Genomic DNA, 112,826 nt, shown 5'->3' with positions numbered 1-112,826 from the left:
CCGCCGACGAGATCGACTCGCACATGCTCCTGCTCGGCAGCGTCCCGGACGAGGTGCGCCGCGCGTACCGCAACCGGGTGCTCGGCCCCGTGCTCGCCTACGACAGCACGCACGACGCGGAGCTGGTCGCGACGCTGACCGCGTTCCTCGACCACGCCGGCTCCTGGAGCCGGTGCGCCGAGGTGCTGCACCTGCACGTGAACACGGTCCGCTACCGGATCGCCAAGGTCGAGCAGCTGACCGGCCGGAACCTGGGCAGGCTGGACGACCGCGTCGACCTGTTTCTCGCGCTCCGGCTGGGCTAGCGGCCCGTCGAGCCGTCGATCAACTCCCGGGTGATGTCGGCGTGACCGGCGTGGCGGCTGGTCTCCTCGATCATGTGCACGAGCACCCACCGCAGCGAGAGCCGGTGGCTCCGGTACTCCTCGGCGCACGGGGCGTCGAGGTCCGGCGCCGCCTCAATCAGCCGGTCGGACTCCTTCCATGCCTCGCGGTAGTCGTCGATGAGCTGGTCGACCGTCACGTCGTCAGCGACGTCCCAGCTGTGCCGGTCCCACTCGACGCCGGGGTCACCGGCCCAGACGTGGCGGAACCAGTACCGCTCGGCGACGGTCAGGTGTTTGACGAGCCCGGCCAGGCTGGTTCCCGACGGCACCACCGAACGCCGGGCTTCGGACTCGGAGAGGTCTTCGATCTTCCGGATGATGGCTTGTCGGAGGTAGGCGAGGAAAGCCAGCAGGGTTGCGGATTCATCACCGACGATGAAAGGAGTCCTGCGATCCGTCATCGCTCCATTGTGCGGTGCGACTCGTGGGTGAATGGTGTGTTTCGAAAGGGTGTCGCGACCCGTCACACGCCCGGTCACACGGGCGCGCCCGACGCTGGTCGTCGTCGGGGCCACGGGGGTCCCGCGACACCAGGAGAAACACATGCCGAAGTTCGTCATCGAGCGGGAGATCCCAGGCTTGGGCGCGTCGAGCCCGGAGGAACTGCGTGCGATCTCGCAGAAGTCGCGCGCCGTGCTGAACGAGCTGAGCCCGCACGTCCAGTGGATACAGAGCTACGTCACCGACGACAAGATGTACTGCGTCTACGTCGCCGATGACGCGGAGTTGGTGCGGGAGCACGCGCGCCGGGGCGGGTTCCCGGCCGACCGGGTGAGCGAGGTCCGGACGACCGTCGACGTGACGTCCGCCGAGTAAACGGGCACCGCGGGGAGGCCGGATGACGTTGCACATTCACCTTCTCGGCTCTCCCCGCGTCGTCCTGGACGGCGCCGAGCAACCGGCCCCACGCGGCCACAAGGTGTGGGGCCTGCTCGCGTATCTGGTGCTCCGGGAGACGCCTCCCGGCCGGGCCGACGTCGCCGGCCTGCTGTTCCCGACGGCTGACGATCCGCTGGCGGCGCTGCGGTGGAACCTGTCCGCGCTGCGGCGGCTGGTCGGGGATCCGGGCGCCTTCCGCGGTGACCCGCTGATCCCGAACTGGTCCGAGGTACCGACCGTCGACGTCTGGGGGCTGCGTGAGCGCGGGGCTACGCCCCCGCCCGGATCGGACCTGCTCGGCACGCTGAGGTTCGCCGGCTGCCCCTCGTTCGAGATCTGGTTGGACGCGCAGCGGCGGCACGCTCGTGGTGCGGTCGAGTCGCTGCTGCACGAGAGCGCGCTGGCGCTGTTGGCGGCCGGGGACGCGGAGCAGAGCGCCGAACTCGCCGGGCGGTTGGTCACGCTCGCGCCGTACGACGAGAACTACCACGTCCTGCTGGTCCGGGCGCTGGCCGTCGGCGGTCACGGCGTGGACGCCGCCCGGCGAGCCGCGGCCTGCCGGACGCTGTTCCGGAACGAGCTGGGCGTCGAGCCCGGCCCGGCGCTCGACGCGGCGATGGCCACCCGGACGGCGTCCACGACCACCGGGCCGGCCACCGGCCGCCCGGCGGTGCGGGCGCTGCTAGACGCCGGCGAGGCAGCGATCAGCGCAGGCGCGCTGGACCCCGGATTGGAGTGCCTACGGCGCGCGGTCGCGGACGCCGAACGGCTCGGTGACGGCGCGGTCGCCGCGGCGGCCTACACCGCGCTCGGCACGGCGCTCGTGCACGCCGCCCGGGGCAGCGACGAGGAGGGGGCGGCTGTCCTGCACCGGGCGCTGGCCTGCCACCGCGCCGAGCCGGCGTCGCTCGCCACCGCGTACGTCGAGCTGGCGTACGTCGAGTTTCTGCGAGCCCGCTACCAGCGGGTGGAGCCATGGTTGAGCTGCGCGGAGAGCGTGACCAGCGATCCGGCGCAGCGGGCGTTCGCGCTGTCCGTGCGCGGCAGCACGCGGTCCGACCTGGGTCGGTACGCCGATGCGCTGGACGCGCTGGACGAGGCCGCCGAGTGCGCCGCGGACGAGCGCAGACGGTCCTACGTGATGTCGATGGTCGGGCGCGTGCATTTGCTGCGCAGCGACCTCGACGCGGCGGCCGACGCGCTGGACGAGGCGCTGGAGCGCGCGTCCGGGAGCGGGTGGGTCACGTTCGTCCCGTGGCCGGAGGCGCTCCGGGCCGAGGTGGATCTGAGACGGGGAGAACTGAACACCGCACGGGGTCGGCTGGAGCACGCGTTCGCGCTCGGCTGCCAGATCGGCGATCCGTGCTGGGAGGGCCTCTCGGCACGTGGGCTCGGCCTGGTCCGGGCCGCCGAGGGAGACCTGTCCGGCGCGGTCGAGACGCTGCTGGACGCCAGGCGGCGCGCGGGCAGGCTTTCGGACGGGTACGTCTGGGTCGAGGCGTACGCGCTGGACGCGTTGGCCACGGTCGGTGCCGCCGCGGGCCGCCCGGAGACCGCCGGGTGGGTCGCGGAACTCGCCACGCTCGCCGAGCACAGCGGGATGGCGGAGCTCAGCGTGCGGGCCGCGCTGCACCGCCGGAACGCCGGTGCGCCGGGAGCCGCCGAGGCCGCCCGCGCCCTAGCCGCGTCCGTAGACAACCCCGCCCTGACCGCCCTCCTCAGCTAGGACAGCTCGTCCACAGGCCAGCGACCTAGTGCTCTAGCGCCTTGGTCAGTGCTGGGGGGACGGGGCGGTCGGGTTTGTCGGCGAGTGTCTCGGGCAGACCGGCGCCCACCAATACGCACCGCGCCGCCTCGGTCGGCAGCGCCGCCCACCAGCGGGACACCAGCGCGCTCCACCCGTCGCTCGCCAGCCGCCCGTAGGCACGCACCCGGGCCAGGCCGCCGTCCGGGAACACGTCCACCCGGAGGTGCGTCGCCCGCACCGCCGCATCAGTAGCGAACCAATGTGGGGTGTCGGGCAGCAGCGGACGCCGCTCCAGCAGCTCCGTCCACCCCTCGTCGCCGTTCGGGTCGTGGAGCCCGGCGTCCAGCGCCCGCACCCGCACCGCGCCCGGCGCGTTCCCGACGAAGTGCGTCGTGTCGACGACCAGCTGCCGGACGTGCCCCGGACCGGCGAGCCGGATCAGCAGCCAGTCGTTGCCGTCGCCCCGGCGGCGCCGCGTCTCCCACCCCTGGCCCATCGTCTGGGCCTGTCCGGGCAGTAGGACGTGGTCGGCGGGGGAGTAGAAGCGGTTGCTGCAGTCGTCGACCCGGCCACCGTTGTGCAGCGCGGCCAGGTCGAGCGGTACGCCCGCCAGACGCCGGGGATCGGGAACGGCGTCGCCCAGGATCCGCAGCCGGGCGACGCCGCCGTCCGGGGCGATGTTCAGCCGGACATGCGTCACCAGTGGCCCATCGGCGACGTCGATCCCATTGGCGCTGTCACCGGCGAGACGAACCCGACCGGTGAGCGGCACCCAGCCTTCGTCGTCGACGAGCGATGCGACGGAAGGGTAGCCGTCCACGTACCGGCCTTCCAGCCAGCACTCCTCGGGGTAGTTGCCGGTGAAGTGTGCGGTGTCGACGATCGCCTGCCGGACGAACCCGGGAGCACCGAGCCGGACGATCGCCCAGTCGTGGCCGGGCGTGCGCCGACGGCGAGTCTCCCAGCCGTCGTAAACCTGTCCCTTGTGGCCGAACGTGTGCGACTGGAACAGCGGCGCATCCGGCCGGATCAGGTTCTCCTTCTCCGCGAACGTCTCGTCGTTCGCGGCCACGACCGCACCCCCGAACGGACGCGCAGCGAGGTCGATCATGCGTTCCCCCTGGTGAGCAGCTGTCCGGTCGGCTCGTCGCCGGTCACCCGGCGCCCCCGCAGCCAGGTCTCGCGCACGATGCCGGCGAGCGGACGGAACGCGTACGGCGTCACCGGATGCCGGTGGTGGAGCTGCGCCGGGTCGACCACGCGCCCGGCGTCCGGATCGAAGACGGCAAAGTCGGCGTCGAACCCCAGCGCTATCCGGCCTTTGCGCCGGAGACCGGCGATCTCGGCCGGTCGCTGCGACATCCAGCGGGCGACGTCGGCCAACGTGAACCCGCGGGTCCGCGCTTCCGACCAGATCGCCGACAGACCGACCTCGACCGACGCGATCCCGCCCCACGCGACGCCGAAGTCGCCGATGTCGAACCGCTTCAGTTCCGGCGTGCAGGGGGAGTGGTCGGACACGATGCAGTCGATCACGCCGTTCCGAAGCCCTTCCCAGAGGAGCTCGCGGTTGCTCGCTTCCCGGATCGGCGGGCAGCACTTGTACTGCGTCGCTCCGTCGGGCACCGCTTCCGCGGTGAAGCTGAGGTAGTGCGGGCAGGTTTCCGCCGTGATGCGGACGCCGTCCCTGCGCGCCGAGACGATCATCGGGAGAGCGTCCGAGCTCGACAGATGCAGGATGTGAACACGAGCGCCAGTCCACCGGGCCAGCTCGATGACCTGCGCGATCGCGACGTTCTCGGCGCCACGCGGCCGGGAGGCGAGGAAGTCCGCGTACCGGTCGCCGCGAGCGGTCGGGGCGCGGTCGATCGCCTGCGAGTCCTCGGCGTGGACGATCAGCAGCGCGTCGTAGGAGTGCAGGGCTTTGAGCGCGTCCTCGAGCTGCGACGGGTCGACCGGCGGGAACTCGTCGACGCCGGAGTGCAGCAGGAAGCACTTGAACCCGAAGACGCCGGAGTCGTGCAGTCCGCGCAGGTCCGGCAGGTTGCCCGGCACCACGCCGCCCCAGAACCCGACGTCGCAGTGCACCTGACCGGCCGCGGTCTTGCGTTTGAGGGTGAGGGCGGACACGTCCGTGGTCGGCGGGATGCTGTTCAACGGCATGTCGACGATCGTCGTGACGCCACCGGCGATCGCAGCCCTGGTCGCGGTCGCGAAGCCTTCCCACTCGGTGCGGCCCGGCTCGTTGACGTGCACGTGCGTGTCGACGACGCCGGGCATCAGCACGTGATCGTCCGGCAGCGTCACCTCGTCGGGGGCGGAGAGGTCGGCGTCGAACGGCTCGATCGCCACGATCGTGCCGTTCGCGACACCGATCGCCCGGTCGACCTCACCGGTCGCGGTCACCACCCGCCGCGCGCGGATCACCACATCCAACAACGAGACCCCTAGTGCCGTGGGCGGGACAGCCGCCGGAGCTGTGGGACGTCGAGCGGCACCTCGTCCTCGGTGAGCGCGCCGCAGTCCAGGCCGCGCAGGATCACCGCGGCGAGCGCGCGGGCGGTTGCGGGCTCGTCGACCACTCCGCCACCGTGGGAGGAACGGGCGAGGTAGGTGGTCAAGCGGGTAACAGCCGTGGGAAGCGCGTCCCGGAAGAACACGTAGGTGGCCAGGTACCGGGTGACCAGGTGACCGGGGTGCATGTCCCAGCCTTGGTAGTAGGCCCGCTCCAGCGAGCGGCGCACCAGCCGCGCGTGGTTTCTCCAGGCGGCGTGCACGTCCGCGGTGGAGCCGGTCGGCATGACGTTCGTCGATCCGTCCACCGCGGGCACCCCGGCCTGCACCGCGGCCAGCAGCATCACGGCCTTCGCGTGGTCGGCGACCGGGTGATCCAACGACTGGAACGCGGCTGCGACGCCGAGCGCGGCGCTGTAGTCGTAGGTGCCGTAGTGGATTCCGGCGCAGCGCGGGCCGGCAGCGGTGACCAGTGTGGCCACGGTTGCCGCGCCGGTCGCCCCCTGGATCGCCGAGGGCAGCTCGATCTGTAGTTCGACGCCGATCGTCCCTGCCGTGAGCCGGTGGGCGTCCTCGATGGCCTCGACCACCGAGAGCACGGCCTCTACCTGCGCGACCGAGGAAACCTTCGGCAGCGTCACGACGAAGCGGCCCGGGAGCATCGGCGGCAGCTCCCGTCCGTCCGGCAGAGCCGCGCACAACGACCCGACCAGCAGGTCCAGCGTGCGGACGCCACGCCGCCGGTCACGCGCCTCCATCGACTTCACCCGGAGCCCGAGCGAGAACGGCCCCCCGTCGCGTCCGATCAGCGCCGCGATGGCCTGACCGGCCTTCTGTGCGTCGGCGTCCTCGTCGGTGTCCGGGCGGTAGCCGTACCCGTCCTCGAAGTCGATCCGCAGGTCCTCGATCGGCTCGGTGGCGAGCTTGACCCGGAGCCGGGGAAGGGCATCCGCGACCGCGCGTTCCGGCAGCCCGGTGGCGGCGGCGAGGTGGTGCGGGTTCGGGGCGTGCTGGTCCAGCAGCGCGAGCGCCTCGGTTCCCCAGCGGGCGGGCAGACCGGCCGCGAACTGGTCGGCAGGCACGTACACGGTGTGCACGGGTTGACGCCCGGGAGCGTCGCGTTCGTGCTGGACCTTCAGCGCGGCGTCGGTGTCGGCCAGCCGGACGTCGAGCGCGTTCAGCAAGTCGTCCAGCATCAACGGACCAAGGCGTACGCGGGCAGCGTGAGGAAGTCGACGAACTCGTCCGCGAGTGCCACCTGCTCGAACAGCGTCCGCGCCTGGTCGTACCCCTCGCCGAGCTTCGCGACCTCCTCGTCCAGGAGCCGGCGGACCAGGGCCTCGGTGACCGGCTCGCCGGTGTCGAGGATCGTGCCCTGGGCGATCCACTGCCAGACCTGGGACCGGGAGATCTCCGCGGTGGCGGCGTCCTCCATCAGGTTGTTGATCGCGACCGCGCCGAGCCCGCCGATCCACGCCTTGAGGTACTGCAGCGCGACCGAGACGTTCGCCCGGACACCGGCCTCGGTGACGTCGCCGGGGGTGTTCGCGACGTCGAGCAGGTCGGACGCGGCGACGTGGACGTCCGGCCGGAGACGGTCGAGCTGGTTGGGCTTGTCGCCCAGCACGGCGTCGAACACCTCTTGACAGACCGGGACGAGATCCGGGTGGGCGACCCAGGAGCCGTCGAACCCGTCGCCCGCCTCGCGCTCCTTGTCGGCGCGCACCTGGGCGAGCGCCTTCGCGTTCACCTCGGGGTCGCGTCGGCTCGGGATGAACGCGGCCATCCCGCCCATCGCGAACGCGCCGCGCTTGTGGCAGGTGGCGACCAGCAGCTCGGTGTAGGCGCGCATGAACGGCGCGGTCATCGTCACCTTGCCCCGGTCCGGGAGGACGAACTCCGGCCCGGCGTCGCGGAAGTTCTTGATGACGCTGAACAGGTAGTCCCACCGTCCGGCGTTCAGCCCGGACGCGTGTTCGCGCAGCTCGTAGAGGATCTCTTCCATCTCGAACGCGGCGGTGATCGTCTCGATCAGGACGGTGGCGCGGATGGTGCCGTGCGGGATGCCCAGCGCGGCCTCGGAATGCGTGAAGACGTCGTTCCAGAGCCGCGCCTCGAGGTGGCTCTCGGTCTTCGGCAGGTAGAAGTACGGGCCGCTGCCCCGGGCCAGGAGTTCTGCGGCGTTGTGGAAGAAGTACAGCCCGAAGTCGACCAGGCCACCGGCGATCGGCTCGCCGTCGACCGTGACGTGCTCCTCGTCCAGGTGCCAGCCGCGCGGGCGGGTGACGACGACCGCGAGGTTCTCACCCAGCTGGTACTGCTTGCCGCCGCTCTCGAAGCTCAACTCCCGTCGGGTGGCCCGATAGAGCGAGATCTGGCCGCCGACGACGTTGTCCCAGTGCGGGGTGTTCGCGTCCTCGAGGTCGGCGAGCCACACCTTCGCACCGGAGTTGAGCGCGTTGATCGTCATCTTCGGGTCGGTGGGACCGGTGATCTCGACCCGCCGGTCGAGCAGGTCCGCCGGGGCTTCCGCGACCTTCCACGACGGGTCGTCCCGGATCGACGCGGTCTCGGCGAGGAAGTCGAGCTTGCCGGTGCGGGCGATCTCGGCGCGCCGGGTCTTCCGTCGTTCGAGCAGCTCCGTGCGGCGGGCACCGAACGTGCGGTGCAGATCGGCGAGGAACGCCAGCGCTTCGGGCGACAGGATCGTTTCGGCGCCGTCGACCGTGGTGGGGCTGGTGTTCACACCGCTCGTGCCAGTCACGTTGCGCCTCCTCCGGTGGGGTGGACCGTTACACCGTAGGCGCCGTGCACCCCTGGCTGACAAGGTGCGAGGCGGATATATCCGCCGCGTCGGCGGTAGGCGCTTTTGGAGGAATCTCTAGTGGCGGAGGTCGGCGTTGAGCGTCCGGGCCCAGGGCGCGTCAACCTCGTGGGCGCCCATCGAGACGACGACCGTGCAGAGCGCGCCGGTGGCGAAGAAAGCTTGGACGTCCTTCTCCGGGGCGCCGGAGACACCGCTCGCGTACTCGACGAGGCGTTCGTAGCCTTCGCGGACCGCGCGTTTGACCTCCGGGACGGAGATCGCGGCGCACTGAGCGTGCATCTGGAGCAGCAGGAGGTCCTGATCGGCGATCAGGTTCGCGTAGGCGCCGCCCATCGCGTGGAGGACCTCGGCGGGGCTGGGCGCGCTCGTCCCGTCCGTTCCTGCGGCAACGTCGGCGCCCTGGGCGAAGCTCTCCTGGATGCGAGCGAAGCAGCGCTCGACGACGGCCGCGAAGAGCGTCTCTTTGTCCGGAAAGAGCCGGTACAGGTAGGCCTGCGAGATCCCGGCGGCCCGGGCGACCTCCACGGTCGTCGTGCCGAAGTACCCCCGGGCGGCAAAGGCGCTGATCGCGGTCGACAGCACCGTCTCCCGTCGATCCTCAGCGGTGGAGAGCGTGCGCACCATGTGAGTAGTCAACCACACTATCCGCGACAACTAAGTGTGGTGTGGGCGATCGCCCACACCACACTTAGTTGTCGCCCCCGGTCGCGCCTAGGGCGCTCAGCGGATTCGGGCTCCGGAGATGGCTCGGGCGATGACGAGGCGCTGGATCTCCGACGTACCCTCGAAGATCGTGTAGATCTTCGAGTCGCGGTACATCCGCTCCACCGGGTGCTCCCGGCTGTATCCGGCGCCGCCGAGTAGCTGCACTGCCCGCTCGGTCGCCCACACCGCGACCTCGCCGGCCTTGAGCTTGGACATCGAGCCCTCGCCCGCGGTGAACTCCTTGCCGGTGCGCCCCATCCAGGCCGCCCGCCACACGAGCAGCCGCGCGGCGTCGATCTCCATCTTCATGTCCGCGAGCGCGAACGCGACGGCCTGGTTCTCGATGATCGGACGGCCCCAGGTCTCGCGTCCCTTGGCGTACTCGAGCGCGTACTCGTACGCGGCCCGCGCGATGCCGATCGCCTGCGCGCCGACGGCCGGGCGGCTGACCTCGAACGTCCGCAGCGCGGCCTGGCCCTTGCTGCCGACGCCCTCCCGGGCGCGGGCCAGCTTCTCGTCCAGCTTCTCCTTCTCGCCGAGCAGGCAGTTCCCGGGGATCCGGACGTCGTCGAGGAACAGGTCGGCGGTGTGCGACGCCTTGAGGCCGAGCTTCTTGACCTTGCGCGCGGTCGAGAGCCCCTTCGTGCCGGGCGGGATCACGAACCCGGCCTGGCCCCGCGAGCCCAGCGACGGGTCGACCGACGCGATCACGACGTGGACGTTCGCGATGCCGCCGTTGGTGATCCACGCCTTCGCGCCGTTGATCACCCACTCGTCGGTTGCCTCGTCGTAGCGGGCGCGGGTCTTCATGCCCGACACGTCCGAACCGGCCTCGGCCTCGGACACCGCGAACGCGCCGAGCTTCGGGTCGGACTCGTCGCCGAAGCACTGGGGCACCCACTCCGCCAGCTGGTCGGGCGTGCCGGAGGCGAAGATGCCGGCCACGGCCAGCGTCGTGCCGAAGATCGACATCGCGATCCCGGCGTCACCCCAGAACAGCTCTTCGTTGACGATCGGCAGCGTGAGCCCGGTCTCGTCGCCCCACCAGGTGGCGAGCGACTCGAAGCCGTAGAGGCCGATCTTCGCGGCCTCCTGGATCACCGGCCAGGGGGTTTCCTCCCGCTCGTCCCACTCGTGCCCGGCGGGGCGCACGACGTCCTTCGCGAATCCGTGCACCCACTCACGGAGTTCGTCTTGTTCTTCGGTCAGGTCAAGGCTGAACATCGCGTCCCTCGTTCTGAGCGGGCTCGAGTTTTATGAGAGGCGCCTACTGACTAGTAAGCTTACTCGCGAGTAGATTACTGACCAGATGGGTAGGCTGCAACCGTGACCGGCCCCTCCAGACGTCTTCCGCGGCGTGTGCGCGAGCAGCAGATGCTGGACGCCGCCACCGCCGTCTTCTCCGAGCGGGGCTTTCACGCCGCCTCGATGGACGAGATCGCCGAGCGTGCCGGGATCTCCAAGCCCATGGTCTACCTCTATCTGGGGTCCAAAGGGGAGCTGTTCAGCGCCTGCATCCGTCGCGCCGGTGCCCAGCTCACCGAGGCGATCAGCGCGGCAGCCGACCCCGAGCTGCCCGCAGAGCAGCAGCTCTGGGCCGCGGTCCAGGCGTTCTTCCACTTCGTCGGCGCGCATCGTGACGCCTGGGCGGTGATGTTCCGGCAGGCCCGCGGTGAGGGTGAGTTCGCCGGTGAGGTCGCGTCGATCCGCAGCCTGGTCATCGGCAACGTCGCGGACCTGTTCGCGCGGGCGATCCGCTCGGCGGGCGCGCTCGACCCCGGCCCCGACGAGTTGCTGGCGCTCGCCCACGCGCTCGTCGGAACCGGCGAGTCGATGGCCGAGTGGCTGCTGGACCACCCGGCCGAGGAGCCGGGAACCGCCGCCACCCGGCTGATGAACGTGCTCTGGATGGGGCTCGGCAGCCTCATCCAGGGTGAGGTGTGGCGGACTCCGGCGCCGGTGCCACCCGTCCCGTGAGGTGCGGGCGTCCCTTCGACGCCACCGACAGGTCCCAGCCACCGCCGGACGCCTTCGCGCCGAAGTCCACGGTGGCCGGCAGCAGCACCGGCTTCCCGAACCTCACGTCCACCGTGTACGCGTCCGGCAGGCGTCCGCCGAGCGCGGCCAGGCAGCGCGCCTTCACCCACATGCCATGCGCGATCGCGCGCGGGAAGCCGAACAGCTTCGCGGTGAGCGGATAGAGGTGGATCGGGTTCCGGTCGCCGGAGGCCGCGCCGTAGGCGCGCCCGCATCCGCCGGATACGCGCCACACCGCGGTCGGTGGAACGACGACCGCATCCGACGCCGGGCCGGCGGCGGTCTCGTCCCCGGAGCCCCGCCGCAGGTAGGTGGCCGTGCCGTGCCAGACACGCTCGTCGCCGACGCGGGCCTCGGTGACGATGTCGAACTGACGTCCGCGCCGGTGCGGCCGCAGGTTCTGTGCGCCGACCGTGAACGTCAGCGGCTCACCGGTGCCGATCGGGCGGAGCTGGGTGATCGTGTTGGCGATGTGGACGATGCCGGGCAGCGGGAACGGAAAGCCCGGCTCCGACATCAGCGCGATCGCGAGCGGGAACGCCAGCACGTGCGGGTAGGTGCCGGGCAGCGTGCTGCCCAGCCCGAACCCGCAGACCCGGGCGTACTCGGCGAGCCGCTCTGGGTCGACGCGCACATCGCGCTGGACCAGCCGGGTGTCCGAGAGCTCCTTGCCACCGCCGCGTTTCAGCAGCGCCTTCGGGTAGAGGATCGCGAGGTTGGGAGCACGATCGAGCACGCGTGTCGGCGGCGCCTCGGCCGCGGCGTCGCGCGGCGTCGCGTCCGCATCGTTCGTTGTCATCAGGCGCCCAGCAGGCTCTGGCCGCAGACGCGGACCACGTTGCCGTTGACCCCGGCGGAGCCGGGGGAGGCGAACCAGGCGACGGTCTCCGCGACGTCGACCGGGCGTCCGCCCTGGGTCATGCTGTTCATCCGGCGGCCGGCCTCGCGGATCACCAGCGGCACCGCGGCCGTCATCCGGGTCTCGATGAAGCCGGGCGCCACCGCGTTGATCGTGCCGCCGCGGGAGGCCAGCGTCGGCGCCAGCGACTGCACCATGCCGATCACGCCGGCCTTGCTGGTCGCGTAGTTGGTCTGTCCCATGTTGCCCGCGATGCCGGCGATCGAGGACGTGGCGATGATCCGGCCGCCGGTGCGCAGCACGTTCTGGTCGAGCAGGACGTCGTTGATGCGCTCCTCGCTGCTGAGGTTGACGTCGAGCACGAGGTCCCAGCGGGGGGCGTCCATGCGGCCGAGCGTGCGGTCGCGGGTGACACCGGCGTTGTGTACGACGATGTCCACGCCGTCGACGAGATGCTCGGCCAGCGTTCGGGGGGCGTCGTCGGCGGTGACGTCGAGCGTGAGCGTCGAGCCGCCGATCCGGGCGGCGACCTCGGTCAGCGCGGACTCGGCGGACGGGACGTCGACGCAGACCACGTGCGCGCCGTCGCGGGACAGCACCTCGACGATCGCCTCGCCGATGCCGCGGGCGGCGCCGGTGACGACGGCGACCTTGCCCGCGAGTGGCCGCTGCCAGTCGTCCGGAGCCTGAACGTCCGCACCCCCGATCCGGATCACCTGACCGGAGACGTAGGCCGACCGGCCGGAGAGCAGGAATCGCAGCGTCGACTCGACGCCGTCCTCGGCCCCCGGCGCAACGTAGACCAGCTGCGAGGTGACGCCGCGCTTCACCTCCTTGCCGGTCGAGCGCGTAAAGCCCTCCAGGGCGCGCTGGGCGGTGGCTTCGCGGAAGTCGGCGCAGTGCTCGGGCGGCGTGCCGAGCACGATGATCCGGCCGTTCGGCGCGACCGCGCGGACCTGCGGGGAGAAGAAGTCGTAGAGCGCGCGGAGCTGTTCGCTGCGGGTGATGCCGGTGGCGTCGAACACCAGCGCGTGCGGCTTGACGCCGTCCGGGCGGGCCTCGGCGCGCGGGCCCGGCTCGCGGACGGAGATCTCCGCGGCGGCCAGGATCGGGCGGATCGACTTGGCGAGCCGGCCCCCGGGAGCCGCGCCGAGCACGACCGGGCCGGCGGCGACCGGGTCACCCGGCCGGTGGCGGCGGAGAACGGGCGGCTCGGGCAAGCCGACTCGGCGGGCCAGGAAGCGGCCCGGGGACGACGTGACGAGCTGCTGGTAGCGGTCGCGCATGAGTGAAGGGCTTCCTCGCTGTGGTTGATCTTACTGATTGGTAAGCCTACTCACGAGTAAGGTAGAGGCAAGCGGTTGGTACACGGAAGGAGCACCGTTATGGCAGAGCCACGGCGTGTTGGGGTCATCGGCGGAAATCGGATCCCGTTCGCGCGCCAGTTCGGCCCGTACGCCAGGGCGTCCAACCAGGACATGCTCACCGCCGCACTGGACGGGCTGGTGGCCCGGTACGACCTGGCTGGCCAGGTGCTCGGCGAAGTGGTCGCCGGCGCGGTGATCAAACACAGCCGCGACTTCAACCTGACCAGGGAGACCGTGCTGGGGACGGCGCTGGACCCCCGGACGCCTGCCTACGACATCCAGCAGGCCTGCGGCACCGGCCTGGAGGCGGCGATCCTGGTCGCGAACAAGATCGCGCTGGGCCAGATCGAGTGGGGCATCGCCGGTGGGGTCGACACCGCGAGTGACGCGCCGCTGGTGCTCAACGAGAAGTTCCGGCAGTTGCTGCTGACGTTCAACCGGGCGAAGTCCACGTCCCAGCGGTTGGCCTTGTTACCACGGTTGCGGCCGGGCTTCCTGGTCCCGGAGATCCCGCGCAACGCCGAGCCGCGCACCGGCATGTCGATGGGCGAGCACGCGGCGCTGACCGCCGCGGCCTGGGAGATCTCCCGGTCCGACCAGGATGAGTTGGCTGCGGCCAGCCACCAGAGGCTGGCCGCCGCCTACGACCGGGGCTTCCTCGACGACCTGGTCACGCCGTATCTGGGCCTTTCGCGGGACCAAAATCTGCGGCCGGGTTCCACCGTCGAGAAGCTCGCGACGCTGAAGCCGGTGTTCGGCGACACGATGACCGCGGGCAACTCGACGCCGCTGACCGACGGGGCGTCGGCGGTGCTGCTGGCTTCGGAGGAGAAGGCGGCGGCGCTCGGGCTTCCGGTGCTGGCGTACTTCAGCCACTGCGAGACCGCGGCCGTCGACTTCGTGCACGGGGACGAGGGCCTGCTGATGGCGCCGGCGTACGCGGTGCCGCGGATGCTCGCTCGCGCCGGGCTGACGCTGCAGGACTTCGACTTCTACGAGGTGCACGAGGCGTTCGCGTCGCAGGTGCTGGCGACGCTGAAGGCCTGGGAGGACCCGGCGTTCTGCAAGGAGAAGCTCGGTCTGGACACGCCGCTGGGCGCGATCGACCGGTCGAAGCTGAACGTGAACGGCTCGTCGCTCGCCGCCGGGCACCCGTTCGCAGCCACCGGCGGCCGAATCGTGGCCACCGCGGCAAAGCTCCTGGCGGAACGCGGGTCGGGCCGGGCCCTCATCTCCATCTGCGCCGCCGGCGGCCTAGGCGTCACCGCAATCCTGGAGAGCGCGGCCCGCTGACGTGCGAGCCTGACAGGCGAGCGCGAGGACTTGAGACGCCAAGGCCAAGGTCGCGGAGTCCTCGCGCTCGACTGCCAGCCTCGTCCTCAGCGGGCTCCAGGTCAGAGCTACCGCGCGCTTCGCGCGCGGTTCGGTTGAGGCGGGCACTCGCGGGGCACTAGCGGGGCATGCCTGAGCACTGGTACCGCGAGGCGGTTGTCTACTGCTGTGACGTCGATACGTTCCAGGACTCGAACGGCGACGGGATCGGTGACTTTCCCGGGCTGACCAGCCGGCTCGACTACCTGGCTCGGCTCGGCGTCACCTGCCTGTGGCTCAACCCGATCCACCCGACGCCCAATCGCGACGACGGGTACGACGTCGCGGACTTCTACGCGGTGGACCCGCGCCTCGGCACCCTCGGCGACTTCGCCGAGCTGCTGCACGAGGCCGGTAACCGAGGCATCCGGGTGATCATCGACCTGGTCGTGAACCACACCTCGAACCAGCACCCGTGGTTCCAGAGCGCCCGGAGCTCGGAGGATTCCCCCTACCGCGACTGGTACGTCTGGTCGAAGGACGAGCCGAAGGACCGCCGCGAAGGCATGGTCTTCCCCGGCGAACAGCAGGAGACCTGGAGCTACGACCGCACCGCGAAGGCCTGGTTCTACCACCGCTTCTACGACTTCATGCCCGACCTCAACACCGCGAACCCCGAGGTCAGGGCCGAGATCAAGCGGATAGCGGCGTTCTGGATCCAGCTCGGCGTCGCCGGTTTCCGGATGGACGCGGCGCCGTTCGTCATCGAAGCGACCGCGAACTCGCCGAAGGACTTCGAGTTCCTCACCGACCTCCGTGCCCACCTGCAGTGGCGGCGCGGCGACTCGGTGATCCTGGCCGAGGCGAACGTCGGCGCGGAGGAGCTGCCGGAGTACTTCGGCGACTCCGGCGGAAGCGCCAACCGGCTGAACATGCTGTTCGACTTCACGCTCAACGCCCGGTTGATGCTCGCGCTGGCCCGCGGCGACGCCGAGCCGGTGATCGACGCGTTGCGCGACACCCCGCGGCTCCCCGAATCCGCGCAGTGGGCGACGTTCCTGCGCAACCACGACGAGGTCGACCTCTCCAAACTCACCTCCGAGCAGCGCGCGGACGTCTTCGCGGAGTTCGGCCCGGACAAGGAGATGCAGCTCTACGACCGGGGCATCCGGCGCCGGCTGGCCCCGATGCTCGGCAACGACCGGCGTCGGCTGGAGCTGGCGTACGCCCTGCAGTTCTCGTTACGCGGCACCCCGGTGATCCGCTACGGCGAGGAGATCGGCATGGGCGAGGACCTGTCGCTGAACGGCCGCGACGCGATCCGCACGCCGATGCAGTGGACGCCCGGCCGGAACGGCGGCTTCTCCCACGGCGACGAGCTCGTGCGTCCCGCGGTCTCCGGCGGCGAGTTCGGCTACGAGCGTCTCAACGTGGTGACCCAGCAGCAGGATCCGGGCTCGCTGCTCAGCTGGTTCGAACGCATGATCCGGACGCTGCGCCAGTGCCCCGAGGTGGGGCTCGGCGGGTGCAGCGTCGTCGACGTGCCGATGCCGCGTCACGTCCTCGTGCACCAGGCGGACCAGCCGGAACGCGGCGCGATGGTCTTCCTCCACAACCTCGCCGACGAAGACGTCACGGTTGATTTGTCGGAGTTGGGGAAAAGCAGTGACGATCCGTACGAACTACTCGCAGACAGGAACTACCCGCCGGTGGACAACACGTTGAGCAAGATTCCTCTCGCGGGCTACGGGTATCGCTGGATCCGGCTCCGCGACAGCACCGGACGCCGCACCGGCGGACAGGCGACCCGTGGCGGTCTCGCATGATCGGTGACACCGCACGAGTCGCACGGCCCGCCACCTCGGACGAGTTCGGAGATACCGCGCCCAACCGGGTCGGCGCCACGATCGGCGTCGAGGAGGAGTTCCACGTCCTCGACCCGGCCACCGGGGATCTCGTCCCCGAGGCGCTCACGCTGCTGGCGCACCCGCAGGGCGACCACGACCCGGAGGCCGAGCTGCTGCGCTCGGCGATCGAGACCGCGACGCCGGTCTGCCGGTCGCTGGCCGAGGTCCGGACCGAGGTCATCGCCAGCAGGCGCGCGCTGATCAAGGCGGCGTCCGAGCACGACGTCGCGGTCGCCACCGCGGGCACGGTGCCGGCGTCCGGCCTCCGCTCGATGGGCGTGTTCCCGAAGGAGCGGTACCGGCAGATGGCGGCCGAGTACCAGCAGCTCGTCCGGGAGCAGGCGGTCTGCGCGTTCCAGGTCCAGGTCGGCGTCCCCGACCGCGATCTGGCGGTGGCGATCGTCGGCCAGGTGCAGCCGTGGCTGCCGGTGTTGCTCGCGATGTCGGCCAGCTCGCCGTTCTTCGCGGACACCGACACCGGGTACTCGTCCTATCGGACGATCATCTGGTCCCGCTGGCCGACCGCGGGCCCGGTGCACGGCTTCCGCTCCGCCGACGAGTACGACGAGACGGTCCGGACGCTCGTCGAGAGCGGGATCATCTCCGATCCGGGGATGGTCTACTTCGACGCCCGGCCCTCCGCGCGGTACCCCACCGTCGAGCTCCGCATCACCGACGGGTGCCCGCGGGTGGACGACGTCGTGCTGCTCACCGCCCTGGGGCGTGCGCTGGTGGTGACCGCGGCGGACGAGTTGCAGCGCGGGGTCACGCCGGTGACCGCACGTCCGGAGCTGTTGCGTGCGGCGAACTGGCGGGCTTCTCGGTCTGGGCTCAGCGGTGACCTGCTCAGCCCGCTCGGCGGGGAAGCGGTACCCGCGATCGAGGCGGTCCGCCTGCTGGTCGACCACGTCGGGCCCGCACTGGAGACGAACGGTGACGCCGACGAGGTGCGGGTGCTGCTCGCCGACCTGCTGGCGCGGGGCACCTCCGCCGACCGGCAGCGGGAGGCTCTGCGGCGTCGTGGCACGCTCAGTGACGTCGCTACGCTTCTCATCGCGGAGACCCGGGCGGGGGTCGACGATTCGTAGAGATATCAGCGGGGTGTAGCCAGCGCACTGAGGCTTGTGCGACGCGTGCCAATTCCTCGGTCAACTGACCGATGTGGTCGGTAAGGTGGGCCGCGTGGAACAGCACGAGGATGTTGAGCCCGAACGTCCCAGCGCAGCCAGGGTCTACGACTACTACCTCGGTGGATCTCACAATTTCGCGGTGGATCGCGCGATGGCTGAGCAGGCCATTCGCATTCTCCCGGAATTACCGGCGAACATGCGCGCTAATCGGGCCTTTTTGCGTCGCGCAGTGCGGTACATGATCTCGCAAGGCGTCCGGCAATTCCTCGACCTCGGATCTGGAATTCCCACTGTGGGGAATGTGCATGAGGTTGCGTTGCGTGAAGCGCCGGACGCCCGCGTGGTCTATGTCGACAACGACCCGGTCGCCGTCGCGCACAGTCAGTCCATTCTGGAGCAGGTAGACGCCGCGACGGTCGTCCAGGCCGACATCACCGACGCGGACGCCGTCCTCGGCCATGCCCGGAGCCACCTCGACTTCACCCGGCCGGTCGGCGTCCTGATGGTGGCGCTGCTGCACTTCGTGCCCGAATCCGCGGACCCGGCCGGTGTGGTGGCCCGGTACCGGGACGCGGTGGTGCCCGGCAGCTTCCTCGCGATCTCCCACGGCACCGCCGACGAGCAGGGCGAGCGCGGACGCGCGATGGAGGCGCTCTACTCCCGCAGCGCGAACCCGCTGGTGTCCCGCGACCGGGCAGCGGTCGAGCGGCTCTTCGACGGGTTCGAGATCGTCGAGCCCGGCGTGGTGTTCGTGCCGCTCTGGCGTCCCGAGCCGGGCACGCTGCCGTCCGGGACACCACCGGAGCGCACGGCGACGTACGCCGGCGTCGGGCGCGTGCGGTGACCACCTTCCGGGACACCGGCACGCCGGATCCCACGAGTACCGTCGCTTTGCGCTGGGCCGCGGCGATCGGCGACACCAGCTACGTGACGGTTGGCGACGCCCAGCTGGCCCAGCTGCTGCAGGACCTCGTCGACGGCCTCCGCACCGCCGTCCGCGCCGATCCACCCGACACCGCGACCGCCGAGCGGGCCGGTGCCGCGCTCGTCGGCGCCCACTTCACCGGCGTCGACGCCCTGCAGCGCTCGATCGCGATGCTCGCCGCCGAACTCGACCGTGAGACGCGGACCCGCACCGCGGTCTGGACGATCATCGGCGCGTTCGCGGCCGGGTACACCCGCGCGCTGCGCGGCGTCACGCTCGAGGAGCAGGAGTCGATCCGCCGCGCCGACCTGCTCGCGCGGACCCGCACCGAGCAGGCGCTGCGGGCCAGCGACGCCCGCTTCCGGGCGGTCTTCAGCGGCGCCGCGGTCGCGATCGGTATCGGCGACGTCCAGGGCGCGCTGCTCGACGTCAACCCCGCGCTCTCGGCGATGCTCGGGTACTCGGCGGACGAGCTGCGCGGCCGCTCGGTACTCAGCCTGGTGCACCCGGACGACGTCGCGGACGTGGCGGCCGAGGTGTACCGCGCGCTCGCCGAGGGCGGCCGCGAACACGTCCGGGTCGAGAAGCGGTTCGTCCGGCGGGACGGCGAGGCGATCTGGGGCCTGCTCACGGTGTCGATGGTCCCGGGGGAGGACGGCGAGCCCGGGTACGTCGTCGCGGTCGGGGAGGACGTGACCGACCTGCACCGGCTCCAGACGACGCTGCGCTACCAGGCGATGCACGACCCGCTGACCGGCCTGCCGAACCGGGCCATGCTCTCCGAGTGGATGGACCAGGCGTTCGCGGACGCCGACGACGAGGCCCGGCTCGGCATCCTGTTCATCGACCTCGACGGGTTCAAGGTCATCAACGACACGCTGGGCCACGACGTCGGCGATCGGCTGCTGGTCACGATCGCCGGCCGGCTCGACCGCGGCGTGAGCGGCAGCGGGCATCTGGTCGCGCGGATGGGCGGTGACGAGTTCGTCGTCCTGGTCGAGCGGTCGGGCGGCCAGGGCGAGGTGACGGCGCTGGCCGAGAAGCTGCTGGCCGAGCTGTCGGCGCCGTGCCGGATCGGCGAACACCTGCTCACGGTGTCGGCCAGCATCGGCATCGTCGAGCGGCCGATCGCCGAGACCGACCGCGCTGAGCTGATGAGCCAGGCGGACGCCACGCTGTACTGGGCCAAGGCCGACGGCCGGAACCGGTGGGCGCTGTTCGACCCGAGCCGTAGCGAAGCCGAGGTCGCCCGGTACGCGATCTCCGCAGCGATGCCGGGCGGCCTGGAGCGCGGCGAGTTCTACCTCGAGTACCAGCCGATCACCGGGCTGGCGGACGGCACGATGCACGGGCTGGAGGCGCTGGTGCGGTGGCGTCACCCGCAGCTCGGCCCGATGCGCCCGGACGACTTCATCACGATCGCCGAGGACACCGGGCTGATCGTCCCGCTGGGCCGGTGGGTGCTGGAGCAGGCGTGCCGGGAGGCGCAGTCGTGGGCCGCTCTCACCGAGCACCCGCCGTTCATCAGCGTGAACGTGGCGGCCCGTCAAGCCGCGGATCCGGCGCTGGTCGACGAGGTCCGCGCGGTGCTGGAGCAGACCGGCCTCCCGCCGGAGCGGCTCCAGCTGGAGCTCACCGAGAGCGCGCTGATGGGGCCCGCCCCGATCGAAACGCTGCACGCGCTGGCCGAACTCGGCTGCCGGATCGCGATCGACGACTTCGGCACCGGCTACTCCAACCTGGCGTACCTGCGCTCGCTGCCGGTGCAGAGCCTCAAGCTGGCGTCGCTGTTCGTCGCGGGGCTCCAACCGTTGCCGGGGCTCGAGCCGGATACCGACGTCGACGCGCAGATCGTCGCGACGCTGGTGTCGTTGGCGCGGACGCTGCGGCTGACCGTCACCGCGGAGGGCATCGAGACCGGCACCCAGGTCGAGCGGCTCCGCGAGATCGGGTGCCACCTGGGCCAGGGCTGGCTGTTCGGTATCCCGATGCCCGCCGACGAGGTGCGGAAGCTACTGGACTGAGATGTGCACGTGGTTGGTGTGGTCGCCGGACGGCGTCCCGTCACCGCTGTAGGACTTCCAGCCGCTACCGGGTAACCAGATCTGCCGGAACCAGATCACGTAGAGCACGCCGAGCCGGTCGGCGTTGTCGACACCCCACGCCGCGAGCCGGTCACCGTACGACTTCGAGTCGCCCGTAGCCGTACCACCGAAGCCGCCGCTGTCAGCCGCGAAGTCGCACGCACGCCCCTTCGGGTGCTCACCGAACGACGCCTGCCGGAAGCAGTGCGTGTAGCGGGTGAAGCCGTCGTTCCGGGCCTGGTTGTACGTGTGCAGCATGCGGGGCGTCAGGCAGCCGCCGGACGTCGGGTCGTCGATGCTGCAGCTCTCGGTCGGCCAGCTGCCGTCGGAGTTGCGGGCCGCGGGCTGCGCGGCGGCGGACGTGCCGCTCAGGAAGCCGGCCGAGTTGTTACCGCCGCCGGCCTCGACCAGCGCCTCCTCGGCCTGCGCGCGGCGCTTGGCCATCGTCTTCTCTTGCGCCTGCTGGGTCTTCAGCTCCCGGTCGACCTGCGCGCGCTGGCTCGCGAGCTTCTGCTGGGTGTCGCGCAGCTCGCGCAGCGTCGAGTTCGTCTGCCGCGAGATCGTGTCGACGTACGATGCGCGATCCATCAGCTCGTCAGCCGAGGCGGAGTTCGCCAGCACAGTGAGCGGGTCGGGCATGCCGCCCTTGTACGCCTCGGCGCCGAGGCGCTGGGCGTCGGCGGTGAGCGTCGCGAGCCTCTTCTCGGTGGTGGCGATCTGGCCGACCAGCGCCTTCTGCCGCTTCTTCGAGGCGGCGACCTTCGCCTTGGCGTTGTTGTAGCCGCTGGCGGCCTCGTCGAGCTTCTTGCGGAGCGCCGCGGTGCCGCCCTCGTCGTCGCCGACACCGCCGCCGCCCGGTGCCTCCGACGCCCCGGGCGTCGGTTCGGCGAGCGCTGACTGCGGTAAAGCCGCTAGCCCCGCCCAAAGCACAGCGAAGATCGTCACGGCGATCACGAGGAATCGCCGCCGAGCCGCGAGCGTCACTGTGCGTGTCCTCCCGAGAGTGGCCGTCGCATCGAACGGGGATCGGCGTTGATGGCTGAAGATCCGCCGGAACTGTACCGAAGGCAGTTGGGTGTTCCGAGGGTGCTGCCCAGGCTGTGGATGAGGCCGGTGAGGCGCGGCGACCTAGAGAACTCTGACAAAACCGCTGGTAGCGGTGCGGAGAACCGAGGCGAGGGTGGTAGCGCTGCGCCTGGTACGTCCAGTGTCACGGAGAGTGAATTGAATGAGTCTTAAGCATCCGCGGCGCCGCGGTTAACGCGACGGCTCACCCCTGGCGTGCCGTGCCTGCGCCGCGCGCGTAGCTGGTCGGCCACCGCGGCCGCGCACGCGAGCACGCTCCCGAGCATCAGCCCGACCGGCTGACCGGCCACCAGAGAGAACATCGCGAGCCCGGTAGCGAGCGCTACCACCATCTGCAGCGGCCACCGGCGGTCCCGCCGCGGCGGACGCGGGCGGCCGGCCGCCAGACCGGCTGCGAACGCCGGGTCGTCAGCCGCGATCCACGCCTCGATCGCCGACAACTGTCGACGTTCCTCGCTGCTCAGCACCGTGGTGCTCCTTCCAGGCCGCGTGCCGGCCGATGTGCTGACCAGAAAATGGCCCGGATCCCCGTGGTCGAAACGAGATGAGGCTCGACTGTCCTCTGCCGCAGCCCCGCCCGGGCGTCCGCAGGGCCGTTTTTAGGCTCGTCCTCACCCGCTCTTAGGGACCGGGCCGGGCCGGTACGGTGGCGCCATGACAGCGCACCCCGGCCCGGAGACCGACTGCGACGTCGCGGTGATCGGCGCCGGGCCGGCCGGCGCCACCGCAGCCCGGGTCGCGGCCGAGGCGGGCTGCCGGGTGCTGCTGCTGGAGCGCGGCGTGCTGCCCCGGTACAAGACGTGCGGCGGCGGCCTGGTCGGCCTGTCCCGCGCGGCGCTCCCGGCGGGCTTCGCCGCGCCGGTCCGCGACCGCATCGACCGGTTCACGTTCACGTTGAACGGCCGGCTCGGCCGCACCTGGCGCGCCCGCTCGCCGTTCGTGCACCTCGTCTACCGCGACGAACTCGACGCGGCACTGACTGCCGCCGCGGTGGACGCCGGGGCGAAGCTGCAGGATGGCGTCACCGTCAACGGGCTCTCGCGCACCGCCGACGGTGCGGTGATGAGCATTCGCACCTCCGCCGGGGAGATCACGACGAAAGCCGTGGTCGGCGCCGACGGCACGTCGGGCCGGACCGGCACCTACGTGGGGGTGCAGCTCGACCAGGTCGATCTCGGGCTGGAGACCGAGTTCGCCTGGCCGGACGCGACCGCCGGGGACTGGGCGGGGCGGATCCTGATCGACTGGGGGCCGCTGCCCGGTTCGTACGGCTGGGTGTTCCCGAAGGGGGACGCGCTGACCGTCGGCGTGATCGCGGCGCGAGGCGACGGCGCGGCCACGCGTGAGTACCTGGCGTCGTTCGTCGACCACCTCGGCTTGTCCGGCGTCCCTGAGCTGCGGTCGTCCGGGCACCTGACCCGGTGCCGGGCCGAGGACTCACCGGTGTTCCGCGATCGGGTCCTGGTCGCCGGTGACGCGGCCGGACTGCTCGAGCCCTGGACGCGAGAGGGAATCTCGTACGCGCTCCGGTCCGGCGCGTTAGCCGGCGCGTCGGCGGTGGAGGTCGCCCGCGCCGACGCAGCGAACCTGCCCGCGGCGACCGCGGCGTACGCGGCCGCGATCGAGGGGGAGTTCGGCGCCGAGATGCGGGCCGGCCGAAAGTTCTACGACGCGTTCAGCCGACGCCCCGGCGCGTTCCACGCGGCGATCGCGGGCGCACCGCCCGCCTGGCGTATCTTCCGCCGGCTGGTCACCGGTGAGACGAACCTCGACCGCCTCACCAGACACCGCTCCGTGCGCTTGATCCTGCGCACGCTCACCGGCCGCCCGAACCGATTGCATTAGGACGGGCCAGAGGCCGCGCGAATGCAATCTGCCTCAGCGGGTCGCCGGCTCGGGGGTGGCGAGGCGGAGCACGTGTTGGACCAGGCGGACCAGCGCGTCTCGGCTGGAGAGGCGGTCGCGGGCGTCGCACAGCACGACCGGCACGCCGGGGTCCAGGTCCAGCGCCGCCGCGATGTCAGCGATCGTGTGCGCCTGCACGTTGTGGAAGCAGTTCACCGCGACGATGAACGGCGTCCCGTTGCGTTCGAAGTAGTCGATCGACGGGAAGCAGTCGGTCAGCCGCCGGGTGTCGGCCAGCACGACGGCCCCGAGCGCGCCGCTCGCCAACTCGTCCCAGAGGAACCAGAACCGGTCCTGGCCTGGCGTCCCGAACAAGTAGACGACCAGGTCGTCCTTGAGCGTGATCCGCCCGAAGTCCATCGCGACGGTCGTCGTCTCCTTGCGGTCCGACGCCGCGACGTCGTCCACGCCGATCCCGATGTCGCTGAGTACCTCTTCGGTGGAGAGCGGCGGAATCTCGCTCAGCGCCCCCACCATCGTGGTCTTCCCGGCGCCGAAGCCACCGGCCACCAGGATCTTGATCGCGAGCGGGACCTCGATCCCGCCCGGCTGCTCAGATCGCCCGAAGTCCATCGATCACCGCCTCCAACAGTCGGCGATTCTGCAGCTCGGCCGTGGTCGGGGCCGGCCGGACGACGACGCAGCCCGCACCGACCAGATCGTCGATGAGGACCCGCACGACGCCGAGCGGGAGGTCGAGGTGGGCGGCCAGCTCGGCGATCGAGATCGGCCGCCGCGCTGCCTGGAGGATGTCGGTGTGCTCCGGCTCGAAACCGGCCCCCACCGGGACGGCGTCCTGAACACTCAGGATCAGGGCGACGACGTCCAGGTCTTGCACCGGACGGGTGCGCCCCCGGGTCATCGCGTAGGGCCGGACGACCGGCCCCGCCTCGTGGTCGTACCACGTACCGCCCGGACCGAGTCTCACATCTGGTCACCCTTACCCTGGCTCTGCGTCGCCGACCGCGGCGAGGTGGACAGGTACGTGCCGACGCGGGTCACGAGCATCGCCATCTCGTACGCGATCAGGCCCACGTCCGACTCGGCGTCGCCCAGGACCGCCAGGCACGCGCCACGACCGGCCGCGGTGACGAACAGGAACGCCTGTTCCATCTCGATGATGGTTTGACGGACGGCGCCGCCGCCGAAGTACCGGCCGGCTCCGCGCGCGAGGCTCTGGAAGCCCGAAGCGACGGCGGCGAGGTGCTCGCCGTCCTCCCGGCTCAGGCCGCGCGATCCGCCGATCAGCAGGCCGTCGGAGGACAACAGCACGGCTTGCTTGGCGTGTGGCACCCGGTCGACCAGGTCGTCCAGCAGCCAGTTGAGTTCCCCGGTGGCTCTCGCCGTCTGTGTCATCGTTCGCCCTCCCGCGTGCCGGTGTTCGACCCACTACCGGCGGGTACTTCGTCGGTTCGTGACTCTTCGTGAGGCCAGGACTCTCCACCGTGGCCGGATGTGCTGTCGTCTGCGCCCGGCCCGGAACTGTCTACAGGCGAGGGAGCAGGTGCTGCGGTGTCGATCGTACGTGCGGCGTCGGTTCGTCCCAGCACGGAGCCGCGCTGGTAGGAGGCCATCACCGAGCGGATCTCCTCCGGGGACCGCATGGAGGCCGGTTCGATCGGCGCCTCCGGGATTCCCGAGCCGTCGCGGAGCTGCGAGGCCAGGTTCGCCTGCCGGACTCGGCGGGGTAGACCACCGGGAGTGACCGCCGCCGGACCGGCGTCGGCAACCCGCACCGGCCCCCCGAGCAAAGGCGCCGCGAGCGAAGGCGCCGCGAGTGCATCGGCCGGGGGCTCCGCGGGTGGCTCGGCGGACGACTCGGCGGGCGCGCCGCGGCTGGCCAGCGGTGGCCGTGCGACACCGCGCGGCCGGACGTCGTCCCACTCGGCGTTCGACGCGGGTTCGGCCGGCTCCGGCCGGCGACGCTCCCGGCGGGGGAGCGGATCCGGGCCCTGGCTGGATAGGTGCTCCCACCCGGCGCCGGGATCACGCCGCGCGAGCGGCGGCGCGGACACCGGCGGCACCGGCTCCGCCGGCGGTACAGGCGGTAGCGCCGGCGCCGGCGGCAACGGCTCCGTGGCCGGCGCGGACGGCAACGACGACTCCGAGGCCGACGCGCGGAGCTGCTCGGCGGCCCGGAGGATGTAGTCGTCGTCGGCGGCGGTCACCGGCTGCCAGGTGCCCTGCTCGGCGGTACCGCTCGCCGGACCTCCGTTCAGCACCGAGATCGCCTCGACCGCAGCGTCCGACGTGTCTGAAGCGGGCAGGTCGGGCGCGATGCTCAGCACTCGCGGGCTTCCGGCCGGAACGGCCGGAAGCGTGGTCGCCTCGTCCTCCGGCCCCACCGCGGGCGGGCGCCGGACCTCGAGCTTCTCCTGCGAGACCACCATCGCCGCGGGCAGCAGGACGATCGCCGTCGTACCACCGAACGGGGAACCGCGCAGCACGACCTTGATGTCGTGCCGCCGCGCCAGCTGCCCGACGACGAACAGGCCGAGCCGCTCGCTGCGGAGCAGGTCGAACTCCGGCGGGTCCGCCAGCCGGGCGTTCACCTCGGTCAGCTGCTCGGCGGGCATGCCCAGCCCGCGGTCCTCGATCTCGATCGCGAACCCGGCGGGCACCAGCTCACCGGACACGTGCACGGTGGTGTGCGGCGGCGAGAACGACGTCGCGTTCTCGATCAGCTCGGCCAGCAAGTGGATGACGTCGCTGACGCCGCGGCCGGCCAGCGACGCCCGGGTGGCGCCCACCACCCGCACCCGCGCGTAGTCCTCGACCTCGGCGACCGCGCCCCGCATGACGTCGATCAGCGGGACCGGGTTGCGCCAGCCACGGCCGGGCGCCGCACCGGAGAGGACGATGAGGTCCTCGGCGTGCCGCCGCATCCGGGTCGCGAGGTGGTCGAGCTGGAACAGGTCGTTGAGCTCGTCCGGGTCCTTCTCCCGCCGCTCCATCGTGTCGAGCAACGTCAGCTGGCGGTGCACCAGCGCCTGGCTCCGCCTGGCCAGGTTGAGGAACACCTCGCGGACGCCCCGCCGCAGCTGAGCCTCCTCCACCGCCACCTCGACGGCCGTGGACCGCGCGGCGTCCATCGCCTTCGCGACGCCCTCGACCTCGCGGATCGTGAAGCCGGTCATCGGCTGCACCTCGGCGTTGACGTCGACGTTCTCGCCCGCTCGGAGGCGGCGCACGACCGCGGGCAGCTCGTAGGTGGCCAGGCTCAGCGCCGACCGCTGGACGCCGACCAGCTCCCGCACCAGCGAGCGTCCGATCCGGATCGAGACGATGATCGACACGATCACCGCGATCAGGCCGAGCAGACCGGCGATGGCCACCCGGACCAGGACCCAGGTCGCGGTCGGCAGGAAGTCGTCGAAGAGCCGCTCGCTGACGTCGATGCTGTAGTCGGTCAGCTGCGCGGACAGCGCCCGGGAGCCGCTGATCCAGTCGTCCGCGTCGATCGGCGGCGGTGTTCCTTCGCCGCCCGACCGCAGCACCGCGTCCTCCATGCCGGCCATCAGGCGCGCGGTCGCGCCCTCGGTCACGACCTGGTAGGCGTCCTGGTCGGCGGGGTCGAGCTGGGGGACGCCGTCGGTGTAGAAGCGTCGCTGGGCGCCGATCAGCTCGACCGCCCTGGTGTACTCCTCGCCCTCGAACCGTCCGGCGACGGCGGCGCCGGCGAGCACCGCCATCTCCTGGCTCTGGATCTCCATCGCGGTGTTGATCTCGAGGGTGGCGTTCGCCCGGAGCGCGTACGCGGTGACCGGCAGGTGCGGGATCGCGAAGACGATCGGGAGCGTCACGTCCAGGGCGCCGGTGTAGTAGTCCACGACGCCGAGGCGGGAGATCGCGCGCTGGTCGATGGCCGCGCGCCGCTCGTCGAGGTTCTCGAGCCGGTCGAGGAACGCGTCGATTCGCGTGCGGACCTCGTCGGTGCTGGCGTCGTTGACCGCCCGGTCGCGGAACCGGGCCAGCGCGCGGTCGGTGCGCTCGCGCTGTTCGCGTAACGGTTCGGTGCTCCGCTCGGGCGACGCCACGACGATCACCGACTCCAGCCGTTCGGCCCGGAGTTCGCGGCCGAGGTCCTGGAGCGGGGTGACGACGTCGCTCGCCTCGTCGTTGACCCGCAACAAATCGATGCCGGGCCCGATCGACGTGCTCGCGGCGATACCCCAGAGCACCACCAGCGAGATCAGCGGCAGCGCGAGGAGGGAGATCAGCTTCGCCAGGACGGACCGGCTGCGGGACTTCATCGCACCTCGCACGGACGGGTACTGACCGGTCTCCCCGCCGTTCGGGGGGCCACGGGATGGGCTGCCCGGGTCGGCACCGGGAGCGTGCGCCGTGCCGTGCGTCGATAGCAGGACCGACCCGGAACGGTCCTGCGGCCGGACGCTAGCAGCGTGACGGTTGAGGCGACAAGAACTGTTCCAATCAAGACTGTCAAGGCCTGTGGGGCGGGGGTGACGGGAGGTGCGTTTTCGGACACTGGTGTGGTCTCGACCGGGCTCGCTCTTAGACGCACCACTTAACCGCTTTCGACGCAATCTGAGCTACTCGCCAGTAATCCAACGATCGATGGGATTCTGTGTGGACACTCAGCCGCCTCAACAGCTGCTTCGCTGCCCGGAAGGAGTCTCCGATGACCCGACCCGGTTGGATAGCCACACTTCTCGCCGCGTTGCTCTGCGCGACGGTGCTAGCCGGTTGTTCGGACGACGGATCGTCGGACGGCGGTGACGGCACACTGACCGTCTGGAGCCTGGAGAACCAGGCCGACCGGGTGGCCGCGACCCAGAAAGTGATCGCCGAGTTCACGAAGAGCACCGGCATCGAGGTGAAGTACGTCGGTGTCGACGAGAACCAGTTCACGAAGCTGGTCACCGCCGCGGCCGCCAGCGGTGACCTCCCCGACGTGATGGGCGCTCTGCCGCTCACCGCGCTGTGGTCGCTGAACGCGAACGAGCTGCTCGACACCGGGTCGGCAGGCGACGTGCTGAATTCGCTCGGCACCGACACGTTCAACCAGCGGGCGCTCACGCTCACGAAGGACGGCGACAAGGTGCTCGGCGTCCCCAGCGACGCCTGGGCGCAGCTGCTCTTCTACCGCACCGACCTGTTCCAGAAGGCCGGACTCACCGCGCCGGAGACCTACGACGCGATCACGGCCGCGGCGAAGAAGCTCACGACCGGCGGGCAGGTGGGCATCACGGCTGCCACGGTCGCTAACGACGGCTTCACCGCGCAGACCTTCGAGCACCTCGCGCTCGGCAACGACTGCGAGCTGGTCGAGGACGGCGGCAAGGTCGCGATCGACAGCGACAAGTGCGTCGGCGCGTTCGAGTTCTACGACAACCTGATCAAGACCAGCTCGGTGAAGGGCGCGCAGAGCGTCGACTCCACCCGCGCGACCTACTTCTCCGGGCGCGCGGCGATGGTGATCTGGTCGTCGTTCCTGCTCGACGAGCTGGCCGGCCTGCGTGCCGACGCGCTGCCGAACTGCCCGCAGTGCAAGGCCGACCCGACCTACCTCGCGAAGAACACCGGCGTCGTCACCGCGATCAAAGGCCCGGACGGTGCGAAGCCCGCGCAGTTCGGCGAGATCGTCTCGTGGGCGATCGGCGCGGACGCCCAGACCGAGAACGCGAAGAAGTTCGTCGAGTTCATGATGGGCGACGGGTACACCCGCTGGCTCGCCCAGGCCCCGGAGGGCAAGGTGCCGGTCCGCACCGGTGACTCCTCGAACCAGAACGCCTATGTCGACGCCTGGCGCAAGCTGCCCGCAGGCGTCGACAAGAAGGCTCCGCTCGACACCGTTTACCCGGCGGCGCTCGTCGACCAGCTGGTCTCCTCCGTCGACACGTTCGGACGCTGGGGCATCGAACAAGGAGAGGGTCGTCTCGTCGGCGCCACCCTGGGTGAGCTGCCGGTGGCCAAGGCGGTCAACGCGATGACCAGCGGCCAGGTCGATCCGGCCGGTGCGGCCAAGCAATGCCAGGAGCAGGTCCAGGACATCAAGGAGGGGCTCGAGTGAGCCGGGCGACCCTGGACGCCCCGGAATCCGAGGAGACACCGAAACCACCACGTCGGCGTACGCCGCTGCAGCGCACCGAGGCACGAGCCGGGTGGGGGCTGCTCACGCCCACGCTCGTGATCGTGCTGGTCGTGGTCGTCGCGCCGATCCTGTGGACGATCGTCCTGGCGTTCCAGCGCGTCCGGGTGATCGACCTGCAGCGTCGCGGCATGACCGGGCCGTTCACGCTGCGGAACCTGGAGCGGGTCTTCGGCAGCCCCGGGTTCTGGGACACGCTCTGGACGACGATCATCTACACGGTCGGCGGCGTCGCGCTGTCGATCGGCGTCGGGCTGGTCGCCGCGCTGGCGGTCCGCCGTCCGTTCCGCGGCCGGACGTTCGTCCGCGCGTCGTTCCTGCTGCCGTACATCGCGCCGGTGGTGGGGGCGACGTTCGTCTGGCAGACGATGCTCAACCCGGAGTACGGCGTCTTGAACGCCTGGGGCACTCGGTTCCTGGGGTGGGACCGCCCGGTCGACTTCCTCAACGAGATCTCCGGGAGCCTGTGGGGCCTGGACGTACCGACCGCGCTGCTCACGGTCATCGTGTTCGAGGGTTGGCGGTACTTCCCGTTCGCGTTCCTGTTCCTGCTGGCCCGGATGCAGGCGCTCCCCGCTGAGCTGGAGGAGGCGTCGCTGGTCGACGGCGCCACCCCGACGCAGCGGTTCCGCCATGTGATCCTGCCGCAGCTGCTGCCGACGATCGCGGTGCTCACCGTGCTGCGCTTCGTCCTCACGTTCACGAAGTTCGACGACGTCTACCTGCTCACCGGCGGCGGGTCCGGCACCGAGGTCGTGAGCGTGCGCGTGTACGACTTCCTGACCAGCCGCGGTGACATCGGGGCTGCGTCTGCGGAGGCGCTGGTGCTCGCGGCGGCGCTGGCTGTCTTCGTCCTGATCTACCTGCGGATCGCCGGTCCGGGGAGGCAGTCGTGAGCACCGCGGGGCAAACCACCTGGGACCGCGACCGGGTCGAGAACGTCGTGTTCGGCGTCTTGCGCTGGGTGACGATCGTCGTGCTGACGCTCGTGAGCGCTTTCCCGTTCTACTACATGGTGCTGCTCTCCATCCGGTTGATCCAGGACGTCCAGCTCTCGCCCGGATCGATCGTCGTCGGCCCCGGTGAGATCGCGGTCGGTGCGTACACCGAGGTGCTGAAGTCGGTCGACGACGGCGGCCAGGGGTTCGTCCGCCTGATTCTGGTGAGCTCCGCGGTTGCGGTCGCGACCGTCATCGTCACGCTGGCCGTGTCGATCCCGGGCGCCTACGCGGTGACCCGCCTGCGGTTCTTCGGCCGGCGACAGGTCGACGCGCTGTTCTTGGCCGTCTACCTGTTCCCGGCGATCGTGCTGGCGATTCCGCTGTTCGTCGTCCTTAGCCGGCTCGAGCTGCGAGGTTCGCTGTTCGCGCTGGTGTTCGTGTACGTCGCCCAGACCGTCCCGGTGACGCTGTACATGCTGCGCAACTACTTCGACACGATCCCGGTGAGCCTGGAGGAGGCCGCCCAGATCGACGGCAACGGGCGGCTCGGAGTCATCTGGCGGGTGAGTCTGCCGCTCTCCCGGCCGGCGCTGGCGGCGACCGCGCTCTACGTCTTCATGATCGCGTGGAACGAGTACCTGTTCGCGTTGCTGTTCCTGGTCGAGCGGCGCGATCGCTGGACGGTGTCGCTGGGACTGTCCCAGCTGGCCGGAACGATCGAGATCCCGACCACCGTGCTGATGGCGGGTTCGGTGCTGCTGACCGCGCCGATCGTCGCGCTGTTCTTCGCCGGGGAGCGGCTGCTGGTGGAGGGCCTCACGGGGGGCGCCGAGAAGGGGTGAGACAAACATTCTCAGTGTCTTAGGGCACTGAAACGGTTCGGTAAGCGGCCGGGCCGGTACCGTGCCGTACCGTGGATGGAACCCGAGCAGTACGCAGCGAAGACGCGTTCGACGTCGCCAAGGTCCACGGGTGGCTGTCCGAGCGGGTCGACGGGCTGGGCGAGCCTCCGGAGGTCAGGCAGTTCTCCGGAGGCGCCTCCAACCTCACGTACCTGCTGCGCTACCCGGACCGCGAGCTGATCCTCCGCCGCCCGCCGGCCGGCCGGAAAGCGTCGTCGGCGCACGACATGAAGCGCGAATACCGGGTCCAGAAACACCTGAAGCCGGTGTTCCGGTACGTGCCGGACATGGTGGCGTTCTGCGACGACCAGGACGTCGTCGGCGCCGACTTCTACGTCATGGACCGCATCGACGGCACGATCCCGCGCAAGGACTTTCCGCCGGAGGTCACGCTCAACCCGCTCGAGGCCCGGACGCTCGCGTTCACGGTGATCGACACGCTGGTCGAGCTGCACGACGTCGACCCGGAGGCGGCGGGGCTGGCCGACCTGGGGCGGGGCGCCGGCTACGTCGGCCGTCAGGTGAAGGGCTGGTCGGACCGGTACCGCAAGGCGCGCACCTGGAATGCCCCGAAGGCCGAGGGTGTGATGTCCTGGCTCGCCGACAACCAGCCGGACGACGTCCGGTCCTGCATCATCCACAACGACTACCGGCTGGACAACGTGGTCCTGGCGCCGGACGACCCAATGCGGGTGGTCGGCGTCCTGGACTGGGAGATGGCGACGATCGGTGACCCGCTGATGGACCTCGGTGGGGCGCTGGCGTACTGGATCCAGCACGACGACCCGTACCTCTCGCAGCGCGGGCGGCGCCAGCCCACCCACCTGCCCGGGATGCCGACCCGGCAGGAAGTCGTCGAGTACTACTGCGACCGGGCCGGGCTGAAGCCGGAGAACTGGGCGTTCTACGAGGTGTTCGGGCTGTTCCGGCTGGCGGCGATCGCCCAGCAGATCTACTACCGTTATCACCACAAGCAGACCAGGAACCCGGCGTTCCGGCAGTTCTGGATCAACGTCAACTACCTGATCTGGCGCGCGCGCAAGGTCATCCGACAGTCTCACCGGTGAGGGGGCCACGCTGATGGCCGTCGTCCACCTGATCCGGCACGGGCAGGCGTCGTTCGGTGCCGCGGAGTACGACGAGCTGTCCGACCTCGGACGGGAGCAGTCCCGGACCGTGGGGCTCGCGCTCGCCGAGAATCAGATCCGGATCGACCGGGCGGTGTCCGGCGCGCTCCGCCGCCAGCGCGACACGGCGGAGCTCTGCCTGAAGGCCGCCGGGCTACCCGGTGACTTCACGATCGACGACCGGTTCGACGAGTACGACCACCTCGGGCTGGCGCAGCAGGTTCAGGCGGGCCCGGTCCCGACCTCCTCGCGCGAGTTCCAGACGGTTCTGGACGCCGCTCTGGAGCAGTGGATCTCCGGGGCGTTGGCGCCGCCGGGGACGCCGCCGTGGGAGGAGTTCGGCGCGCGGGTGTGGGCGGGGCTGGAAGATGTGCTGGCCGGGCTGGGCAAGGGCGGCTCCGGTGCGGTGTTCACGTCCGGGGGTGTGATCACCGCGATCTGTGCCCGGCTGCTCGGGCTGGCGCCCGCGGGGTGCGTGGCGCTGCACCGCGTCGTCATCAACGGGGGCATCACGAAGGTCGTCTCCGGGCGTGGCGGTATCGCGCTGATCTCGTTCAACGACCACGCGCACCTGCCCGCGGCCCAGGTCACGTATCGGTAGCGCCTCACCCGCGGGGGGTGAGTAGGGTGTGGCGGGTCGCGGCGGCCGTGGGATGCAGGGCCAGCTGCTCGTCCAGCGCGAGCGCGGCGTCGATCAGCGCGAGGTGGGTGAACGCCTGCGGGAAGTTGCCGAGCTGCTCACCGGTCAGCCCCACCTCCTCGGCGAACAGGCCGAGGTGGTTCGCGTACGTGAGCATCTTCTCGAACGTCACCCGCGCCTTGTCGAGCTCGCCGCCCCGTGCCAGCGCGGTGACGTAGGCGAACGTGCACAGCGAGAACGTCCCCTCGGAGCCGCGGAGGCCGTCGGGCGAGGCCGCCGGGTCGTAGCGGTAGACGAGGCTGTCGGTGACCAGCTCCGCGTCCATGGCCCGGATCGTCGACGCCCACATCGGGTCGGACGGGGAGATGAAGCCGACGGTCGGCATCCGCAGCAGCGAGGAGTCCAGGACGTCGGTGTCGTAGTGCTGACGGAACGCCTGGCGCTTCGGACTCCAGCCGCGGTCCATGATCTGCTCGTAGATCGCGTCCCGCTCGCGGTGCCAGCGGTCGAGCGGTGCCGGGCGCCCGTGTGCGGTGGCCAGGCGAATACCCCGGTCCAGCGCGACCCAACACATCAGGCGGCCGTACGTGAAGTCCTGCCGTCCGCCGCGGGTCTCCCAGATGCCTTCCTCCGGTTGGTCCCAGTTGTCCGCCACCCAGTCGAGGACCGCCCGTACCCCGAGCCAGCCGCGGTGGCCGATCCCCACGCCCCGCTGGTCGGCGAAGTAGATGCTGTCCAGGGCCTCGCCGAAGATGTCCAGCTGCAACTGGCCGGACGCGCCATTGCCGATCCGGACCGGCGCCGAGCCGCGGTACCCCTCCCAGTGGTCGAGGACCTCCTCGGACAGGTCGCTCGACCCGTCGACCCGGTACATGATGTTCAGCGGTCCGCTGCCGTTCGATTCGGTCCGCTCCTCGACGCGATCCCGCAGCCACCGCCCGAGGTCCGCCGCCTCCTCGGTGAAGCCCAGCCCGAGCAGTGAGTACACCGAGAACGAGGCGTCCCGGACCCAGGTGTACCGGTAGTCCCAGTTGCGCTCGCCGCCGATCTGCTCGGGTAGGCCCGCGGTGGGTGCCGCGACCAGGCCTCCGGTGGGCGCGTACGTCATCAGCTTCAGCGTGATCGCGGACCGGTCGACCGCCTCGCGCCACCGCCCGGTGTACGTCGAGCCGGCGAGCCAGGACTCCCAGAAGTCCACGGTCTCGTCGAACAGGCGCAGTGCTTCCGCGACGTCGTACCGGCGCGGCGGGCCGGCGACACCCGTCTCCAGCACCAGTCCGCGTACCTCACCCGCGGTGAGGAGCACGTCGCCGTGGACGTCGCCGTCCGCGTCGATCCGGGCGGAGGCCGGTCCGGTCTCGTCGCCGTGGTGGACCAGGTGCACGGTCATCGCGGTCTGCTTGCCGTGGAACACGACGCCATGGTCGGCGAGGTGCGTCTCGTGCGGCTCGCGCCCGTAGTCGAACCGCGGTGCGATGTCGAAGACGAAGTCGAGCCGGCCGCGGACGCATCGCACCAGGCGCACGATGCGGTGCTGGTCGGCCGGGGTACGACCGGGACAGATCGGCATGAAGTCGATGACCTCGCCGACGCCTGCCTCGGTCAGGAAGCGGGTGACCAGCACCGCGGTGTCGGGGAAGTACAGCTGCCTGGTCGTGAACGCGTCGGCGGCGGGCCGGATGCGGCAGTATCCGCCGCGCTGATGGTCGAGGAGCGCCCCGAAGACGCTCGGAGCGTCGAAGCGTGGCGCGCAGAACCAGTCGATCGTCCCGTCGGTAGCCACCAGCGCGGCGGTCTGCAGGTCGCCGATCAGGCCGTGCTCGGCGATGAGCGGGTAGTCGGACACGGTTCGGTCCCCTCGCTGGTCCGGTTGTTCCCGCGAGAATGCGCCCCGCCGGCCGCGGTCGGCGTCATCCCGTCGGGGTGGTATCCGGTCGCCTGAGTTGCAGGAGGCAACCAGTGGGCCCGGGGAAGCTTGAGGTTTGCTGTGTGCTGCTCGACCTCCGATAGTGGCCACCGTTGACCGTGTGGGGCAGGATGTCCGGCGGGGGAGAAGAGGCGCTGGAAGTGACTGCGTTGGATCCGAATGCACAGCAACAACAGCACAAGGGACGGCGGCGCAGGCCGCAGGGCTGGCTGCGCTGGGGCGCCCCCGCGCTCATCGGCGTGGCGGTGCTCGCTTCGGTGATCCTGCTGGTCGGCGCCTTCAAGGGCTTGTCAGAGGCCGCCTGTGCGATGGAGCCCCGCGCGTTACGGGCCGCGTTACCGGCCGCGGTGCCCCAGCCCGGCGACTCCCGCTCCGGCACCTCCACGTTCTTCGACCTCGCCGCGTCCGGCGGATCCGGCTGCTCGTACGACGGCCCGCCCGCCGACGGCATGTACCTCGCGCTCGGCTTCGACGAGTTCTCCGGCGGGGCGGCCTGCGGCACGTACTTCAACATCACCGGCCCGAACGGCAACACGGTGCGCGTCCAGGTCATCGACGCCTGTGCGCCGTGCGCGCCCGGCCAGATCGACCTGAGCGAGAAGGCGTTCTCGCAGCTCGCCGACCCCGACGCCGGCATCATCCCGGTCACCTACCGCGCGGTCGCGAACCCGGCGGTGCCCGGCCCGCTGAAGTTCAAGGTGGAAGAAGCCACCCCGTACTACCTGGCGCTGCTGCCGATCAACCACGGCAACCAGCTGACGAAGGTCGAGGTCGACGGCGGCAACGGCTGGCAGACCACGTCCCGCCGCGGCGACGGGTACTTCACGGCCGATGCCGCCGGCGGTGGCCCGTTCCGGATCCGCGTCACCGACCTCCAGGGCCACGTGACGACGGTCAGCGGCGTCAACCTCTCCAGCGGCTCGACGGCCAGCACCGGCGTCTACATGTACTCCGGCTCCGGCGGCGGCACGCCGACCACCAAGAAGTCGAAGTCCCCGTCACCCTCGGTGACGCCAACGCCGAAGCGGACGCTCACGCTGCCCCCGGCCATCGCCGCCACCGATGCGCCGAACCAGCCCGCAGCCGGACGTCCCGACGCCACCTCGAGCGTGGTCGCCGAACCCCAGCAGTGCTGATTCGGCCGCTGGCGCCGGGGGAGTGCCAGGTCTGGTGGGCGCGCCCGCTGACCGACGCCAGTCCCGACGCGCTGGCCGGCCTGCTCGACGACGTCGAACGCAGCCGCCGCGCGACGTTCCGGCGGGACGAGGACCGCGCACGCTTCACGGTGGCCGCGGCGCTGTTGCGGCTGCTGGGCGGCGCGCACCTGGGCGTCGCTCCGGAGCGTCTCACGGTCACCCGGTCGTGCCCGGACTGCGACCGGCCGCACGGGCGACCCGCGTTGCCTGCGGCGGGCTGGGAGTGCTCGGTGTCCCACTCCGGTGACCGGGTAGCGGTGGCGATCGGCCGCACCGGCGCGCTCGGCGTCGACGTCGAGGCGCAGGTGCGACGCGCCGACGTCGACGTGCGCGAGATGGTGCTCTCACCGGAGGAATCAGCAGCCCCGGACGAGCTGATCACCTATTGGGTGCGCAAGGAAGCCGTGCTCAAGGCGACCGGCGAGGGGCTCCGCGTCGGTCTCAAGCAGGTCGTGGTCAGCCCGGCGGACGCCGCTCCGGCGCTCGTCCGGGCACACCGCGACGACCTCCCGGGCCGGACCGTGCTCCGGACGCTCGACCCGGGCGCCGGCTACCGAGCCTGCCTGGCCGTGCTGGACACCCCGACGCCGGCCGTCACCGAACTGGACGCCGGCCCGGTGCTCGCCGAAGCGTCGTCGCGGTGACAGCTGGAGAGTCGGCTAGCTGACCGGCGTTCACCCAGCTCGACGCTACGGTCAGGGCCACCTCGGCGCGGCCCCCTCGACGCGCCGTCCGTCCGCCTAGGAGAACCGGTGCGTCGCCCGCTGCTCTATACCCTCGTTGCGATGATCGGATTGGGGCTCGGCGCCGGGCTGGCGCTGTTCGAGCCCTGGCGCGCGTTCACGAACACCACGGTCGAAGAGGCCGCGCCGAGCGTCGGCACCACGGGCTCGGCCGAGAGCGCGAGGGAAACCACCGTCCTCGCCCGCGGCACGCTGATCAGCCACGAGCACGACACCAGCGGCACGGTCATCCTGTTCCAGCAGCCGGACGGCAGCCGGATCCTCCGGATCGAGAACCTCAAGACCTCCGACGGTCCGGACGTCAAGATCTGGCTGACCAACGCGCCCGTCATCGAGGGGACTGCCGGTTGGCGGGTGTTCGACGACGGCAAGCACGTTGATCTCGGCGATCTGAAGGGCAACCTCGGCAGCCAGAACTACGAGGTGCCCGCCGACGCCGACCTGAAGACGCTGACCAGCGTCTCGATTTGGTGCGCGCGGTTCCACGTCTCGTTCGGCGCCGCCCAACTGACCGCGGTCTAGCCGCCCGGCTCGACCAGGGCGGTCTCGTAGGCGAGCACGACGGCCTGGGCCCGGTCGCGCAGGTCGAGCTTGGCCAGGATGCGGCCGACGTGCGTCTTGACGGTCTGCTCGGACACCACCAGCCCGGCCGCGATCTCGCCGTTCGAGAGCCCGCGGGCGATCAGCGTCAGCACCTCGGTCTCCCGTGGCGTCAGGACCCGGAGCCGCTCCGGACGCGCGCGGTGAGTGGCCGGACGGCGGGCGAAGTCGGCGATCAGCCGCCGGGTCACCGAGGGCGCCAGCAACGCGTCACCGGCGGCGACCACCCGGACGGCCTGCACCAGGTCGTCCACCGGGGCGTCCTTGAGCAGGAAACCGCTGGCGCCGGCCCGCAGCGCCGCGTAGACGTAGTCGTCCAGATCGAACGTCGTCAGCATGAGGACCCGAGGCGGCTGCGCCGCCGGTCCGTCGAGGATCCGGCGCGTGGCCTCCAGCCCGTCCATCACCGGCATTCGTACATCCATCAGGACGACGTCCGGCCGGACGCGGCGGGCCAGCGCCACCGCCTCGGCACCGTTCGCGGCCTGACCGACCACCGACAGGTCGGACTGCGCGTCGAGCAGCGCGCTGAACCCCTGCCGCACCATCGCCTGGTCGTCGACGATCACCAGGCGCACCGTGCCGTCAGCCACCGACGACCTCCGCCGCGTGGGTCGGCAGGCGGGCCCAGACCGCGAACCCGCCATCGGGCGTCGGCCCGGCCCGCAGTTCACCGCCGACCACGTTCGCGCGCTCGGTCATCCCGGTCAGGCCGTGCCCTTCCGGAGCGCCCGGTTCGAGTGGGGGACGCTCTGCGGGCGGGCCACCGTTCGTGGAGGCGGCGTTCACGACGCTCACTTCGACGGCGTCCGGGGCGTACTCGACCTCGACCCGCACCGGCGCACCCGGTGCGTGCCGGGCGGCGTTGGCCAGCGACTCCTGCACGATCCGGTAGGCACCGACGTCGACGCCCGGCCGGACCGTGCGCCGCTCGCCGACCTCGGTCACCGCGACGTCGGCGCCCGCCCGCACCGCGGCCCCGACCAGGTCGCCGAGTTCTGTGAGCCCGGGCTGCGGGCGCAGGTCGGCTGAGATCTCCTCGCTGCGCAGGACGCCCAGCAGGCCGCGGACCTCGTTCAACGCCTCGCGGGCAGTCCGGCTGATCGCGGCGAAGTCGGCGGTGGCCTCCGGTGTCAGGCCGGTCAACCGGTACGGGGCGGTCTCGGCCTGTACGACGACCATCGACATGTGGTGCGCGACGACGTCGTGCAGGTCACGGGCGATCCGGGCGCGTTCCTCGAGCACCGCGCGGCGGTGCTTTTCGGCCTCGGTCAGCTCTCGTTCCTCGCCGAGCGCCTGCCGGGTCCGGCGCAGCGTCCGGGTGATGTCCGCGACGACCGCGATCGCGACCAGCGCAGCGAGCCAGCCTGCTCGGGCTGCCGGGATCGAGGAGAACCAGAACAGCAACGGTGCGATCACCCAGGCCCCGGCGGCGAGCCGGCGCGGGGCGCGGGCGCAGAGGTTCGCGTACGCCGCGATCAGGGTGACGCCCAGCAGCGGGGGCCATTTCCACGGGTCGGAGTCGAGGACCGGGAACAGCGCGGGCAGGGCCAGCGCGACGGCGACCGCGGTGTACCAGGCGGCGATCGGATTACGCCTGAGCAGGTAGAACGGCACGGCCTGGGCGGCGGCCACGACCACCAGCATGTCGCCGTTCACGTCGAGCACCGACGGCGTGCCGAGGAGCGCGAGCGGGAAGTAACCCCCGAGCGCCAGCAGCGTCCAGAGCGCGGAGCGCACGTGCTCCGGCTGGCCGCCTCGGGTTCTGAACAGCGTCGATATCCGCACGGTCCGAGCGTAGGGCGGCCTCCCGTGGCGAGTCGTCATACCGGTGTGGGTGGTCGGCGTGCTACCGGGGGGTGACATCCCGGGCCGGCCCACCTGCGCGAGCGACGTTTCAGATCACGCCCGAGCCGGACGATCCGCAACGAATACGTTCCTAACGTCTCGCCCCGGCAGCGCCGATCCGCTGCCCCGAGGGGTGATTCGCGGTGAAACGGCGAGTGTGGACGGTGCTGGTCTTCGTGCTGCTGGCCGGGGTGCTCGGCGGGGACGCCGCGGGAGCGCTGCCCGACCAGCGGCGGGACACCGCGGCCGGGGTCGCGGTGCGGGAGCTGACCGCGCACGACCGGCTCGCGCTGCCGGGCGACTTCGTCGCGGTGATGGGGTACCGGCCGGTTCGGGCCGATGGCGCCTGGGGGACGCCGCGCGGGGCGTGCTCGGCGCCGACCGGGCCCACGCGGTACGACTTCACGACCGCCTGCCGGACCCACGACCTGGGTTACGACCTGCTGCGATACGCCGCGCGGGTGGGGCAGCCGCTCGGTCCGTGGGCGCGGGCGGCGATCGACGCCGCGTTCGGCCGTGCGATGGACGCGCGGTGTGCGGCGCTGCGGGGTGCGGTCGGCTGTCCGCTGGCCGCGGCGGCGTATCACGCGGCGGTGGTGACGAACTCGTGGCGCCAGGACTGGCGGGAACCCCGCCCGGAGCCCGTGCTCCGGTGGGTCCTGATCGCGTCCGGTCTGACGCTCGCGCCGGTTGTGCTCAACGCGTTCATCGCGGCGCGTGCACGGCGTCGGGTCTGTGAGTGGTGAGTGACGTGGCGTGTCATCCCGGTTTGGGGGCAAATATCTGTTTTCCTCGGAGGCGACTGCCGAGCGAACAGTCGGCGACCCGTCCTATTCGGAGCCTCAGAGGAGCCAGGCGATGTCCGCGAAGAGAGGGCTACGGACCGTGTGCGCGAGCACCGGTGCCGCGGCGCTGCTGCTCTGCGGCTCGGCGACGTCGGCGGTGGCCGACGACGGCTGGGGGTCGCCGTGGGACGCGCCGAGCGACTGGGAGCTGCCGCGCGCCACCGGGGTCTACGAGCAGAGCTGGCCCGGGGGAGGGGCGGCCGAACCGTGGGGCTGGGGACCGGACGCGGCGGATCCGTGGGCCGAGGCGGGAACGACCTGGCCGCGGGCGCACCGCCCGCCCGAGTACTACTGGCCGGGACGCCCGGGCCAGCCAAAGTCCGAGGCCCGCGCCCCCCAGGGGGCCACAGCCCAACGCGCAGCGGCCCAACGCGCAGCGGCCCAACGCGCAGCGGCTCAGCGTGGGGCCGCCCAACGCGCTGCCGCCCAACGCGCTGCCACGCAGGCCGCCCAACGCGCAGCGGCCCAGGCCGCGCAACGCGCTGCGGCCCAACGCGCTGCCACGCAGGCCGCCCAACGCGCAGCGGCCCAGGCCGCGCAACGCGCTGCGGCCCAACGCGCTGCGGCTCAGCGTGGGGCTGCCCAACGCGCAGCCGCCGAACGCGCAGCCGCCCTGCGGGCGGCCGGGCAGCGCGCTTCCGCGCAGCGGGCGGCGGCTGAGCGCGCGGCAGAACAGAGGGCGGCGGCTGAGCGCGCGGCAGAACAGAGGGCCGCGCAGCGCGCTGAGGCCGAGGTCGCCTTGGCCCAGCGGCAGGCAGAGCAGGCGGCCCGCCGTGCGGAGCGTGGGGCTGGGGCCCGTGCGCAGCGGCCCGACCGTGCTGAGATCGCGCCGCCGGCCGGTGACCCGGCCGACTCGGCTGACCAGCGCGTAGCCCCGGCCGCGCCGAGTGGTGCCGGGCCGGACGGGCGCGCACCCCGAGGGTCCGGCGCGGAAACGGCGCGGCCCACGGCGTCCGCAGCAGTGGAGCTTTTCCCGCCGGTGGCGGAGGGGCCGAAGGCCCCGGTCGCCGACTCCGAGCCGCTGACCCCGGCGGCGGCCGAGCACCGCCTACCGGTCGGGGTACAGATCGGCGTCGCGCTGCTCTTCTTGTACCTCGTGCTGGGCTACTTCGACCGCCGGTTCCTGCTGCTCCGGCGGCGCAACCCCAAGGCTCCGAAGGACACCGAGGACGCCGGTCTCGACCTCGTCCACGAGCACACCAGGCGCTAGGCCGCGAGCGCCCGGCGCCGGTGGCAGGCCCGCAGGTGGCTGCTGACCAGCGCCGGCAGGCCCGAGCGGACGCACGCGTCGGCACCGGCCTCCAGCACTTCGACCACCTGCTCGGCGGACGCGTAACTGTCGACGACGCCGACCACCGGCGTGCCGGGGTGCTGCCGGACCGCGGCGCGGATCCGCGCGCCGGAGGCGCCGCCGATCACCAGGAGATCGGTGTCGCCCACCTCGGCCAGTGGCGCGCAGCGCACGCTCCAGTGCGGCGGGAGCTGTTCGGCGAGGGCGGCAAGGCTGCCCGGCCCGACGACGGTCACTAGGACCGCGGGACCGGGCAGCTCGTCGGGGAGTGCTCCCCAACCGGGCTCGATGACGGAGCCCGCCCCGCGGGGCGGGTTATAGCTGTCGGTCGTGATCGTCATGGTTCCTTTGTCGGCCCCGAGCCTGAGCCGGTGCTGAACAGCACCTGTGTCGATGCTGTGAGCATCGATCGTTACGGTGGCGCGGTGACGAGGCTGCGGGACGCGCTGATCGACCGGGTGCTGCGGCTCCCCGGCAGAACCGGGCGCTACCAGGTAGAACTCGACCTGCGGGTCCCGATGCCGGACGGTGTGACGCTGCTGGCCGACCGGTACGCGCCGGACGACGAACCCGCGCCGGTGGTGCTGGTTCGCACGCCGTACGGCAGGCGCCGGCAGCTCGCGTTGCTCTACGGCGCTCCGTTCGCGCGGCGCGGCCTGCAGGTGGTGATCCAGAGCGTGCGCGGGACGTTCGGCTCCGGCGGCCGCTTCGAGGCGTTTCACCACGAGCGCGACGACGGGCTGGCCACCGTTGCCTGGCTGCGGGAACAGCCGTGGTGCGACGGGCGGGTCGCGACGATGGGGTCGAGCTACCTGGGCTACACCCAGTGGGCGATCGCGCCGTACGCCGACCCGCCGCTGGCCGCGATGTGCCCGGCGATCACCGGTTCGGAGTTCACCAGCTCCACGTACCTCGGGGGCGGCGTCGGGCTGCGCGGCGCGTTCGAGTGGGGCGTGATGGTCGCGCAGCAGGAGAGCCGCCGGGGTGGTCTCGTCCGTGGCCTGCTCGGTGTGGACGCCCGGCGCAACCGACGGGTGATGGCGGGCCTGCCGCTGTCCGGGATCGGTACGGCGAGCTCCTACTGGCAGGAGGTCGTCGCGCACGCCGAGCCGGACGACGACTTCTGGACGCCGACCGACCACTCCGCGGGCGCGGGGTCGGTCACCGCGCCGATCTCGATGTACACGGTGTGGTGGGACATCTTCCTGCTCAACCAGCTCCGCGACGTGGTGGCGCTGCAGAAGGCGGGCAGGCAGCCGCGGCTGACGATCGGCCCGGGGTCCCACGTGGACGTCCGGGGTGCGGTGGCGGCGAGCCGGGACGCGTTCGACCACCTCTCGACCGTGCTGCTGGGCGCGCCGGCGAGCGAGCGCGCACCGGTACGGCTCTGGCTGCAGCACGGCGGGCGCTGGCTGGACGCGGAGCAGTGGCCGCCGCCGAGCACGCCGACGACGTGGCATTTCGGGCCGGGCGGCGGGCTGGGGACGACGCCGGTGGCCGCGGCCGAGCCGGACGTGACGTACTACGACCCGGCCGACCCGACGCCGACCGTCGGCGGCCCGGTGATCGGCCGGGACGCCGGGCCCGCCGACAATCGGGCGATCGAGGCCAGGCCCGACGTCCTGTGTTACACCGGTAACGCGCTGACGTCCGATCTGGACCTGGTCGGCGAGGTGAGTGCGGTGGTGCGGATTCGGAGCGAACCGGGCCACGGGGACGTGTTCGTCCGGCTCTGCGACGTCGAACCGTCCGGCCGCTCGATGACGATCACCGACGGGTTCGTCCGGCTGCGACCCGGCGCAGGGCTCGACGTCCCGGTGGAGCTGCGGCCGACCGCGTACCGGGTGCGCGCCGGGCACCGGCTCCGGTTGCAGGTGTCCGGCGGCGCGTATCCCCGGTTCGCGCGGAACCTCGGCACCGGCGAGCCGGCTGCCACCGCCACCCGAACGGTGCGCGCCCGCCGGGAAACCTTCGGCGGCACGCTGACGCTGCCGGTGTACTGAGCGCCGAGCCCGCGCGGGATGACGTGAAACCGGTGCGTAAGCGCGTCTTACGGGCCGGTTTCGCGTCATCGGGCGGCGTGGTGGCTCAGTCCCAGAAGCCGACGTGTGCGGCGCGGGCCTCGGGGAGGTCGATCGGGCCCTCGACCGTGATCTCCCGCTGACCGCGCGCGAACACCTCGCGGCACGTCAGCGCGAGGGTCGGGTTCTTCGGGTTCGCGCCGGTCAGCTCCCGCAACTCGGACTCGGCGAGCGCGAACACCACCCGGCCGATCCCGGCCCAGTAGATCGCGCCCGAGCACATCGCGCACGGCTCGGTGCTCGTGTAGAGCGTGCACGCGGCCAGCTCGTGCGGTGCGAACCGCCGGCTGGCCAGCCGCACCAGGTTCGTCTCCGCGTGCCCGGTGGCATCCCGGCTGGTGACGACGCTGTTCTCGGCTGCCAGCACCTGGTCGCCCGCGGCGTCGATGAGGATGGCCCCGAACGGGTGGTTTCCGTTGATCCGGGCGTTCCGCGCCACCCCGATCGCGGTGCGGAGGTGGTCGGTATCGAGCTCGGTGAGCGCCATGACCTTATTTTTCCTCCTGACAGAGGGTGTCAGGAATTGGCCCCAGGATCGACGTCGACCGCCCACCGAGATCCAGGAGCCACTCGTGTCCCGTGCCACTGCTTCGTTCACCGTCGAGAGCTTCGACGCCGTCGGTCAGCCGGACGGCGCGGACGGGGAGACCGTGCTCTCGTCCGCGCTGCTCACCAAGGTGTTCACCGGCGACGTCGAGGCGACCAGCACCGTGCACATGCTGGCCGCCCAGACGCCGGTCGAGGGGTCCGCCGCGTACGTGGCGCTGGAGCGGATCGTCGGCAGCGTCCACGGCCGGAAGGGCAGCTTCGTCCTGCTGCACGCGGCCAGCCACACCGACGCGCGATGGGAGGTCGTCGCCGGCTCGCCGACCGGCGAGCTGACCGGGCTGATCGGGACGGCAGTGCTGGAACGGCACGAGGACGGGTCACACACGTTCACGTTGGACTACGAGCTGCCGGATCGGTGATATCGCCGGTTTCTCTCGTTCTCCGGTAGGGGTCGCGCGGGCGGCTTTACGGTGGGATGGCCGCCGTCGAAAGAGGTCAACGATGACCGACGTCCACGCCGCCCCTGTAACGGCGCCCACCGGCAGTACGCTCTCCCAGCTGGTCGAGCGCTCCTGGGAGCGCATCGGTGAGGGCATGCTGATCTTCGAGGACCAGCGCTGGACGCACGCCGAGCTGGGCGCCCGTGCCCGCCGGTTCGCGACCGGCCTGCGCGAGTCCGGCCTCCGCCCCGGCGACCGCGTCGTGGTGTGCATGGCCAACTGCCCCGAGGTGGGCGTCGCCTACCACGGGACCTGGTGGGCCGGCGGTGCGACCACCCCGGTGTTGTTCCTGCTCAGCGAGTCCGAGATCGCCCACGTGCTGCGCGACAGCGAAGCCGCGTTCGTGATCACGACCCCGGAGTTCCTGCCCAAGGTGCAGACCGCCGCGCAGGGCGTCCCCACCGTGCGCGGCATCGTGGTGGCGGGCGCGCTGCCCGCCGCCGCGGCGGGCCCCGCCCCCGGGGCTGCGGGTGGTACCGCCGCGGGCCCGGCGCCCGGCTTACCGGCCGTGCTGGACTTCGCGCAGCTGGAGAGCGCTGCGGAGTCGCCCCAGGTCGCGCGGCAACCGAGCGACCTGGCCGGCCTGCTCTACACCGGTGGCACGACCGGCCGCTCGAAGGGCGTCATGCTGACCCACGACGCGATGTCCGCGGCGGCCTGGGCGATGACGCACGCGTCCGAACAGGACGACGACCTGCGGGTGGCGCTGCTGCCGCTGCCGCTCTCGCACGTCTACGGGCTGACGGTCAGTGTGATGGCGGTGCACGCCGCGACGCCCCGCACCAGCGTCCTGATGCGGTGGTTCGACCCGGTCGGCTGGCTGCGGCTGGCCGAAGAACATCGGGCGCAGGTCAGTGCGGTGGTGCCGTCGATGCTGCAGCTGATCATGACTCAGCCGATGGAGGACTACGACCTCTCCGCGCTGCGCCGGATCGCCAGCGGTGGCGCGCCGCTCCCCGCGCAGGTGGCGGAGGACTTCAAGCGTCGGGTGCCGGGCGTCGAGATCCACGAGGGGTACGGCTGCTCGGAGCTGGCCGGCGGCATCTCGGCGGCGAAACCGGGAACCCAGCGTCCGGGCAGCGTCGGGGTGGCGATGCCGAACGTCGAGGTGCGGATCGAGCGCCCCGACGGGACGGTCGCCGACCCGGGTGAGGACGGCGAGATCTGCGCCAGGGGCCCGATGCTGATGACCGCCTACTGGAACTCGCCGGAGGAGACCGCGTACGCGCTGCGGGACGGTTGGTTCCACACCGGCGACATCGGCCACCAGGACGCGGACGGCCACCTCTACGTCGTCGACCGGATCAAGGACCTGATCATCCGGGACGGCTTCAACGTGTACCCGCGGGACGTCGAGGAGGCCATGCTGACGCATCCGGACGTGGCGCTCTGCGCGGTCGTCGGCCGGCCCGATCCGCGGCGGGGTGAGGAGGTCGTCGCGTTCGTCCAGCTCCGTCCGGGAGCGAGCGCCACGACCGAGGATCTCGTCGCGTACGGGCGGTCGCAGCTCGCCGCCGTGAAGTACCCGCGTGACGTCCGGATCGTCGATGCGATCCCGCTGACGTCGGTCGGCAAACTCGACCGCAAGGCCCTCCGCCGCACGGTCTGACGGCCGCGGGCATCGCCGGGGGTCAGGCCAGGCGCGGGGCCGCGGCGACCGTGGCCAGGATCGTCGACGCCACCAGCTCGGGCGCGTCGCTCATCGGCACGTGACCGCAGCGCGGGAGCGTGACGTGCCGGGCGGTCGGCAACCGGCGGGTGGCCCGCTCGGCCTGGCGGGGCAGCAGGATCCGGTCGCGGGTGCCCCAGGCGATCGTCACCGGTACGCCGGGTTGACCGCGAAACTCGTACCCGGCGGCGCCCCGCGCCAGGCTGCCGAACGCCGTCGCGTCACGAAGCGCGAGCGTGTCCCCGAACGCGCGCTCCGCGGAGATCCGGGTCGGGTGCGCGACCAGCGTGCCGAACGTGAGCGCGCGTAACCACCGCACGTTCGACGCCATCCTCAGCACCGGCTCCGGCAGGTGGGACGCCGCCCGCAGCGACCGCAGGATCGTCAGCGCCCAGCGGATCTCCCACCCGCGGAAGAACCCGGCAGGCGCCAGTGCGGTGGCCGTCGACACCAGGTTCGCCTTCGCCAGTTCGAGCGCCACCGCGCCACCGAGGCTGTTACCCGCCACGTGTGGGCGCTCGATGCCCAGGTCGTCGTTCAGCCAGCGAGCGACCTCGGCGACCAGAGCGTCGATAGTGGCCGGTGGACCGTCGGCCGGCAGCGGCGAGCGCCCGAATCCCGGCAGGTCGACCGCGATCACGTCGTGGTGCTCGGCGAGCCGGTCCAGGACGGGTTCCCACGCCTGCCAGCGGTGCCCGATCCCGTGGAACAACACCAGCGGGGAGCCGGATCCACGGCGGTCGTAGACCAGCGTCATCGCTCATCACCTGTCTCCGTATCGCGTGGAGACATCCTGACCGAGAACCTTACTCGCGGGTAGGGTTTTCGGAATTTCTACCCGACGTAGGCGCTGCCGACGCGGGTCATCGGGCCGCCGAGGCTGTGCCCGGCCAGCGGGACGCTCTCGTCGACGGCCGCGGTGTCGCCGGTGCCCAACCCGAGCTCGTCCAGCAGCTCGGCGACGCACGCGACGTCCGCCGCCACGCCCGCGACCAGCGCCGCGGCGTCGGTCAGCCCGGCGGCATGCGGGCAGACGTCGAGCTCGACCTGCGGGAAGTCGAGCGTGCCGGTCTCCGCGAGCACGGCCTGCACGGTCGCCCGCAGCACGCCGGTCGTCGCGCGCAGCGGCGCCTCGGGCCGGACGTGCAGCGGAAGGTGCCTGCCCACCCGCCACGGCCCGGAGCCGGGCAGCTGGGCGAGCGCGTACGGCAGGTCGTCGGCCCCGCGCGTCGTCCCGTTCGGTTGCCGTTCGCGCACCGGCTGCGGCACGTCGGCCGCGAGACCGGCCAGCACCATCCGGGCGGCCGGGTCCCGGGGATCGTCGACCTGCAGCGCGGTGGCCGCCTGGATCTTCTGAACGGTGAACCCGGCTCGATAGACCGCGGAGACGACGCCGCCCGGGTCCAGGAACGAGACCGCCAGTGCGCACGTATCGACGCAGACGCCGACGTACCGCGGATCGACCCGCCCGGCGAGCCACCGCACGGCGTCCGGGACGGTGTCGAGCACGTACCCCGGTGCCGGTTCGAGCGCGAGCGTCACCGGTCGGCCGTGGACGGTGTCGATCGTGCGGAGCGTCGCGACGAGCGTCTCGATGAAGGCGTGCGCGGCCGCGTCGTCAGCAGGTGACCAGGGCTGCCGCCACCCCAGGGGCAGCGTGCCGAGCGAGCCGTAGGCGAGCCGGTCGGGAAGCAGGTCGGCGAGCACGGTCGCGCAGTCCAGCGAGTACCGCAGCCTCGCCGGGTCGGTCCACCGCGGCTCGTGCCCGCCGGTGTTCAGCGTGACGACTTCCAGGCCGCGGGCGTCCAGTTCGACGCGGAGCCGTCGGCGGGCGCTCCGGTCGGCGGCCAGCCCGGACGCGACGGCAGGCGGTAAGCGCAACCCGAGCCCGAGGCGGGCCAGCGGTACCGCCCGCCGGATCGGCTCGGCGTACCGGTCGAGGTGCCGGACGACGTCGTCGAGGTCGGCGGCAGGGTGCAGGTCGGCACAGTAGGACAGTGGTCCGTCACCCATGGCACAACCTCGTACGGGAACTCATTACCCGGCCGCTCGCCCCGCGCCGTTGATCAACGGCACCCCGCCTAGCCACGACGTCATCGGTGGTCCTTTACAAAGCGTGAATAAAGGATCTTTTGGCACCCGGGAGGTGCACCCTATCGGATCTGTGCTCGCGTGATCCAGGTTCGGTGACCGATCTCGCCGTGCGTGATCCGTCTGAGTGACAGTAGGCGCCTGATGGGGCTGTTGGGGCAGGAGTCAGAATCGTGGTCCGCCACCACCGCAGGCCTGGAGGACTCTGGAGATGCCACGCTCCGTGCGCAGCAACATCCTGATCACCGGAGCGAGTTCCGGGCTGGGGGCGGGCATGGCGCGGGAGTTCGCCGCGCGCGGCCGGAACCTGGCGCTCTGTGCCCGGCGGCTCGATCAGCTGGAGACGCTCCGCGAGGAACTGGTCGCGGCGAACCCGGGGATCCGGGTGGCGATCCACAGCCTCGACGTGACCGACCACGACGCGGTGTTCCGGACGTTCCGCTCGTTCGCCAGCGGGCTCGGGCAGATCGACCGGGTCGTGGTCAACGCGGGCTTAGGTAAGGGCGCCTCGCTCGGCACCGGGCGGTTCGCCGCGAACCGGGAGACCGCGGAGACCAACTTCGTCGCCGCGCTGGCTCAGTGCGAGGCGGCGATGGAGCTGTTCCGGGAGCAGAACTCCGGCCACCTCGTCGTCATCTCGTCGGTGGCGGCGCTGCGTGGCGCGCGCCGGGCGCAGACCGTCTACGCGGCGACCAAGGCCGGGCTGTCGACGCTGGCCGAGGGCGTCCGGATGGACGTCGTGGGCACCCCGATCCGGGTGTCGGCCATCCACCCCGGCTACATCCGGACCGCGATCAACGAGAAGGTCGCCGGCGTGCCGTTCATCGTCGACGCGGAGACCGGCTGCCGTGCGCTGGCGCGGGCGATCGAGCGGGAACCGGCCACCGCGTACGTTCCCGGCTGGCCGTGGCGTCTGATCGCCCCGCTCTACCGGATCGCCCCGGCGGCGCTGCTCCGCAAGATCGTCTAGGTCAGGTAGACCGTGCCGTCGGAGACCTGGACGGTTTCGGACGGCAGCGCCGTCTTCGCCGGGCCGGAGATCACCGAGCCGTCGGTCGCCGAAAAATGGCTGTCGTGGCAGGTGCAGATGATCTCGCCGTTCGTCACGGTCCCGACCGTGCAGCCCTGGTGTGTGCAGACGGCGCTGAACCCTTTGTAGGTGCCCGCGGTCGGCTGGGTCACGACGACCTTCTGGGTTTTGTAGATCGTTCCGCCGCCGACCGGGATGGTGCTGCTGGAACCCAGTGCGGTGCCGGCCGGGGTGGTCGCCGCGCCGGTGGTGGCGGCTCCGGTCGTGGCCGCGGCTCCGGTCGTTGCCGCGGCTCCGGTCGTGGCGGCCTCGGTGGTGGCGGTATCGGAGCTCTCGTCGTCCTCGTACGAACTGCAGGCGACCAGCGTCGCCGTGGCGGTGAGGACGCCGACACCGGCCACCACCGTGCGGCGGGAAACTGCCTTTTTTTCGCCCATCCATCCCCCTAGGTCCCGTTCAGTGTCGCAACTCTGAGTAACGCCGTGAACTCGGGTAGTCATGAGGGTCGTTCGGTGGTCGCTCATCGAGGCGAGCGATGCGAACCTCGGCCCCGACGTGGGGGACCCGGCCGTCGCGGCCGGGCACGTCGGGCGGGGTCAGGGGTGGGCTCCGCGTCATCGCCGGGGGGCGCCATGACAGCTGGCCTGCTGCCGTTATCCGTCCTGCTGGCGCCGACACCGGTACCGACGCCGTCGCCGAACTCGACGACGTCCGGCCGGATCGGGGAGATCACCGAACAGATCGCGGCGCGCCAGCCGTCGGCCCCGGTCTGGCTCGTGCTTCTGACCGGCTTCACCGCGCTGCTCTTCGTCGGTACCGCCGCGATGGCGCGGTTGGGGCACTCCGGCCACGAGGGCTCGCACGCGTTCTTCGCCGGCCTGCTCGGCGAAGTGAAGGGCGTGACGATCCCGCGTCGGGGCAACCCGGCGACGAAGGTCGTGGTCAAGGGCTTCTCCGACTTCGTCACCACGTTCGCCGGGTACGCGGGGCCGCCGCTCCTCGGGTTGCTGGGTGCCTGGCTGCTCTCCCGCGATCACCCGGTGGCGGTGCTCTGGCTGGCGATCGTGCTGTTCGTCGGGCTGCTGTGGCTGATGCAGAATTTCTACGGCGTGATGATCGTGCTGCTGCTCGGCGGGCCGCTGCTGTTCGTGGCGTGGACGACGCCGGTGGCCGTGCAGACGCTCGTCGCCTACCTGCTGGTCTGGTCGCTGCTGCTGATCGGCGCGCCCCAGGTGCGACCGCTGTTGAGCCGGTCGGCGCGGAAGATCGATCCCAAGGCGAAGTCGAAGTCGGATCACCTCATCCTGCGCGAGATGACGTACGTGCCGCAGATCATCTGGGCTCTGCTGCACCTCGTCCTGTGCTGGGCGGCCCTCGTGTTCGGCGGGTGGCTGCTGCTGGTGGCGTGAACTTCCGACGGGTGCATCCGTCCGGCGGGTGCCGGTCGTAGAAGCAGTCGAGTACGGGCCGAGCGCCCCACTCGTCCGCGCGACCGGAACGTCCCGAGGAGGACCCGCATGTCTCGCTCCCGCGCCGCCGCGGCGGCCGCAGCCGCTGCCACCCTGACGCTGATCGGCATCGGCCTGTCCGCGCCCGCTTCCGCGGCCGACCCCGCCCAGGTTTCCGTGGTGCACGGAATCCCCGGCGCGACCGTGGATGTCTACGTCAACGGCAAGCGCACGCTCGACAACTTCGCGCCCAGCACCGTCGCCGGGCCGCTGTCACTCCCGGCCGGCGCGTACGACCTGAAGGTCGTCGCCGGTGACGCGCCGGACGGCAACGCGGCGGCCGTCGTCGAGGCGAACGACGTCGATGTGCCGGCCGGCGCGAACGTCAGCGTCGTCGCCCATCTCGACGCATCCGGCAAACCGACGCTGACGCCGTTCGTCAACGACGTCTCGAAGGTCGCTGCCGGGCAGGCACGGCTGATCGTCCGGCACACCGCCGCCGCGCCCGCCGTCGACGTGCGCGCGAACCAGAAGGTCGCGTTCTCCGGGCTGACCAACCCGAACGAGGCCAAGGCCGACCTGCCGGCAGGCACGGTGAGCGCGGACGTCGTCCTCGCCGGTCAGAGCCAGCCGGTGATCGGGCCGGCCGACGTCGAGCTGAAGGAAGGCACGGCCACGGTCGTGTACGCGATCGGCTCGGCGACCGACAAGACGCTCGCCGTCGTCGCGCAGACCATCGACGGGCTGCACTCCAACCCGTCGGCGGTGCCCGCCGGGCTGGGTAGCGGAGAACGGGGTAGCGGAGCCGGCGTGCCGCCGTACGCGCTGGTGACCGGTGCGCTCGGACTGCTCGTGCTGACCGCGGCCGGCGCCAAGCTCGCCACCGCGCGCCGCTGACCGGGCTGCGGAGCGATCGGTATGCGCCGTTCCACGGCCGTCGCGTTCGGCGTCGGTGTCCTCCTGGTGCTCGTCGCGGTGACCACGATCGTGGTGGCGCGGCGACCGGCCGAGCCGCCCACCACGGTGGGCGCCGCGTCCGCCGAGCAGCTCGCGGCGCCGACCCGGAGCACCGACGCGCCGACCCGGGGGCCCGATCCGGGGCGTGTTCCGGTCGCTCCGCAGCGGCTCCGCATCCCCGACATCGGCGTCGACGCCGTCGTCCTGCCGGTCGGCGTCGAACCGGACACCGGGGAGATGGAGGTCCCGCGCGCGGTCGACCGGGTGGGTTGGTACCGCTACGGACCCGCCCTCGACGCGCGGGCGGGATCAACGGTGATCGCGGGGCACGTCGACGACGCCGATCAGGGCGAGGGGGCGTTCTTCGAGTTGCGGAACCTCGGCATCGGCGATCGACTGACGATCACCGGTACCGATGGCACGGACCGTCAGTACCGCCTCGTCGCCCGCGAGGTGTTCGACAAGTCCGCGGTACCGCTCGACCGCCTGTTCAGCCGGGAGGGCGAGCCTCGTCTGACGCTCGTCACCTGCGGCGGATCGTTCGACAGTGCCACCCGTTCCTACCGCGACAACATCGTGGTCACCGCCGTCGAGGAGGCCGGCCCATGACCCCAGGCGGAGACGCCGGTTCACAAGCCGGCCGATCACCGGACACGACCGGCGGCTGGCCGCCGGAGTCCGTGGACAGCGACGACCTACTCGCCGCCCGATTCGCGGCAGGCGACGAGAGCGTCCTGCGCGCGATGTACGACCGGTGGGGCGGCCTCGTCTACCGCCTCGGTAGGCAGACGCTGCCCAGCCCGAGCGACGCGGAGGACCTCACTCAGGCGACGTTCGTCGCGGCCTGGCGCGGGCGGGCGACGTTCGACCCGGAGCGGGGACGGCTGGCAGCCTGGCTGATCGGCATCGCCAAGCGTCAGATGATCGACCGACTCCGCGCTCTGCAGCGTGAGGAACGGGTGGCGCGAGTCGTCGAGGCAGCCGAGCCGGTGCCTGCGCATCCCGGTCCGGAACGCGTGCTGGACCGGCTGGTGGTGGCCGACCGGCTCGCCCAGCTCAGCCCGGAGCAACGCCGGGTCGTCCAACTGGCATTCTTCGACGATCTCACGCACACCCAGATCGCCGGCTTGACCGGCCTACCGCTCGGCACGGTGAAATCACACTTGCGCCGCGGCCTCAGCCAGTTACGTCGCTCGTGGGAGGAGGTGGACCATGCGGCACGTCGACCCTGAACGACTGACCCTGCTGGCGCTCGACGAGGAGACGCCGCCGGCCGATGCCGAGGAGCAGTGGGCGCGGGCCCACCTCGCGGAGTGCCCGATCTGCGGCCGGGAGTACGCGGCGCTACGGCACGTCGTCGGGCTTGGCCGGGAGGCCGACGCGGACGACCTGCAGCCTCCGCCGCCTCCGCCGCGCGTCTGGGACGCGATCGAGGCCGAGGTCCGGTCCGAGAGCCCGCGCGCCGCCGAGGTGGTCCCGCTGTCCCACGGCGGACGCGATGCCGGTGGACACGCGGTGGTCGGAGGCCGTCGGGCGGGGCGTGGTCGGCGGATCCTTACCGCCGCCGCGGCGTGCGTGCTCGGCGTCGTGCTCGGCGTGGGGGCGACCCTGGGCTGGCAGGAGGTCCGCCGCCCGGATGCCCCCGCGAGCACCGTGGTCGCGTCGACAGCGCTGGCCCCGGTCGGCAACGAGGGCAGGGGCAGCACCGGCGACGCCCGGCTGATCCGCACCGGCGACCGCCTCGCACTCGAGATCGACGTGCGCGACCTGCCGCTGACCGACGGCTTCTACGAGGCGTGGATGTTCGTGCCGGGAACCGTCCGGATGCAGGCGATGGGGGCAGTCCGGCCAGGTGAGGTGGTGCGGTTCCCGGTGCCGCCGGGCCTGGACCCGGCGGGCTGGCGTGGCATCGACATCTCCGCGGAGACGTTCGACGGCGATCCGGCGCACTCGGCCACCAGCGTGCTCCGCGGCGAGCTGCGCCGGTGAATTTGGTACTGGGTCGTACCAGCTGTCGGGGGTGCAGGGTAGAAAGTACGCATGCCAACGCGGGTGCTCGTCGCCAACCGGGGTGAGATCGCGGTCCGGGTGATCCGGGCCGCGCGCGAACTCGGCTGGGCCACTACGGCCGTCTACGCCACCGACGACGCGGACGCCGCTCACGTCGGGCTCGCCGACGACGCGCGCGAGCTGAGCGGCGCCGGCCCGGCCGCCTACCTCGACATCGAGGGTCTGGTCGCGGCCGGTGTCGGCACCGGCTGCACGCTCGTCCACCCCGGGTACGGGTTCCGGTCGGAGAGCGCCGAGTTCGCACGGGCGTGCGCGGCGGCGGGCCTGACGTTCGTCGGCCCGGCGCCCGACGTCCTCGACCGGCTCGGCGACAAGACCGGCGCGCGGGCGCTCGCCGCGGAACTCGGCGTCCCGGTCGCCGCGGCTGCCTCGACGCTCACCGAGGCACAAGAGCTGCTGGAGAAACACGGCGCGGTCATCGTCAAGGCGGTCGCCGGGGGCGGCGGGCTCGGTATGCGCGTGGTGCGCGACGCCGACCGGCTGGCCGACGCGTACGAGCGGTGCCGGTCCGAGGCACGGTCGGCGTTCGGCCGCGACGACGTCTACGTCGAGCAGTACCTGACCGCCGCGCGCCACGTCGAAGTACAGGTGGTCGGAGACGGCACCGGCGCCGTGGTGACGATCGGCGACCGCGACTGCTCGGTGCAGCGGCGGCACCAGAAGCTCGTCGAGGTCGCGCCGGCTCCGGCGTTACCGTCCGCGGTCCGGTCCGCGCTGGCCGATGCGGCCGCCCGGTTGACCGGGTCGGTCGGGTTCCGCGGGCTCGCCACGGTCGAGTTCCTGGTCGACGCCGACGGGCTGGCGAGCGGCGACCCGGAGCCGTTCGTGTTCCTGGAGGTCAACCCTCGACTCCAGGTCGAGCACACGGTGACCGAGGAGGTCCACCGCGTCGACCTGGTCGCGGCCCAGCTGCGGATCGCTGCCGGGGCCACGCTGGCCGAGGTCGGGCTGGCCGCGGCCCCGTCGGCGGTCGGGTCGGCGATCCAGGTGCGGGTGAACGCCGAGACCTACCGCGCCGACGGCTCCCCGACGCCGTCCACCGGCACGCTCAGCACGGTGACGCTGCCCGGCGGGCTCGGCGTCCGGGTCGACACCGCCGCCCGGGCGGGCGACACCGTCTCCGCCCGATTCGACAGCCTGCTCGCCAAGCTCGTGGTCTCCGCGCCGGACGACCGGGGTGCGCTGCGCCGGCTCGACCGGGCGCTGGCCGAGACCACGTTCGACGGGGTGGCGACGAACCTGCCCGCGCTGGCGGCGATCGTCGCGCACCCCGCGTTTCGCGACGGGCTCGCCGCCGGAACCGTCACCACCGGCTTCCTCGCCGACCACCCGGACGTGCTGCGGGCGGCGTCCGCCGTGGTGGCCGACACCGTCACGGCCGTGCAGCCCGGCACCGTCCCGGCCACCGCCGACCTGCGCGGCGTCGTCGCCGCGGTCCGGGCAGCGGTCGGGCAGACCGTCCGGGCCGGCGAGGAGCTGGCGGTGGTCGAGGCGATGAAGATGGAGCACGTGGTGGCCGCGCCGGTCGCGGGCACGGTGGTGGCGGTGCCGCTCGCGCCCGGTGATCCGGTGACCGAGGGCACGGTCGTGGCCGTGGTGCTGCCCGGCGACGCGGAGACCGACGCCGCCGACGAGACCGCCGACCACGACCTCGACGACGTCCGCCCCGACCTCGCCGAGGTACTGCGGCGGCAAGATCTGCTCCGCGACGCCGCCCGCCCGGACGCGGTGGCGAAACGGCACGCGGCCGGGCGCCGTACGGCCAGGGAGAACCTCGCCGACCTCGTCGACCCGGGTACCTGGGTCGAGTACGGCGGGCTCGTCGTCGCAGCTCAGCGCACCCGCCGCCCGCTCGACGAGCTGATCGCGAAGACTCCCGCCGACGGCCTGATCGCCGGGCTCGGCCGGGTCAACGGCGACCTGTTCGACGACGACCGAGCCCAGGCCGCCGTGCTCAGCTACGACTACACGGTGCTGGCGGGCACCCAGGGCCACGCCGGACACAAGAAGAAAGACCGGCTGTTCGAGGTGATCGAGCGGCTCCGGCGCCCGGCCGTGCTGTTCGCGGAGGGTGGTGGTGGCCGCCCCGGCGACGTCGACGTGCAGACGGTCTCCGCGCTCGATACCCAGGCGTTCACGCTCTGGGCTGCCCTGTCGGGGGTCGTGCCGCGGATCGCGGTCGTCTCCGGCCGGTGCTTCGCCGGGAACGCGGCGCTGGCCGGCTGTTCCGACCTGGTCATCGGCACCCGCGACGCGTCGATCGGGATGGGTGGCCCGGCGATGATCGAGGGCGGTGGCCTCGGCGTGGTGGCACCGGACGACGTCGGCCCGGCGGCCGTGCAGGCGGCGAACGGCGTCCTCGACCTGCTGGTGGACGACGACGCGGCCGCGATCGCCGCCGCCAAGCAGGCGCTCTCGTACTTCCAGGGGGCGCTGCCCGGCGGCGCACCGGCGGCCGACCAGCGGCTGCTGCGGCACCTGATCCCGGAGAACCGGCTGCGCGTCTACGACGTGCGGTCGGTCGTAGAGACGCTCTGCGACACCGGGTCGGTGCTCGAGCTGCGGAGCGAGTTCGCGCCCGGGATGGTCACCGCGCTGGCGCGGATCGACGGGCGGCCGGTCGGCGTCCTGGCGAACAACCCGCTGCACCTGGCCGGGGCGATCACCAGCGACGGCGCCGACAAGGCGGCCCGGTTCCTCCAGCTGTGCGAGGCCTACGGGCTGCCGGTGGTCACGCTCGTCGATACCCCGGGCATGATGGTCGGCCCGGACGCCGAGAAGACCGCGCTGGTCCGGCACTGCAGCCGGCTGTTCGTGGTCGGCGCCGCGCTGACCGTGCCGCTGGTCGCGGTCGTCCTGCGCAAGGCGTACGGCCTCGGTGCCCAGGCGATGACCGGCGGCAGCCTGCTCAACCCGCTGCTCACGGTCGCCTGGCCGACCGGCGAACTCGGCGCGATGGGCTTCGAGGGCGCGGTCCGGCTCGGCGCCCGGAAGGAGCTGGCGGCGATCGCGGACCCGGCCGAGCGTCAGCGGGTGTTCGAGGCCGCGGTGGCGACGATGTACGCGCGGGGCAAGGCCCTGTCGGCCGCGACGTACGGCGAGCTGGACGACGTCGTCGACCCGGCCGACACCCGGCGGCTGATCCTCACCGTGCTGCGGTCCGCGCCGCCGGGGGAGCACCGCAGGGCGTTCGTCGACGTGTGGTGACGCTCACATCCGTATCAGGGGCGCGGTTCGGCGGTCTGTTCCGGTGAGTTCGTAGCCGGAGGGGAAGGATCGTCATGGGGTACCGAGTCAGTTTCGGATTGCGGTTGCTGGGCGTCGCCGTCGTCGTGGGCCTGGTGGTCTGGGGCGCGAGCGCGGCCGAGGTGGCGGCGCCGAAGGGCCTGAAGACCGCGTTCACGGCGCTGGCCGGTGGCCCGTCCGCCGCGAAGGCAGCTGCGCCGACCGTCGCACCGACCGCGTCCGCCGCGCCTGCCGGCGCCACGCCGGTCGCGACCGCCGCCACCACCACTACCGCCGCCGCGACGGCCACCGCGACCGCCCGGCCGTTCATGGCGACGCTGACCAACACCTGCGTGCCCGACCCGTCGCTGCCCAAGACCTACTACGCGGGCACGAACTGCGCCGACCCCGACCTGCGCTACAACAAGTACCTGCTCACGCTGTCGTCCGAGGTGTACCGCGTGGTCGGTTACCAGCCGAAGATGGTTCAGCTCGGCCAGGAGACCTGCGAGGCCCTCGCGACCTACGACCAGTCCCGGGTCGTCATGGACGTCACCCAGTGGTTGGTGGCCGAGCAGAACCCGGCCAAGCCGCGCCAGGCCGCGCTGAGCGTCCTCAACGCCGCGACCAAGAACCTGTGCCCGGCGCTCCGGAGCAAGGTCACGATCGCCTGACGTACCGAAACCGAGGGGCGCGCCGACCCGGCGCGCCCCTCGCTCGTTTCAGACGCTCAGGCAGCGTGTCGCGGTGCCGATGTGGCAGGCATGACGACGGACGGCTCAGGGGCGGCGACGGCCGAGCCGGAGGCCGCGGACCGCGGCAGTCCGCTCGACGCCGTCGCCCGCGAGCGCGTCCTGGCTTACCTGCTGGAGCAGGCGTCCGACGCCGAGGTGATGGCGATCGGGCCGGACGGCCTGTTCGTCCCGCTCCCCGAATCGCTGCCGCTGGGCACCGACCACCGCGTTCTCGCCGGGCACGTGTCGGCGCTGGAGATCGTGCCGCCGTCCGACATGGTGCCGGTGATCGAGGCCTGGCGCCGCGCGCAGGAGCACGGCGTGGCCAGCACGGACATCACGCTCATCGATGAGCCGGACGCTGAGACCCGGCTGCACTTCGTCGACGTCACCGAGGTGCACGGCGTGATGATCGGGGTGCTGGTCGGCGCGCAACGGCGGGACGCCGGCACCGTGACCAGGCTGTATCAGCCCCGGCGCGCGGCGACCCGCAAGGACTCGCAGGCGATCTTCCTCGAGGTGGACGCCGCGTTCAGCCACATCCTCGGCTGGCAGCCCGACGAGGTGGTCGGACGCCGCTCAATCGAGTTCGTTCACCCCGACGACCACGAACGCGCGTTCGGCCACTGGATGGAGTTGCTCGCCCGTCCCGGTTCCCAGAGCCGGGTCCGGCTGCGCCACCGCCACCGGGACGGGTCCTGGGTCTGGATGGAGGTCACCAACCAGAACCGGCTCCACGACCCCGAGCACCGGGACGTCGCCGCCGAGATGCTGAACATCGCCGACGAGATGGAAGCCCAGGAGGCGCTGGCGGCCAGCGAGAGCCTGCTGCGAGCGCTCACCGAGGCGCTGCCGCTCGGCATCCTGCAGTTCGGCGCCGACCGTACGATCCAGTACCGCAACGAGCGCATCACGAAGCTGCTCGGCGCCCCCCGCGCGACCACCGTCGACCAGCAGCTGGCCGGCGTGCTCCCGCTCGACCGGCCGACGGTCATCGAGGCGGTCACCGCGACGCTGGGCGGCAAGGACTGCGACCTGGAAGTGCGGCTGCGTCAGGCCCGCCGGTTCCACCTGCGGCTGCGGCCGGTCCGGGACGCGACCGGTGCGATCACCGGCGGCGTGCTGAGCGTCAACGACGTCACCGAGGACGCCCGGCTCCGCGACGAGCTACGGCAGCGCGCCACCTACGACGCGCTGACCCAGAGCCTCAACCGGGCCGCGATCCTGGACGAACTCGAGGGCGCGCTGCAGTCCGCGCGCGCGTCCGGAAGCGGAACGGCGGTGGTGTTCTTCGACGTGGACCACTTCAAGGAGATCAACGACCAGCTCGGCCACGGAGCGGGTGACCAGCTGCTGGTGGCGGTGGCGCGACGCCTGCGGTCGGCCGCACGCACCGACGACCTGGTCGGACGCCTCGGCGGCGACGAGTTCCTGGTGGTGAGCCGGCACGTGCCGAGCGCGGACGTGGCGATCGCGGTGGCCGAACGGCTCGCGGACGCCCTCGGGGAACCGCTGAGCCTCGGCGGCACCGAGATGACGCCGAAGGCGAGCATCGGGGTCGCGTGGTCGGCGACCGAGGTCGACGCCGACGTGCTGGTCGACCGCGCCGACGTCGCGATGTACGAGTCCAAGCGCCAACGCCTCGGCCGCCCGGTGCTGGCCGACTGACGCCCGGTGCTGGCCGACTGACGCCCCGTGCCGGCCGACTAACGGGCGGCCACTACCTGCAGGGCGGTGGTGGCGTAGAGGTCGCCGATCTGGGCGGGGGAGAGGCGTCCGTCGGGGCGGTACCAGCGCGCCACGTCGACGCAGAGCGACAACAACACCAGCGCCGCGCCCTTGGCGTCCGGTGTGCCGAACTCCCCGGACGTGATGCCGGCCGAGATCTCGCCCAGGACGTCGTCCTCGATCTGTTCGCGGAGCAGGATCACCTCGGCGCGATGGTCCGGCTCCAGCGCGTCGAGCTCGTACTGGACGACCCGCCCCATCGTGTGCTCGCCCGCGTGCCAGCACGCGAAGTCGCGCACGATCGCGCTCAGGCGTTCGCCGTGCGTCCGCAGACCGGCCGGAGCGTCCGCGACGATCTGCCGCGCGTCCTGGTGGCCGCGCAGCGCGATCTGGTAGAGAACCTCCTCCTTCGAGCGGAAGTGCACGTAGAGGGCGGCGGGACTCATCCCGGCGCGGCTCGCGATGTCGCGGGTCGTGGTGGCGTGGAAGCCGCGCTCGGCGAAGGCCTCGGTGGCGGCGTCCAACAGCCGCCGCACCGGATCCGTGCGCAGCACCGGCGCATCCCGCGTCATCCCGCCATTCTCCGCCTGTTCGCGCGGCCGGCGGGGCTTCTGCGCGTGGTGGACGCGAGGCCCGTGGGGTTCGTCACGGCGCGTTGACGCGTTCGCACTAAACAGCCACGCTCCTAAGCAAGCGCTTATTCATCGTGGAGGAATCGCCGTGAAGCGGACCATCTTTACGCCAGACCACGACTCGTTCCGGGAGTCGGTCCGCGAGTTCGTCACGCGGTCGATCCTGCCGCGGCACGACGAGTTCATCGCCGACAAGCAGATCGCCAGGGACGTCTGGCTCGAAGCGGGCAAGCAGGGCTTCCTCGGCCTGGAGGTGGCGGAGGAGTACGGCGGCAGCGCGGCCGGTGACTGGCGCTTCAACGCGATCTTCAGCGAGGAGCTGGCGCGCGTCGGGGTGGCGTTCTCCTCGTCGTTCAGCATCCACGTCGACGTCGTCGCGCCGTACCTGATCGAGCTGACCACCGACGCGCAGAAGCAGCGCTGGCTGCCCGGGTTCTGCACCGGCGAGCTCACCACCGCGATCGGCATGACCGAGCCGAGCGGCGGCTCCGACCTCGCCGGGCTGAAGACCACCGCGGTCCGGGACGGGTCGGACTGGGTGCTCAACGGATCGAAGACGTTCATCACCAACGGCTACTCGGCCGACCTGGTCGTGGTCGCCGCGCGAACCAGCCCGGAGAAGCGCGCCAAGGGCATCTCGCTGTTCGTCGTCGAGGCCGGGACGCCGGGCTTCGAGCGCGGGCGCAAGCTGGAGAAGGTCGGCCAGCCGGAGGCCGACACCGCCGAGCTGTTCTTCGACAACGTCCGGCTGCCCGCCGAGAACCTGATCGGCGAACTCGACCGCGGGTTCATCCACATGATGGAGCGCCTGCCGCAGGAGCGGATCGGCGCCGCGGTGTCGAACATCGCGCACGCCGCGCAGATCCTCACCGAGACGATCGAGTACGCCCGGGAGCGCAAGGCGTTCGGGCAGGCGATCGGCAGCTTCCAGAACACGAAGTTCGTGCTCGCGGACGCGGTGACCAAGGTCGAGGTGACCCAGGCGTTCGTCGACCAGTGCATCGCCGCCCACGCGGCGGGTGAACTGACCGCGGTGGACGCCGCGAAGGCGAAGTGGTGGAGCGCCCAGGTGCAGGGCGAGGTGCTGGACGCGTGCGTCCAGATCCACGGTGGCTACGGGTACATGACCGAGTACCGCGCCGCCCGCGCGTGGATGGACGCCCGCGTGACCCGCATCTGGGCCGGCTCCAACGAGATCATGAAAGAGCTCATCGGACGGGATCTGGGGTTCTAGAGCCGGGGATCGCGGCGAGGAGTTCCTTCGTGTACTCGTGCTGCGGGTTCGTGAGCAGGGTTTCGGCGGGGCCGGACTCGACCAGCCGGCCGTCGCGCATCACGCCGACGCGGTCGGCGATCTGGCTGACCACCGCCAGGTCGTGCGAGATGAACAGGTAGCTGAGCCCCAGCTCGCCCTGCAGCCGGACCAGCAGGTCGAGGATCTGCCGCTGCACCGAGACGTCCAGCGCCGACACCGGCTCGTCACAGACGACCAGCTCCGGTTCCAGCGCCAGCGCCCGCGCGATCGCCACGCGCTGGCGCTGGCCGCCGGACAACTCGGCGGGCTTTCGCGCCAGCATCCCCGCGGGCAGCGCCACCTGGTCGACGAGCGCCGCGGCCCGGCCGCGGCGAGACGCCGCGTCGCCCACCCGGAACACGTGCAGCGGCTCCGCGATCGCTTCCTCGACCGTGAGCCGCGGGCTGAGCGAGGCGTACGGGTTCTGGTACACCGGCTGCATCCGACGCCGAAGCCGACGCAGTGCCTCGCCGCGCAGCCGGGTCGCGTCGACACCGTCGAACGTCACGGTGCCCGCGGTCGCCGTGGTCAGCCGCAGCACCAGGCGCGCGACCGTGGACTTGCCCGACCCCGACTCGCCGACCAGCGCGAACGTCTCACCGCGCGGGATAGTGAAGCTCACGTCGTCGACCGCGCGCAACACCCGGGGCCCCGAACGGCTGCGCGGCAGCTTGTAGTCCTTCTCCAGCCCGGTGGCCACCACCAGAGCGTCCGAGGCGTCGGCGACGGTGGACACCGCTGAAGCACGGAGGCGGCCGGCGGACAGGCTGGGCGCGCTCGCCAGCAGCGCGCGGGTGTAGGGCTCGCGCGGAGCGCGAAGCACCTCGGCGGCCGGGCCGGCCTCCACGACGCGGCCGTCGGCCGCGACCACGATCCGCTGCGCCCGGTCGGCGGCGACGCCGAGATCGTGCGTGATCAGCAGCACCGCGGTCCCGGTACGGGCGATCAGCGTCTCCAGGTGGTCGAGGATGCGTTTCTGCACGGTGACGTCGAGCGCGCTGGTCGGCTCGTCCGCGATCACCAGCTTCGGCCCGCAGGCCAGCGCGAGCGCGATCAACGCGCGCTGCCGCATCCCGCCGGAGAGCTGGTGCGGGTACTGCCGGGCGCGGACGTCGGGGTCGCCGAGCCCGGCGTCGGCCAGGAGTTCGACCGCGCGAGCGTCGGCGGCCCGGCCGCGGGCCAGCCCGTGGATCTTCAGCACCTCGGCGACCTGCCGCCCGACCTTCTGCACCGGGTTCAGCGCGATCATCGGGTCCTGCGGCACCAGACCGATCTCCCGGCCGCGGACCGACCGCAGCTCCCGGTCGCCGACCTTCAGCAGATCGCGGCCGTTGAACCGGATCGACCCGCCGATCACCCGCCCGCCCCGCGGCAGCAGCCCGACGATCGCGTGCGCGGTCGTGCTCTTCCCGGAGCCGGACTCGCCGACCAGCGCGACCACCTCGCCGGCCTCGACGGTCAGGTCGACGCCGTCCACCGCAGGGGCGCGGTCGCCGTACGCGACCCGCAGGCCTTCGATCTCCAGCAGGCTCACCGGTACTCCTCTCCGCCGCCGCCCAGCGCGCGGGATATCCGGTTGGTCGCGAGCACGGTGGCCGCGACGGTCAGTCCGGGCAGTGTGGTCAGCCACCAGGCGGTGGCCAGGTAGTCGCGGCCGGTGGACACCAGCGAGCCCCACTCCGGCGTCGGTGGCTCCGCGCCGAAGCCGAGGAAGCTCAGCGTCGAGACCGCGAGGATCGCGAGGCCGAAGTCCAGCGCCGCGTACGCGCCGATCGGGCCCATCGCGTTCGGCAACACGTGCCTGCGCAGGATGCTGTACCAGCGCGCGCCGGTGGCCCGCGCCGCCTCCACGTAGGTCGCCGTCCGTACCCGCAGGACCTCCGCGCGCATCAGCCGCGCGAAGTTCGCCACGGTCGACAGGCCGACCGCGATCGCCACGTTGGTGGTGCCGAACCCGAGCACGGTGACCAGCGCGAGCGTCAGCAGCAACTGCGGGATCGCGAGCAGCACGTCGACGATTCGCATCGCGATGTCGTCCAGCCACCCGCCGACGAACCCGGCGAGCAGGCCGATCAGCGAACCGACCACCAGCGCCACCGCGACCGCGATCACCGTCGCGCGCAGCGACAGGTTCGCGCCGTGGATGACCCGGGCGAACAGGTCCCGCCCGGTCTGGTCGGTGCCGAACAGGTGCTCGGCGCTGGGGGCCTGCAGTTTCTCCGCGGGGACTCCGACGAGCGGGTCGCGCGAGGTGAACAGCGACGGCACGAACGCGGCCAGCAGCACGGCGGCGACGAACAGGATCGAGAGCACCAGCCCGGGCCGCCGGATCAGGAACCGGACCGCGCGCCGGGCGCGGCTCGGTGAGGCCGGTGCGGCGGCCGGAACGTCGGTGGACGGACGGGTGTCGATCGCTACCATGCCAGCCCCTGCCTGCTCGTCGTGACGCGTGGATCGACCAGCGGATAGAGCAGATCGACGATCAGGTTCACCGAGACGAACGCGAGCGCGCTGAGCACGACCAGCCCCTGCACCACCGGGATGTCCTGGTTGCCGACGGCGTCCACGACCAGCCGGCCGATGCCCGACCGCGAGTACACGGTCTCGACGACCACCGACCCGGCCAGCAGCTGCCCGGCCCAGGCCGCCGCGACGGTCATCGCCGGGATCGACGCGTTACGCAGTACGTGCTTCAGGTGGACGCGGGCCCGGCTCGCGCCCTTCGCCAGCGCGGTCTCCACGTACGGCTCGTCCAGCGCGGTCAGGATGCTGCGCGCGAGCACCTGCCCGACCAGCGCCCCGATCGGGATCGCCAGCGTCAGGGCGGGCAGGACGAGGCTGGAGAACCCCTCGTTGCCGATCGCGGGCAGCAGCCCCCACTGGAACGAGACGACCTGGACGAGCATCAGCCCGACCCAGAACGTCGGCAGCGAGACCGCGACCGGCGGGATCGCCAACACCGCCTGCCGGATCAGCGGCCACCTGGGATAGGTGCCGCCGAAAGCGATCAGCAAGCCGAACAGCAGCGAGAACGCGAACGCGAGGCCGGTCAGCTTCAGGGTCTCCGGCAGCGCTTCGAGGATGCTCTCGGTGACGCTCGCGCCGGTTTGGATCGAGTGGCCGAAGTCGCCCTGCACCGCGCTCCACAGCGCCCGCGCGTACTGCACCGGGAGCGGCTGGTCGAGCCCGTACTCCGCTTTCAGCGCGGCGATCTGCTCCGGCGTCGCCTGGTTCTGCCCGGACGTCCCGCCGGAGAGCATGATCTCGACGGGGTCGCTCGGGAGCAGGTACAGCACGCCGTAGCCGAGCGTGAACGCCGCCCAGAGCACAAAGGCCGCCTGCACCAAGCGACGGCCCAGGTATCTGCCCATACCGTCCTCCTCCGGAGGGGGCCGGGCGCGGTGCGCCCGGCCCCGGAGCTCACTTGCTCAGCCAGGTGTCGTAGAACGACAGCCGGGACGACGCCTCGAAGCGCAGCCCGTGCACCTTGTCGGAGAGCCCGAGCACCTGCGACAGCTCGACGATCGGGATCTGGTACGCGTGATCGGTGATGATCAGCTTCTGGGCCTCGGCGACCAGCTGCTTCCGCTTGGCGTCGTCGAGCGTGGCCACCTGCTGGTCCAGCACGGTGTCGAGCGGGCCCGGCTTCAGCCGCGAGCGGTTCTGGTACTTGGTCGAGAAGCTCGTCCGCAGGATGTCCGGGTCGGCGCGGGTCACGTTGTACCAGAGGAAGTCGAAGTCACCGGAGGCCTGCGCCGCGGTGATCTCGCCGGTGGTCAGCTGCCGCAGCCGCAGCTCGACGCCGACCGCCTTCAGCTGCTGCTGGGCGAGTTCGAGGATCGTCTGGCTGGGGGGGAACGCCAGGTTGTAGACGACGTCGACGGAGAGCTTCTGGCCGCTCTTCTGCCGGATACCACCCGGACCGGGCGCCCAGCCGGCGGCGTCGAGGATCTTCTTCGCGCCGTCCTGGTCGAACTTCAACGCGGCACTCTGATCGCTCCAGCCCGGCGTCGACTTCGCCAGCGAGCCGGTCGCGACCTGGTACTTGTCCGAGAGCGCGGTCTGGACGATCTCGTCGCGGTTGAGCGCCTTCTGGATCGCGAGCCGGACCTGCTCGTCACCGAGGATCGGCTTGGCCGTGTTGGGCGCCAAGTTGAACGGGATCCCGGGGTTGCCCCGCACCAGCAGCTGGAAGCCGTTGCCCTCGAAGCGGGCCTCGTCCTGCGGCGGGATGTCGGTGGCGCCGTCGATCTGCCCCGACTGGAGCGTCCCGGTGCGGACGCCCGACTCGGGCACGATCTTGTACTCGATGGCCTCGAGGTAGGCCTCACCCTTGTGTTCGGCGAGCGACGACGGCCAGGCGTATCCCTTGCGACGGGTGAGCGTCACGCCCTGGTTCGGCGTGTACTTCTCCAGGACGAACGGTCCGGAGCCGATCAGGTCACCCTGGCAGCGCTGCTCGGGGGTCTTGGTGGCGGTGGACGCCGAGAGCAGGCCGAGCGACATCGTCGACGTCGCCTGGAGGAACTGGGCGCTGGGGGCCGCGAAGTCGACGCGGACCGTCTGTGGGTCGACCACGGTCGCGCTCTTGTACCCGGCCAGGTAGGGGCCCGCGAGCTGCGCCTTCGCGCCGAGCTTCACGATCGCGTCGAAGTTCGTCTTGACCGCCGCGGCGTCCACCGGCGTGCCGTCGCTGAACGTCGCGCCCGTGCGGAGCGTGAACGTGAAACTCGTCGCGGCCTCGTTGACCTTCCAGGACTCGGCCAGCCACGGCTTGATCTCGCCGGTCTTCGGGTCCTGGTCGGTGAGCGAGTCGACGATCTGGCGGCTGACGTTGAGGCTGGCGTTGAGACCGAACTGCTGCGGGTCGAGGCAGGTGGGGTCGACGGCCAGGGCGAACTTCAGCGTGCCCCCGGACTGCGGGGGTCCGGCGTCCGCGGTGCTCTCGTCGGACGATGAGCACCCGGCGACGGTGACGGCAACGGTCGCTGCCAGCACCGGAAGCGTGCGGCGTAAGGAACGAACGGGCACAGAGTCTCTCCTGGCGGCGCAGTGGGCACAGGGATCTCAGGGATAACACACTGAACATGCATCCCCTACATGCGAACTAGGTTTAGAGGTTAGAGGCGATGCCCTCCGTTTGTGAAGACTTCTGCCGGACAGAAGAAATCGGGGCCTCAGCGTTCGCTGAGGCCCCGATTTCCGGGCGGTGCTAGGAAGTGATGTAGCCGACTAGCTGTTCTTTTTCGGTCTCGAGTTCGGAGATCGTGCTCTTGACGACGTCTCCAATGCTCACCAGGCCGATGAGCTTCCCGTCCTCCACCACCGGCAGGTGCCGGATGCGGCGTTGGGTCATCGTCTCCCGGATCCGGGCGACGTCGTCGCTGCTCCGGCACGTGTGTACGTCGACCGTCATGATCGACGAGACGCTCTCGTCGAGCAGCCGTGCGCCGTGTTCGTGTAGCCGGCGCACGATGTCGCGCTCCGACACGATCCCGGCGATCGTGTGTCCGTCGGTCGAGACGACGAGCGCCCCGAAGTTGTGTTCGGCCAGTTGCGCGAGGAGCGCTCGGACGGTGACTTCTGGCCCCACGGTCGCTACCGCGGAGCCACCGGACTTGCTGCGCAGGACATCGCTGATCAACATCGGGCATCGCTCCCAACGCAGATGAAGGTACGCATCTCGAGGGCGACCGGATGCGTCTTCGTCCTGGGTACCGGTTCGAGACTTGGCGCGTCAAGGGTCCGATGCGACGCGTCTCGTCCGAAAAAGCATAGTCTTTTGTGGACTCATGATGACTTCTGGTGATTTCGAGAAATCCAGACCCGAAAGGCGCACCGTAGAGAGACCTATGTCACATTGACGGCGGGAACCGTCTGTGTAAGGGAGGTCGCAATGGCGCGCACCCGGACGGTGTTCTCCCTCTCCTTCGTCGCGATCATCGCGCTGGTGGCGGTCGTCGCGGGTGTCGTGGTCGGCCGGGCGTCCGGGTCGGGGTCGGGCGGTGGGGGCAGCGGCGACGGGGGAGCGGCCAGCGGCACGCGTATCGACGTCATCATCAAGGCGTCCGACTCGTCGTTCTGGCAGGTGATGCTCGCCGGGGCGGACCAGGCGTCCGAGGACTTCGGGATCGACGTCAGTACGTTCGGTCCGACGTCCGAGACCAACATCGACGAGCAGGTGCAGCTCGTCGAGAACTCGGTCTCGCGCGGCGTCGACGGGATCGTGATCGCGCCGAACTCGTCCAGCGCGCTCAACTCGGTGATCGACCGCGCCCGCGAGGCGGGCGTCAAGGTCATCACCGTTGACACCCGGATCACCACGCAGTCCGAGGGCTTCATCGGCACCGACAACGTCAAGGCCGGTCAGCAGGCCGGACGCCGGATGTGCGACCTCCTCAAAGCCAAGGGCCGGACGTCCGGCGCGGTGCTGGTCGAGTCGTCGGTGGCCGGTATCCAGTCGCTGGTCGACCGGGACCGTGGCTTCCGGCAGGGCCTCGCCGAGGGGTGCCCGGGCGTCGACTCGAAGCTCCAGCGGTACAACAACAACGACATCAACACCGCGGCGTCCCAGGTCAACGACGCGATCACCGCGAACGAGAACCTGCTCGGGGTGTTCGCCGACAACAACACGTCCGGGGTCGGCGCGGTCCGTGCGGTTGCCGACAACAAGGCAGCCGACCGCATTCCGGTGGTGGCGTTCGACTCCGATCCGCAGGAGAACGCCGCGCTGGCCGACGGCACGATCGACGCGCTCGTCGTCCAGAACCCGTACTTCTTCGGGTACCAGGGTGTGCTCGCCGCGGCGATGGCCGCCGTGGACCGCACGCCGCCGCGCGAGATCGATCCCGGTGCCGTCGTCGCCGACCAGAAGAACCGCGAGACGCCCGAGGTGAAGTCGCTGCTCGAGCCGCCGACCGCCGAGCCGGGCTCATGAGCCGCGCCGACGATCCGGCCGTCGGTGGCCCCGCGCCGATCGATGCCGCGTCGGGCGATCCGGTGGCCGGGGAGCCGGAGCACGCGGCCGACGGCGGACCGGTGCCGGTCGACCCGCCCGCGGCGGGTGCCGCCTCGGCCACCGAGCCCCCCGTTCCCGTCGACGCGCCGCCCGGCGGAGCTGTGGCCGAGGCGGAGCCGGTGCTGGAGCTGACCGGGGTGTCGAAGGCATTCGGGCCGGTCCAGGCGCTCGACGACGTCTCGCTGCGGCTGCACCCCGGCGAGGTGCACTGCCTGGCCGGCGAGAACGGGGCCGGGAAGTCGACGCTGATCCGGGTGCTCACCGGCGCGATCCGGCGGGACCGCGGCGAGTACCGGATCGACGGCGCCGAGGTGACGACCGCGACGCCGGCCGCGCTGCGCGCTGTCGGCGTTCAGGCCGTTTACCAGGAGCTGAGCCTGCTCCCCCACCTCTCCGTCGCCGAAAACCTCTACATGGGACGCCTACCTGCGCGCCGCGGTCTGCTGGACTCGCGGCGGCTGCGGCGACGGGCCCGGCAGGCGCTGGACGAGGTGGGGCTCCACACCCTCGACCCGGACACCCCGGTCGAACAACTCTCGGCGGCGACCAAGCAGCTGGTCGAGATCGCGAAGGTGCTCACCGCGGAGTCGGTGAAGGTGATCGTCTTCGACGAGCCGACCACCGCGCTCACCGAGGGGGAGTCCGCGCGGCTGCTCGACCACATCCGCCGGCTCCGGGACCAGGGCGTCGCGATGCTCTACGTCACCCACCGGCTGGAGGAGATGTTCGAGATCGGCGACCGGGTGACCGTGCTGCGCGACGGTGGGCTGTCGGAGAGCGGGCCGATGGCCGACTACGACGAGAACCGGCTGATCGCCGCGATGGTCGGCCGCGAGGTCACGTCGCTCTACCCGGAAGAGCACCGCGAGAGCTCGGACGACGACGCCCCGCTGCTGCGCGTCCGAGGGCTCCGGCGGACCGCCGACGGGCCGTCGGTCGACCTGGACGTCAGCGCCGGCGAGATCGTCGGCATCGGCGGGCTGCTCGGGTCGGGCCGGAGCGAGCTGCTGCTCGCGATCTTCGGCGCGGAGCGGATCATCGGTGGGGAGATCCAGATCGACGGCCGGACGGTCCGGCCGACCGGTCCGCGGGCGATGATGAACGCGGGGATCGGGTTGCTCACCGAGGACCGGAAGGTGCTCGGGTTGCTGCCGGAGCTCTCGATCCGGGAGAACGTGACGATCGCGAGCCTGCGCCGGGCGTCCCGAGGCCCGCTGCTGCCGGGTAAGACCCAGGCGGCGGACGCCGACCGGCTGCTGGATTCGCTGCGGCTCCGGGCCGGCTCCTACGACCAGCCGGTGTCCACGCTCTCCGGCGGTAACCAGCAGAAGGTGCTGCTCGCGCGGTGGTTGCTGACCGAGCCGAAGGTGCTGGCGTTCGACGAGCCGACGAAGGGCATCGACGTCGGCGCGAAGGGCGAGCTGTACGAGGTGATCGGGGATCTGGCGCGGCGAGGCCTCGGCATCGTCGTCGTGTCGTCGTACCTGCCGGAGCTGATCGGGCTCGCGGACCGGATCCTCGTGCTGCGCGACGGGGCGATCGCCGGGGAGCTCCCGGCGGGCGCGTCCGAGGAGGACGTGCTCCGGCTCGCCTCCGGCGGCGCCGCCCCGGACGAACCGGAGGGAGAGCGCGATGGTGCCTAGGCTCGTCTGGCGGGAGCCGGTCCCGACCGCCACGATCACCAGCGAACCCGACAGCCTCGCCGAGAAAGCCGAAAAAACACCCTCCCACCGCGTCCTGACCCTCGGCGACATCGCCGGACGCGAGAGCGGCGGCCTGGTCGTCCTCCTGGTGGCCGTCGGCGCACTCACCCTCGCCAGCGACACGTTCCTCACCGCGGGCAACCTCTCCAACCTCGCCCGGCAGGTCGCGATCTTCGGCATCATCGCGGTCGGCCAGCTGCTGGTGATCCTCACCGCGGGCATCGACCTCTCGGTCGGCTCGGTGCTGGGCCTGTCCGGCGCGGTCACCGCCCAGCTCCTGGTGGCCGGCTGGCCGATCGTCCTGGCGATCGTGGTCGGTGTCGGGCTCGGCGCCGTGCTGGGGCTGGTGAACGGCCTGCTGGTCACCCGTGCCAAGCTGCCGCCGTTCATCGCGACGCTCGGCATGCTCGGGATCGCCCGCGGCGTCGTCCTGGTGATCACCGACGCGAAGACCGTCCAGGGGCTGCCGGAGGGCTTCCAGGAGATCGCCAATGGCACCGTGCTCGGCATCCCGAACCTGCTGCTGATCGCCGTCGCGGTCGTGCTCGTGGTCTGGTTCGTGCTCACCAGGACGGTGTTCGGCCGGTACATCTACGCGGTCGGGTCGAACCCCGAGTCGGCGCGGCTGGCCGGTGTCCCGGTGACCGCGGTGACGATCGCCGTGTACGCGATCTCCGGCCTGCTCGCCGGGCTGGGCGGCGTCCTGCTCACGTCCCGGCTGGGCGCGGGCATCCCGACCGCGGGCACCGGGTTCGAGCTGAACGCGATCGCCGCCTGCGTCATCGGCGGCGCCAGCCTGTTCGGCGCCAAGGGTGGAGCGCTGGGGGCCGCGACCGGGGCGCTGATCATGGGCGTCCTGAACAACGGCGGCAACCTGCTCGCGATCAACGCGTTCTATCTGCAGATCGCGATCGGCGTCCTGATCCTGGTCGCGGTCGGCTTCGACCAGTGGAACAGTCGCACCCGCACCTAACCACACTGTATGTCTTTAATGTCATTAATTGTGGCTATTCTAGTTTCATGAGGGAGGAGCACGGCCAGCACTGGCGCGTGGGCGCGGTTCGCTGGGGCGCCGCCGTGCTCACGACCGTGACCGTGATCGCGGTGGCCGTGCTCGCCGCCGCGTTCGCCGCCCACCTCAGCGAGCGGACGCGCGTCCAGGAAGCACGGGCGCAGACCGCCGACGCCGCCTCCCGGATCGAGCGGCAGGTCGACCACTACGTCGAGGCGCTGCGCGGGATCGCCGCCTGGATCCGCACCGACGGCTGGCCGACCCGCACCGAGTACCACCGGTTCGCCGGCGCGGTCGCGGTCCGCAGCCGCTACCCGGGCATCCAGGTCATCGGCATGGCGGAGTACGTCGACGCCGCCCAGCGGACGGCGTTCTCCGCGCGGACCGCGTCGGCGACGGCCACGGCGATGCTGAGCTACCCGGAATTCCGGATCAAGCCGGCAGGCACCGGCGCCGCGCTTCCGATCACGTACCTCGACCCGGTCGGCGGCAACGAGGCCGCGCTGGGGCTGGACTTCCTGAGCGAGCCGCACCGCCGCACCGCGGCGCTCGCCGCCCGTGACCTCGCGACTCCGCGGCTCACCGCCCCCACGACGCTGGTGCAGGAGACCGGCACCCAGCGCGGCACGCTGATGATGGTGCCGGTCTACCGCACCGGGGCGATCCCGAGCACGGTCGCCGAACGCCGGGCGGCGTTCAGCGGCGTGGTCTACGCGGCGTTCCGGATGGGGGACCTCGCCGACGGTGCGCTCGGCCCCGACGCCGACCGGCTCTGGCTGGACGACGCCGGGGTGGCCGATCCGGCGGCCGCCGCCCTCTACACGACCCCGTCTCGGAACCCCCGGTCCGACGCCGTCGAGGAGACCGATCTGGCGGTGGCCGGGCGTCACTGGCGCATCCGGTACGCGGCGGCGCCGAACCTCGGCCCGGTCACCCGGTACGGGCCGCTCGGGCTGGGGATCGGTGGCGCCGCGGTGGCGGTGCTGGCCGGAGCGTTGCTGCTCGCCCTGACGTCCACCCGGGCGCGGGCCCGATCGCTCGCGGCCTCGATGACCGCGGAGCTCCGCTCGGTGACCGACACCGCGACCGACGCGATCGTCACCGTTGACTACGCCGGGCAGGTGACGGCGTGGAACCGGGGTGCGGCGCGGATGTTCGGCATCGCGCCCGGCGCGATCCTCGGGGCGCCGCTCGACCGGGTCATCCCGGGTGGGCTGGCCGTGTTGACCGGCCGGAACGCGTCGGCAGGCGGGCACCCGGACCCCACGGTGGAGGTGGCCGCCACCCGGGCGGACGGCACCGTGCTGCACGTCGAGGCGTCGGTCTCGACCTGGGAGAGCCCGCGCGGGGTGTTCGCGACCGCGATCCTCCGGGACGTGACCGAACGCCGCCGCGTCGAGACCGAGGTGCGGCGGACGAACGACCTGCTGGAAGGCGTTCTGCGGGGCGCGACCGAGTGCGCGATCATCGGCTGCGACGCGCGCGGCCTGATCACGGTGTTCAACGAGGGTGCGCACCGGATGCTCGGCTACCGCGCCGAGGAGGCGATCGGAAAGGCCGCGCTCGACCTGCTGCACGACCCGGCGGAGATGGCCGCGATGGCCCACGAGCTGGGAGTGAGTGGCCCGACCGAGGTCTTCCCGACGCTGATGAAGAACGGCGGGCCGAGCACCCGGGAGTGGACCTACGTCCGGTCGGACGGATACAAGCTGCCGGTGTTGCTGACCGTCACGTCGCTGCGGGACCGGGACGGTGCGATCGAGGGCCACATCGGCATCGCGTTCGACCTCACCGAGGCCCACCGGCTGGAGCGGGAGCGCGCGCGGATGGCGCACCGCTTCGAGCAGCTGGTCGACTGCTCCGGCGAAGGCATCTACGGCCTCGACCGGAACGGGCTGATCACGTTCGTCAACAAGCAGGCGGCCCGGTCGCTCGGCTGGTCGGTCGACGAGCTGGTCGGACGCCCCGCCCACACGGCACTGCACCACCACCGCCCGGACGGCTCGCCGTTCCCGCCGGACGACTGCCCGATCATCCGCAGCATCGTCGACGGCAGCACGCACCGGGTGGATACCGAGGTGTTCTGGCGTCGGGACGGTGCGCCGGTGCCGGTGGAGTACGTCTCCGCGCCGCTGCGCCGGGACGGCCAGATCGACGGTGTCGTCGTCACGTTCGCGGACATCACCGACCGGAAGCGCACCGAGCAGGCGCTCAAGGACGCGGTCGCGAGCGAGCGGGAGGCCGCGAGCCACCTTCGCGAGATCGACCAGGTGCGCACCGACCTGGTGTCCACCGTCTCGCACGAGCTCCGGACGCCGCTGACCAGCATCTCCGGCTACCTGGAGCTGCTGATGGACGGCGACGTCGGTCCGATCACGAGCGACCAGGCCGCGATGGTCAAGGTGGCGCACCGCAGCTCGCAGCGGTTGCTCCTGCTGGTCGAGGACCTGCTGACGCTCTCCCGGATCGACGCCGGCGCGTTCCGGATCCGGCAGGACGACGTCGACCTCGCGTCGCTGCTGTCGGCCGCGGTCGGCGCGGTGGCACCGCTGGCGGCGGCCCGCGACCTACGGCTGGACGCGGACTTCCCGCCCGACCTGGGAGTCGTGCGCGGGGACGCCGCTCACCTCGACCGGGTGCTGCTGAACCTGTTGTCCAACGGCGTGAAGTTCACCCCGCCAGGTGGTTCGGTGACGCTGACCGGCCGCCGGGTGGGGGACGAGGCGGTGGTGACCGTCGCCGACACCGGCATCGGCATCCCGGAGGACGAGCAGAGCCGGCTGTTCGACCGGTTCTTCCGCTCGTCCAACGCGATGGACGAGGCGATCCAGGGCACCGGGCTCGGGCTGTCGATCGTGAAGACGATCGTCGAGCATCACGGGGGCCGGATCTCGGCGGAATCGCGGCTCGGCGACGGCACCACGTTCACGCTCACTCTCCCGGTCCGCGCCCCTGTCCGTGCGTGAAGATCCGCACCACCGCACCGGCGTCGACGCCTAGCCGTGCGGCGGCGCTGCCCTGGTTGACCGAGAGCGCGGCGCGGCCCGTGGAATCGACGAGCAGCACGAGGTCGCCGGGCGGTACGTCACCGAACGTCTCTCCGCGCACCACCGAAATCGGCTGCTGCCCGGCGTCCACCAGAAGGACGTGCACGGTCGGGCCGAACGGCACCAGATCCGCCGCGGTAGCGGCGAGCTGCAGCGAGCCGAACCGGTCGACCGACCGGACCTCGGACTCCAGCCAGCCCGGCCCGGACCGGGTCTCGGTCGTCGGCAGCCGGAGCAGCGCCGCGACGTCGGCCGGCGGCCCCAGCGAGGCGAGCGCCGCGCCGGACGCCAGCCGCGCCGCGGCGGGCATGAACAGGTCCCGGCCGTGGAACGTGCGGGCGGGGGTGGGGTCGGTCAGCTCGACCGCGGCGACCGCACCGCCGAGCGCGTCGGCTGCCGGGAGCAGCAGGCCGTTGTCCGGCCCGACCAGCAGCCCCTCCGCCGCCTCGATCGCGACCGCCCGCCGCGCGGTGCCCACGCCCGGGTCGACGACCGCCACGTGCACGGTGCCCTCCGGCAGGTAGGGAACGGCGTCGGCCAGCACCGACGCTCCGCGTCGGACGTCGGCGAGCGGCACGAGATGGGTGACGTCGATGATGCGGACGCCGGGCGCGGTGCGAAGTGCGACGCCGTGGCAGATCGCGACGAACGCGTCCGAGAGGCCGTAGTCGGTGGTGAACGAGAGGTGCCGCATCGTCACGCTTCCTCGTGGACCGGGTCGCGGAGCAGCTTCGGGAGGTAGACCGCGCCGGGCCCGGCGGGAGCGGCCCGGTCACCGGGGTTGGAAAGCCGGCACCGCTGCAGCGAGAGGCACCCGCAGCCGATGCACGAGTCGAGCCCGTCGCGCAGCGCGCTGAGCGCCGCGATCTGGTCGTCGAGCCGGCTGCGCCAGGTCCGCGAGAGGCGTGTCCAGTCGGCGCGGGTCGGCGTGCGCCCGGCGGGCAGCGTGGCGAGCGCGTCCCGGATCTCCTCCAGGCTCAGCCCCACGTGCCGCGCGGCCCGGATGAACGCCAGCCGCCGCAGCACCGAGCGGTGGTACCGCCGCTGGTTGCCGGTGGTGCGGGTGGCCTCCAGCAGCCCGACGCGTTCGTAGTAGCGCAGGGCGGATGGTGCGTGTCCACTGCGGTGCGACACGTCACCCATCGTCAGCAGGTCCGACACGACATCCGCCTCCCGAGACCTTGACCTGAAGTCAACTTCACTTCCTACCGTACTGGCATCGACCGAACTGGAGGAAGCCATGCCTGTCGCTCTGATCACCGGTGCGTCCCGCGGTTTCGGACGGGCCACCGCGCTGGCTCTGGTGGCCCGCGGCTGGGACCTCGTCGTCGACGGACGGGACAACGCCGCTCTCGAACGGACGGTTGCCGAGCTGCGGAGCCGCGGCGGCCCGGGCACACAAGTGCTGGCCGTGCCCGGCGACGTCGCCGACCCCGCCCACCGGGAAGTGCTCGCCCGGGTCGCCGGCACGATCGGCGCTGGAAGCACGGTCGACCTGCTCGTGAACAACGCGAGCCTGCTCGGCCCGATGCCGCCGATCGCGGAGTACCCGCTCCACCGGCTGGCGTCGGTGCTGGCGGTCAACGTCCTCGCCCCGGTCGGGCTGATCCAGCTGCTGCTGCCGTCGCTGGCCGAGGTGGACGGCACGATCGTCAACGTCAGCTCGGACGCGGCGGTCGAGGCGTACCCGCACTGGGGCGGTTACGGGGCCAGCAAGGCCGCGCTCGACCAGGTCAGCGCGGTGCTCGCGGTGGAGCGGGCCGACGTCCGGGTGTACGCGTTCGACCCCGGTGACATGCGGACCGCGATGCACCAGGAAGCGTTCCCCGGCGAGGACATCTCCGACCGTCCGGAGCCGGAGACCGTGGTTCCGGCGCTGCTGCGGCTGGTGACCGAACGGCCGCCGAGCGGGCGGTACCGGGCGTCCGAGTTGCTGGCGGGGGTGGGGGCGTGAAACCCCGGACGGTGTTCACTCTGCCTACGGACGCGGAGGCGACCGTTCCGCCGGAAGCGCGTGGCCTGTCCCGGGACGGCGTGCGGCTGCTGGTGGCGACGCCGTCCGGGCTGACCTCGACGCGGTTCGCCGCGCTGCCGGAGTTCCTCCGCCCCGGCGACCTGGTCGTCGTCAACACGTCGGGCACGCTTCCGGCCGCAGTGGACGGTCGTCGCCCGGACGGGACCCCGGTCGTCGTGCACTTCTCGGCGCCGCGCGCCACCGGCGGTGGGTGGATCGTCGAACTACGGGTCCCGGACGGCTCCGGCCCGGTTCTGGACGCCAGGCCCGGCGAGCGGATCACGGTGCCCGACGACGCCCGGCTCACGCTGCGGGCGCCCGCCGACGCCCATCCGGCCGGCGTCCGGCTCTGGGCAGCGGACGTCGTCCTGGAGGGACCGGTGGAGGCCTGGCTCAACCGGCACGGTCGCCCGATCACCTACGGCTACCTGCACGGACGCTGGCCACTCGCGGAATACCAGCCGGTGTTCGCGCGGGAGCCGGGCAGCGCGGAGATGGCCAGCGCCGGGCGTCCGTTCACCGACCGGATGGTGACCGACCTGGTGACCAGGGGCATCGGCGTCGCGCCGGTGTTACTGCACACCGGCGTCTCGTCGCAGGAGTTCGGGGAGGGCCCGCAGACCGAGCGGTTCCGGGTGCCGCCGGCCACCGCCCGGCAGGTCGAGTCGGTCCGGCAGGCCGGCGGGCGGGTGGTCGCGGTCGGGACGACCGTGACCAGGGCGCTGGAGAGCGCGGTGGACGAGGGCGGTCGCGTCGTGGCGACCGAGGGCTGGACCGACCTGGTGATCGGACCGGACCACCCGGCGCGCGTGGTGAACGGGCTGGTCACCGGGTGGCACACGCCGGAGGCGTCCCACCTCCTGCTGCTCGAGGCCGTCGCGGGCCCGGCGCTCGTGCAGGCGGCGTACCGCGCCGCGGTCGCCGAGGGCTACCGCTGGCACGAATTCGGCGACAGCTGCCTACTCTTGCCCTGAGTCGCGAAAGCATTATTGCGTTCCCGTTCCCACGCTATTGTGAGCCGCAAATTCGGCTAGGGAATCGGGGTCGGGGGATGTTTTCTGTCGCACTCGAACAATCTTGCCCTGCGCGATTGGTATTCCGCTGCGCGGAGCCGTCGTGACGGGCGGGCGAATTCGTGTCGCGGTCACCGGCATCGGCGTCAAGAGCCCGGCAGGTACGACCGTCGGCGCTGCTTTCGATGCGCTTCTGGCCGGGGTTTCACTGACCAGGCGGTGCGCCGACGGTGAGACGCCGTATCTGGCCGGAATCGTTCCGCAGTTCGACGTCGCCAGTTATTTCCCCGGTCGCGGCAGACAGGGCGCCGACCGGACGGCGGAACTCGGACTGGCCGCGGCGGTGGACGCCGTCCGCGACAGCGGACTGCGCAAGCACGGCGCCCGCAACCGCTGGGCGGTGACGTTCGGAACCGGCGGTGCGGGCGTCGCGTCGGCGGCGGAGGCGCTCACCCAGTCGTGGGACGCCGGGCATGACGGCTTCACCGCGCACACCGTGCCGATGCTCATGCCCAGCGCCACCGCGGCCCGGATCGGCTTGCGCTTCGGCGTCACCGGCCCGGTCTCCACCCACGTGGCCGCGTGCGCCAGCAGCACGGTCGCGATCGGGGAGGGGCTCCGGGCGATCCGGTCGGGGATGGCCGACGTCGTTCTCGCCGGCGGTGCGGAGGCCTGCCTCTCGCCGCTGGTCGTGGAGGCGTTCCGCCGGTTGGGGGCGCTGTCGTCGCGGGTCGACCGGCCGGCCGACGCCAGCCGCCCGTTCGACGCCGCCCGCGACGGTTTTGTGCTCGCCGAGGGGGCGGCGTTCCTGGTGCTGGAGCGGTGGAGCCACGCGTTGTCCAGGAACGCTCGGATCTATGCCGAGTTGGCCGGTTACGCCACGAACTGTGATGCTCACCATATGGTCGTGCCGCGGCTCGACGGTCGGCTGGCGGCCGACTGCATGGCGGCCGCACTGCACGACGCGCACGTCGAGCCGCGCGAGGTCGGCCACGTGAACGCCCACGCCACGTCCACGCCGGCCGGCGACGAGGCGGAGGCCGCCGCGATCCTCCGCTGCTTCGGCGTGAAGGCACCGCCGGTGACCGCGCCGAAGGGCGTCACCGGCCACATGATCGGCGCTTCCGGTGCGTTCGAGACCGTCGTCACCGTGCTGTCCGTGCAGCAGGGCGCGGTGCCGCCGGTGGCCAACCACTCGCGGCAGACCGACGGCGCCGCGCTCGACCTGGTCACCGGCGAACCACGGTGGCTGCCACCGGCGCCCGCGCTGACGAACTCGTTCGCGTTCGGCGGGCACAACGCCGCGCTGGTGGTCACTCCGGCCCGATAATTGTCACCGGTCGGCGAACAAGAATAGGAAAGTTCCGTACCTCCGCGTGGATTCGGAATCTCTTACCGCAGGGCGTCAAGTGGGTAATTCGAGCACCCTTGACCCGTCGGTTGACTCGTGAGTAACCTCGGCCCGTCGTCCCGTGACCGTGCATTCTTTCTGGCATTCACGTGCGCTAATCATCAGGGGAGATCGCAGGTGGACGCGGAGCCTTCGAATTCGTTATTCGCGCCGGGAACCGTCGCTCTGGTGACCGGAGGATCACGCGGCATCGGTGCCGCGGTCGCGCTGGAACTCGCCGCCGAGGGCGCGACCGTCGTCGTCAACTACCACTCCAACGAGGCCGCGGCGAAGGAGATCGCGGCCCGAATCGAGGAACGGGGCGGAACCGCGGTTCTGCACGGCGCCGACACCGGCGACGAGGACGCCGTCCGCCGCATGTTCGCGACCGTGCGGGGGGAGTTCGGCCGGCTCGACGTCCTGGTCGCCAACGCCGGCATCACCAAGGACGCGATGCTCGTGCAGATGTCCCGCGCGGACTTCGAGACCGTGCTGCGCACCAACGTCACCGGCGTGTTCCTCTGCTGCCGCGAGGCCGCGAAGCTGATGATGCCCGCCCGGCGCGGTGCGATCGTCACGCTGGGCTCGATCAACGCGGGCGGCGCGCCGGGCCTGGCGAACTACGCCGCCTCCAAGGGCGCGGTCACGTCGTTCACCAAGAGCATCGCGGCCGAGCTCGCGCCGTACGGCATCCGGGCCAACGTGGTCTCGCCGGGACTGATCGAGACCGCGATGACCCGCAAGCTCCACCCGATGGTCCGGACGATGGTGCTCAGCCGGATCCCGCTGTCCCGGGGAGCCGACGCCGCCGAGGTCGCGTCCGTCGTCGCGTTCCTGGCGTCCGACCGGGCGTCCTATCTCACCGGAACCGTGGTCGAGGTCGACGGCGGGCACGCGCTCCGGCAGCGGATGCCCGACGAATCCCTGCTGCCGACCGGCACGTCCCGCCGCCGGATGTCCGGCGCCCGACCCGCTACCCCTCGGAACGGAGGAAATCGGTCATGACAGACGCCGATCTCGACGCGGCGCTGGTGCACGCCGCGTATCGGCACGAGCTGACCAGCCGGGTGAAGTCGATGCTGGTCGAACGCCTGGAGCTGCCGATCCCGCCGGCCTGGATCACCGACGACCAGCCGCTGTTCGGCCGCGGCCTGGAGCTCGACAGCCTGGACGCGCTGGAGCTGACGATGGGCATCGACGCGGAGTTCGGCATCGCGGTCTACGAGGAGGACCGCGCGCTGCTCGGCTCGGTCGCCGCGTTCGTCGACCGCGTGCTGGTGACCCGCGCGGAGACGGAGGACGCGTCATGACAGCGCTGACCGTGCCCGCCGTGTGGGCGGACGTCGACGGCACGCCCGTCCCGGCGCACTACGGCGACCCGGACGCCGAGTACGGGGCGATCCGGCGCGCCGCCGCCCGCTTCGACCTCACCGCGGCCGGCCTGCTGGAGCTCACCGGCGACGACGCGTTCGACCTGCTGCAGGCCGCGCTCGCGCGGGACCTGGAGTTCGTCACCCCGGAGCAGTCGCTGCTGACCGCGATCCTCGACGAGGACGGCCGCCCGGTCGACCTCGTCACGGTGTACCTCACCGACGACGGCTACCGGCTGGAGACGTCGCTCGGGCGCACGTCGACGACGCTCGCGCACCTGGAGAAGCTCCGGGCCGACGGGCACGGCGCCTCCGCGACGATCACCGACCTGCGCGGCATCGAGACGATCGTCCTGGTCGAAGGCCTGACCGCCGCCGAGGTCGTCGAGCGGGCGATCGACCCGGACCTGGGCACGCTGCCGTTCGGCGGCACCACCGTCGTTCCGTGGAACGGCGGCGAGCTCGCGGTCTCCCGGACCGGGTTCACCGGCGAGTACGGCTACAAGTTCTTCGTCCGCGTCGAGGACGCCCCCGCGCTCTGGGAGGCGCTGGACGCCGCGGTACCGGCCGGTTTGGTCGCGCTGGAGACCGCGATGCTCGAGGTCCGTCAGCCGTGCCTGCACCGCGAGACCGTGGACGCGGCGACGGCGCTGCAAGCCGGGTTCAACTGGCTGATCGACGTCACCAAGGAGAACTTCACCGGGCGGGACGCGGTCGCGGCCGAGTTCGAGACCGGACCGACCGCGCTGCCGATCGGCTGGAGCCTGCCCGGAACGGACGTGCCCGAGGTCGGAGCGGAGGTTCGCATCGGCGGTGAGACCGTCGGTCAGGTGATCTGGGCGCTGCGCAGCCCGAGCCGCGGTGACGTGCTCGGGCTCGCCCGGATCCGGGCCGAGCTCTCGGCCGCCGGCCTCGACGTGGTGATCGACGGACGGACCGGGCGCACGCTCGCGGCGCCGTACGTGATCCCGAGCAGCTGGGCCACGGCGTCCGAGACCGCGATCCTCGACGCGGCCCAGGCCGAGGGGTAGCGCGATGGACCGGGTTCCCGTCGTCGTCACCGGGGTCGGCGTCCTCAGCCCGCTCGGCCGGAACGCCGAGGAGTTCTGGAGCAACCTGGTCGCCGGGCGCCGTGCGGTGGTGCGTGCGGAGAGCGGTGAGCTGGCCGGGGCCTTCGCCGGAGTGGTGCCGGACGAGTGGCTGCCCGTCGGAGATGACGAGCGGAACACCGCGCTGGCCGTCGTCGCCGCCCGGGAGGCACTGGACCACGCGGGTCTGGACTCGGCTGCGCTGGGAGCAGCCGAGGTCGGGCTCGTGCTCGGTAAGTGCCAGGGGACGCCGGACGCCTCCAGGGCGTCCTACGCGCCGTTCCACGAGACCTGCGACGAGATCGCGGAACGGTTCGCGCTGACCGGCCCCAGGGTCGTGATCTCGACCGCCTGTGCCGCCGGTGCGAACGCCGTCGGAACCGGCCGCGACCTGCTCTGGGACGGCTCCGCCGAGATCGTGCTCGCGGGCGGCGTCGACATCCTGCTGGCCGAGACGCTGGCCGGGTTCGCGAGCCTCCAGGCGGTCGCGCCCGGCCCCACCGCGCCCTACAGCGAGTCGACCGGTCTCAGCCTCGGTGAGGGCGCCGCGTTCCTCGTCCTGGAGACCCGGGCCCGCGCCGAAGCCCGCGGTGCCCGCATCCTGGCCGACGTCGCCGGCTACGGCCTCTCCGCCGACGCCTACCACGCCACCTCGCCCGATCCGTCCGGGCGCGGCGCGATCAGCGCGGTCCGTCGCGGCCTCGCCGACGCCGGTCTCACCGTCGACGACGTCTCCTACGTCAACGGCCACGGCACCGGCACGCCTGCCAACGACACGATGGAGAAAAAAGCCATGGCGACGCTGTTCGGCGACCGGGTCAGCCGGGTCCCGATCAGCGGCACGAAGTCGGCGATCGGGCACAGCCTCGGCGCGTCCGGTGCGATCGAGGCCGTGGCCTGCGTGCTGGCCGTCCACACCGGAACCGTGCCGCCGACGGTCGGCTTCCGCGAGCCGTACCCGACCGCGATGGACTTCGTGCCCAACCGGGGCCGCCCGGCGGACGTCGAGGTCACGGTCTCCAACAACTACGCGTTCGGCGGCAACAACTGCTCGCTGGTGCTCACTCGCCCCGGCCGGAAAGCGGACCGTCCGCCGCTGACCGACGGACGGATCGTGGTCTCCGGCCTCGGCGCGGTCGGCGGAACCGGCGTCGGCCTGGACGCCTGGCGCGCCGGGCTGACGTCCGGCGAGTCCTGGATCCGGCGGCTCGAGCACCTCGACGGCTACGGGGTCGAGCCGCCGCCGCTGACCGGACGCCCGCTGGCCGCACCGGGGCTCTGGCGGCACATGGACGCGTTCGCCAGGCAGGCGCTGGCGGCTGCGGTGGCGGCCTGGAACGACGCGAAGCTCCCGGCCTCGCGGTCCGGCCGGGACACCACCGGGCTGGTGTTCGCCACCGGCTACGGCCCGATCCGCAGCACGTACACGCTGGCCACCGCCGCCGAGCGCGGCGAGGGCCCGAGCGCGCTGCTGTTCTCCGGCGCGACGATCAACGCGCCCGGCGGTGCGGTGTGCCAGGCGCTGAGCCTGCGCGGACCGACGACGACCGTGGCGTCCGGCGGGTCGTCGGCGATCCTCGGGCTGGACGCCGCGCTCTGGTTCCTGCGCACCGGGCAGGCCGAGCGGATGCTCCTGCTCGCCGCCGACGACCTCTGCGAGCCGGTACTGCGGGAGCGGGCCAAGCGCGAGGCACTGGCCCCGGACGGTGTTGCGCGTCCGTACGACCGGGGCCGCGCCGGGCCGGTACTCGGTGCCGCGTCGGTCGCGCTGGTGCTGGAACCCGCCGAAACCGTCGCCGCCCGGGGCGGGCGGGCGTACTGCGAGGTGACCGGTGTCGCGCACTCGTCGGCGGGCCGGGAGACCGACGTGCTGCGGCGGGCGTTGAGCCGGGCGGCGACGACTCCGGACGACGTCGATCTGTGTGTCGGGTCGGGGTCCGGGTCGGCGTACGACGTCGTCGAGGCGCGTGCCCTCGGTGCGGTGTTCAGTTCGCGGACGTCCGTGACTGCTCCGAAGTCGATCACCGGTGAGTGCGAAGCGGCCTCCGGTGCGGTGAACCTGCTGGTCGGCGCCGTCGCCCTCGCCGAGGGACTGGTGCCGCCGACGGTCAACCTGGTCGAGCCGCTGCCCGACGTCGCCCTGGCACACGTCACCGAACCGGGGACGGGATCCGGCCTCCGGCGGGTCGTCGCGACCGCGACGAGTCCGAACTCGACGTTCGGCGCGGCCGTTCTGGCGTCGGTCGGATGACGACGATCGTGGGTGGCGCGCGCGTCGACGGGCGACCGACCGAGGACGAGCTCGACGTGATCGACTGGCTGCTCACCACGACCCGGGCGGTGCGGCGGAGCCTCGACCTGAACCGGCCGGTCGAGCCGCAGGTGATCGAGGACTGCCTCCGGCTGGCGTTGCAGGCCCCGACCGCGCACAACGAGCAGCGCTGGCACTGGCTGGTGATCACCGACCCGGACAAGCGCGCGCTGCTGGCCGACGCGTACCGCCGCTCCTGGGAGTTCCACTCCCGCGGGGTGGCCCGACGGACCCGCCGCTGGGCCAAGGCCACCGGCGAGGCCGGCCGCACCGTGGCGTCCGCGGAGTGGCTGCCCGAGCACCTGGCGGCGATCCCGGTGCACGTCATCCCGTGCATCGTCGGGCCGCGCCCGGAGGACCTGGCGATGCCCGAGCGCCCCGGCACTCGTCCGCCGGGGCCGATGGCGTACCCGCGGCCGTACTCGGAGTTCACCGCGGCGTTCTGGGGCTCGATCTACCCGGCCGTGTGGTCGTTCCAGCTGGCGCTGCGCAGCCGGGGGCTCGGGTCGGTGCTCACCTGCATGCACCTGGGCTGGGAGGACGACGTCGCGGCGGCGCTGGGCATCCCGGACGGCGTCACCCAGACCTGCCTGGTGCCGGTCGCCCACACCACGAAGACCGTGTTCCGGCCGGCCAAGCGGGCGCCGCTGGAGCGGCGGATCTCCTGGAACACCTGGCAGGGACAGCGTTGACAGGGGGATTGGGGTGAGCATCGGGTTTCTCTTTCCCGGGCAGGGGACGCAACGCGTCGGGATGGGGCACTGGCTGGAGCGAGCCTCGAAGGCCGCTGCCGCGGTGTTCGACACCGGCTCCGCGGTGCTCGGCCGTGACCTGCGCGCGCTCTGCTTCCGCGGGCCGGAGCGCGAGCTGACGCTGACGCAGAACACGCAGGTGGCGGTGTTCACCGTGAACGCGGTGGCTGCTGCGGCGCTGGGCGAACGGGGTTCCGTTCCGGACGCGGTCGCCGGGCACAGCGTCGGCGAGCTCAACGCGCTCTGCGCCGCCGGTGTGCTGCCGCTGGAGGAGGGCTTCCGGCTCGTCGCAGCGCGGGGAGCGCTGATGGGCCGGGTCCGGACGCCGGGGGCGATGGCCGCGGTGATCGGGCTGGACCTCGACCGGGTGGCGGAGATCTGCGCCGACGTGCCGGGGCCGGTGGTCCCCGCGCTGCTCAACGGTCCGTCCAACGTGGTCATCTCGGGCGCGGCCGAGTCGGTGGCCACCGCATCCGATCGCGCCACCGCAGCGGGGGCGCGAAAAGTCACCCGCCTCGTCGTCAGCAGCGCCTTCCACTCGCCGTTGATGGCGGAGGCGACCGATGAGTGGCGCGCGGTCGTCGCCGCCGCCGGGCTGCGCCCGCCGTCGGTCCCGCTGTTCCTGAACGTCCCCGGTGCTTCGGTCTCTTCGGTGGACGCCATTCAGCGCGCCGTCGTCGAGCAGCTGACCGCGCCGGTGCGGTGGACCGACGTGGTGAGCGGCATCGCGGCGCTCGGCGTGCGGCGGCTGGTCGAGGCCGGGGACAGCAAGGTGCTCACGGTCCTGGCCCGCGCGATCGTCCCCGGCGTGCCGTGCGTGTCGCTGTCCGATCCCCGCGCCTTCCGCCGACTCACCACGCTGGCCCCGACGTGACCAGCACGTGTGTCACCGTGGCGGTCCCACCCCGGGGGTCCGTTGCCGCGCTGCTCGACGGCCGTCCGGTGGAGGAGGTGTTCACCGCCGCCGAGCGGCTGCGCTGCGCCGAGCGGCCGGGGCTCGGGCGCGCGGCGGGGCTGCTCGCGGCCAAGCGTGCGGTGCTGGCCGCGTTGGGCGCCCCGGACGGCGTCCGCTGGGCCGACGTCGAGGTGCTGCCGGACGCCGTCCGCTGCCCGGACCCGGCGCGCTGCACCGCCTCCCACCCGCCGGCCGTCCGGCTGCGCGGCGCACTTCCCGACCGGCTCGCACCGGGCGAGTCGGTGACCGTCTCGATCAGCCACGCCCGAACCGTCGCGGTGGCACTCGCCGTCCGCCGCTGACCTGTAAGGAGCCCCGTTGTTCACGACGAGGTACGCCCCGGCCGACCGCCCGGTGACCGTCGTTCTGCTACCGGCCCTCTTCGTCGGTGACTGGCTCTGGGACCGGACGTGGGAGCGGCTGAACGCCGACGGCTGGCCGGTCGTGCGGTTCGGCGAGTCGGTGGTGTCGCTGGACCGCAAGACCGCCCGCTCGGTGGAGCGGGTCGCCACCCAGGTGCTGGCCGCCTGCCGCGAGCACGTCAGCGGTCCGATGGTGTTCTGCGGCGACTCGCTCGGCGCGCTGATCGCGTTCCAGATGGCCCGCGCGCACCCGGACGCGGTCGCCGGGATCGTGGCCAGCGGCGCACCCGGCCTGGACAAACAGGCCAACCAGGTCTTCGGCCGCCAACTGCTCCGTCGGGTGCGTCACCCCGACGAGGCCGCGGACATCTTCGTCAAGTTGCTGCTGCACGAGCCGGAGCAGTACGAGATCGACCAGCAGCGCTACCGGGAGACGATCGACGAGGTGTTCCGCCCGCACGGGATGGAGACGCTGCTCTCCGCGCTCGCGGCGGTCCGCGGCTACCCGACGAAGAAGGTGCTGCCGACGCTGACCTGCCCGAAGCTGTTCGCCTGGGGACGCAACGACGCGATCACCCCGGTCGAGCCGTGGGAGCGCGCGGTGCCGACGCTGTCCGACGCGCGGCTGGTCGTCTACGACCGCTGCGGACACGCGCCGATGTACGAGCGGGCCGATGAGTACCACGCCGACCTGACCGCGTTCCTCGACTACTGCGTCGCCCGGCCCTACGTCGCATGAGCGTCGGGATTGACGTCGTGGAGGTCGATCGGGTCGCGCGGCTGGTCGCGCGGTACGGCGGCCGGCTGCGTCGGACGATCGGCTCGCCGGCCGAGGCTTCCTGGGCGGCGAGCACGGTGCGGGTCGCCGCGCTGTTCGCGGTGAAGGAAGCCACGGTCAAGGCGGTCGGCGGCCGCCCGCCCGGGTTCCGGTGGAGCGGGGTATCGGTCACGCCGTCGGACGCGGTCAGCCCGGTGCTGGACGCGCTGGTCGACGGGGTCGGGCTGACGTCGTTCTCCGGCGTCCGCGTCGACTGGCCCGGCGCGTTCTCGGGCGTCGGCCGCTGGGGCGCCGCGGACGGGCACGTCTACGCGGCGGTGGTGATGGGGCCGTGACGATCGTCCTGGACGGCTCGGCGCTGCGCGGCTGGCGGGGATCGCACCGTGGAGTGGCCGAACGGTCCGGCCTGGCCCGGTACGCGGCGGCGACGGCCGACCAGCGGCCCGACCGGCTGGCCGGCGACGTGGCGTCCCCGGTCTGGACCTGCGTCCCGTTCGGGGCGGTGGCCCGGGACTTCTTCACCGAGTTCCTCGGCGACCGGGTCACCGGCCGGCTGGTGCACCTCGGTCACTCGATCGTGCTCCACGCACCCGTCCGCGCGGGCTCGCACGTGCTGGTGGACGCCGGGGTCGTAGCCCTCCGGCACACACCGCAAGGCGCGACGGTGGAACTGCAGGGAACGGCGTCCAGCCCGGACGGGCAGCGGCTGGCCGAACAGTCCGGCACGTTCCTCGTCGCAGGGTCGTCCGCTGAGAACCCGTTCACCGAGCCGCAACCCGGCGCCGAGCTGCCGGACCCCGCCGTCGGCCCGGAGCGTGCGCTGACCGTGACCGTCGACCGCGACCAGGCCGTGCGGTACGCGGACGCCACCGGCGACCGCAACCCGATCCACCTGGACGCCGCAGCGGCGCGCCGGATCGGGTTCGCCGCGCCGATCCTGCACGGCCTGTGCACGCTGGCGCTGACCTGCCACGCGCTGGAGCACGAGGTGCCCGGCGCCGAGGTGGGGCGGCTGACCACCGAGTTCGCCCGCCCGGTCTTCCCCGGCGACGTGCTGACCGTGCGCTGGTACCCGACCGGCGTCGGTGCCGGGTTCGAGGTGCTGAACCGCCGACGCCGCCCGGTGCTGCGCGCGGGGTGCCTCAGGTCTGGCTGAGTGCGGTGTTCACTCGGCGGGCGTGCAGAAGCCACCACCACCCGCTCAGCGCGGCGCCGACCGAGAACCCGAGCACGGCCACGGTCAGCAGGCGAGCGACCAGCCCCGGCCACGGCACCGGCGGCACCGCGTGGGCGAACGTCTCGTAGTCCGGGAGCCCGCCCAGCAGCGCCAGGCACACCCCGCCGAACGCGACCGCGAACGGACCGGCCTCCCAGCCCCGGCTCGCCAGCACGGCGGCCACCAGCGCGGCCAGCGACACCAGCACGCCGACGCCCTGCCCGGTGAGCACACCGGTCACCACACCGAAGCCGGTGGCGCCCTCGGTGATCGTGCGACCGACCGCATCGGCGATCTCGGCCACGGCGGCCACCCCGAGGGCTGCCGTGACGAGATGGCGCGCTGCCGGGCGTCCCCCGGCGAAGTAGGTGAGCGCGAACAGGGCCGCAGCCACCAGCACGACCGTCACCCACCACAGCGGGGTGGCCGGTGGCGGTTCGTAGTCCAGCGTGCCGCTCACCGTGGTCGGCGTGCCGGCGACGACGAGCGCGACCGTCCAGGACGCGATCCGGTGCGGCGAGTCCGGCGCCGCGGTGACGGCCGGCGGAGGGCTGGTGCTCATCCAGTGCGAGCGGTGGTCGTGCCAGCGGACGACCGGCTCCGAGCCGATCTTCTTCCACTCGGGAGCGGCCGCGGTGTCGACACGGGCGCTCGCCGGTACCGGGCTCTTGCCGTCGGCGGTGGCGTTGATCCAGGTCGCCGGTGAGCGGGTGTTGGTCCAGACGCCATCCGGCGAGATCCGCAGGTACGGCTCGCCGGAGTAGCCGCGAACCTCGACGTCCTCGTCGGTGCGGCTGCGGAGCTCGAGCCGGGCGCCGTTCTCGACGACACGAACCGTGACGCCGGACGGGTCCGGGCTGATCGTGGTGATCTCGGTGCGGTAGTCGCTCGCCTCGGGTCTGGCGTCGGCGCTGTGCGCGCTGGCCGGCGATGCGGTCACCGTCAGCACCGCGATCACGATCGCCAGGATCGCCGCCAGGCGGTGTGTACGGGTTCGCTGCATGGGGGGCCGACCTCCGGGCTGGGACGTTGCCCCTCCAGGATGACGGTCGGGCACCGCCGTGCGGTTGCCGGGTCGGACGCGTTCCGGCTGGTCGGCGCGCTTTCCCACCGTTCTCGAATTCCCGCTGAACCGGACGCCGCGCCTTTCCGTCTGAAGGGCGTGGGCACCTCCGAAGCCCATCCGGGTGCGCCGGACTCAGGAGAACGAATGCGTAAACATGGTCGGTCAGGTTGGACCTTGGGCGTTGTCATCGGTGGTGTCACGCTCGCGCTGACCGGCGCGGCTATGGTGGGTGTTTCGTCGGCGAGCGAGGAGAGCGAAACAGCGTCTGTGGGGCAGATCACCTGTCCGGACGTCGCGAGTCGACTACCCGCCATTCCGGCCTCGGCACAAGCCGAGGTCGACCGGAATCTGACGTTGCTGCAAACGCAGATTTCGGAAGCGCAGAATCGATTGGAATCAACGGTCGGCCAGGGTGGCCCCAACTTCGTGCAGAACGCGATCCTGGGTCCGCTGGCCTCGAAACGCGGAGCGGCGATCGACCGCATCGCGATCGCGATCGGACGCACCGCCCCGCGTCCGAACCTGCCGATCGCCGAGCTGTCGACCTGCACCGTGGAAGACGGCGGTGCCGCTCCGGCGACCACCGCACCGACGACCGAGGCGCCGACGGCGCCGCAGACGTCCGCACCGGCTGCAGACGATGCGGATAACGGGGACGACGCTGCTGCTCAGAGCATCTCGTGCCCCGACGTGGAGAGTGAGCTGCCGGCTGTACCGGCGCAGGCACAGGCGGAGGTGGAGCGCAATCTGGCGTTGCTCGAGACGCAGATCAGTGAGGCCGAGAACCGACTTGTGACGTCCGCGGGAGAAGGAGGACCGAACTTCGTCCAAAATGCAATTCTTGGGCCGCTCGCCGGAAAGCGAGCAGCCACCATCGACCGAATCCAAATCTCGATCGGTCGGCACGCTGCGCGCCCCGAGCTGGATGTCGCTGCGCTGTCGGTCTGTTCACTCGCCTGAGTTCGGAAGTACGATTACGCGGTCTGTGGCGGTCCGCGTGATCTGATCCCGGTTACCGGGCTCAGGCCATCCCAGGGAGCATCGCCGGTCACCCCGCCGGCGATGCTCCCTGCGTTTGTGTGCGCAATTTTTCGTGAGCCGCTTGACCCCTTTCTTCATGGTTCCGGCGACTCACTATTCATTTTTCCGATTTTGCTGAACCCCCGCGGACGGGTCCCCGTTCTGGATTGCGTGGGCGCATGGAGGCCCTTCCGGGTGCCACGCAAAGGGAGAGCGGAATTGCGAAAACAATCAGGACGGTCGGGGTGGGCGATAGGCGTCGCCGTCGGCGGAACAGCGCTCGCGCTGACGGCCGCAGCGATGGTCGGCGTGTCGTCCGCGAGCATGGATTCGAACGCGGAAGCCACCGCGACGGTGAGCGCCACGGCCGACCCCGCGGCCGACCAGATCGTCTGCCCGGACGTGGCGGGTGAACTGACCGAGGTGCCGGAGCAGGCCCAGAACGAGGTCGCGCGGAACGTCGCTCTGCTGGAGACGCAGGTCGCCGAGGCGCAGGCGCGGCTCGAGTCGACGGTCGGCCAGGGCGGGGCGAACTTCGTCCAGAACGCGATCCTCGGCCCGCTCGCGTCGAAGCGGCAGGCGGCGATCCAGCGCATCGAGATCGCGATCGGCCGGGCGGCCGAGGCGCCTGATCTTGATGAAGAGGCGTTGGGGGAGTGCGCCGTCGAGCCGGCGGATGCGGCCGCGAGCGCGGACCCGTCGGCCACCGAGGACCCGGCGGCAACCGACGATCCGGCGGCCACCGAGGACCCGGCGGCGACGGATGACCCGGCCGCTACCGAGGATCCTGCTGCTGCGGACGACGCGGCGGCTGCGGAGCACGGTGCCGCGGCGGACGATCCGGCGGCGACGGAGGACCCGGCCGCTACCGAGGATCCTGCTGCTACCGAAGACCCCGCGGCGACGGAGGACCCGGCTGCGGCGGACCCGGGGCTGATCCAGTGTCAGGACGTCGGGGCGTACGTCCCGGAGGCCGCGGAAGCCGCGGAAGCTGCCGAGTCCGCGGAGGCCGCCGAGTCCTCGGAGCCGGCGGGGGCGACCGAGTCGGTGGAGGCGACCGAGTCCGTGGAGGCCTCGGAGTCGGCCGACGCCGCGGCGGGTGAGCTGCCCGAGGACGCGCAGGAGGTCGTCGACGCGAACGAGGAGGCGCTCGCCGAGGACGAGGCCGCAGCGGAGGAAGCGCTCGCCGAGGCGGAGAACGCCGACGCGGAGTACGTCCGGGACAACGTCATCAACCCGCTGGAGATCCAGCGCGTGGCGATCATCGTCCGGATCGAACTCGCCGTCGACAACGACTCGGACAAGGAGAGCTCGCACGAGCGGCAGCGTGAGGCGGTGAAGATCGCGATCTTGGTCGTGTCCGGTTGCTCGCTCACCTGAGTGAAGCCGAGTGCCGTGCGCACCCGCCCGATTGAGTGGGTCTCGTCGGGCGGGTCCACGGATACCGCCGGGAGTTGATCGGATCGCGCGGTCTGTGGCGGCCCGCGCGAGACCGATTCCGGTAGCGGGCTCAACTCAGGTTGCCGAAGGCGCACCGCCGGCCGGGGAAGCCGGCGGTGCGCCTCTTCTGTGCGTTCTTCGTAAGTTCAAGGCGCGACCCCGCCGGTTCCGGGCGGACGGGGCCGCGCGAGATGAATAGTGGCCCCTCGGAGGGCACCGTGCCGATACCTGGCGGTGTTGAGCGAATCCGCACTAGCGTCCGGGACTCGGGCCCGGTGTGCCTGGCCGTCTTTTGTGGACGCGCGATCACTCGTCCTCGCGGCGCGCGCGCCACCGGCGGACCCACGCGACCACGTAGCAGTTGAGCATCGCCAGGCCGATATCCGGCCACCCCCACGGCGGACGCGACCCACCACGGGGCGATCGCGTCGATGCCGGTCGCGACGACGAACAGCGGCAGCACCACGACGAGCGAGCCGGGCAGCGTGAGCAGGTACGCCAGCACGACCGCTCCGCCGGAGTCGCCGTAGGCGCCGACCGTCGCGCAGACCGCGACGAGGCCCACGTACGCCACGGTGGCGATCAGCTCTTTCCTCCGCGCCCGGTCCACGCCCCAACCCTAGATCCGGATAATTCGGGCGCGTATGTACGACCGTACAAATGATGTGTACAGTCGTACGCATGACCACGGAGGCGGACGGCCGGACGATGCGCGAGCGGATGCTCGCCGGTGATCTCTACATCGCCGACGACCCGGAACTGGCCGAGCAGAGCCTGCGGGCGCTGGACCTGACCGACGCGTACAACGCGACCTCGGCCCGTGACCCCGAGCGGCGCCGCGCGTTGCTGGTCGAGTTGCTGGGAGCCGTCGGCGAAGGCACCGAGATCCGGCCGCCGCTGCGGGTCGACTACGGCAGCCACCTCCGCGTCGGCGCACGCACGTTCGCCAACTTCGGCCTGGTCGCGCTCGACGTCGCCCCGATCACGATCGGCGACGACGTGCAGATCGGCACCAACGTGCAGCTGCTCACCCCGACGCATCCGATCGACCCGCAACCGCGCCGGGACAAGTGGGAGGCGGCCGAGCCGATCACGATCGGCGACAACGTGTGGCTCGGCAGCGGAGCGATCGTGCTGCCCGGCGTGACGATCGGCGAGAACACGGTCGTCGGCGCCGGGTCGGTCGTCACCCGCGACCTGCCGGCGAACGTCGTCGCGGTCGGCAACCCGGCGCGGGTGATCCGCACGATCGGGAACTCATGAGTGTTCACCCCGGCAGCGCGCGACTGCCCGCGCCGCGCAGGGCACGGCGGCACGACCCGGGTCGGCGAGACCGCCTGATCGACGCCGCGCTGACGGTCATCGCCGAGCGCGGCGTGGCCGGCACCACGCACCGGGAGATCGCGCGGGTCGCCGACGTGCCGCTCGGTTCGATGACCTACCACTTCTCCTCGCTCGACGAGGTGCTCGCCGAGGCGTTCACCCGGCACGCCGACGCGGTCGCCGCGGTCTTCGACGAGCGGCTCGGTGCCGCCGCCGACCGCAACGCCGCCATCGAGGCGGTGATCGCGCTGGTATCCGACGACCTGCTCGGCTCGGGGCACGATCTCGTCCTCACCGTGGAGCTGTACGTGGCCGCGGCGCGCAAGCCCGCGCTGAAGGCCGTCACCCAGGCGTGGATGCGGCGTAGCCGCATCGCGCTGGAACGCCATTTCGACCCGACGACTGCCCGGGAACTCGACGCGCTGATCGAAGGCCTGGTCCTGCACAGCGCGCTGTCGACCGATCCGATGAACGCCGCGCAGATCCGGCACGCCATCGAGCGCTACCTGCGCTGACCCCTCGTACCTACCGTTCAGGATCCACCGTGCTCGCTTCTCCCGTCACCGCCCCGCCCGGCCCGACCCGGCAGGCGCGGCTGGCCCGCGCCGCTGTCGCCGCGGTTTTCCTCACCAACGGCGCGCTGTTCGCCAACGTCGTCCCCCGGTACCCGCAGATCAAGGCCGAGCTCGGCGTCAGCAACGCCCTGCTCGGCACCGCGCTGGCCGCGATGCCGCTCGGCGCGCTGCTGGCCGGCCTCTTCGGCGCGGCCGCGATTCGCCGGTTCGGATCGGCTCGGGTCGCCGCGTTCGGCATCGTCCTGCTCGCCGCGATGACGCTCACGATCCCGGTGGCCCCGAACTGGGTGGTCTTCGCCGCCGCGCTGGGCCTGATCGGGGCGCTCGACGCCGTCATCGACGTGGCTCAGAACGCGCACGGCCTCCGGGTGCAGCGCCTGTACCGGCGCTCGATCGTCAACTCGTTTCACGGCCTGTGGAGCGTCGGCGCGGTGCTCGGTGGCCTGATGGGGTCCGCGGCCGCGGGCTTGCGGCTCCCGCTGAGCCTGCACCTGGCCATCTCCGCGCTGCTGTTCAGCGCCGTCGCGCTGGTCGCGTTCCGGTTCCTGCTGCCCGGCTCGGAGGACGCCGAGCGCTCGGTGGTTCCGGACGATGCCCCGGTGGCCACCGCCGGCCGCCGGGCCGTCAGCCGGGCCGCGATCGGCATGCTCGCCGCCCTCGGAGTGCTCGCCGCCTGCGGTGCGCTGGTCGAGGACGCCGGGGCGTCCTGGGGTGCGCTCTACCTGAGCGACAACCTGCACGCCACCGCCGCCACCGCCGGGCTCGCGTTCGTCGCGCTCCAGGTCGCGATGACGGCCGGGCGGCTCACCGGCGACCGCGTCGTCGACCGCTTCGGGCAGCGCACGGTCGTCCGCAGCGGTGGGATCCTCGCCGCGGTCGGGATGGGCGTCGCGCTGGCCGTGCCGTCGGTCCCGGCCACGCTCGCCGGGTACGCCGCGGCCGGGCTCGGCGTCGCGACGCTGGTGCCCGCCGCCATGCACACCGCCGACGAGTTGCCCGGCCTGTCGGCCGGCACCGGGCTGACGATCGTCAGCTGGCTGCTGCGCGGCGGCTTCTTGCTCTCGCCGCCGCTGGTCGGTGTGATCGCCGACCACAGCAGCCTCCGCGTCGGCCTGCTGACCGTCGTCCTGGCCGGCACCGTCACCGCCGTCCTCGCGCGCGTTCTCGTCAACCGCGCGTGACCGGTTGAGGCGTCAGCTCGACCCGGCGCAGCAGCTGGGCGTTGAGCGCGACGACGATCGTCGAGCCCGACATCAGGACCGCGCCGATCGCCGGGCTGAGCGTCAGGCCGGCCCAGGCCAGGACGCCGGCCGCGAGCGGGATCGCGACCACGTTGTACCCGGCAGCCCAGGCCAGGTTCTGGATCATTTTGCGGTAGGACGCGCGGGACAGGCGGATGACGCCGGTGACCCCGCGCGGGTCGGACGAGGCGAGCACGACGCCCGCGGATTCGATCGCGACGTCGGTTCCGGCGCCGATGGCCAGTCCGACGTCGGCGCGCGCGAGCGCGGGAGCGTCGTTGACGCCGTCGCCGACCATCGCCACGGTCAGGCCGCGAGCCTGCAGCTCGGCGACCGCCTGGTCCTTGTCCGCGGGCAGCACCTCAGCGAAGACCTCGTCCACGCCGGGGCGGAAGCCCAGGTCGGCTGCGACGGCCTCGGCGACCGGCCGGGCGTCGCCGGTGATCATCACGATCTTGCCGACGCCTGCCGCGCGCAGCTCGGCGATGGCCTGCCGGGCCTCGGGACGGACCTCGTCCTCGAGAGCGAGCGCGCCGAGCACGTCCGGCGCGGCGTGGTCGCCGTGCACGTCCGGCGTCGCGTGGTCGCCGAGCCGGAGGAGGTGCAGGACCGCGGCGCCACGCTGTGACCAGGACTCGGTCACTCTTGCCAGGTCGTCGGGCACCGTGGCGTCCAGCTCGCGGAGCAGCGCGGGGCCGCCGACGGCGTAGCGGACGTCGTCGACAGTGGCTTGAACGCCGCGGCCGGTCAGGGACCGGAAGCCGGACGCGGTAGCGGTCGAACCGCGCTCGGCGGCGGCCGCGACGATCGCCCGCGCCAGCGGGTGCTCGCTGTCGGCCTCGACGGCGGCAGCCAGCCGGAGGACCTCCTGCTCGGTGTGGCCGGCGGTGGCCGCGACGCCGGTGACGACGTGCGCGCCCTTGGTCAGCGTGCCGGTCTTGTCGAACAGCACGGCGTCCACGGTGCGCATACGCTCCAGTGCCAGGCGGTCCTTGACCAGGATGCCCGCCTTGGCCGACACCGCGGTGGACAGCGCGATCACCAGCGGAATCGCCAGGCCCAGCGCGTGCGGGCACGCGATGACGAGGACCGTGACGGTCCGGACGACGGACTGGTCGAGGTCACCGAGGGCCCACCAGACGACAAACGTGACCGCGGCCGCTGCGGTGGCGACGTAGAAGAGCAGCGCAGCGAACCGGTCGGCGAGAACCTGGGCGCGGCCACCGGCGGCCTGCGCCTGGGCGACCAGTCGTCCGATGCCGGCGAGCGCGGTGTCCTCACCGACCGCGGTGATCTCCACGCGGATCGCCGAATCGGTGGCGACCGTACCGGCGACGACCCGGTCACCGACCGTGCGGGTGACCGGCCGGGACTCGCCGGTGATCATCGACTCGTCGAGTTCGGCGCTGCCGTCGGTGATCCGTCCGTCGGCCGGGACGCGGCCGCCGGAGCGCACCAGCACCACGTCGCCGAGGCGTAGGTCGGCCACCGCGACGCGCTGCGGCGTGCCGTGCTCGTCGAGGCGCTCGGCGTCGTCGGGCAGGAGCGCGGCGAGTGCGTCCAGCGCGCCCTGCGCCTGGCCGATCGCCTTCATCTCCTGCCAGTGGCCGAGCAGCATGATCGTGACCAGCGCCGCCAGCTCCCACCAGAAGTCCAGCTCGAAGAGGCCGAGGCTGGTGGCCAGCGACGCGGTGTACGCGACGGTGATCGCCATCGAGATCAGCAGCATCATGCCCGGCGCGCGATCGAGTACCTCGCGGACACCACCGACGAGGAACGGCCAGCCGCCGTAGAAGAACACCACGGTCCCGAGGACGGGACCGACCAGTTCCAGGCCCGGGAAGTCCAGCTGGTAGCCGAACCACTCCATGATCATGTCGCTGGTCAGCACGATCGGGACGGTCAGGGCCAGGCTTAGCCAGAACTTGCGGCGGAACATCTCCGGGTCGTGCCCGGCGTGCTTGTCGTGCCCGCCGTGACCTTCGTGGGCGTGCATTCTCACCACCTCCGACAGCGCAAGATATACCCCCGTAGGGTATGCCGCAAGGGTTGCAATACCTGGAGGGGGTATGGGTATGGTGGAGACCTCGCCGATCGGAAGGAGTGACCGATGCGTACCCCGGTTAAATTGGCCGCGTTCGGGCTCGGCCTGATCGCGGTGTTCGGCGCGTCGCTCGGCGTCGGCAACGTCGTCGGCCCGGACGAGGCAGTAACCGAGACGCACGCCGACAGCGGTGACCACGCCGGCGCCACGGAGACCGCGGCGCACCTCCCGGGTGGGCTGCAGGTCGCCGAGGACGGCTACCGGCTGGTCCCGGCCACTCCACGCCTGAGCGTCGGCGCTCCGACGCCGTTCACGTTCCGGATCGTCGGGCCAGACGGGAAGCCGGTCACCGACTACACCCCGACGCACGAGAAGAAACTGCACCTCATCGTGGTGCGGCGTGACCTGTCCGGGTTCCAGCACGTGCACCCCGCCCTCGCGGCGGACGGCACCTGGTCGCTGCCGCTCGCGGTGCCGGCCGCCGGGCAGTACCGGGTCTTCGCGGACTTCCAGCCCACCGGCCGGTCCGAGGCGCTCACGCTCGGCGTCGACCTGCCTGCCGCCGGCGACTACCGCCCGGAGCCGCTGCCTGCCCCGGCGCGCAGTGCGACGGTGGACGGCTACACGGTCACGCTCACCGGCGATCTGGTGCCCGGCACCTCGTCCAAGCTGACGCTCAGCGTCACCCGTGGCGGGAAGCCGGTGACCGACCTGCAGCCGTACCTGGGCGCCTACGGGCATCTGGTCGCGCTGCGCGACGGGGACCTGGCTTATCTGCACGTCCATCCCGACGGCGAACCGGGCGACGGTCGTACCGCGGCCGGACCGGAGATCACGTTCTACGCCGAGGTTCCGTCGGCGGGCGCCTACGGGCTGTTCCTCGACTTCCAGCACGCCGGGCGCGTCCGCACCGCGGTGTTCACGGCCTACGCCGGGCCGGGTGCGCCGGTCGCTTCGGAGCCGGGTACCTCGGAGCCGGGTACCTCGGAGCCGGGTACCTCGGAGCCGGGTACCTCGGAGCCGGCGGGCCGGGAGCCGGCGGCACCGGAGCCGGCCGCTTCGGAGCCGGCCGCGCCACACGGCCACGACGAGTAGGGATCACCGCCATGACCTCCGCATCGAACCGGATCGAACTGAAGATCGGCGGTATGACCTGCGCGTCCTGCGCCGCGCGGATCGAGAAGAAGCTCAACCGCCTCGAGGGTGTCTCGGCGACGGTCAACTACGCCACCGAGAAAGCCACCGTCCAGTACTCCGACGCCGTGAGCCCGGCCGATCTGGTCACCACCGTGAAGAACACCGGCTACACGGCCACCCTGCCGCCGCCGGTCTCGGCCGCGCCGGTCGGGCCGGTCGGGCCGGTCGGGCCGGACTCCTTGGAGGCCTCGGCGGACGAGCTGGCGCCGTTGCGCACGCGGCTGTTGATCTCCGTCGCGCTGGCCGTGCCGGTGATCGTGCTGGCGATGGTGCCGGCATGGCAGTTCACCTACTGGCAGTGGGCGTCGCTCACGCTCGCGGCGCCCGTCGTCGTCTATGGCGGCCTGCCGTTCCACCGCGCGGCCTGGACCAACGCCCGGCACGGCGCGGCGACGATGGACACGCTCGTCTCGCTCGGGACCCTTGCCGCGTTCGGCTGGTCGCTCTGGGCGCTGTTCCTCGGCGACGCGGGCACTCCCGGCCTGACCCACCCGTTCCGCCTGGCGATCGAGCGCGGGATGGGCACCAGCTCGATCTACCTGGAGGTCGCCGCCGGGGTCACCGTCTTCCTCCTCGCCGGCCGCTACTTCGAGGCCCGCTCGAAGCGGAACGCCGGTGCGGCCCTGCGCGCCCTGCTCGAACTCGGAGCCAAGGACGTCGCCGTGCTGCGCGACGGCGTCGAGACCCGGATCCCGGTCGACCGGCTGACGGTCGGCGACCGGTTCGTCGTCCGGCCCGGCGAGAAGATCGCCACCGACGGTGTGATCGAGGACGGCGGTTCCGCGGTCGACGCCAGCACGGTCACCGGCGAATCCGTTCCGGTCGAGGTCACCGCCGGCGACCCGGTGATCGGCGCGACCGTCAACGTCAGCGGACGCCTGATCGTCCGCGCCACCCGCGTCGGCGCCGACACCCAGCTGGCGCAGATGGCGCGACTGGTCGAGCAGGCGCAGACCGGCAAGGCGTCCGCGCAGCGCCTGGCCGACCGGATCGCCGGCATCTTCGTACCGATCGTGCTCGCCCTTGCGGTGGCCACGCTCGGCTACTGGATCGGCACCGGCAACGGCCTCACCACCGCGTTCACCGCGGCGGTCGCCGTCCTGATCATCGCGTGCCCGTGTGCGCTGGGCCTGGCCACCCCGACCGCGCTGCTGGTGGGCACCGGACGCGGCGCCCAGCTCGGCATCCTGATCAAGGGCCCGGAGGCGTTGGAGTCCACCCGCAGCGTCGACACGGTCGTGCTCGACAAGACCGGCACCGTCACCACCGGCCGCATGACGCTCGTGGACGCCGTACCCGTCGACGGCCAGGATCCCCACGAGCTGCTGCGCTTGGCCGGGGCGCTCGAGGCCGCGTCCGAGCACCCGATCGCCCAGGCCGTAGCCCGAGCCGCGTCCGAGGCGGGCGCGTCCGAGGCGGGCGCCCGAGCCGCGTCCGAGGCCGGCGCCCGCCCTGGTGCCGTGGCCGGTGCGCTGCCGGTCGTCGCCGGGACAGGTGGGCTGCCGGTCGTGACCGGCTTCCGCAACGTCGAGGGCCTTGGCGTTCGCGGCACGGTCGAGGGCCGGGAGGTGACGGTCGGCCGGGCCCAGCTGCTCGGCCTGACGATCCCGGCCGATCTCGACGACGCCCGCGCCGCCGCCGAGGAAGCCGGTCACACCGCGATCTTCGTCGCCTGGGACGGTTCCGTCCGAGGACTGCTCGCCGTCGCTGACGTCCCCAAGCCCACCAGTCGTGCCGCGATCGCCGCACTCCGCGGCCTGGGCCTCACTCCGATCCTGCTCACCGGCGACAACACCACGGTCGCCCGCGCGGTCGCCGGCCAGGTCGGCATCGACGAGGTCATCGCGGAGGTCCTGCCCACCGAGAAGGTCGACGTCATCAAGCAACTGCAGGCCGACGGCAAGATCGTCGCGATGGTCGGCGACGGCGTGAACGACGCCGCCGCACTCGCCCAAGCCGACCTCGGCCTGGCCATCGGCACCGGCACCGACGCCGCGATCCAGGCCAGCGACCTCACGCTCGTCCGCGGCGACCTGATGGCAGCCGTCGACGCGATCCGCCTGTCGCGCCGGACGCTGGCCACGATCAAGGGCAACCTGTTCTGGGCCTTCGCCTACAACATCGCCGCCCTGCCGCTGGCGGCCGCCGGACTGCTCAACCCGATGATCGCCGGCGCCGCGATGGCGTTCTCGTCCGTGTTCGTCGTCACCAACAGCCTCCGCCTTCGAGGCTTCCGGCCCAGCAGGTGACTCCGCGACGCGTCAGAGTGCGTTGAGACGGGTCTTGAGCAGGCAGAACTCGTTGCCTTCCGGGTCGACGAGGACATGCCACGACTCGTCACCCGTCTGACCGATGTCGGCCGGGCGCGCTCCGATCTTCAGCAGGCGTTCGAGCTCGGCGTCCTGGTCGCGGTCGGTGGGGTTGACGTCGATGTGCAGCCGGGATTTGCCCTTCTCCGGCTCGTCCCGGCGACTGAGGAAGATCGTCGGCTGCGGCCCGCCGAACCCTTCCCGCGGCCCGATCTCGATCGACCCGTCGTCCTCCCGATCGAGCACGACGAAGTCCAGAACCTCGCACCAGAACCGCGCCAGCACCTCCGGGTCGCGGCAGCCGAGCACGAGCTCACCGATACGACATGCCATCAACGGCACCGCCTCTCAGCGGGTGGGACATCCCGCGACCGTACCCGGCCGAGCCGGCCACCCGCTGTTCGAAGCAGCGCCGCGGCGAGTGGACCCGTCTGGGCCAGCTATGACTAGCCCAAGCGGGTCCACTTTCCCGGCAGGCGCACGCTCCGGTCAGTCCAGGTAACCGGTCTCCGGGTTGATCTCGGCGAGGAAGTCGGCGATGGCAACCTTCATGTCGTCCTCGTCGATCGTCCCGCCGGAGGCGGCCCCGGTGAACCCATAGGTGTTAGGACCGGTGAGCCACTCGTAGTCGTAGACGCCGTGCTGCCCGACGCGCTCGCGGACGATCCAGTCGTGGCCATCGACGGTGAAGCGCCAGGTAGTCATGGCGTCATGTTCACACCGCCTTGACGTGCAGCAGCATGATTTGTGGCGACCGCGCCGGTGACAGCCGCAACCACTTCCTCCGACGGCGGCAGTGCGGCGGCCCGAGCAGGCTATTTCCAGGGCGGCACCGGCGCGACCGGGCGGACCGCCGTGAACTGGGCGTGCTCGTACCGGGTGGCGGAGAGCAGCAGCAGCCATTCGTCACAGCCCTGCCACGGGTAGAGGTCGGCGGCGCCACCGCGGACCACCCGGGGACCGTCACCGACGCGTGGACGGGCATCCGCCGGTGCGCCCGCGAACCCGGGAATCCATACGTCGGCGCAGATTTCGGCCGCCGAGCCCATGGCCGCCAGCCCGAACGCGTTCTCAGCGGCGGCCGTCCGCTGCTCGTTGCCGAAGTCGTCGAGCAGCTGGTCCTCGCCGGGCTTGCCGTCTCCGCGGAAGGTCACGGTGGCGGTGCCTGCCCGGGCCGCGTACTCCCACTCGGCCTCGCTGGGTAGCCGGAACGGGAGCGCCTCGAGCAGGTCGTCGAGGTCGTCCTCGAGCCGGGCCGTGCCGGAGTCCGCGTCGGCGTAGTCGTCCTCGTACTCGGGCAACCAGTGCTGAACCTGCGCGACCGTCAACGGGTGCCGGGCGATCAGAAATGGTTCGACCCGCACCTCGCGGACCGGCTGGGCGTCCCCGGCGCCGGCGAAGAATGGCTCAAGCGTGTCCTCGGCGCCGCCATTGAGCTCGATCGCGCGTACCGCCGCCAGCTCGGCCTCGGACAGGCCCATGCGGTAGGTGCCAGCCGATACCGCTCGAAAGACCACGCCGGATGGGGTGTGCCGCCACGCCGGCCGCCCGGCCACGATCTCTTCGGTCCACATAGCACCGGACGCTAGCAGCCGTACGTGCTCACAGAGGGCTGACCTGCGGAAACAAGAAAGTGCGCCATCAGGGACTCGAACCCCGAACCCGCTGATTAAGAGTCAGCTGCTCTGCCTATTGAGCTAATGGCGCCCGTCGGTCCCGGGAGGGGCGACCACCCCGGGTGACGAGAGACAACGATAGCAGCCGCCGCCTCGGGCCTGAAATCGGTAAGCCGAGCCGTCCGTCACACCCCTCGGAAGAACGGTGAACCGACGCGTCCCTACCTCCGTAGGGGTTGACAACATCGTGTACAGGTGATTCACAGTGTCGTGTAGGTATACGGCACGGGATGGGCCGGAAGTTCAGCGAACGAGCGGGGTGACGATGCGGGCGGTCCGCGCCTCAAGCAGCGACAACGTCGGTGGGCAATGGGCGAAGCGGGTCGGCGCCGCCGTGCTCGCCGTCGGGTTGCTGGCCGCGTGCGACAGCGCGTCAGGCGCTCCGACCGGCGAGTTCAGCCCGGCCGGCAACATAGCGAAGAGTCCGTCCGCGCCGCCGACGACGCTCGCGCTCACGGCGCCGGCGAACAAGGCGACGAAGGTGCTGACGAGCTCGGTGCTGACGTTCGCCACCAACGGTGCCCTCGAGACCGTGACGCTCACCGGCACCGACGGCAAGCCGGTGCCGGGCAACGTGGCCACCGACCGCAAGTCCTGGGTGCCGGCCCGGCAACTCGCGTACAGCACGACCTACAAGGTCGTCGCCACCGCGAGCCAGGGCAGCGGCAACAGCAAGTCCGTGACGTCCACGTTCACGACGATGGCCAAGCCGTACTCGATCACCGGCGCCGACCTCTACGTCAACGACGGTGACACGGTGGGCGTCGGGCTGCCGATCGTCGTCGAATTCACCAACAGCATCCCGAAGGCCCAGCGGGCCGCGGTCGAGAAGCGGCTGTTCGTCACCAGTACGCCGGCCGTCGAGGGGTCCTGGCACTGGTTCGCGGCGAACGAGATCCACTACCGCCCGCGCGACTACTGGCCGACCGGCACGAAGGTCTCGGTGCGGCTCGCGATCGGCGGCCTGCCGATGGGCAACGGGAACTACGGCAAGCGTGACCGGTTCGCCACGTTCACGGTGGGGCGCGCGGTGACGAGCAAGATCGTCAACAAGGAAAAGACGATGTACGTCTACCGGGACGGCAAGCTGCTCCGGAAGTTCCCGATCAGCCTCGGCAAACGCAGCACGCCGACGTCGTCCGGCCGGATGGTCGCGATGGAGAAGGCGTACCAGAAGACGTTCGACTCCGGGACGTTCGGCGTGCCGTCGGACTCGCCTGACGGTTACCGGCAGGTGGTGTACTACGACGTCCGGTTCACCTGGGGTGGCGAGTTCGTCCACGCCGCGCCGTGGTCGGTCGGCTCGCAGGGACGTGAGAATGTCTCGCACGGGTGTGTCAATGCGTCGACCGCCAACGCGAGCTGGTTCTACGAGCTGACGCTCAAGGGCGACCCGATCGAGGTCGTCGGCACCGAGGTGCACGTCGAGAAGGGCAACGGCTGGACCGACTGGGAGCTCTCCTGGGAGGAGTACAAGGCCGGCAGCGCCATCAAGTGACGGTGCGGGCCGCCGAGCGTCGGCGGCCCACAACAAAGGGCCGGTCCGAATGGACCGGCCCTTCGCTCTGTGGGGTGACTGATGGGATTTGAACCCACGACACCCGGGACCACAACCCGGTGCTCTGCCAACTGAGCTACAGCCACCATGCTCGCGCAGTCACCCGCGCGGCTCACTCATCATAGCGGTCCCGCTGGGGACACCTCGACCTCGATACCCCCTTCGAGAATCGGATCCCCGTCACTCCGGGTCGGCCAGCCCCGCTGCGATGGCCCTCGCCTGCTCCACGTCCGGACCGGGCTGGGGGACGAAGATCGCCTGCCGGTAGTACTGGAGTTCCCGGATGCTCTCCCGGATGTCAGCCAGCGCCCGGTGCGCGAGCCCCTTCGCGGGCTGCCCGAAGTACACCCGCGGGTACCAGCGCCGGCACAGCTCCTTGATCGAGGAGACATCGACCATCCGATAGTGCAGGTAGTTGTCGAGCCGCGGCATGTCCCGGGCGAGGAATCCCCGGTCGGTCGCGATCGAGTTCCCGCACAGCGGGGCCGACTTCGGGTCCGGGACGTGCTCGGTGATGTACGAGAGCACCCGGTCCTCGGCCTCGGCGATCGACACGGTCGAGGCTCGAACCTCCTCGGTGAGCCCCGACTTCGCATGCATCTCCCGGACGACGTCGAGCATCCCGCTCAACGCGTCGTCGGGGGCGTGGATCACCACGTCGACGCCTTCACCGAGGATGTTCAACTCGGAATCGGTAACGAGAGCCGCAACCTCGATGAGCGCGTCGTGCTCCAGTTCGAGCCCGGTCATCTCGCAGTCGACCCACACCAAACGCTCAGTCACGCACGGCAGCCTATCCACCCTGATGAATCATCGTGTCGAGCGCTGCCTAAGTATCCCTCGCAGCCCGAAATGCGAGGATACCGCCGAAGGTCACCAGACCGGCTCCGGAGATCGCGTCGACCACCCGCATGAGGCGGTCACCGATGCGGCGTCGCGCGAGCGCGACGCCGATCGCCAGGACCGTGAACCAGCCGACGCTGCCGACGCCGAGCCCGACGAGCAGGCTCACCGCGGACGCTGTGGACGACGTCAGAGCGGCCGTGGACGCCGCGGCGAAGATCGACGCCCAGGACGCGATCGTCAGCGGGTTCGACGCGGTGGCCAGCACGGACGTGCGCAACGCCGCCCCTACGGTGGTCACTTCGTCGACGGTTTCCAGCCCGAGCCTGACCCGGTGGGCCGTCCAGAGCGTGCGTGCGCCCATCCAGATCAGGACGCCGGCCCCCACCGTGCCGAGCGTCCAGCGGATCACGTCCGACTGGACCAGCTGCGCGACCCCCAGCATCCCGAGCGTGGCGTAGGCCACGTCCACCAGCGCCGCCCCCATGCCGATCGCGAGCCCGGGAGCGAGCCCGTAGCGCAGCACGGTGCGGACGCAGAGCAGGGAAACCGGCCCGACCTGGGCCGCGACGAACAGGCCGAGGCCCAGCCCGGCCAGGGCAGCGGTGAGCATGACGCTGATCTCAGCACGGCAAGTTCCGGACAGCCCACGGGTTTTCCCGGCCCTGCTCACCGGGCACGTACCGAACGTCACCACGGGAGGAAGCACATGGCTGGGCGAATCGAGGACTACGCGGTCATCGGCGACCTGCACACCGCGGCGCTCGTCGGCACCGACGGGTCGATCGACTGGCTCTGCCTACCGCGATTCGACTCCGGCGCGTGCTTCGCGGCTCTGCTCGGTGACCAGGACAACGGGCACTGGACGATCGCCCCGGTCGCGGGCGGGGTCTGCGTCAGCCGGAAGTACCGCGAGGACACGCTGATCCTGGAGAGCGAATGGGAGACGCCGGAGGGTCGCGTCCGCGTCATCGACCTGATGCCGCCCCGGGACGACGCCGTGGACGTGGTCCGCGTCGTCGAGGGGATCTCCGGCCGCGTGCCGATGCGCAGCGTCCTGCGGTTGCGGTTCGACTACGGACGGATCGTTCCCTGGGTGCGGCACGTCGACGGCGAGTTCGCCGCCGTGGCCGGCCCGGACGCGGTCTGGCTGCGGAGCAGCGTTCCGCTGCACGGTGAGAACCTCGCGACTGTGGGCGAGTTCACGGTCGGCCCGGGCGAGTACGTCCCGTTCGTGCTCACCTGGCGCGAGTCCTGGAACGACAACGACCGCGATGTGGACGCCATTGAGCAGGTCAATACCACCGAGGCGTACTGGCGTGGATGGATCCAGCAGTGCAGCTATCAGGGCCGCTGGGCGGACGCGGTCAGGCGGTCGCTGATCACGCTCAAAGCGCTGACCTACGACCCGACCGGCGGCATCGTCGCCGCGGCCACCACCTCACTGCCGGAGCAGGTCGGCGGCCCTCGCAACTGGGACTACCGCTACTGCTGGCTGCGGGACGCGTCGTTCACGCTCCAGGCGCTGCTGACCAACGGGTACGACCAGGAGGCGCTGGCCTGGCGCGACTGGCTGCTGCGCGCGGTCGCCGGCGACCCGTCCGACCTGCAGATCATGTACTCGATCAAAGGCCGCAGGCGGATCGACGAGTGGGAAGTGCCCTGGCTCGGCGGCTACGAGAAGTCGACGCCGGTCCGGATCGGCAACGCGGCCAGCGAACAGCTCCAGCTCGACGTCTGGGGTGAGGTGCTCGACTGTCTCCACCTCTCCCGGAAGGCCGGGATCAGCGGCAGCGACGACGCGTGGAGCCTGCAGAAGCGGCTGGTCGACCACCTGGAGGCCGCGTGGCGCGAGCCGGACAACGGTCTGTGGGAAGTTCGTGGTGACCGGCAGCACTTCGTGCACTCGAAGGTGCTGTGCTGGGTGGCGTTCGACCGGATGGTGAAGACCGCGGAGCAGTTCGGCCAAGATGGCGACGTCGCCCGCTGGCGGACGATCCGGGACACCATTCACGCGGAAGTGTGCGCGCGGGGCTTCGACCGGGCGCGGAATTCGTTCACGCAGTATTACGGCTCCGCCGGGCTGGACGCGTCGCTGCTGCTCATTCCGCGGCTGGGGTTCCTGCCGCCGGACGATCCCCGGGTGGTGGGCACGGTCGAGGCCGTCCAGCGCGAGCTATGCGTCGACGGGTTCGTGCTGCGGTACCGGCCGGAGACCGAAGCCGTCGACGGCCTCCCCGGCACCGAAGGTGCGTTCCTGGCGTGCAGTTTCTGGCTCGCCGACGCGCTGTTCCTGATCGGGCGCAAGGACGAGGCGGTCGCGATGGTCGACCGGCTCGTCGCGCTGTCCAGCGACACCGGCCTGCTCGCCGAGGAGTACGACCCGGTGACGAAGCGACACCTCGGCAATACGCCGCAGGCGTTCAGCCACGTTGCGCTCGTCAACTCCGCCGTGCTGATCGGCGGAGTCGACGAGCGTGACGCCTAGAAGCGGTGCGATTCGTGGCCTAGACCCAGGGCCTCGGCGAGTTCACCCGCGTTCTGGTACTCCGCGTCGGGCGGCAGGTCGCGGACGGCCGTGACGAGGCGGCCGGGTGCGTTGGTCTCGACCAGGCGGTCGACGAGCGCGTCGCGGTAGGCCGGGTAGATCTCCTTGCCGAGATGGGCGGCGAGCTCCGAGCGTTCCTCGACGCCTGCGGGGGTGATCCCTTCGGGGACGCCCCCGGTCAGCGTCGCGTTCGGCGCGCGGTCGGCCTCGGGCTGGTCCTCGCCGGCGGGCTCCGGGTCGCGCCATTCCTCGGTCCGCCCGGAGTGCCCGGATCGCACGAGGCCCTCGGTCTCGCGTGCCATCGCCTCGTCCTGCCGTGGTCCGTGTTTGTCGCTGCGTTCCATGCCGTCGCGGTTACCCGGCGCTGCCCCGGTCAATCACGCCGGGTGAGCCCACGGCCATGCTGCACGGTCTCCGGGCCCGCGGCATCAGTCCCGGCGGGTGAGACCCCTATAGGCACGGTCGTAGCGGACCAGCGGGTCCTTCGGCCCAGCGGCGGTCACGTCGACGACCGAGGCCGTCACCAGCAGGTGGTCACCGACCGGCCGCCGATCGATCGTCACGCACTCGATCGTCGCGGTGGCCCGGTCGAGCAGCAGCGCGCCGGTGAGCGGGCCCCGATGGTGCTCCTCGCCTGCCAGCAACAACCGGGCACTCGGACGCCCGGCAGCCGCGAATCGTCCCGCCAGTGCCGCCTGGCCACTCGAGAGGACCGACAGCCCCCAATGCGCCCGACGTTGCAGAACCTCGGCGACGTAGCCGGTGAGATCGGCTGAGATTGCCACGATCGGCGGGAACAACGAGACCGGCATGAACGCTGTGAGGGTGGCGGCGATGTCGTCGGCGGGATCGTCGAAGTCTTCGTCGGGATCAACGACATCGGGGCCGGGCGGCGCCGAATCGGGTGGCCTTCCGTCTCTGACGCTGAGCACCGCAACCCCGGTGGCGAACCGCGCGAGCGCGGATTTCACCTGATCGGCCGAGGTGTTCGTCACAGATTCGTCCGGAAACTCACCGAAGCAGATTACCCGGCCGATAGCAGGGGCATACCCCGACGGATGGTTTGCGGCGCGCAACGTTGCGCGGATCACCCTTCGAAACCGGAATCTCTGCCGGGTGAACGCCGTTGTGGGTTACGTACGTGTGAGGCACAAAGAGGGATTGGGGAGACGATGACGACGGACGTTGTGGAACCGAGTACCCGGGTCGTCGAGGCGGACGACACCGCGGTGCCGGACCGCGACCTCGTCGGCACATACCTGCACGAGATCAGCCGCACCCCGCTGCTGAACGCTGCGCAGGAGGTGGAGCTGGCGAAGCAGGTCGAGGCCGGCCTCCTCGCCGAGTTTTGGCTCGACGAAGGAACGATCCCCGAACACATCACGCGTTCTGAGCTTACCCGGCTCGTAGCCGAAGGCCGCCGAGCCAAGGACGCGTTCATTCTGGCCAACCTCCGACTGGTGGTTTCGATCGCGCGGCGTTACACCCGCAGCGCGATGCCGCTGCTGGACCTGGTGCAGGAGGGCAACTCCGGCCTGGTTCGCGCGGTCGAGAAGTTCGACTACCAGCGCGGATACAAGTTCTCCACGTACGCGACCTGGTGGATCCGGCAGGCGATCAGCCGGGCCATCGCGCAGCAGGCCCGGACGGTACGACTTCCCGTCCACCTCGTGGAGGAGATCAACCGGATGCGCAACGTCCGGCGTGATCTCACTCGTGAGCTGGGCCGCGAGCCCGAGATCGTGGAGCTCGCCGGTGCCCTGGACATCGAGCCTTCGCGGGTCGAAGAGCTGATCCGCTGGGCGCGGGAGACCGTGTCGCTGGACACCCCGGTCGGTGAGGACGGCGAGACCTCGCTGTCCGACCTGGTCGCCGACGGTGACGAGCCGTCGCCGGAGGACGTGGTCATCGCCGCGATCCAGCGTGACGGGCTCGGGCAGATGATCGAGCGGCTCGACCCGCGGTCGGCGCGGATCGTGCGTGCCCGGTACGGCCTCGAGGACGGGCGGCAGCAGTCGCTCACCGAGATCGCCGGCACGCTGGGCCTGTCCCGCGAGCGGGTGCGTCAGCTCGAGAACGCTGCACTGCATCAACTCCGCGAACTAGCCGCCTCCGAAGGCGTCGTCGCGGCCTGATGTTCGTTCCGAAGCCCCTGACCCGATGGGTCAGGGGCTTCGTCGTTCTGCAGTCGAACTACAGAAGGCGCGGGACGCTCGTCGGCGTACCGTCGGGGCGGCAACTTCCTAGGAGGAACAGACCGTGTCGGAGAAGCAGATCATTTCGCGGGTCGACGAGCTGGTGGCCGAGGAGCACTCGCTCCGGCAGCGCCTGGCCGCCGGTGAGCTCACCGCCGCCGAGGAGCACGAGCGGCTCAAGCACGTCGAGGAAGAGCTCGACCAGTGCTGGGACCTGCTGCGGCAGCGGCGGGCTCGCCGTGACGCCGGCCAGAACCCCGACGACGCCGCAGCGCGTCCGGTGAGCGAGGTCGAGTCTTACCTGCAGTAACGGTTCACACCCCATTCAGTCCTGTTTCAACTGAAATCTGACTGGCTCCGCTGGGCTGCTCGGGGCGAGGCGACATCCACGTCGCCGCGCCTCGAGGAGGAGCTGTGTCTCTCAGGAGTTTTCGGAGTCTCGCGGGCTCGACGCTCGCGCTGACCCTGTTCGCCGGTGCCTTCAGCGTCGCGGCCCCGGCCGCCGCCGCCCCCGCGGCCTTACCCGCCAAAGCGGAGAAGAAGAGCGCCGTCGTGATCGCCCACCGGGGTGCCAGCGGCTACCGCCCCGAGCACACGCTGGCCGCCTATCAGCTCGCGATCCAGCAGGGCGCCGACTACGTCGAGCCCGACCTGGTCATCACCAAGGACGGCGTGCTCGTGGCGCGGCACGAGAACGAGATCAGCGGCACCACCGACGTCGCGAAGCGCCCGGAGTTCGCCGACCGGAAGACGACCAAGACGATCGACGGGCGCGCGGTCACCGGCTGGTTCACCGAGGACTTCACGCTCCCCGAGCTCAAGACGCTGCGCGCGATCGAGCGGCTCCCTGCCGTCCGCCCCGCCAACACCGCCTACGACGGCAAGTTCCCGGTGCCGACCTTGCAGGAGGTCGTCGACCTGGTGAAGCGGGAGAGCAAGCGGCGTCACCGGACGATCGGGATCTACCCGGAGACCAAGCACCCGACCTACTTCCGCTCGATCGGGAAGCCGCTCGAGGAGCCGCTGGTCAAGACGCTGAAGCGGAGTCACTGGAAGAAGGTCGTCATCCAGTCCTTCGAGACCGGTAACCTCCGGCGCCTGAACCGGATGATCGACGTTCCGCTCGCCCAGCTCATCGACGCCGCGGGCGCCCCGTACGGCGACGGCCGCACCTACGACGACCTGGTGACGCCGGCCGGTCTCGCGGACATCCGGACCTACGCGGACGGCGTCGGGCTGAACACCGCCCGGGTGATCCCGCTCGACGCGTCCGGTCGCACCCGGCCGCCGACGACCGTGGTCGCCGACGCGCACAAGGCGAAGCTGATCGTCCACGTCTGGACGCTCCGCAACGAGAACCAGTTCCTCCCGGTGGACTTCCGCATCGGTACCGACCCGACCGCGCGGGGCAACGTCGAGGGTTGGCTGCGCCTGCTGCTGGCCCAGGACATCGACGGGGTGTTCGCCGACTTCCCGGACACCGCCCGAGCGGTCGTCGACGGCAAACGGGCTGCCTGACCGGACCGACGTGCCCGACAGGCGGATCGCGTGTGACGCCCGCATACTGGGGAGGTCAACAGCCGTCAGGAGGAGATCGCGCCGATGGGTTCCCCGGAGTCTGCGGGGAGCGACGTCCTGCTCGGCCGGCTCCAGTTGGCTCTGGACGCCTCCGGGACCGGGTCGTTCGACTGGGATCTCACCACCGGTGAGCTGATCTGGGACGAGCGCCTGTGCCGCCTGGTCGGCCTCGACCCGGCGACGTTCGACCGCCGGATCGAGACGTTCTACGCCGCGCTCCACCCGGCCGACCGCGACCGGGTGGAGCAGGTGGTCCAGCGCGCCATCGACGACTGCGGCCAGTACCACGCCGAGTACCGGATCGTCCGGCCCGACGGCACCGAGCGCTGGCTGGACGCGCGGGGCCGGGTGTTCGCGGGCACGGACGGCGCGCCGGACCGGATGGTCGGCGTCGCCGCGGACTGCACCGACCGCTACGAGACCTGGCAGCGCGAGCAGGACGCCGTCCGCGCGGAGTCGGAGCGCGCTCAGCTGATCAACGCGGTGACCAGAGCGCTCGCCGAGGCGCTGACGCTCAAGGACGTCACCCAGGTACTGACCGGCACGCTGCGGGCCGCGATCGGGGCGTCCGCGCTGGGCGTCGTCCTCGTCGAGAGCGGGCGGCTCCGGGTCATCGACGCGGTCGGGTACGACGCTCACGTCATCGCCGACTTCGACGGGGCGTCGATGGACGATCCACGCCCGCTCGCCGAGGCCGTGCGCTCGCGGCTGCCGCTGTTCGCCGGTGACGCCGCCGCGTTCGTCGACCGCTGGCCGGACGCGCTCGAGGGCATCGGTGCGGCCTGGGCCTATCTGCCGATGGTCGCCACCGGGCGTCCGGTCGGCGGTTGTGCGGTGCGGTGGGACAAGCCGCAGCCGTTCACGTCCGACGACCGGACGATGCTGGTCGCGCTCGGCGGGCTGGCCGCGCAGTCGTTCGAGCGGGCACGCCTCTACGACGCCGAGCACGAGCTGGCCGCCGGCCTGCAGCGGGTGATGCTGCCCCGGCGCACCGACGGCATCCCCGGCGTCTCCACCGCCTGCCGGTACCTGCCCAGCGCGGACGGGTTGCAGGTCGGTGGGGACTGGTACGACGTCATCGCGCTGCCGTCCGGCGAAGTGGGGCTGGTCGTCGGCGACGTCGAGGGGCACACCGCGCACGCCGCCGCGGTGATGGGGCAGCTGCGGATCGCGGTGCGCGCGTACGCGTCCGAGGGCCACCGCCCCGAGGAGGTGGTGGCGCGCACCAACCGGCTGCTCGTCGATCTGGAGACGCGGCTGCTCGCGACCTGCTGTTACGCCACGATCGACCCGGTTACCGGGGACGGCGTCGTCGTGGGGGCGGGGCATCCGCCGCCGATCGTCGTCCGCGCGGACGGCGGGGTGGAGATCGTCGCGCCCAGCGGCGGGCTGATCCTCGGCGTCCAGGACGCGGCCGTGTACCGGTCGACGGCGGTCCACATCGGTCCGGGCGACGCTCTGGTCCTGGTGACCGACGGGCTGATCGAATCACCGGGCCAGTCGATCGACGCCGGGCTGCGCGCGCTGGCGGAGCGGGCCGCGATCGGTGCCGGGGAGAACGCTGAGCACCTCGCCGAGCGGATCATCGCGCCGATCGGACCGGCGGGGCGCCGCTTCGACGACGTCGCGGTCGTCGTCGCCCGTCGTGACCGGGGTGACGAGACCCGGACCGACGAGGCGCGCCATTCGATCGCGCCCGGCGCGCCGGGCGCGATCGGCCGAGCGCGGGCGTTCGTCAACCGCACCCTGGCCGGGTGGGACCTCGACCCGAGCATCGTGGAGCCGGCCGTCCTGTGCGCGTCGGAGCTGGTGACGAACGCGATCCGGCACGGCGAAGGCCTGGTCGAGCTGACCCTGGTTCGTTTTCCCGACCGGATCCGGCTGATCGTCGAGGACGACTCGCCGACGCCGCCGCGGCTGGTCCGGGCGTTGCTGACCAGCACCGGTGGCCGCGGGCTGGACGTGGTGGCCCGGTTCTCCGCCTCCTGGGGGTCGGAGCCGCGGGGCACCGGCAAGATCGTGTGGGCGGAGTTCCGCTGCTGACGCGGGTGCACGCGGTGGGTCAGGGCACCAGCGCGTCGAGGCCGCTCGCCGGGAGCGCGATCCATCCCTCGGACGCCGCCGTCGCGGCGTCCGAGGGATCCGGTGCGTAGGTCAGACCCAACGCCGCAGCCCGCGCGGTCAGCCCGAGCCGGGCACGCACCACCTCGTCGGTCCGCCGATAGGCCAGCCGGCGGCGCCATTCCTTCCCGGCGATATCCACCGGCGCGACGAACGTGCCGCTCGACCAGGCCGCGAGGAACGCTGCGAACTCGTCCGGCCAGCCCAGCGGACA

The 112,826-nt window shown here is 71.6% G+C and carries 105 protein-coding genes and 2 tRNA genes (2 of these 107 cut by a window edge); 63 read left to right on the top strand and 44 right to left on the bottom strand.

Going from position 1 to position 112,826, the window contains the following annotated elements; translation table 11 throughout:
- Positions 1–305, top strand: the final stretch of a protein-coding gene (locus BUB75_RS16755; RefSeq protein WP_073258114.1) for a PucR family transcriptional regulator. The gene continues 1,177 nt to the left of window position 1, outside the view; the window shows 305 of its 1,482 coding nt (coding positions 1,178–1,482); its start codon lies off the left edge, out of view; the stop codon is at positions 303–305.
- On the opposite strand, the gene BUB75_RS16750 is transcribed toward BUB75_RS16755, so the two are convergent.
- Complete coding sequence (locus tag BUB75_RS16750) at positions 302–787, bottom strand: DinB family protein (protein ID WP_073258112.1); 486 nt, start codon at positions 785–787, stop codon at positions 302–304. The genes BUB75_RS16755 and BUB75_RS16750 overlap by 4 nt on opposite strands.
- 142 nt (positions 788–929) lie before the next feature.
- Between BUB75_RS16750 and BUB75_RS16745 the strand changes: the two genes are divergently transcribed.
- Both BUB75_RS16745 and BUB75_RS16740 read left to right on the top strand, forming a co-directional pair.
- Positions 930–1,202, top strand: coding sequence for a DUF4242 domain-containing protein (locus tag BUB75_RS16745; RefSeq protein WP_073258110.1), 273 nt, complete (start codon positions 930–932; stop codon positions 1,200–1,202).
- Positions 1,203–1,224: 22 nt separating this feature from the next.
- Positions 1,225–2,991, top strand: coding sequence for an AfsR/SARP family transcriptional regulator (locus tag BUB75_RS16740; RefSeq protein ID WP_073258108.1), 1,767 nt, complete (start codon positions 1,225–1,227; stop codon positions 2,989–2,991).
- A 25-nt stretch (positions 2,992–3,016) separates the two neighbouring features.
- Here the strand turns inward: BUB75_RS16740 and alc are convergent, their stop codons facing one another.
- The 6 genes from alc to BUB75_RS16710 all read right to left on the bottom strand — a co-directional run bounded on the left by alc (position 3,017) and on the right by BUB75_RS16710 (position 10,282).
- Positions 3,017–4,123 carry an allantoicase gene (alc, locus tag BUB75_RS16735; RefSeq protein ID WP_073258106.1) on the bottom strand — a complete coding sequence of 369 codons (1,107 nt, stop codon included), beginning with the start codon at positions 4,121–4,123 and terminating at the stop codon, positions 3,017–3,019.
- Complete coding sequence (gene allB / locus BUB75_RS16730; RefSeq protein ID WP_073258104.1) at positions 4,120–5,448, bottom strand: allantoinase AllB; 1,329 nt, start codon at positions 5,446–5,448, stop codon at positions 4,120–4,122. Before allB ends, alc begins: the two co-directional genes overlap by 4 nt.
- Before the next feature lie 11 nt (positions 5,449–5,459).
- On the bottom strand, positions 5,460–6,722 hold the full coding sequence (locus tag BUB75_RS16725) for a DUF6986 family protein (protein WP_073258102.1): 1,263 nt from the start codon (positions 6,720–6,722) through the stop codon (positions 5,460–5,462).
- Positions 6,722–8,290, bottom strand: a complete 1,569-nt coding sequence (gene aceB / locus BUB75_RS16720; protein WP_218617564.1) for a malate synthase A — start codon at positions 8,288–8,290, stop codon at positions 6,722–6,724. The genes BUB75_RS16725 and aceB overlap by 1 nt, the downstream gene beginning before the upstream one ends.
- A gap of 117 nt (positions 8,291–8,407) precedes the next feature.
- Positions 8,408–8,977, bottom strand: coding sequence for a TetR/AcrR family transcriptional regulator (locus BUB75_RS16715; protein ID WP_073258099.1), 570 nt, complete (start codon positions 8,975–8,977; stop codon positions 8,408–8,410).
- A 96-nt stretch (positions 8,978–9,073) separates the two neighbouring features.
- A complete protein-coding gene (locus BUB75_RS16710) occupies positions 9,074–10,282 on the bottom strand; it encodes an acyl-CoA dehydrogenase family protein (RefSeq protein WP_073258098.1) in 1,209 nt (402 codons plus the stop codon).
- A 150-nt stretch (positions 10,283–10,432) separates the two neighbouring features.
- On the opposite strand from BUB75_RS16710, the gene BUB75_RS16705 reads away from it, so the two are divergent.
- Complete coding sequence (locus BUB75_RS16705) at positions 10,433–11,035, top strand: TetR/AcrR family transcriptional regulator (RefSeq protein ID WP_084741395.1); 603 nt, start codon at positions 10,433–10,435, stop codon at positions 11,033–11,035.
- Here BUB75_RS16705 and BUB75_RS16700 read toward each other — a convergent pair.
- Together BUB75_RS16700 and BUB75_RS16695 are read right to left on the bottom strand one after the other, a co-directional pair.
- A complete protein-coding gene (locus tag BUB75_RS16700) occupies positions 10,983–11,894 on the bottom strand; it encodes a MaoC family dehydratase (RefSeq protein WP_073258096.1) in 912 nt (303 codons plus the stop codon). The two genes, BUB75_RS16705 and BUB75_RS16700, sit on opposite strands and share 53 nt — an antisense overlap.
- Positions 11,894–13,240, bottom strand: coding sequence for a 3-oxoacyl-ACP reductase (locus tag BUB75_RS16695; RefSeq protein WP_073258095.1), 1,347 nt, complete (start codon positions 13,238–13,240; stop codon positions 11,894–11,896). The genes BUB75_RS16700 and BUB75_RS16695 overlap by 1 nt, the downstream gene beginning before the upstream one ends.
- Before the next feature lie 99 nt (positions 13,241–13,339).
- Between BUB75_RS16695 and BUB75_RS16690 the strand changes: the two genes are divergently transcribed.
- The 5 genes from BUB75_RS16690 (at position 13,340) to BUB75_RS16670 (ending at position 20,618) form a co-directional block, all read left to right on the top strand.
- The gene (locus BUB75_RS16690; protein ID WP_073258094.1) at positions 13,340–14,614 is read left to right on the top strand and encodes an acetyl-CoA C-acetyltransferase; all 1,275 of its coding nucleotides are present in this window, start codon (positions 13,340–13,342) and stop codon (positions 14,612–14,614) included.
- A gap of 167 nt (positions 14,615–14,781) precedes the next feature.
- On the top strand, positions 14,782–16,458 hold the full coding sequence (locus tag BUB75_RS16685; protein ID WP_073258092.1) for an alpha-amylase family protein: 1,677 nt from the start codon (positions 14,782–14,784) through the stop codon (positions 16,456–16,458).
- Entirely contained in the window at positions 16,455–17,627 is a 1,173-nt protein-coding gene (locus BUB75_RS16680; RefSeq protein WP_073258090.1) for a carboxylate-amine ligase, read from the top strand. Before BUB75_RS16685 ends, BUB75_RS16680 begins: the two co-directional genes overlap by 4 nt.
- A gap of 85 nt (positions 17,628–17,712) precedes the next feature.
- Entirely contained in the window at positions 17,713–18,513 is an 801-nt protein-coding gene (locus BUB75_RS16675; protein WP_073258088.1) for an SAM-dependent methyltransferase, read from the top strand.
- Entirely contained in the window at positions 18,510–20,618 is a 2,109-nt protein-coding gene (locus BUB75_RS16670; protein ID WP_218617562.1) for a putative bifunctional diguanylate cyclase/phosphodiesterase, read from the top strand. The genes BUB75_RS16675 and BUB75_RS16670 overlap by 4 nt, the downstream gene beginning before the upstream one ends.
- Here the strand turns inward: BUB75_RS16670 and BUB75_RS16665 are convergent.
- Positions 20,607–21,662 (bottom strand): coiled-coil domain-containing protein, encoded by a 1,056-nt coding sequence (locus BUB75_RS16665; protein WP_073258084.1) that lies wholly within the window; start codon positions 21,660–21,662, stop codon positions 20,607–20,609. The genes BUB75_RS16670 and BUB75_RS16665 overlap by 12 nt on opposite strands.
- Positions 21,663–21,913: 251 nt before the next feature.
- Complete coding sequence (locus BUB75_RS16660; RefSeq protein WP_073258082.1) at positions 21,914–22,231, bottom strand: DUF3040 domain-containing protein; 318 nt, start codon at positions 22,229–22,231, stop codon at positions 21,914–21,916.
- A 187-nt stretch (positions 22,232–22,418) separates the two neighbouring features.
- Between BUB75_RS16660 and BUB75_RS16655 the strand changes: the two genes are divergently transcribed.
- Complete coding sequence (locus BUB75_RS16655) at positions 22,419–23,609, top strand: geranylgeranyl reductase family protein (RefSeq protein ID WP_073258080.1); 1,191 nt, start codon at positions 22,419–22,421, stop codon at positions 23,607–23,609.
- A gap of 33 nt (positions 23,610–23,642) precedes the next feature.
- Here the strand turns inward: BUB75_RS16655 and BUB75_RS16650 are convergent, their stop codons facing one another.
- From BUB75_RS16650 to BUB75_RS16635, 4 genes are read right to left on the bottom strand one after another with little or no spacing between them, the layout of a single operon-like run.
- Entirely contained in the window at positions 23,643–24,242 is a 600-nt protein-coding gene (locus BUB75_RS16650) for a GTP-binding protein (RefSeq protein ID WP_073258078.1), read from the bottom strand.
- Complete coding sequence (locus tag BUB75_RS16645; RefSeq protein ID WP_073258076.1) at positions 24,223–24,597, bottom strand: DUF742 domain-containing protein; 375 nt, start codon at positions 24,595–24,597, stop codon at positions 24,223–24,225. The genes BUB75_RS16650 and BUB75_RS16645 overlap by 20 nt, the downstream gene beginning before the upstream one ends.
- Positions 24,594–25,025: a roadblock/LC7 domain-containing protein gene (locus tag BUB75_RS16640; protein ID WP_073258074.1), complete on the bottom strand. Its 432-nt coding sequence runs from the start codon at positions 25,023–25,025 to the stop codon at positions 24,594–24,596. The genes BUB75_RS16645 and BUB75_RS16640 overlap by 4 nt, the downstream gene beginning before the upstream one ends.
- Entirely contained in the window at positions 25,022–27,922 is a 2,901-nt protein-coding gene (locus BUB75_RS16635) for a sensor histidine kinase (RefSeq protein WP_073258072.1), read from the bottom strand. Before BUB75_RS16635 ends, BUB75_RS16640 begins: the two co-directional genes overlap by 4 nt.
- A 389-nt stretch (positions 27,923–28,311) precedes the next feature.
- Here BUB75_RS16635 and BUB75_RS16630 point away from each other — a divergent pair, with 389 nt between their 5' ends.
- The 5 genes from BUB75_RS16630 (at position 28,312) to BUB75_RS16610 (ending at position 33,352) form a co-directional block, all read left to right on the top strand.
- Positions 28,312–29,703 (top strand): ABC transporter substrate-binding protein, encoded by a 1,392-nt coding sequence (locus BUB75_RS16630; RefSeq protein WP_073258070.1) that lies wholly within the window; start codon positions 28,312–28,314, stop codon positions 29,701–29,703.
- Complete coding sequence (locus BUB75_RS16625) at positions 29,661–30,677, top strand: carbohydrate ABC transporter permease (protein ID WP_073258069.1); 1,017 nt, start codon at positions 29,661–29,663, stop codon at positions 30,675–30,677. Before BUB75_RS16630 ends, BUB75_RS16625 begins: the two co-directional genes overlap by 43 nt.
- Complete coding sequence (locus BUB75_RS16620; protein ID WP_073258067.1) at positions 30,674–31,564, top strand: carbohydrate ABC transporter permease; 891 nt, start codon at positions 30,674–30,676, stop codon at positions 31,562–31,564. The genes BUB75_RS16625 and BUB75_RS16620 overlap by 4 nt, the downstream gene beginning before the upstream one ends.
- 71 nt (positions 31,565–31,635) lie before the next feature.
- Positions 31,636–32,691 carry a phosphotransferase family protein gene (locus tag BUB75_RS16615; protein ID WP_073258065.1) on the top strand — a complete coding sequence of 352 codons (1,056 nt, stop codon included), beginning with the start codon at positions 31,636–31,638 and terminating at the stop codon, positions 32,689–32,691.
- A gap of 13 nt (positions 32,692–32,704) precedes the next feature.
- Complete coding sequence (locus BUB75_RS16610; protein ID WP_073258063.1) at positions 32,705–33,352, top strand: histidine phosphatase family protein; 648 nt, start codon at positions 32,705–32,707, stop codon at positions 33,350–33,352.
- A gap of 4 nt (positions 33,353–33,356) precedes the next feature.
- On the opposite strand, the gene BUB75_RS16605 is transcribed toward BUB75_RS16610, so the two are convergent.
- Positions 33,357–35,237, bottom strand: coding sequence for a glycoside hydrolase family 15 protein (locus BUB75_RS16605; protein WP_073258061.1), 1,881 nt, complete (start codon positions 35,235–35,237; stop codon positions 33,357–33,359).
- Positions 35,238–35,458: 221 nt separating this feature from the next.
- Here BUB75_RS16605 and BUB75_RS16600 point away from each other — a divergent pair, with 221 nt between their 5' ends.
- The 3 genes from BUB75_RS16600 (at position 35,459) to BUB75_RS16590 (ending at position 37,779) form a co-directional block, all read left to right on the top strand.
- Positions 35,459–36,454 carry an expansin EXLX1 family cellulose-binding protein gene (locus tag BUB75_RS16600; RefSeq protein WP_178379882.1) on the top strand — a complete coding sequence of 332 codons (996 nt, stop codon included), beginning with the start codon at positions 35,459–35,461 and terminating at the stop codon, positions 36,452–36,454.
- On the top strand, positions 36,448–37,158 hold the full coding sequence (locus BUB75_RS16595; RefSeq protein WP_218617560.1) for a 4'-phosphopantetheinyl transferase family protein: 711 nt from the start codon (positions 36,448–36,450) through the stop codon (positions 37,156–37,158). The genes BUB75_RS16600 and BUB75_RS16595 overlap by 7 nt, the downstream gene beginning before the upstream one ends.
- A 141-nt stretch (positions 37,159–37,299) precedes the next feature.
- Positions 37,300–37,779 (top strand): DM13 domain-containing protein, encoded by a 480-nt coding sequence (locus BUB75_RS16590; protein WP_073258500.1) that lies wholly within the window; start codon positions 37,300–37,302, stop codon positions 37,777–37,779.
- Here the strand turns inward: BUB75_RS16590 and BUB75_RS16585 are convergent.
- Entirely contained in the window at positions 37,776–38,450 is a 675-nt protein-coding gene (locus tag BUB75_RS16585) for a response regulator (protein WP_245806269.1), read from the bottom strand. The genes BUB75_RS16590 and BUB75_RS16585 overlap by 4 nt on opposite strands.
- The gene (locus tag BUB75_RS16580; RefSeq protein WP_178379881.1) at positions 38,443–39,645 is read right to left on the bottom strand and encodes a sensor histidine kinase; all 1,203 of its coding nucleotides are present in this window, start codon (positions 39,643–39,645) and stop codon (positions 38,443–38,445) included. The genes BUB75_RS16585 and BUB75_RS16580 overlap by 8 nt, the downstream gene beginning before the upstream one ends.
- 203 nt (positions 39,646–39,848) lie before the next feature.
- On the opposite strand from BUB75_RS16580, the gene BUB75_RS16575 reads away from it, so the two are divergent.
- Together BUB75_RS16575 and BUB75_RS45220 are read left to right on the top strand one after the other, a co-directional pair.
- Positions 39,849–40,451, top strand: coding sequence for a phospholipase A2 (locus BUB75_RS16575; protein ID WP_218617559.1), 603 nt, complete (start codon positions 39,849–39,851; stop codon positions 40,449–40,451).
- Positions 40,452–40,563: 112 nt separating this feature from the next.
- Positions 40,564–41,760, top strand: coding sequence for a hypothetical protein (locus tag BUB75_RS45220; protein WP_143175247.1), 1,197 nt, complete (start codon positions 40,564–40,566; stop codon positions 41,758–41,760).
- Here BUB75_RS45220 and BUB75_RS16565 read toward each other — a convergent pair.
- Complete coding sequence (locus BUB75_RS16565) at positions 41,757–42,182, bottom strand: response regulator transcription factor (protein WP_073258054.1); 426 nt, start codon at positions 42,180–42,182, stop codon at positions 41,757–41,759. The two genes, BUB75_RS45220 and BUB75_RS16565, sit on opposite strands and share 4 nt — an antisense overlap.
- Positions 42,183–42,266: 84 nt before the next feature.
- On the opposite strand from BUB75_RS16565, the gene BUB75_RS16560 reads away from it, so the two are divergent.
- Positions 42,267–43,844 (top strand): CocE/NonD family hydrolase, encoded by a 1,578-nt coding sequence (locus BUB75_RS16560; protein ID WP_143175246.1) that lies wholly within the window; start codon positions 42,267–42,269, stop codon positions 43,842–43,844.
- Between the two features lie 85 nt (positions 43,845–43,929).
- Here the strand turns inward: BUB75_RS16560 and BUB75_RS16555 are convergent, their stop codons facing one another.
- Positions 43,930–44,409 (bottom strand): nucleoside deaminase, encoded by a 480-nt coding sequence (locus BUB75_RS16555; RefSeq protein ID WP_073258052.1) that lies wholly within the window; start codon positions 44,407–44,409, stop codon positions 43,930–43,932.
- A gap of 85 nt (positions 44,410–44,494) precedes the next feature.
- Here BUB75_RS16555 and BUB75_RS16550 point away from each other — a divergent pair, with 85 nt between their 5' ends.
- Complete coding sequence (locus BUB75_RS16550; protein WP_073258050.1) at positions 44,495–44,890, top strand: DUF3224 domain-containing protein; 396 nt, start codon at positions 44,495–44,497, stop codon at positions 44,888–44,890.
- Between the two features lie 82 nt (positions 44,891–44,972).
- Positions 44,973–46,580 (top strand): class I adenylate-forming enzyme family protein, encoded by a 1,608-nt coding sequence (locus BUB75_RS16545; RefSeq protein WP_073258048.1) that lies wholly within the window; start codon positions 44,973–44,975, stop codon positions 46,578–46,580.
- A gap of 22 nt (positions 46,581–46,602) precedes the next feature.
- Here the strand turns inward: BUB75_RS16545 and BUB75_RS16540 are convergent, their stop codons facing one another.
- Both BUB75_RS16540 and BUB75_RS16535 read right to left on the bottom strand, forming a co-directional pair.
- A complete protein-coding gene (locus BUB75_RS16540) occupies positions 46,603–47,397 on the bottom strand; it encodes an alpha/beta fold hydrolase (protein WP_073258046.1) in 795 nt (264 codons plus the stop codon).
- 77 nt (positions 47,398–47,474) lie between these two features.
- Positions 47,475–48,653, bottom strand: a complete 1,179-nt coding sequence (locus BUB75_RS16535; protein WP_073258044.1) for a sugar phosphate isomerase/epimerase — start codon at positions 48,651–48,653, stop codon at positions 47,475–47,477.
- 289 nt (positions 48,654–48,942) lie between these two features.
- On the opposite strand from BUB75_RS16535, the gene BUB75_RS16530 reads away from it, so the two are divergent.
- Positions 48,943–49,701: an SDR family oxidoreductase gene (locus BUB75_RS16530; RefSeq protein WP_073258042.1), complete on the top strand. Its 759-nt coding sequence runs from the start codon at positions 48,943–48,945 to the stop codon at positions 49,699–49,701.
- Here BUB75_RS16530 and BUB75_RS16525 read toward each other — a convergent pair.
- On the bottom strand, positions 49,698–50,198 hold the full coding sequence (locus BUB75_RS16525; protein WP_073258040.1) for a Rieske (2Fe-2S) protein: 501 nt from the start codon (positions 50,196–50,198) through the stop codon (positions 49,698–49,700). The two genes, BUB75_RS16530 and BUB75_RS16525, sit on opposite strands and share 4 nt — an antisense overlap.
- Before the next feature lie 195 nt (positions 50,199–50,393).
- On the opposite strand from BUB75_RS16525, the gene BUB75_RS16520 reads away from it, so the two are divergent.
- The 8 genes from BUB75_RS16520 (at position 50,394) to BUB75_RS16485 (ending at position 59,863) form a co-directional block, all read left to right on the top strand.
- Positions 50,394–51,170, top strand: coding sequence for a M50 family metallopeptidase (locus BUB75_RS16520; protein WP_073258038.1), 777 nt, complete (start codon positions 50,394–50,396; stop codon positions 51,168–51,170).
- Positions 51,171–51,278: 108 nt separating this feature from the next.
- Positions 51,279–52,106 carry a DUF4397 domain-containing protein gene (locus BUB75_RS16515; protein ID WP_073258036.1) on the top strand — a complete coding sequence of 276 codons (828 nt, stop codon included), beginning with the start codon at positions 51,279–51,281 and terminating at the stop codon, positions 52,104–52,106.
- A gap of 21 nt (positions 52,107–52,127) precedes the next feature.
- Positions 52,128–52,775: a class F sortase gene (locus tag BUB75_RS16510; RefSeq protein ID WP_073258034.1), complete on the top strand. Its 648-nt coding sequence runs from the start codon at positions 52,128–52,130 to the stop codon at positions 52,773–52,775.
- Positions 52,772–53,398, top strand: coding sequence for an RNA polymerase sigma factor (locus BUB75_RS16505; protein ID WP_084741285.1), 627 nt, complete (start codon positions 52,772–52,774; stop codon positions 53,396–53,398). The genes BUB75_RS16510 and BUB75_RS16505 overlap by 4 nt, the downstream gene beginning before the upstream one ends.
- Positions 53,379–54,155, top strand: coding sequence for an anti-sigma factor (locus BUB75_RS16500; RefSeq protein ID WP_073258032.1), 777 nt, complete (start codon positions 53,379–53,381; stop codon positions 54,153–54,155). Before BUB75_RS16505 ends, BUB75_RS16500 begins: the two co-directional genes overlap by 20 nt.
- 51 nt (positions 54,156–54,206) lie before the next feature.
- Complete coding sequence (locus BUB75_RS16495; protein WP_073258030.1) at positions 54,207–57,443, top strand: carboxyl transferase domain-containing protein; 3,237 nt, start codon at positions 54,207–54,209, stop codon at positions 57,441–57,443.
- A 74-nt stretch (positions 57,444–57,517) separates the two neighbouring features.
- A complete protein-coding gene (locus BUB75_RS46260; protein ID WP_073258028.1) occupies positions 57,518–58,135 on the top strand; it encodes a DUF732 domain-containing protein in 618 nt (205 codons plus the stop codon).
- Positions 58,136–58,225: 90 nt separating this feature from the next.
- Positions 58,226–59,863 (top strand): diguanylate cyclase domain-containing protein, encoded by a 1,638-nt coding sequence (locus BUB75_RS16485; protein WP_073258026.1) that lies wholly within the window; start codon positions 58,226–58,228, stop codon positions 59,861–59,863.
- 38 nt (positions 59,864–59,901) lie between these two features.
- On the opposite strand, the gene BUB75_RS16480 is transcribed toward BUB75_RS16485, so the two are convergent.
- On the bottom strand, positions 59,902–60,495 hold the full coding sequence (locus BUB75_RS16480) for a TetR/AcrR family transcriptional regulator (protein ID WP_073258024.1): 594 nt from the start codon (positions 60,493–60,495) through the stop codon (positions 59,902–59,904).
- Between the two features lie 148 nt (positions 60,496–60,643).
- On the opposite strand from BUB75_RS16480, the gene BUB75_RS16475 reads away from it, so the two are divergent.
- On the top strand, positions 60,644–61,789 hold the full coding sequence (locus tag BUB75_RS16475) for an acyl-CoA dehydrogenase family protein (protein WP_073258022.1): 1,146 nt from the start codon (positions 60,644–60,646) through the stop codon (positions 61,787–61,789).
- Here BUB75_RS16475 and BUB75_RS16470 read toward each other — a convergent pair.
- The 5 genes from BUB75_RS16470 to BUB75_RS16450 form a co-directional block, all read right to left on the bottom strand.
- Positions 61,764–63,383 (bottom strand): dipeptide ABC transporter ATP-binding protein, encoded by a 1,620-nt coding sequence (locus BUB75_RS16470; RefSeq protein ID WP_073258020.1) that lies wholly within the window; start codon positions 63,381–63,383, stop codon positions 61,764–61,766. The genes BUB75_RS16475 and BUB75_RS16470 overlap by 26 nt on opposite strands.
- The gene (locus BUB75_RS16465) at positions 63,380–64,270 is read right to left on the bottom strand and encodes an ABC transporter permease (RefSeq protein ID WP_073258018.1); all 891 of its coding nucleotides are present in this window, start codon (positions 64,268–64,270) and stop codon (positions 63,380–63,382) included. The genes BUB75_RS16470 and BUB75_RS16465 overlap by 4 nt, the downstream gene beginning before the upstream one ends.
- Entirely contained in the window at positions 64,264–65,220 is a 957-nt protein-coding gene (locus tag BUB75_RS16460; protein ID WP_073258016.1) for an ABC transporter permease, read from the bottom strand. Before BUB75_RS16460 ends, BUB75_RS16465 begins: the two co-directional genes overlap by 7 nt.
- 49 nt (positions 65,221–65,269) lie before the next feature.
- Positions 65,270–66,880 carry an ABC transporter substrate-binding protein gene (locus BUB75_RS16455; RefSeq protein ID WP_218617558.1) on the bottom strand — a complete coding sequence of 537 codons (1,611 nt, stop codon included), beginning with the start codon at positions 66,878–66,880 and terminating at the stop codon, positions 65,270–65,272.
- A gap of 181 nt (positions 66,881–67,061) precedes the next feature.
- Positions 67,062–67,496 carry a CBS domain-containing protein gene (locus tag BUB75_RS16450; protein WP_073258014.1) on the bottom strand — a complete coding sequence of 145 codons (435 nt, stop codon included), beginning with the start codon at positions 67,494–67,496 and terminating at the stop codon, positions 67,062–67,064.
- 249 nt (positions 67,497–67,745) lie between these two features.
- Here BUB75_RS16450 and BUB75_RS16445 point away from each other — a divergent pair, with 249 nt between their 5' ends.
- The 4 genes from BUB75_RS16445 to BUB75_RS16430 are packed head-to-tail and all read left to right on the top strand — an operon-like array spanning position 67,746 to position 74,548.
- On the top strand, positions 67,746–68,786 hold the full coding sequence (locus BUB75_RS16445; protein WP_073258012.1) for an ABC transporter substrate-binding protein: 1,041 nt from the start codon (positions 67,746–67,748) through the stop codon (positions 68,784–68,786).
- Positions 68,783–70,510, top strand: a complete 1,728-nt coding sequence (locus BUB75_RS16440; RefSeq protein ID WP_084741274.1) for a sugar ABC transporter ATP-binding protein — start codon at positions 68,783–68,785, stop codon at positions 70,508–70,510. Before BUB75_RS16445 ends, BUB75_RS16440 begins: the two co-directional genes overlap by 4 nt.
- A complete protein-coding gene (locus BUB75_RS16435) occupies positions 70,500–71,543 on the top strand; it encodes an ABC transporter permease (RefSeq protein ID WP_143175245.1) in 1,044 nt (347 codons plus the stop codon). The genes BUB75_RS16440 and BUB75_RS16435 overlap by 11 nt, the downstream gene beginning before the upstream one ends.
- 47 nt (positions 71,544–71,590) lie before the next feature.
- On the top strand, positions 71,591–74,548 hold the full coding sequence (locus tag BUB75_RS16430) for a PAS domain S-box protein (RefSeq protein WP_084741271.1): 2,958 nt from the start codon (positions 71,591–71,593) through the stop codon (positions 74,546–74,548).
- On the opposite strand, the gene BUB75_RS16425 is transcribed toward BUB75_RS16430, so the two are convergent.
- Together BUB75_RS16425 and soxR are read right to left on the bottom strand one after the other, a co-directional pair.
- Entirely contained in the window at positions 74,514–75,323 is an 810-nt protein-coding gene (locus tag BUB75_RS16425) for an SAM hydrolase/SAM-dependent halogenase family protein (RefSeq protein WP_073258008.1), read from the bottom strand. The genes BUB75_RS16430 and BUB75_RS16425 overlap by 35 nt on opposite strands.
- A gap of 2 nt (positions 75,324–75,325) precedes the next feature.
- Positions 75,326–75,772: a redox-sensitive transcriptional activator SoxR gene (gene soxR / locus BUB75_RS16420; protein ID WP_073258486.1), complete on the bottom strand. Its 447-nt coding sequence runs from the start codon at positions 75,770–75,772 to the stop codon at positions 75,326–75,328.
- A 97-nt stretch (positions 75,773–75,869) separates the two neighbouring features.
- On the opposite strand from soxR, the gene BUB75_RS16415 reads away from it, so the two are divergent.
- The 13 genes from BUB75_RS16415 to BUB75_RS16355 all read left to right on the top strand — a co-directional run bounded on the left by BUB75_RS16415 (position 75,870) and on the right by BUB75_RS16355 (position 87,818).
- Positions 75,870–76,583: an SDR family NAD(P)-dependent oxidoreductase gene (locus BUB75_RS16415; protein ID WP_073258006.1), complete on the top strand. Its 714-nt coding sequence runs from the start codon at positions 75,870–75,872 to the stop codon at positions 76,581–76,583.
- On the top strand, positions 76,580–77,617 hold the full coding sequence (locus BUB75_RS16410; RefSeq protein ID WP_143175244.1) for an S-adenosylmethionine:tRNA ribosyltransferase-isomerase: 1,038 nt from the start codon (positions 76,580–76,582) through the stop codon (positions 77,615–77,617). Before BUB75_RS16415 ends, BUB75_RS16410 begins: the two co-directional genes overlap by 4 nt.
- Before the next feature lie 142 nt (positions 77,618–77,759).
- The gene (locus BUB75_RS16405) at positions 77,760–78,986 is read left to right on the top strand and encodes a beta-ketoacyl-[acyl-carrier-protein] synthase family protein (RefSeq protein ID WP_218617557.1); all 1,227 of its coding nucleotides are present in this window, start codon (positions 77,760–77,762) and stop codon (positions 78,984–78,986) included.
- Positions 78,987–79,184: 198 nt separating this feature from the next.
- A complete protein-coding gene (locus BUB75_RS16400) occupies positions 79,185–80,051 on the top strand; it encodes a 3-oxoacyl-ACP reductase family protein (RefSeq protein ID WP_073258004.1) in 867 nt (288 codons plus the stop codon).
- Positions 80,048–80,356, top strand: coding sequence for an acyl carrier protein (locus BUB75_RS16395; protein ID WP_073258002.1), 309 nt, complete (start codon positions 80,048–80,050; stop codon positions 80,354–80,356). Before BUB75_RS16400 ends, BUB75_RS16395 begins: the two co-directional genes overlap by 4 nt.
- Positions 80,353–81,447: an aminomethyltransferase family protein gene (locus BUB75_RS16390; RefSeq protein ID WP_073258000.1), complete on the top strand. Its 1,095-nt coding sequence runs from the start codon at positions 80,353–80,355 to the stop codon at positions 81,445–81,447. Before BUB75_RS16395 ends, BUB75_RS16390 begins: the two co-directional genes overlap by 4 nt.
- Before the next feature lie 4 nt (positions 81,448–81,451).
- Entirely contained in the window at positions 81,452–83,755 is a 2,304-nt protein-coding gene (locus BUB75_RS16385; RefSeq protein ID WP_073257998.1) for a beta-ketoacyl-[acyl-carrier-protein] synthase family protein, read from the top strand.
- On the top strand, positions 83,752–84,507 hold the full coding sequence (locus BUB75_RS16380; protein ID WP_073257996.1) for a nitroreductase family protein: 756 nt from the start codon (positions 83,752–83,754) through the stop codon (positions 84,505–84,507). The genes BUB75_RS16385 and BUB75_RS16380 overlap by 4 nt, the downstream gene beginning before the upstream one ends.
- A 13-nt stretch (positions 84,508–84,520) precedes the next feature.
- On the top strand, positions 84,521–85,441 hold the full coding sequence (locus tag BUB75_RS16375) for an ACP S-malonyltransferase (protein ID WP_073257994.1): 921 nt from the start codon (positions 84,521–84,523) through the stop codon (positions 85,439–85,441).
- Positions 85,438–85,824, top strand: a complete 387-nt coding sequence (locus tag BUB75_RS16370; RefSeq protein ID WP_073257992.1) for a holo-ACP synthase — start codon at positions 85,438–85,440, stop codon at positions 85,822–85,824. Before BUB75_RS16375 ends, BUB75_RS16370 begins: the two co-directional genes overlap by 4 nt.
- Positions 85,825–85,840: 16 nt before the next feature.
- Entirely contained in the window at positions 85,841–86,623 is a 783-nt protein-coding gene (locus BUB75_RS16365; RefSeq protein ID WP_073257990.1) for an alpha/beta fold hydrolase, read from the top strand.
- Entirely contained in the window at positions 86,620–86,997 is a 378-nt protein-coding gene (locus tag BUB75_RS16360) for a 4'-phosphopantetheinyl transferase superfamily protein (protein WP_073257988.1), read from the top strand. The genes BUB75_RS16365 and BUB75_RS16360 overlap by 4 nt, the downstream gene beginning before the upstream one ends.
- Positions 86,994–87,818 carry a MaoC/PaaZ C-terminal domain-containing protein gene (locus BUB75_RS16355; protein WP_073257986.1) on the top strand — a complete coding sequence of 275 codons (825 nt, stop codon included), beginning with the start codon at positions 86,994–86,996 and terminating at the stop codon, positions 87,816–87,818. Before BUB75_RS16360 ends, BUB75_RS16355 begins: the two co-directional genes overlap by 4 nt.
- Here the strand turns inward: BUB75_RS16355 and BUB75_RS16350 are convergent.
- Positions 87,805–88,881: a hypothetical protein gene (locus BUB75_RS16350; protein WP_073257984.1), complete on the bottom strand. Its 1,077-nt coding sequence runs from the start codon at positions 88,879–88,881 to the stop codon at positions 87,805–87,807. The genes BUB75_RS16355 and BUB75_RS16350 overlap by 14 nt on opposite strands.
- A 207-nt stretch (positions 88,882–89,088) precedes the next feature.
- Between BUB75_RS16350 and BUB75_RS16345 the strand changes: the two genes are divergently transcribed.
- Positions 89,089–89,904: a hypothetical protein gene (locus tag BUB75_RS16345; protein WP_073257982.1), complete on the top strand. Its 816-nt coding sequence runs from the start codon at positions 89,089–89,091 to the stop codon at positions 89,902–89,904.
- Between the two features lie 384 nt (positions 89,905–90,288).
- Positions 90,289–91,344 (top strand): hypothetical protein, encoded by a 1,056-nt coding sequence (locus BUB75_RS16340; RefSeq protein WP_143175242.1) that lies wholly within the window; start codon positions 90,289–90,291, stop codon positions 91,342–91,344.
- A gap of 130 nt (positions 91,345–91,474) precedes the next feature.
- Here the strand turns inward: BUB75_RS16340 and BUB75_RS16335 are convergent, their stop codons facing one another.
- Complete coding sequence (locus tag BUB75_RS16335) at positions 91,475–92,014, bottom strand: hypothetical protein (RefSeq protein ID WP_073257978.1); 540 nt, start codon at positions 92,012–92,014, stop codon at positions 91,475–91,477.
- Positions 92,015–92,085: 71 nt separating this feature from the next.
- Between BUB75_RS16335 and BUB75_RS16330 the strand changes: the two genes are divergently transcribed.
- The 3 genes from BUB75_RS16330 to BUB75_RS16320 are packed head-to-tail and all read left to right on the top strand — an operon-like array spanning position 92,086 to position 94,483.
- A complete protein-coding gene (locus BUB75_RS16330) occupies positions 92,086–92,667 on the top strand; it encodes a sugar O-acetyltransferase (protein ID WP_073257976.1) in 582 nt (193 codons plus the stop codon).
- The gene (locus BUB75_RS16325; protein WP_073257974.1) at positions 92,664–93,242 is read left to right on the top strand and encodes a TetR/AcrR family transcriptional regulator; all 579 of its coding nucleotides are present in this window, start codon (positions 92,664–92,666) and stop codon (positions 93,240–93,242) included. Before BUB75_RS16330 ends, BUB75_RS16325 begins: the two co-directional genes overlap by 4 nt.
- A gap of 29 nt (positions 93,243–93,271) precedes the next feature.
- Entirely contained in the window at positions 93,272–94,483 is a 1,212-nt protein-coding gene (locus BUB75_RS16320) for an MFS transporter (protein WP_084741267.1), read from the top strand.
- On the opposite strand, the gene BUB75_RS16315 is transcribed toward BUB75_RS16320, so the two are convergent.
- Complete coding sequence (locus BUB75_RS16315; protein ID WP_073257973.1) at positions 94,470–96,539, bottom strand: heavy metal translocating P-type ATPase; 2,070 nt, start codon at positions 96,537–96,539, stop codon at positions 94,470–94,472. The genes BUB75_RS16320 and BUB75_RS16315 overlap by 14 nt on opposite strands.
- Before the next feature lie 114 nt (positions 96,540–96,653).
- Between BUB75_RS16315 and BUB75_RS16310 the strand changes: the two genes are divergently transcribed.
- Both BUB75_RS16310 and BUB75_RS16305 read left to right on the top strand, forming a co-directional pair.
- Complete coding sequence (locus tag BUB75_RS16310) at positions 96,654–97,682, top strand: hypothetical protein (RefSeq protein ID WP_218617554.1); 1,029 nt, start codon at positions 96,654–96,656, stop codon at positions 97,680–97,682.
- An 11-nt stretch (positions 97,683–97,693) separates the two neighbouring features.
- The gene (locus BUB75_RS16305; protein WP_073257969.1) at positions 97,694–100,033 is read left to right on the top strand and encodes a heavy metal translocating P-type ATPase; all 2,340 of its coding nucleotides are present in this window, start codon (positions 97,694–97,696) and stop codon (positions 100,031–100,033) included.
- Positions 100,034–100,045: 12 nt separating this feature from the next.
- Here the strand turns inward: BUB75_RS16305 and BUB75_RS16300 are convergent, their stop codons facing one another.
- From BUB75_RS16300 to BUB75_RS16285, 4 genes are all read right to left on the bottom strand, one after another.
- Positions 100,046–100,426 (bottom strand): VOC family protein, encoded by a 381-nt coding sequence (locus BUB75_RS16300; protein ID WP_073258478.1) that lies wholly within the window; start codon positions 100,424–100,426, stop codon positions 100,046–100,048.
- 156 nt (positions 100,427–100,582) lie between these two features.
- The gene (locus BUB75_RS16295; RefSeq protein ID WP_073257967.1) at positions 100,583–100,798 is read right to left on the bottom strand and encodes a hypothetical protein; all 216 of its coding nucleotides are present in this window, start codon (positions 100,796–100,798) and stop codon (positions 100,583–100,585) included.
- A 110-nt stretch (positions 100,799–100,908) separates the two neighbouring features.
- Complete coding sequence (locus BUB75_RS16290) at positions 100,909–101,667, bottom strand: formylglycine-generating enzyme family protein (RefSeq protein WP_073257965.1); 759 nt, start codon at positions 101,665–101,667, stop codon at positions 100,909–100,911.
- A 60-nt stretch (positions 101,668–101,727) separates the two neighbouring features.
- A tRNA-Lys gene (locus BUB75_RS16285) sits at positions 101,728–101,800 on the bottom strand.
- Positions 101,801–102,034: 234 nt separating this feature from the next.
- Here BUB75_RS16285 and BUB75_RS16280 point away from each other — a divergent pair.
- Positions 102,035–103,267 (top strand): L,D-transpeptidase, encoded by a 1,233-nt coding sequence (locus tag BUB75_RS16280; protein ID WP_073257963.1) that lies wholly within the window; start codon positions 102,035–102,037, stop codon positions 103,265–103,267.
- Positions 103,268–103,337: 70 nt separating this feature from the next.
- Here the strand turns inward: BUB75_RS16280 and BUB75_RS16275 are convergent.
- The 3 genes from BUB75_RS16275 to BUB75_RS16265 all read right to left on the bottom strand — a co-directional run bounded on the left by BUB75_RS16275 (position 103,338) and on the right by BUB75_RS16265 (position 104,783).
- Positions 103,338–103,413 (bottom strand) — tRNA-His (locus BUB75_RS16275).
- Positions 103,414–103,507: 94 nt separating this feature from the next.
- The gene (orn, locus tag BUB75_RS16270) at positions 103,508–104,110 is read right to left on the bottom strand and encodes an oligoribonuclease (protein ID WP_245806267.1); all 603 of its coding nucleotides are present in this window, start codon (positions 104,108–104,110) and stop codon (positions 103,508–103,510) included.
- Positions 104,111–104,156: 46 nt separating this feature from the next.
- Positions 104,157–104,783 carry a LysE family translocator gene (locus BUB75_RS16265; RefSeq protein ID WP_073257961.1) on the bottom strand — a complete coding sequence of 209 codons (627 nt, stop codon included), beginning with the start codon at positions 104,781–104,783 and terminating at the stop codon, positions 104,157–104,159.
- Positions 104,784–104,879: 96 nt separating this feature from the next.
- Between BUB75_RS16265 and BUB75_RS16260 the strand changes: the two genes are divergently transcribed.
- Positions 104,880–106,658, top strand: a complete 1,779-nt coding sequence (locus tag BUB75_RS16260) for a glycoside hydrolase family 15 protein (RefSeq protein ID WP_073257959.1) — start codon at positions 104,880–104,882, stop codon at positions 106,656–106,658.
- Here BUB75_RS16260 and BUB75_RS16255 read toward each other — a convergent pair.
- Positions 106,655–107,020: a DUF2795 domain-containing protein gene (locus BUB75_RS16255; RefSeq protein ID WP_218617553.1), complete on the bottom strand. Its 366-nt coding sequence runs from the start codon at positions 107,018–107,020 to the stop codon at positions 106,655–106,657. The two genes, BUB75_RS16260 and BUB75_RS16255, sit on opposite strands and share 4 nt — an antisense overlap.
- A 126-nt stretch (positions 107,021–107,146) precedes the next feature.
- Positions 107,147–107,713, bottom strand: coding sequence for a flavin reductase family protein (locus BUB75_RS16250; protein WP_073257955.1), 567 nt, complete (start codon positions 107,711–107,713; stop codon positions 107,147–107,149).
- A 177-nt stretch (positions 107,714–107,890) separates the two neighbouring features.
- Here BUB75_RS16250 and BUB75_RS16245 point away from each other — a divergent pair, with 177 nt between their 5' ends.
- The 4 genes from BUB75_RS16245 to BUB75_RS16230 all read left to right on the top strand — a co-directional run bounded on the left by BUB75_RS16245 (position 107,891) and on the right by BUB75_RS16230 (position 112,534).
- On the top strand, positions 107,891–108,853 hold the full coding sequence (locus BUB75_RS16245) for a sigma-70 family RNA polymerase sigma factor (protein WP_084741265.1): 963 nt from the start codon (positions 107,891–107,893) through the stop codon (positions 108,851–108,853).
- Positions 108,854–108,977: 124 nt separating this feature from the next.
- Positions 108,978–109,223: a DUF2630 family protein gene (locus BUB75_RS16240; protein WP_073257951.1), complete on the top strand. Its 246-nt coding sequence runs from the start codon at positions 108,978–108,980 to the stop codon at positions 109,221–109,223.
- Between the two features lie 104 nt (positions 109,224–109,327).
- Positions 109,328–110,431, top strand: a complete 1,104-nt coding sequence (locus tag BUB75_RS16235; RefSeq protein WP_073257949.1) for a glycerophosphodiester phosphodiesterase — start codon at positions 109,328–109,330, stop codon at positions 110,429–110,431.
- Between the two features lie 84 nt (positions 110,432–110,515).
- On the top strand, positions 110,516–112,534 hold the full coding sequence (locus BUB75_RS16230; RefSeq protein ID WP_073257947.1) for a SpoIIE family protein phosphatase: 2,019 nt from the start codon (positions 110,516–110,518) through the stop codon (positions 112,532–112,534).
- Positions 112,535–112,553: 19 nt separating this feature from the next.
- Here the strand turns inward: BUB75_RS16230 and BUB75_RS16225 are convergent, their stop codons facing one another.
- Positions 112,554–112,826, bottom strand: partial view of a DUF429 domain-containing protein gene (locus tag BUB75_RS16225; protein ID WP_073257945.1) — the 3' portion only. The gene runs 63 nt beyond the window's last position; 273 of the gene's 336 nt are visible here — the last part of the coding sequence; the start codon falls outside the window, past its right edge; its stop codon occupies positions 112,554–112,556.

This window comes from Cryptosporangium aurantiacum (genome assembly GCF_900143005.1).
Classification (GTDB): Bacteria; Actinomycetota; Actinomycetes; order Mycobacteriales; family Cryptosporangiaceae; genus Cryptosporangium; species Cryptosporangium aurantiacum.
The sequence above is the reverse complement of the archived record's forward strand: the minus strand, read 5'-3'. Positions and strand labels throughout refer to the sequence as shown.

What these genes read in the sequence shown, in the direction of transcription:
- BUB75_RS16750 (WP_073258112.1), bottom strand. Translation starts at nt 787, where the DNA reads ATGACGGATCGCAGGACTCCTTTCATCGTCGGTGATGAATCCGCAACC.
- BUB75_RS16745 (WP_073258110.1), top strand. Translation starts at nt 930, where the DNA reads ATGCCGAAGTTCGTCATCGAGCGGGAGATCCCAGGCTTGGGCGCGTCG.
- BUB75_RS16740 (WP_073258108.1), top strand. Translation starts at nt 1,225, where the DNA reads ATGACGTTGCACATTCACCTTCTCGGCTCTCCCCGCGTCGTCCTGGAC.
- alc (WP_073258106.1), bottom strand. Translation starts at nt 4,123, where the DNA reads ATGATCGACCTCGCTGCGCGTCCGTTCGGGGGTGCGGTCGTGGCCGCG.
- BUB75_RS16725 (WP_073258102.1), bottom strand. Translation starts at nt 6,722, where the DNA reads ATGCTGGACGACTTGCTGAACGCGCTCGACGTCCGGCTGGCCGACACC.
- BUB75_RS16715 (WP_073258099.1), bottom strand. Translation starts at nt 8,977, where the DNA reads ATGGTGCGCACGCTCTCCACCGCTGAGGATCGACGGGAGACGGTGCTG.
- BUB75_RS16710 (WP_073258098.1), bottom strand. Translation starts at nt 10,282, where the DNA reads ATGTTCAGCCTTGACCTGACCGAAGAACAAGACGAACTCCGTGAGTGG.
- BUB75_RS16705 (WP_084741395.1), top strand. Translation starts at nt 10,433, where the DNA reads ATGCTGGACGCCGCCACCGCCGTCTTCTCCGAGCGGGGCTTTCACGCC.
- BUB75_RS16700 (WP_073258096.1), bottom strand. Translation starts at nt 11,894, where the DNA reads ATGACAACGAACGATGCGGACGCGACGCCGCGCGACGCCGCGGCCGAG.
- BUB75_RS16695 (WP_073258095.1), bottom strand. Translation starts at nt 13,240, where the DNA reads ATGCGCGACCGCTACCAGCAGCTCGTCACGTCGTCCCCGGGCCGCTTC.
- BUB75_RS16690 (WP_073258094.1), top strand. Translation starts at nt 13,340, where the DNA reads ATGGCAGAGCCACGGCGTGTTGGGGTCATCGGCGGAAATCGGATCCCG.
- BUB75_RS16685 (WP_073258092.1), top strand. Translation starts at nt 14,782, where the DNA reads ATGCCTGAGCACTGGTACCGCGAGGCGGTTGTCTACTGCTGTGACGTC.
- BUB75_RS16680 (WP_073258090.1), top strand. Translation starts at nt 16,455, where the DNA reads ATGATCGGTGACACCGCACGAGTCGCACGGCCCGCCACCTCGGACGAG.
- BUB75_RS16655 (WP_073258080.1), top strand. Translation starts at nt 22,419, where the DNA reads ATGACAGCGCACCCCGGCCCGGAGACCGACTGCGACGTCGCGGTGATC.
- BUB75_RS16650 (WP_073258078.1), bottom strand. Translation starts at nt 24,242, where the DNA reads ATGGACTTCGGGCGATCTGAGCAGCCGGGCGGGATCGAGGTCCCGCTC.
- BUB75_RS16640 (WP_073258074.1), bottom strand. Translation starts at nt 25,025, where the DNA reads ATGACACAGACGGCGAGAGCCACCGGGGAACTCAACTGGCTGCTGGAC.
- BUB75_RS16635 (WP_073258072.1), bottom strand. Translation starts at nt 27,922, where the DNA reads ATGAAGTCCCGCAGCCGGTCCGTCCTGGCGAAGCTGATCTCCCTCCTC.
- BUB75_RS16630 (WP_073258070.1), top strand. Translation starts at nt 28,312, where the DNA reads ATGACCCGACCCGGTTGGATAGCCACACTTCTCGCCGCGTTGCTCTGC.
- BUB75_RS16625 (WP_073258069.1), top strand. Translation starts at nt 29,661, where the DNA reads ATGCCAGGAGCAGGTCCAGGACATCAAGGAGGGGCTCGAGTGAGCCGG.
- BUB75_RS16610 (WP_073258063.1), top strand. Translation starts at nt 32,705, where the DNA reads ATGGCCGTCGTCCACCTGATCCGGCACGGGCAGGCGTCGTTCGGTGCC.
- BUB75_RS16590 (WP_073258500.1), top strand. Translation starts at nt 37,300, where the DNA reads ATGATCGGATTGGGGCTCGGCGCCGGGCTGGCGCTGTTCGAGCCCTGG.
- BUB75_RS45220 (WP_143175247.1), top strand. Translation starts at nt 40,564, where the DNA reads ATGTCCGCGAAGAGAGGGCTACGGACCGTGTGCGCGAGCACCGGTGCC.
- BUB75_RS16565 (WP_073258054.1), bottom strand. Translation starts at nt 42,182, where the DNA reads ATGACGATCACGACCGACAGCTATAACCCGCCCCGCGGGGCGGGCTCC.
- BUB75_RS16555 (WP_073258052.1), bottom strand. Translation starts at nt 44,409, where the DNA reads ATGGCGCTCACCGAGCTCGATACCGACCACCTCCGCACCGCGATCGGG.
- BUB75_RS16545 (WP_073258048.1), top strand. Translation starts at nt 44,973, where the DNA reads ATGACCGACGTCCACGCCGCCCCTGTAACGGCGCCCACCGGCAGTACG.
- BUB75_RS16540 (WP_073258046.1), bottom strand. Translation starts at nt 47,397, where the DNA reads ATGACGCTGGTCTACGACCGCCGTGGATCCGGCTCCCCGCTGGTGTTG.
- BUB75_RS16535 (WP_073258044.1), bottom strand. Translation starts at nt 48,653, where the DNA reads ATGGGTGACGGACCACTGTCCTACTGTGCCGACCTGCACCCTGCCGCC.
- BUB75_RS16530 (WP_073258042.1), top strand. Translation starts at nt 48,943, where the DNA reads ATGCCACGCTCCGTGCGCAGCAACATCCTGATCACCGGAGCGAGTTCC.
- BUB75_RS16525 (WP_073258040.1), bottom strand. Translation starts at nt 50,198, where the DNA reads ATGGGCGAAAAAAAGGCAGTTTCCCGCCGCACGGTGGTGGCCGGTGTC.
- BUB75_RS16520 (WP_073258038.1), top strand. Translation starts at nt 50,394, where the DNA reads ATGACAGCTGGCCTGCTGCCGTTATCCGTCCTGCTGGCGCCGACACCG.
- BUB75_RS16515 (WP_073258036.1), top strand. Translation starts at nt 51,279, where the DNA reads ATGTCTCGCTCCCGCGCCGCCGCGGCGGCCGCAGCCGCTGCCACCCTG.
- BUB75_RS16510 (WP_073258034.1), top strand. Translation starts at nt 52,128, where the DNA reads ATGCGCCGTTCCACGGCCGTCGCGTTCGGCGTCGGTGTCCTCCTGGTG.
- BUB75_RS16505 (WP_084741285.1), top strand. Translation starts at nt 52,772, where the DNA reads ATGACCCCAGGCGGAGACGCCGGTTCACAAGCCGGCCGATCACCGGAC.
- BUB75_RS16500 (WP_073258032.1), top strand. Translation starts at nt 53,379, where the DNA reads ATGCGGCACGTCGACCCTGAACGACTGACCCTGCTGGCGCTCGACGAG.
- BUB75_RS16495 (WP_073258030.1), top strand. Translation starts at nt 54,207, where the DNA reads ATGCCAACGCGGGTGCTCGTCGCCAACCGGGGTGAGATCGCGGTCCGG.
- BUB75_RS46260 (WP_073258028.1), top strand. Translation starts at nt 57,518, where the DNA reads ATGGGGTACCGAGTCAGTTTCGGATTGCGGTTGCTGGGCGTCGCCGTC.
- BUB75_RS16485 (WP_073258026.1), top strand. Translation starts at nt 58,226, where the DNA reads ATGACGACGGACGGCTCAGGGGCGGCGACGGCCGAGCCGGAGGCCGCG.
- BUB75_RS16480 (WP_073258024.1), bottom strand. Translation starts at nt 60,495, where the DNA reads ATGACGCGGGATGCGCCGGTGCTGCGCACGGATCCGGTGCGGCGGCTG.
- BUB75_RS16465 (WP_073258018.1), bottom strand. Translation starts at nt 64,270, where the DNA reads ATGGTAGCGATCGACACCCGTCCGTCCACCGACGTTCCGGCCGCCGCA.
- BUB75_RS16460 (WP_073258016.1), bottom strand. Translation starts at nt 65,220, where the DNA reads ATGGGCAGATACCTGGGCCGTCGCTTGGTGCAGGCGGCCTTTGTGCTC.
- BUB75_RS16450 (WP_073258014.1), bottom strand. Translation starts at nt 67,496, where the DNA reads ATGTTGATCAGCGATGTCCTGCGCAGCAAGTCCGGTGGCTCCGCGGTA.
- BUB75_RS16445 (WP_073258012.1), top strand. Translation starts at nt 67,746, where the DNA reads ATGGCGCGCACCCGGACGGTGTTCTCCCTCTCCTTCGTCGCGATCATC.
- BUB75_RS16440 (WP_084741274.1), top strand. Translation starts at nt 68,783, where the DNA reads ATGAGCCGCGCCGACGATCCGGCCGTCGGTGGCCCCGCGCCGATCGAT.
- BUB75_RS16435 (WP_143175245.1), top strand. Translation starts at nt 70,500, where the DNA reads ATGGTGCCTAGGCTCGTCTGGCGGGAGCCGGTCCCGACCGCCACGATC.
- BUB75_RS16430 (WP_084741271.1), top strand. Translation starts at nt 71,591, where the DNA reads ATGAGGGAGGAGCACGGCCAGCACTGGCGCGTGGGCGCGGTTCGCTGG.
- BUB75_RS16425 (WP_073258008.1), bottom strand. Translation starts at nt 75,323, where the DNA reads ATGCGGCACCTCTCGTTCACCACCGACTACGGCCTCTCGGACGCGTTC.
- soxR (WP_073258486.1), bottom strand. Translation starts at nt 75,772, where the DNA reads ATGGGTGACGTGTCGCACCGCAGTGGACACGCACCATCCGCCCTGCGC.
- BUB75_RS16415 (WP_073258006.1), top strand. Translation starts at nt 75,870, where the DNA reads ATGCCTGTCGCTCTGATCACCGGTGCGTCCCGCGGTTTCGGACGGGCC.
- BUB75_RS16395 (WP_073258002.1), top strand. Translation starts at nt 80,048, where the DNA reads ATGACAGACGCCGATCTCGACGCGGCGCTGGTGCACGCCGCGTATCGG.
- BUB75_RS16390 (WP_073258000.1), top strand. Translation starts at nt 80,353, where the DNA reads ATGACAGCGCTGACCGTGCCCGCCGTGTGGGCGGACGTCGACGGCACG.
- BUB75_RS16385 (WP_073257998.1), top strand. Translation starts at nt 81,452, where the DNA reads ATGGACCGGGTTCCCGTCGTCGTCACCGGGGTCGGCGTCCTCAGCCCG.
- BUB75_RS16380 (WP_073257996.1), top strand. Translation starts at nt 83,752, where the DNA reads ATGACGACGATCGTGGGTGGCGCGCGCGTCGACGGGCGACCGACCGAG.
- BUB75_RS16360 (WP_073257988.1), top strand. Translation starts at nt 86,620, where the DNA reads ATGAGCGTCGGGATTGACGTCGTGGAGGTCGATCGGGTCGCGCGGCTG.
- BUB75_RS16350 (WP_073257984.1), bottom strand. Translation starts at nt 88,881, where the DNA reads ATGCAGCGAACCCGTACACACCGCCTGGCGGCGATCCTGGCGATCGTG.
- BUB75_RS16345 (WP_073257982.1), top strand. Translation starts at nt 89,089, where the DNA reads ATGCGTAAACATGGTCGGTCAGGTTGGACCTTGGGCGTTGTCATCGGT.
- BUB75_RS16340 (WP_143175242.1), top strand. Translation starts at nt 90,289, where the DNA reads ATGGATTCGAACGCGGAAGCCACCGCGACGGTGAGCGCCACGGCCGAC.
- BUB75_RS16330 (WP_073257976.1), top strand. Translation starts at nt 92,086, where the DNA reads ATGACCACGGAGGCGGACGGCCGGACGATGCGCGAGCGGATGCTCGCC.
- BUB75_RS16325 (WP_073257974.1), top strand. Translation starts at nt 92,664, where the DNA reads ATGAGTGTTCACCCCGGCAGCGCGCGACTGCCCGCGCCGCGCAGGGCA.
- BUB75_RS16315 (WP_073257973.1), bottom strand. Translation starts at nt 96,539, where the DNA reads ATGCACGCCCACGAAGGTCACGGCGGGCACGACAAGCACGCCGGGCAC.
- BUB75_RS16310 (WP_218617554.1), top strand. Translation starts at nt 96,654, where the DNA reads ATGCGTACCCCGGTTAAATTGGCCGCGTTCGGGCTCGGCCTGATCGCG.
- BUB75_RS16305 (WP_073257969.1), top strand. Translation starts at nt 97,694, where the DNA reads ATGACCTCCGCATCGAACCGGATCGAACTGAAGATCGGCGGTATGACC.
- BUB75_RS16300 (WP_073258478.1), bottom strand. Translation starts at nt 100,426, where the DNA reads ATGGCATGTCGTATCGGTGAGCTCGTGCTCGGCTGCCGCGACCCGGAG.
- BUB75_RS16295 (WP_073257967.1), bottom strand. Translation starts at nt 100,798, where the DNA reads ATGACTACCTGGCGCTTCACCGTCGATGGCCACGACTGGATCGTCCGC.
- BUB75_RS16290 (WP_073257965.1), bottom strand. Translation starts at nt 101,667, where the DNA reads ATGTGGACCGAAGAGATCGTGGCCGGGCGGCCGGCGTGGCGGCACACC.
- BUB75_RS16280 (WP_073257963.1), top strand. Translation starts at nt 102,035, where the DNA reads ATGCGGGCGGTCCGCGCCTCAAGCAGCGACAACGTCGGTGGGCAATGG.
- BUB75_RS16265 (WP_073257961.1), bottom strand. Translation starts at nt 104,783, where the DNA reads ATGCTCACCGCTGCCCTGGCCGGGCTGGGCCTCGGCCTGTTCGTCGCG.
- BUB75_RS16260 (WP_073257959.1), top strand. Translation starts at nt 104,880, where the DNA reads ATGGCTGGGCGAATCGAGGACTACGCGGTCATCGGCGACCTGCACACC.
- BUB75_RS16255 (WP_218617553.1), bottom strand. Translation starts at nt 107,020, where the DNA reads ATGGCACGCGAGACCGAGGGCCTCGTGCGATCCGGGCACTCCGGGCGG.
- BUB75_RS16245 (WP_084741265.1), top strand. Translation starts at nt 107,891, where the DNA reads ATGACGACGGACGTTGTGGAACCGAGTACCCGGGTCGTCGAGGCGGAC.
- BUB75_RS16230 (WP_073257947.1), top strand. Translation starts at nt 110,516, where the DNA reads ATGGGTTCCCCGGAGTCTGCGGGGAGCGACGTCCTGCTCGGCCGGCTC.